Source organism: Arthrobacter sp. B3I9 (assembly GCF_030816935.1).
Lineage (GTDB): Bacteria > Actinomycetota > Actinomycetes > Actinomycetales > Micrococcaceae > Arthrobacter.
On the sequence record NZ_JAUSYO010000001.1, the window covers coordinates 1,533,420 to 1,648,762 of the forward strand.

Annotated in this window: 96 protein-coding genes, 1 tRNA gene, 1 other RNA gene and 1 riboswitch (2 of these 99 cut by a window edge); of the genes, 60 read left to right on the forward strand and 38 right to left on the reverse strand. The window is 66.3% G+C overall.

Going from position 1 to position 115,343, the window contains the following annotated elements; all coding sequences use genetic code 11:
• From mnmA to QFZ65_RS07305, 7 genes are all read left to right on the forward strand, one after another.
• A protein-coding gene (mnmA, locus tag QFZ65_RS07275; protein ID WP_306909394.1) for a tRNA 2-thiouridine(34) synthase MnmA crosses the window boundary here: on the forward strand, positions 1-1,106 show its 3' portion. The gene continues 28 nt to the left of window position 1, outside the view; 1,106 of the gene's 1,134 nt are visible here — the last part of the coding sequence; its start codon lies beyond the left edge, outside the window; its stop codon occupies positions 1,104-1,106.
• A gap of 339 nt (positions 1,107-1,445) precedes the next feature.
• Positions 1,446-3,080, forward strand: a complete 1,635-nt coding sequence (locus QFZ65_RS07280; protein ID WP_306909396.1) for an ABC transporter substrate-binding protein — start codon at positions 1,446-1,448, stop codon at positions 3,078-3,080.
• Positions 3,081-3,210: 130 nt separating this feature from the next.
• The gene (locus QFZ65_RS07285; RefSeq protein WP_306909398.1) at positions 3,211-4,302 is read left to right on the forward strand and encodes an ABC transporter permease; all 1,092 of its coding nucleotides are present in this window, start codon (positions 3,211-3,213) and stop codon (positions 4,300-4,302) included.
• Position 4,303: 1 nt separating this feature from the next.
• Positions 4,304-5,326 carry an ABC transporter permease gene (locus QFZ65_RS07290; RefSeq protein ID WP_306909400.1) on the forward strand — a complete coding sequence of 341 codons (1,023 nt, stop codon included), beginning with the start codon at positions 4,304-4,306 and terminating at the stop codon, positions 5,324-5,326.
• Complete coding sequence (locus QFZ65_RS07295; protein ID WP_306909402.1) at positions 5,323-7,026, forward strand: ABC transporter ATP-binding protein; 1,704 nt, start codon at positions 5,323-5,325, stop codon at positions 7,024-7,026. The genes QFZ65_RS07290 and QFZ65_RS07295 overlap by 4 nt, the downstream gene beginning before the upstream one ends.
• A 152-nt stretch (positions 7,027-7,178) precedes the next feature.
• Positions 7,179-7,610, forward strand: coding sequence for a chorismate mutase (locus QFZ65_RS07300; protein WP_306909403.1), 432 nt, complete (start codon positions 7,179-7,181; stop codon positions 7,608-7,610).
• A gap of 1 nt (position 7,611) precedes the next feature.
• Positions 7,612-8,655 (forward strand): hypothetical protein, encoded by a 1,044-nt coding sequence (locus QFZ65_RS07305; RefSeq protein ID WP_306909405.1) that lies wholly within the window; start codon positions 7,612-7,614, stop codon positions 8,653-8,655.
• Positions 8,656-8,680: 25 nt separating this feature from the next.
• Here the strand turns inward: QFZ65_RS07305 and QFZ65_RS07310 are convergent, their stop codons facing one another.
• Entirely contained in the window at positions 8,681-9,394 is a 714-nt protein-coding gene (locus QFZ65_RS07310) for a DUF4166 domain-containing protein (protein ID WP_306909407.1), read from the reverse strand.
• Between the two features lie 183 nt (positions 9,395-9,577).
• Between QFZ65_RS07310 and mtrA the strand changes: the two genes are divergently transcribed.
• The 7 genes from mtrA to secA all read left to right on the forward strand — a co-directional run bounded on the left by mtrA (position 9,578) and on the right by secA (position 20,025).
• Positions 9,578-10,252 carry an MtrAB system response regulator MtrA gene (mtrA, locus tag QFZ65_RS07315; RefSeq protein ID WP_306909409.1) on the forward strand — a complete coding sequence of 225 codons (675 nt, stop codon included), beginning with the start codon at positions 9,578-9,580 and terminating at the stop codon, positions 10,250-10,252.
• Positions 10,253-10,475: 223 nt separating this feature from the next.
• Positions 10,476-12,224: an MtrAB system histidine kinase MtrB gene (gene mtrB, locus QFZ65_RS07320; protein WP_306912522.1), complete on the forward strand. Its 1,749-nt coding sequence runs from the start codon at positions 10,476-10,478 to the stop codon at positions 12,222-12,224.
• Positions 12,221-13,942 carry an LpqB family beta-propeller domain-containing protein gene (locus tag QFZ65_RS07325; protein WP_306909411.1) on the forward strand — a complete coding sequence of 574 codons (1,722 nt, stop codon included), beginning with the start codon at positions 12,221-12,223 and terminating at the stop codon, positions 13,940-13,942. The genes mtrB and QFZ65_RS07325 overlap by 4 nt, the downstream gene beginning before the upstream one ends.
• A 103-nt stretch (positions 13,943-14,045) precedes the next feature.
• Complete coding sequence (locus QFZ65_RS07330) at positions 14,046-15,065, forward strand: ComF family protein (protein WP_306909412.1); 1,020 nt, start codon at positions 14,046-14,048, stop codon at positions 15,063-15,065.
• Positions 15,066-15,208: 143 nt separating this feature from the next.
• Entirely contained in the window at positions 15,209-15,934 is a 726-nt protein-coding gene (hpf, locus tag QFZ65_RS07335) for a ribosome hibernation-promoting factor, HPF/YfiA family (RefSeq protein ID WP_306909414.1), read from the forward strand.
• 32 nt (positions 15,935-15,966) lie between these two features.
• Entirely contained in the window at positions 15,967-17,217 is a 1,251-nt protein-coding gene (locus QFZ65_RS07340) for a winged helix-turn-helix domain-containing protein (RefSeq protein ID WP_306909416.1), read from the forward strand.
• 69 nt (positions 17,218-17,286) lie between these two features.
• Positions 17,287-20,025 carry a preprotein translocase subunit SecA gene (secA, locus tag QFZ65_RS07345; protein WP_306909418.1) on the forward strand — a complete coding sequence of 913 codons (2,739 nt, stop codon included), beginning with the start codon at positions 17,287-17,289 and terminating at the stop codon, positions 20,023-20,025.
• Positions 20,026-20,186: 161 nt separating this feature from the next.
• Here secA and QFZ65_RS07350 read toward each other — a convergent pair whose 3' ends face one another.
• Positions 20,187-20,693, reverse strand: a complete 507-nt coding sequence (locus tag QFZ65_RS07350) for an Rv3235 family protein (RefSeq protein ID WP_306909420.1) — start codon at positions 20,691-20,693, stop codon at positions 20,187-20,189.
• Between the two features lie 159 nt (positions 20,694-20,852).
• Positions 20,853-21,734 carry a LysM peptidoglycan-binding domain-containing protein gene (locus QFZ65_RS07355; protein ID WP_306909421.1) on the reverse strand — a complete coding sequence of 294 codons (882 nt, stop codon included), beginning with the start codon at positions 21,732-21,734 and terminating at the stop codon, positions 20,853-20,855.
• A gap of 156 nt (positions 21,735-21,890) precedes the next feature.
• Here QFZ65_RS07355 and QFZ65_RS07360 point away from each other — a divergent pair, with 156 nt between their 5' ends.
• Positions 21,891-22,463 (forward strand): hypothetical protein, encoded by a 573-nt coding sequence (locus QFZ65_RS07360; RefSeq protein WP_306909423.1) that lies wholly within the window; start codon positions 21,891-21,893, stop codon positions 22,461-22,463.
• Between the two features lie 55 nt (positions 22,464-22,518).
• Here QFZ65_RS07360 and QFZ65_RS07365 read toward each other — a convergent pair whose 3' ends face one another.
• The gene (locus QFZ65_RS07365) at positions 22,519-22,734 is read right to left on the reverse strand and encodes a helix-turn-helix domain-containing protein (protein ID WP_306909425.1); all 216 of its coding nucleotides are present in this window, start codon (positions 22,732-22,734) and stop codon (positions 22,519-22,521) included.
• Between the two features lie 151 nt (positions 22,735-22,885).
• On the opposite strand from QFZ65_RS07365, the gene QFZ65_RS07370 reads away from it, so the two are divergent.
• From QFZ65_RS07370 to QFZ65_RS07385, 4 genes are read left to right on the forward strand one after another with little or no spacing between them, the layout of a single operon-like run.
• Positions 22,886-23,530: a hypothetical protein gene (locus QFZ65_RS07370; protein ID WP_306909427.1), complete on the forward strand. Its 645-nt coding sequence runs from the start codon at positions 22,886-22,888 to the stop codon at positions 23,528-23,530.
• A complete protein-coding gene (locus QFZ65_RS07375) occupies positions 23,527-24,840 on the forward strand; it encodes a P-loop NTPase (protein ID WP_306909429.1) in 1,314 nt (437 codons plus the stop codon). The genes QFZ65_RS07370 and QFZ65_RS07375 overlap by 4 nt, the downstream gene beginning before the upstream one ends.
• A gap of 58 nt (positions 24,841-24,898) precedes the next feature.
• A complete protein-coding gene (locus tag QFZ65_RS07380) occupies positions 24,899-29,872 on the forward strand; it encodes an NAD-glutamate dehydrogenase (RefSeq protein ID WP_306909430.1) in 4,974 nt (1,657 codons plus the stop codon).
• A gap of 38 nt (positions 29,873-29,910) precedes the next feature.
• Positions 29,911-31,380: a sensor histidine kinase gene (locus QFZ65_RS07385; protein WP_306909432.1), complete on the forward strand. Its 1,470-nt coding sequence runs from the start codon at positions 29,911-29,913 to the stop codon at positions 31,378-31,380.
• 98 nt (positions 31,381-31,478) lie between these two features.
• Here QFZ65_RS07385 and QFZ65_RS07390 read toward each other — a convergent pair whose 3' ends face one another.
• Positions 31,479-31,727, reverse strand: coding sequence for a WhiB family transcriptional regulator (locus tag QFZ65_RS07390; RefSeq protein ID WP_207614664.1), 249 nt, complete (start codon positions 31,725-31,727; stop codon positions 31,479-31,481).
• Between the two features lie 239 nt (positions 31,728-31,966).
• Here QFZ65_RS07390 and QFZ65_RS07395 point away from each other — a divergent pair, with 239 nt between their 5' ends.
• Complete coding sequence (locus QFZ65_RS07395; protein WP_373427567.1) at positions 31,967-32,443, forward strand: hypothetical protein; 477 nt, start codon at positions 31,967-31,969, stop codon at positions 32,441-32,443.
• Between the two features lie 10 nt (positions 32,444-32,453).
• Here QFZ65_RS07395 and QFZ65_RS07400 read toward each other — a convergent pair whose 3' ends face one another.
• The gene (locus tag QFZ65_RS07400) at positions 32,454-36,689 is read right to left on the reverse strand and encodes an FtsK/SpoIIIE domain-containing protein (RefSeq protein WP_306909436.1); all 4,236 of its coding nucleotides are present in this window, start codon (positions 36,687-36,689) and stop codon (positions 32,454-32,456) included.
• 262 nt (positions 36,690-36,951) lie between these two features.
• On the opposite strand from QFZ65_RS07400, the gene glf reads away from it, so the two are divergent.
• The 7 genes from glf (at position 36,952) to QFZ65_RS07435 (ending at position 47,306) form a co-directional block, all read left to right on the forward strand.
• Positions 36,952-38,139 carry a UDP-galactopyranose mutase gene (gene glf / locus QFZ65_RS07405; protein ID WP_306909438.1) on the forward strand — a complete coding sequence of 396 codons (1,188 nt, stop codon included), beginning with the start codon at positions 36,952-36,954 and terminating at the stop codon, positions 38,137-38,139.
• Positions 38,136-40,127, forward strand: coding sequence for a glycosyltransferase (locus QFZ65_RS07410; protein ID WP_306909440.1), 1,992 nt, complete (start codon positions 38,136-38,138; stop codon positions 40,125-40,127). Before glf ends, QFZ65_RS07410 begins: the two co-directional genes overlap by 4 nt.
• Entirely contained in the window at positions 40,128-41,000 is an 873-nt protein-coding gene (locus QFZ65_RS07415) for an ABC transporter permease (protein WP_306909441.1), read from the forward strand.
• A gap of 1 nt (position 41,001) precedes the next feature.
• The gene (locus QFZ65_RS07420; protein ID WP_306909444.1) at positions 41,002-41,769 is read left to right on the forward strand and encodes an ABC transporter ATP-binding protein; all 768 of its coding nucleotides are present in this window, start codon (positions 41,002-41,004) and stop codon (positions 41,767-41,769) included.
• Positions 41,770-41,877: 108 nt separating this feature from the next.
• Complete coding sequence (locus tag QFZ65_RS07425; RefSeq protein ID WP_306909446.1) at positions 41,878-43,827, forward strand: DUF6541 family protein; 1,950 nt, start codon at positions 41,878-41,880, stop codon at positions 43,825-43,827.
• Between the two features lie 308 nt (positions 43,828-44,135).
• Complete coding sequence (locus QFZ65_RS07430) at positions 44,136-45,059, forward strand: ABC transporter substrate-binding protein (RefSeq protein WP_306909447.1); 924 nt, start codon at positions 44,136-44,138, stop codon at positions 45,057-45,059.
• Between the two features lie 99 nt (positions 45,060-45,158).
• Entirely contained in the window at positions 45,159-47,306 is a 2,148-nt protein-coding gene (locus QFZ65_RS07435; protein ID WP_306909448.1) for an acyltransferase family protein, read from the forward strand.
• Between the two features lie 329 nt (positions 47,307-47,635).
• On the opposite strand, the gene QFZ65_RS07440 is transcribed toward QFZ65_RS07435, so the two are convergent.
• Positions 47,636-49,693: a DUF6541 family protein gene (locus QFZ65_RS07440; protein ID WP_306909449.1), complete on the reverse strand. Its 2,058-nt coding sequence runs from the start codon at positions 49,691-49,693 to the stop codon at positions 47,636-47,638.
• Between the two features lie 124 nt (positions 49,694-49,817).
• Between QFZ65_RS07440 and QFZ65_RS07445 the strand changes: the two genes are divergently transcribed.
• Genes QFZ65_RS07445 through QFZ65_RS07460 form a run of 4 tightly spaced genes read left to right on the forward strand, consistent with a single transcriptional unit; the run spans position 49,818 to position 53,328 of the window.
• Positions 49,818-50,588 (forward strand): glycosyltransferase family 2 protein, encoded by a 771-nt coding sequence (locus QFZ65_RS07445; protein WP_306909451.1) that lies wholly within the window; start codon positions 49,818-49,820, stop codon positions 50,586-50,588.
• 2 nt (positions 50,589-50,590) lie between these two features.
• Positions 50,591-51,016 carry a DUF2304 domain-containing protein gene (locus QFZ65_RS07450; protein WP_306909453.1) on the forward strand — a complete coding sequence of 142 codons (426 nt, stop codon included), beginning with the start codon at positions 50,591-50,593 and terminating at the stop codon, positions 51,014-51,016.
• Positions 51,006-51,902 carry a glycosyltransferase family 2 protein gene (locus tag QFZ65_RS07455; RefSeq protein ID WP_306909454.1) on the forward strand — a complete coding sequence of 299 codons (897 nt, stop codon included), beginning with the start codon at positions 51,006-51,008 and terminating at the stop codon, positions 51,900-51,902. The genes QFZ65_RS07450 and QFZ65_RS07455 overlap by 11 nt, the downstream gene beginning before the upstream one ends.
• Positions 51,903-51,912: 10 nt before the next feature.
• Complete coding sequence (locus tag QFZ65_RS07460; protein ID WP_306909456.1) at positions 51,913-53,328, forward strand: lipopolysaccharide biosynthesis protein; 1,416 nt, start codon at positions 51,913-51,915, stop codon at positions 53,326-53,328.
• A 263-nt stretch (positions 53,329-53,591) separates the two neighbouring features.
• On the opposite strand, the gene QFZ65_RS07465 is transcribed toward QFZ65_RS07460, so the two are convergent.
• From QFZ65_RS07465 to QFZ65_RS07475, 3 genes are all read right to left on the reverse strand, one after another.
• Complete coding sequence (locus QFZ65_RS07465) at positions 53,592-55,742, reverse strand: M43 family zinc metalloprotease (RefSeq protein WP_306909458.1); 2,151 nt, start codon at positions 55,740-55,742, stop codon at positions 53,592-53,594.
• An 82-nt stretch (positions 55,743-55,824) separates the two neighbouring features.
• A complete protein-coding gene (locus tag QFZ65_RS07470) occupies positions 55,825-56,145 on the reverse strand; it encodes a hypothetical protein (RefSeq protein ID WP_306909460.1) in 321 nt (106 codons plus the stop codon).
• Between the two features lie 205 nt (positions 56,146-56,350).
• Positions 56,351-58,408, reverse strand: a complete 2,058-nt coding sequence (locus QFZ65_RS07475) for a GH25 family lysozyme (RefSeq protein ID WP_373427568.1) — start codon at positions 58,406-58,408, stop codon at positions 56,351-56,353.
• A 514-nt stretch (positions 58,409-58,922) separates the two neighbouring features.
• Here QFZ65_RS07475 and QFZ65_RS07480 point away from each other — a divergent pair.
• From QFZ65_RS07480 to ssrA, 13 genes are all read left to right on the forward strand, one after another.
• Positions 58,923-60,146: a CpaF family protein gene (locus QFZ65_RS07480; RefSeq protein ID WP_306909464.1), complete on the forward strand. Its 1,224-nt coding sequence runs from the start codon at positions 58,923-58,925 to the stop codon at positions 60,144-60,146.
• Positions 60,146-61,000, forward strand: coding sequence for a type II secretion system F family protein (locus QFZ65_RS07485; protein ID WP_306909465.1), 855 nt, complete (start codon positions 60,146-60,148; stop codon positions 60,998-61,000). The genes QFZ65_RS07480 and QFZ65_RS07485 overlap by 1 nt, the downstream gene beginning before the upstream one ends.
• Positions 61,001-61,008: 8 nt before the next feature.
• Entirely contained in the window at positions 61,009-61,938 is a 930-nt protein-coding gene (locus tag QFZ65_RS07490) for a type II secretion system F family protein (RefSeq protein WP_306912524.1), read from the forward strand.
• A 91-nt stretch (positions 61,939-62,029) separates the two neighbouring features.
• Positions 62,030-62,284, forward strand: a complete 255-nt coding sequence (locus QFZ65_RS07495) for a hypothetical protein (protein ID WP_306909466.1) — start codon at positions 62,030-62,032, stop codon at positions 62,282-62,284.
• A gap of 126 nt (positions 62,285-62,410) precedes the next feature.
• Entirely contained in the window at positions 62,411-62,713 is a 303-nt protein-coding gene (locus QFZ65_RS07500; protein ID WP_373427634.1) for a pilus assembly protein, read from the forward strand.
• Entirely contained in the window at positions 62,694-63,131 is a 438-nt protein-coding gene (locus tag QFZ65_RS07505; protein WP_306909471.1) for a hypothetical protein, read from the forward strand. The genes QFZ65_RS07500 and QFZ65_RS07505 overlap by 20 nt, the downstream gene beginning before the upstream one ends.
• A gap of 89 nt (positions 63,132-63,220) precedes the next feature.
• Positions 63,221-63,634, forward strand: a complete 414-nt coding sequence (locus tag QFZ65_RS07510; RefSeq protein WP_306909473.1) for a pilus assembly protein TadG-related protein — start codon at positions 63,221-63,223, stop codon at positions 63,632-63,634.
• A 60-nt stretch (positions 63,635-63,694) separates the two neighbouring features.
• The gene (gene prfB / locus QFZ65_RS07515) at positions 63,695-64,810 is read left to right on the forward strand and encodes a peptide chain release factor 2 (RefSeq protein WP_306909475.1); all 1,116 of its coding nucleotides are present in this window, start codon (positions 63,695-63,697) and stop codon (positions 64,808-64,810) included.
• A 195-nt stretch (positions 64,811-65,005) separates the two neighbouring features.
• Positions 65,006-65,842 (forward strand): cell division ATP-binding protein FtsE, encoded by an 837-nt coding sequence (gene ftsE / locus QFZ65_RS07520; protein WP_306909477.1) that lies wholly within the window; start codon positions 65,006-65,008, stop codon positions 65,840-65,842.
• Positions 65,839-66,753 (forward strand): permease-like cell division protein FtsX, encoded by a 915-nt coding sequence (ftsX, locus tag QFZ65_RS07525; protein ID WP_306909479.1) that lies wholly within the window; start codon positions 65,839-65,841, stop codon positions 66,751-66,753. The genes ftsE and ftsX overlap by 4 nt, the downstream gene beginning before the upstream one ends.
• A 25-nt stretch (positions 66,754-66,778) precedes the next feature.
• Positions 66,779-68,176 carry a peptidoglycan DD-metalloendopeptidase family protein gene (locus tag QFZ65_RS07530; RefSeq protein ID WP_373427569.1) on the forward strand — a complete coding sequence of 466 codons (1,398 nt, stop codon included), beginning with the start codon at positions 66,779-66,781 and terminating at the stop codon, positions 68,174-68,176.
• Between the two features lie 129 nt (positions 68,177-68,305).
• On the forward strand, positions 68,306-68,776 hold the full coding sequence (gene smpB / locus QFZ65_RS07535; RefSeq protein WP_090950286.1) for an SsrA-binding protein SmpB: 471 nt from the start codon (positions 68,306-68,308) through the stop codon (positions 68,774-68,776).
• Between the two features lie 139 nt (positions 68,777-68,915).
• Positions 68,916-69,284, forward strand: a transfer-messenger RNA (tmRNA) gene (gene ssrA, locus QFZ65_RS07540).
• 22 nt (positions 69,285-69,306) lie between these two features.
• Here ssrA and QFZ65_RS07545 read toward each other — a convergent pair.
• Both QFZ65_RS07545 and QFZ65_RS07550 read right to left on the reverse strand, forming a co-directional pair.
• Complete coding sequence (locus QFZ65_RS07545; RefSeq protein WP_306909481.1) at positions 69,307-70,053, reverse strand: SGNH/GDSL hydrolase family protein; 747 nt, start codon at positions 70,051-70,053, stop codon at positions 69,307-69,309.
• Between the two features lie 65 nt (positions 70,054-70,118).
• On the reverse strand, positions 70,119-70,370 hold the full coding sequence (locus QFZ65_RS07550) for a hypothetical protein (protein WP_306909483.1): 252 nt from the start codon (positions 70,368-70,370) through the stop codon (positions 70,119-70,121).
• Positions 70,371-70,730: 360 nt separating this feature from the next.
• Here QFZ65_RS07550 and QFZ65_RS07555 point away from each other — a divergent pair, with 360 nt between their 5' ends.
• Positions 70,731-70,985 carry a hypothetical protein gene (locus QFZ65_RS07555; RefSeq protein WP_306909485.1) on the forward strand — a complete coding sequence of 85 codons (255 nt, stop codon included), beginning with the start codon at positions 70,731-70,733 and terminating at the stop codon, positions 70,983-70,985.
• Between the two features lie 241 nt (positions 70,986-71,226).
• On the opposite strand, the gene QFZ65_RS07560 is transcribed toward QFZ65_RS07555, so the two are convergent.
• From QFZ65_RS07560 to QFZ65_RS07605, 10 genes are all read right to left on the reverse strand, one after another.
• The gene (locus tag QFZ65_RS07560) at positions 71,227-71,361 is read right to left on the reverse strand and encodes a hypothetical protein (RefSeq protein WP_264354462.1); all 135 of its coding nucleotides are present in this window, start codon (positions 71,359-71,361) and stop codon (positions 71,227-71,229) included.
• Between the two features lie 47 nt (positions 71,362-71,408).
• A complete protein-coding gene (locus QFZ65_RS07565; protein ID WP_306909487.1) occupies positions 71,409-71,780 on the reverse strand; it encodes a hypothetical protein in 372 nt (123 codons plus the stop codon).
• Between the two features lie 56 nt (positions 71,781-71,836).
• The gene (locus tag QFZ65_RS07570; RefSeq protein ID WP_306909490.1) at positions 71,837-72,550 is read right to left on the reverse strand and encodes a metal-dependent transcriptional regulator; all 714 of its coding nucleotides are present in this window, start codon (positions 72,548-72,550) and stop codon (positions 71,837-71,839) included.
• A 10-nt stretch (positions 72,551-72,560) separates the two neighbouring features.
• On the reverse strand, positions 72,561-73,823 hold the full coding sequence (locus QFZ65_RS07575) for an Nramp family divalent metal transporter (RefSeq protein WP_306912526.1): 1,263 nt from the start codon (positions 73,821-73,823) through the stop codon (positions 72,561-72,563).
• A 148-nt stretch (positions 73,824-73,971) separates the two neighbouring features.
• Positions 73,972-74,748 carry a class I SAM-dependent methyltransferase gene (locus QFZ65_RS07580; protein WP_306909492.1) on the reverse strand — a complete coding sequence of 259 codons (777 nt, stop codon included), beginning with the start codon at positions 74,746-74,748 and terminating at the stop codon, positions 73,972-73,974.
• A 71-nt stretch (positions 74,749-74,819) separates the two neighbouring features.
• A complete protein-coding gene (locus QFZ65_RS07585) occupies positions 74,820-76,268 on the reverse strand; it encodes an aminotransferase class V-fold PLP-dependent enzyme (protein ID WP_306909493.1) in 1,449 nt (482 codons plus the stop codon).
• Positions 76,269-76,302: 34 nt separating this feature from the next.
• Positions 76,303-76,416: riboswitch (SAM riboswitch) on the reverse strand.
• Between the two features lie 86 nt (positions 76,417-76,502).
• Positions 76,503-77,315 (reverse strand): histidinol-phosphatase, encoded by an 813-nt coding sequence (gene hisN, locus QFZ65_RS07590; RefSeq protein ID WP_306909495.1) that lies wholly within the window; start codon positions 77,313-77,315, stop codon positions 76,503-76,505.
• Between the two features lie 57 nt (positions 77,316-77,372).
• Positions 77,373-78,488 carry a ribosome small subunit-dependent GTPase A gene (locus QFZ65_RS07595; protein ID WP_306909497.1) on the reverse strand — a complete coding sequence of 372 codons (1,116 nt, stop codon included), beginning with the start codon at positions 78,486-78,488 and terminating at the stop codon, positions 77,373-77,375.
• The gene (gene aroA, locus QFZ65_RS07600; RefSeq protein ID WP_306909499.1) at positions 78,472-79,914 is read right to left on the reverse strand and encodes a 3-phosphoshikimate 1-carboxyvinyltransferase; all 1,443 of its coding nucleotides are present in this window, start codon (positions 79,912-79,914) and stop codon (positions 78,472-78,474) included. The genes QFZ65_RS07595 and aroA overlap by 17 nt, the downstream gene beginning before the upstream one ends.
• Positions 79,915-79,921: 7 nt before the next feature.
• A complete protein-coding gene (locus tag QFZ65_RS07605) occupies positions 79,922-80,470 on the reverse strand; it encodes a DoxX family protein (protein ID WP_306909501.1) in 549 nt (182 codons plus the stop codon).
• Positions 80,471-80,743: 273 nt separating this feature from the next.
• Between QFZ65_RS07605 and QFZ65_RS07610 the strand changes: the two genes are divergently transcribed.
• Both QFZ65_RS07610 and rsrA read left to right on the forward strand, forming a co-directional pair.
• Positions 80,744-81,508 carry a sigma-70 family RNA polymerase sigma factor gene (locus QFZ65_RS07610; protein WP_306909502.1) on the forward strand — a complete coding sequence of 255 codons (765 nt, stop codon included), beginning with the start codon at positions 80,744-80,746 and terminating at the stop codon, positions 81,506-81,508.
• Complete coding sequence (gene rsrA, locus QFZ65_RS07615; protein ID WP_306909504.1) at positions 81,505-81,765, forward strand: mycothiol system anti-sigma-R factor; 261 nt, start codon at positions 81,505-81,507, stop codon at positions 81,763-81,765. Before QFZ65_RS07610 ends, rsrA begins: the two co-directional genes overlap by 4 nt.
• An 82-nt stretch (positions 81,766-81,847) precedes the next feature.
• Here rsrA and QFZ65_RS19090 read toward each other — a convergent pair whose 3' ends face one another.
• The 5 genes from QFZ65_RS19090 to QFZ65_RS07635 all read right to left on the reverse strand — a co-directional run bounded on the left by QFZ65_RS19090 (position 81,848) and on the right by QFZ65_RS07635 (position 88,168).
• On the reverse strand, positions 81,848-81,922 hold the full coding sequence (locus QFZ65_RS19090; protein ID WP_369299106.1) for a 50S ribosomal protein bL37: 75 nt from the start codon (positions 81,920-81,922) through the stop codon (positions 81,848-81,850).
• 95 nt (positions 81,923-82,017) lie between these two features.
• Positions 82,018-82,641 (reverse strand): PadR family transcriptional regulator, encoded by a 624-nt coding sequence (locus QFZ65_RS07620; protein ID WP_306909506.1) that lies wholly within the window; start codon positions 82,639-82,641, stop codon positions 82,018-82,020.
• Positions 82,641-83,468, reverse strand: coding sequence for a DUF4097 family beta strand repeat-containing protein (locus QFZ65_RS07625; RefSeq protein ID WP_306909507.1), 828 nt, complete (start codon positions 83,466-83,468; stop codon positions 82,641-82,643). The genes QFZ65_RS07620 and QFZ65_RS07625 overlap by 1 nt, the downstream gene beginning before the upstream one ends.
• Before the next feature lie 145 nt (positions 83,469-83,613).
• Positions 83,614-84,213 (reverse strand): GDSL-type esterase/lipase family protein, encoded by a 600-nt coding sequence (locus QFZ65_RS07630; protein ID WP_306909508.1) that lies wholly within the window; start codon positions 84,211-84,213, stop codon positions 83,614-83,616.
• 130 nt (positions 84,214-84,343) lie between these two features.
• On the reverse strand, positions 84,344-88,168 hold the full coding sequence (locus QFZ65_RS07635; protein ID WP_306909510.1) for a multifunctional oxoglutarate decarboxylase/oxoglutarate dehydrogenase thiamine pyrophosphate-binding subunit/dihydrolipoyllysine-residue succinyltransferase subunit: 3,825 nt from the start codon (positions 88,166-88,168) through the stop codon (positions 84,344-84,346).
• Between the two features lie 293 nt (positions 88,169-88,461).
• Here QFZ65_RS07635 and QFZ65_RS07640 point away from each other — a divergent pair, with 293 nt between their 5' ends.
• The 7 genes from QFZ65_RS07640 (at position 88,462) to QFZ65_RS07670 (ending at position 96,509) form a co-directional block, all read left to right on the forward strand.
• Entirely contained in the window at positions 88,462-89,946 is a 1,485-nt protein-coding gene (locus QFZ65_RS07640; protein ID WP_306909512.1) for a GuaB1 family IMP dehydrogenase-related protein, read from the forward strand.
• A gap of 400 nt (positions 89,947-90,346) precedes the next feature.
• Complete coding sequence (locus QFZ65_RS07645; RefSeq protein ID WP_306909514.1) at positions 90,347-91,696, forward strand: hemolysin family protein; 1,350 nt, start codon at positions 90,347-90,349, stop codon at positions 91,694-91,696.
• Complete coding sequence (locus tag QFZ65_RS07650; RefSeq protein ID WP_306909515.1) at positions 91,693-92,754, forward strand: hemolysin family protein; 1,062 nt, start codon at positions 91,693-91,695, stop codon at positions 92,752-92,754. Before QFZ65_RS07645 ends, QFZ65_RS07650 begins: the two co-directional genes overlap by 4 nt.
• A 101-nt stretch (positions 92,755-92,855) precedes the next feature.
• Positions 92,856-93,818: a metal ABC transporter solute-binding protein, Zn/Mn family gene (locus QFZ65_RS07655; RefSeq protein WP_306909517.1), complete on the forward strand. Its 963-nt coding sequence runs from the start codon at positions 92,856-92,858 to the stop codon at positions 93,816-93,818.
• 55 nt (positions 93,819-93,873) lie between these two features.
• The gene (locus QFZ65_RS07660; protein ID WP_306909519.1) at positions 93,874-94,689 is read left to right on the forward strand and encodes a metal ABC transporter ATP-binding protein; all 816 of its coding nucleotides are present in this window, start codon (positions 93,874-93,876) and stop codon (positions 94,687-94,689) included.
• Positions 94,690-95,580, forward strand: a complete 891-nt coding sequence (locus QFZ65_RS07665; RefSeq protein ID WP_306909521.1) for a metal ABC transporter permease — start codon at positions 94,690-94,692, stop codon at positions 95,578-95,580.
• A gap of 77 nt (positions 95,581-95,657) precedes the next feature.
• The gene (locus QFZ65_RS07670; protein WP_306909523.1) at positions 95,658-96,509 is read left to right on the forward strand and encodes a hypothetical protein; all 852 of its coding nucleotides are present in this window, start codon (positions 95,658-95,660) and stop codon (positions 96,507-96,509) included.
• A 23-nt stretch (positions 96,510-96,532) separates the two neighbouring features.
• Here the strand turns inward: QFZ65_RS07670 and QFZ65_RS07675 are convergent, their stop codons facing one another.
• Complete coding sequence (locus QFZ65_RS07675) at positions 96,533-96,994, reverse strand: Fur family transcriptional regulator (RefSeq protein WP_306912527.1); 462 nt, start codon at positions 96,992-96,994, stop codon at positions 96,533-96,535.
• Positions 96,995-97,098: 104 nt separating this feature from the next.
• Between QFZ65_RS07675 and QFZ65_RS07680 the strand changes: the two genes are divergently transcribed.
• A complete protein-coding gene (locus QFZ65_RS07680; protein ID WP_306909524.1) occupies positions 97,099-97,755 on the forward strand; it encodes an MBL fold metallo-hydrolase in 657 nt (218 codons plus the stop codon).
• Between the two features lie 17 nt (positions 97,756-97,772).
• On the opposite strand, the gene QFZ65_RS07685 is transcribed toward QFZ65_RS07680, so the two are convergent.
• Positions 97,773-98,870: a PLP-dependent cysteine synthase family protein gene (locus QFZ65_RS07685; RefSeq protein WP_306909526.1), complete on the reverse strand. Its 1,098-nt coding sequence runs from the start codon at positions 98,868-98,870 to the stop codon at positions 97,773-97,775.
• Positions 98,871-98,948: 78 nt separating this feature from the next.
• On the opposite strand from QFZ65_RS07685, the gene QFZ65_RS07690 reads away from it, so the two are divergent.
• Complete coding sequence (locus tag QFZ65_RS07690; RefSeq protein ID WP_306909527.1) at positions 98,949-99,806, forward strand: sulfurtransferase; 858 nt, start codon at positions 98,949-98,951, stop codon at positions 99,804-99,806.
• Positions 99,807-100,288: 482 nt separating this feature from the next.
• On the opposite strand, the gene QFZ65_RS07695 is transcribed toward QFZ65_RS07690, so the two are convergent.
• Positions 100,289-102,067, reverse strand: coding sequence for an HNH endonuclease signature motif containing protein (locus QFZ65_RS07695; protein WP_306909529.1), 1,779 nt, complete (start codon positions 102,065-102,067; stop codon positions 100,289-100,291).
• Between the two features lie 349 nt (positions 102,068-102,416).
• Between QFZ65_RS07695 and QFZ65_RS07700 the strand changes: the two genes are divergently transcribed.
• Both QFZ65_RS07700 and QFZ65_RS07705 read left to right on the forward strand, forming a co-directional pair.
• Positions 102,417-103,574: an NAD(P)-dependent alcohol dehydrogenase gene (locus tag QFZ65_RS07700; RefSeq protein ID WP_306909531.1), complete on the forward strand. Its 1,158-nt coding sequence runs from the start codon at positions 102,417-102,419 to the stop codon at positions 103,572-103,574.
• The gene (locus QFZ65_RS07705; RefSeq protein WP_306909534.1) at positions 103,571-103,999 is read left to right on the forward strand and encodes an HIT family protein; all 429 of its coding nucleotides are present in this window, start codon (positions 103,571-103,573) and stop codon (positions 103,997-103,999) included. The genes QFZ65_RS07700 and QFZ65_RS07705 overlap by 4 nt, the downstream gene beginning before the upstream one ends.
• A 4-nt stretch (positions 104,000-104,003) precedes the next feature.
• Here QFZ65_RS07705 and hrpA read toward each other — a convergent pair whose 3' ends face one another.
• Positions 104,004-108,050 (reverse strand): ATP-dependent RNA helicase HrpA, encoded by a 4,047-nt coding sequence (hrpA, locus tag QFZ65_RS07710; RefSeq protein ID WP_306909536.1) that lies wholly within the window; start codon positions 108,048-108,050, stop codon positions 104,004-104,006.
• A gap of 132 nt (positions 108,051-108,182) precedes the next feature.
• Positions 108,183-108,350 carry a hypothetical protein gene (locus tag QFZ65_RS07715; protein WP_306909538.1) on the reverse strand — a complete coding sequence of 56 codons (168 nt, stop codon included), beginning with the start codon at positions 108,348-108,350 and terminating at the stop codon, positions 108,183-108,185.
• A gap of 81 nt (positions 108,351-108,431) precedes the next feature.
• Between QFZ65_RS07715 and QFZ65_RS07720 the strand changes: the two genes are divergently transcribed.
• Entirely contained in the window at positions 108,432-109,400 is a 969-nt protein-coding gene (locus QFZ65_RS07720) for a GlxA family transcriptional regulator (protein WP_306909540.1), read from the forward strand.
• A 30-nt stretch (positions 109,401-109,430) separates the two neighbouring features.
• Here QFZ65_RS07720 and QFZ65_RS07725 read toward each other — a convergent pair whose 3' ends face one another.
• The 3 genes from QFZ65_RS07725 to yidC form a co-directional block, all read right to left on the reverse strand.
• Positions 109,431-109,730, reverse strand: a complete 300-nt coding sequence (locus QFZ65_RS07725) for a protealysin inhibitor emfourin (RefSeq protein ID WP_306909541.1) — start codon at positions 109,728-109,730, stop codon at positions 109,431-109,433.
• 79 nt (positions 109,731-109,809) lie between these two features.
• Positions 109,810-110,853: a M4 family metallopeptidase gene (locus QFZ65_RS07730; RefSeq protein WP_306909543.1), complete on the reverse strand. Its 1,044-nt coding sequence runs from the start codon at positions 110,851-110,853 to the stop codon at positions 109,810-109,812.
• A gap of 180 nt (positions 110,854-111,033) precedes the next feature.
• Positions 111,034-111,858 (reverse strand): membrane protein insertase YidC, encoded by an 825-nt coding sequence (gene yidC, locus QFZ65_RS07735; RefSeq protein ID WP_306909544.1) that lies wholly within the window; start codon positions 111,856-111,858, stop codon positions 111,034-111,036.
• A 129-nt stretch (positions 111,859-111,987) separates the two neighbouring features.
• Here yidC and QFZ65_RS07740 point away from each other — a divergent pair, with 129 nt between their 5' ends.
• A complete protein-coding gene (locus QFZ65_RS07740) occupies positions 111,988-112,971 on the forward strand; it encodes a cation diffusion facilitator family transporter (protein WP_306909545.1) in 984 nt (327 codons plus the stop codon).
• A gap of 123 nt (positions 112,972-113,094) precedes the next feature.
• Here the strand turns inward: QFZ65_RS07740 and QFZ65_RS07745 are convergent.
• From QFZ65_RS07745 to QFZ65_RS07755, 3 genes are all read right to left on the reverse strand, one after another.
• Positions 113,095-113,167, reverse strand: a tRNA-Arg gene (locus QFZ65_RS07745).
• A 91-nt stretch (positions 113,168-113,258) separates the two neighbouring features.
• The gene (locus QFZ65_RS07750) at positions 113,259-114,806 is read right to left on the reverse strand and encodes an FAD-dependent oxidoreductase (RefSeq protein ID WP_306909546.1); all 1,548 of its coding nucleotides are present in this window, start codon (positions 114,804-114,806) and stop codon (positions 113,259-113,261) included.
• Positions 114,803-115,343, reverse strand: the 3' portion of a protein-coding gene (locus tag QFZ65_RS07755) for an FAD:protein FMN transferase (RefSeq protein ID WP_306909547.1). The gene runs 332 nt beyond the window's last position; only the last 541 of its 873 coding nucleotides appear in the window; the start codon falls outside the window, past its right edge — the gene reads right to left on this strand; the stop codon is at positions 114,803-114,805. The genes QFZ65_RS07750 and QFZ65_RS07755 overlap by 4 nt, the downstream gene beginning before the upstream one ends.

Here is a 115,343-nt window from a genome sequence, read left to right on the forward strand (position 1 = left end):
GCGTTGATTCCGCCGTCGCCGCAGCCCGCGCCGTCGAAGCCGGCCACGACGTCGTCGGTGTCCACCTGGCGCTGTCCCGGATGCCGGGCACCCTGCGTACCGGCAGCCGCGGGTGTTGCACCATCGAGGATTCCCGCGACGCCTGGCGTGCCTGTGATGTCCTCGGCATCCCGTATTACGTCTGGGACTTCTCGGAGCGCTTCAAGGAGGACGTGGTCCAGGACTTCATCGACGAGTATGCCGCAGGGCGCACCCCGAACCCGTGCATGCGCTGCAACGAACGGATCAAATTCGCGGCGCTGCTGGAGAAGGCGATCGCCCTGGGCTTCGATGCCGTCTGCACCGGGCACTACGCCAAGGTGATCACCGATGCGGACGGCAACCCCGAGCTGCACCGGGCCGCCGACTGGGCGAAGGACCAGAGCTACGTACTCGGGGTCCTTACCCACGAGCAGCTCAAGCACTCCATGTTCCCGCTGGCCGAGACGCCGTCCAAGGCCGAGGTGCGCGCCGAAGCCGAACGCCGTGGCCTCTCCGTGGCGAACAAGCCCGACAGCCATGACATCTGCTTTATTCCCGACGGCGACACCGCCGGCTGGCTTGCCGAGAAGATTGAGATGACGGCCGGCGACATCGTGGACGAATCCGGCGCCAAAGTCGGCGAACATCCGGGCGCCAACGCGTTCACCGTCGGCCAGCGCCGCGGGTTGAAGCTGGGCACTCCGGCGGCTGACGGCAAGCCCCGCTTTGTCCTGGAGATCAGGCCCAAGGAGAACAAGGTGGTGGTCGGCCCCGAGGCCCTCCTGGCCATCGACGAAATCCGCGGCATCAAGGTCTCCTGGGCCGGGCTGCCGATCGCTGCAATAGCCACCGGTGAGGACTTTGACTGCTACGCGCAGGTCCGCGCGCACGGCGACCCCGTCCCCGCGACCGCCCGGATGGAGGCGGCAGCCGGGGCCGGCGAGCCCGGAAACCTCGTGGTCACGCTGATGGAACCGCTGCGCGGCGTTGCGCCCGGACAGACGGTGGTCCTCTACCAGGGCAGCCGCGTCCTGGGACAGGCGACCATCGACGCTGCGCGTTCGCTGCAGCGCGAGGCGCTCTGACAGCACGGGGCCGTCAGCCCCCGGCGCGCCGGCGCCACGTCCCTTTAGGACCTGATTCCCAATAGGAGCACCGCACATATTCGATGTGCGGTGCTCCTTGGCGATTAACGCCTTCCTCCGGCCGGGTGCGGCCGTCCGCGTGCGTGAAAACCGGGCCAAAACCTGAAGATGATGCCGGCGCCCGCATATTCGTGTAAATTTTGTGTCTCATCTCACAGGATGCAGCGAGTCGCCACGCGGTCTTCTGGTTGAATCAAGAAATCAGGACAGTGGCTGCCCGCCGGGCCTGCTTTTGCACCTCAGGGCTGCGCACGTACTCATCGAACAGAAAGTTCACAGATGGCAATGAACAAGAAAGCCCTGCAGAGCGCCATCGCGCTCGCCGGGGTATCGGCCTTCGCACTGACCGCCTGCACCGGGCCCTCCGGCGGCACGACGGCTTCCGGCAGCGCCGCCGGCGGAGGCACCATTACCTACGGAACCACCGACAAGGTCGTCACCCTCGACCCGGCCGGTTCCTATGACGCCGGCTCCTTCATGGTGATGAACCAGATCTACCCGTTCCTGCTCAACTCAAAGCCGGGTACGGCGGATTCCACTCCGGACATCGCGGAGTCCGCATCCTTCACGAGCCCGACCGAATACACGGTAAAGCTCAAGTCGGGGCTGAAGTTCGCCAACGGCCACTCGCTGACTTCCTCCGACGTCAAGTACTCCATCGACCGGGTGGTCAAGATCAATGACCCCAACGGCCCGGCGTCGCTGCTCGGCAACCTGGCTTCGGTGGAGGCCAAGGACGACAGCACTGTGGTCTTCACCCTCAAGCAGGGCAACGACCAGGTCTTCCCGGGCGTTCTGGCCGCGAACTCCGGCCCGATCATCGACGAAGAGGTCTTCCCGGCCGACGCGGTGATGAGCGACGACGACATCGTCAAGGGCAAGCCGTTCGCCGGCCCCTACACGATCGAGAGCTACAAGAAGAATGAACTGGTCAGCCTGAAGGCCAACCCGGACTACAAGGGCCTGCTCGGCAAGCCGGCCAATGACGCCGCCACGATCAAGTACTACGCGGATTCGAACAACCTCAAGCTGGACGTCCAGCAGGGCAACATCGACGTCGCCGGCCGCAGCCTGACCGCAACGGACGCCGCGGACCTCGAGAAGGATTCCAAGGTCAAGGTGCACAAGGGCCCCGGCGGCGAGCTGCGCTACATCGTGTTCAACTTCGACACCATGCCGTTCGGTGCCAAGACAGCTGAAGCCGATCCCGCCAAGGCGCTCGCCGTCCGCCAGGCGATGGCCAATGTGGTGGACCGCGACGCGATTGCCACCCAGGTCTACAAGGGCACGTACCTGCCGGCCTACTCCGTCGTTCCCGACGGCTTCGTCGGAGCGATCCAGCCGCTCAAGGAAATGTATGGCGACGGTTCCGGCAAGCCCAGCCTCGAGAAGGCCAAGAAGGCCTTTGCCGACGCCGGTGTCACGGCTCCGGTCACCCTCAAGCTGCAGTACAACCCGGACCACTACGGCAAGTCCTCGGGCGATGAGTACGCCATGATCAAGGAGCAGCTGGAGAAGTCGGGCCTGTTCAAGGTCGACCTGCAGTCCACGGAGTGGGTCACCTACTCCAAGGACCGGACGGCCGATGCCTACCCGGTGTACCAGCTGGGCTGGTTCCCCGACTATTCGGATGCGGACAACTACCTCACGCCCTTCTTCATCCCGAACAACTTCCTGAAGAACCACTATGAGAACCCGGCTGTCACGGACCTGGTCGGCAAGCAGCTGACCACGGTGGACAAGTCGGAACGCGAAAAGGTGCTTGGCGAGGCCCAGACGGCCGTGGCCAAGGACCTCTCCACCCTGCCCCTGCTGCAGGGCGCCCAGCTGATGGTCGCGGGGAAGGACGTCAAGGGTGTCGAAAAGACCCTCGACGCCTCCTTCAAGACCCGTCTTGGAGTAATTTCCAAGTAGCGCACATCCCCATCCGGTTCTAACCAGCCACGGAGGCGGGACGCCTGCACGGCGTCCCGCCTTTCCTGCCGGTAGGAACAACAGATTCCCGACGCCCACGAGGCCGGGGGAACCGCACATTTAGGTACCAATGACTACACTTATCGAGGCGCCGCCAACTGACGCCGACGGCCTTCTGCCGACCAGGAAGAAGAAGTCCGGTGGGGGACTGGGCCAGTACATCCTCATCAGGTTCCTGCTGATTTTTCCGACGATCCTCATCCTCGTCACCATGGTGTTCTTCCTGATGCGGATAACCGGTGACCCCATTACAGCCGCCCTCGGCGGCCGCCTTCCGCCGGAACAGCTGCACGAGCGCATCATTGCCGCCGGTTACGACCGGCCCATCTTCGTGCAGTACTTCGAATACCTCGGCCAGCTCGTCACCGGAAACTTCGGCACGACCCTGTCGGACAACCGCAAGGTCTCGGAGATGCTCACCACCTACGGCTCCGCCACGCTGGAGCTCGCCATCAACGCCGTCCTCGTGGCCCTGGTCGTGGGCATCCCGCTCGGCATGCTCGCGGCGCACCGGCGTGACAAAGCCCCCGACGCCGTCCTGCGGATCTTCGCGATCCTCTGCTATGCAACGCCCGTCTTTTTCGCCGGCATGCTGCTCAAGCTCACCTTCGCGGTGTGGCTGGGCTGGCTCCCGGTCGCGGGGCGCGCGAAAACCTCCAGCGAACTGGCCCTCACCGCGCTTCAGGCGCCGACCGGCATTTACTGGCTCGATGCCATCCGCAGCGGCAATTCGGCGGCGCTGGGGGACGTGATGGCGCATGCCGTCCTTCCCGCCCTCGCCCTGGGCCTGCTGACCGCCGGGGTCTTCCTGCGGCTCGTCCGCACCAACGTGATCGGGACCCTGGGGAAGGACTACGTCGAGGCCGGCCGGTCGCGCGGGGTCAGCGAGTTCCGGCTGGTCACCAAGCACGCCTACAAGCCGGCCCTGATCCCCATCATCACCGTGATGGGGCTCCAGATTGCCGTGCTGCTGGGCGGGGCGGTCCTGACGGAGACCACCTTCGAATGGAAGGGGCTGGGATTCCAGCTCGCCACCTACCTGACGGCACGGGACTTCGTGGCCGTCCAGGGCATCGTGGTCCTCCTCGCGGTGATCGTGGCCGTGACCAACTTCATCGTGGACATTGTCGCCGCGCTGATCGACCCGCGCGTGAGGTACTGAAATGACCATCGAACCCACCATTGCAGCGGAAAACCGCCGCTCACCCTGGTACCGCCGGCTCCCGGTCGTATCCCACTTCAACAAGAGCGTCGGCCTGCAGCGGGGCATGCTCGTGGCCGGGCTTGTCCTGACCGGCGTCTTCCTGCTGACGGCGGTCTTCGCGCCCCTGATCGCCCCCTACGGCTTTTCCCAGATCTCCGACGCCGGCGGGGGCTTCCCCGCGCAGGAGGCGCCGGGCGGCCGCCACTTCATGGGCACCACCGTCGGCGGCTATGACGTTTTCTCCCGGGTCGTCTGGGGCGCGCAGACCGCCGCCCTGGTCATCGTCGTCGCGGTCATCATGTCCATCTTCATCGGCGTCATCCTGGGTCTGGTCAGCGGCTACATCGGTGGCTGGCTGGACCGGATCCTCGTGGTCATCGCCGACGCCGTCTACGCGTTTCCCTCCCTGCTCGTGGCGATCGTAATGGCGATCGTGATCAGCGGAGGACGCTCAAGCCTGTGGGGCGGCATCCTGGCCGCCGCGATCTCCATCACCGTGGTCTTCATCCCGCAGTACTTCCGCGTCATCCGGGCCGAAACGATCCGGCTGAAGGCCGAGCCCTTCGTGGAATCGGCGAAGGTCGTGGGTGCCTCCAACGTCCGCATCATGAGCCGCCACATCTTCAAGAACGCCACCCGGACCCTGCCGCTGATCTTCACCCTCAATGCCTCCGAGGCCATCCTGACCCTCGCCGGCCTGGGTTTCCTCGGTTTCGGCATCGAACCGACCTCCGCTGCCGAGTGGGGGTTCGACCTCAACAAGGCCCTTGCTGACACCACCTCCGGCATCTGGTGGACGGGCGTGTTTCCCGGCTCGGCGATTGTGCTCACCGTCCTGGGGCTGACGCTGGTCGGGGAAAGCATCAACGACCTCAATGATCCCCGCCTCCGCGGCCGCAAGCGGGCCTCCGCCGGCAAGAACGGCCCGGAGGCTCCGGCAGCGGCCCAGGCAGCAATCGACGCAGAAGTGAGAAGTTCATGACCACCAACATCGACAGGCAGGGCCGCGGTCCCGGGCCCGTGCTGGACATCGAGAACCTCAAGGTCACGTTCGCGACCGACGCCGGTGACGTGCATGCCGTCAAGGACGTCAGCTTCGAGGTCAACCCCGGCGAGGTCGTCGCCATTGTGGGCGAGTCCGGCTCCGGCAAGACCGTCACGGCGAAGACCATCCTGGGACTGCTCCCGGAGACCGCGCTCAGCTCCGGGGCGGTCCTGATCAACGGCAACAACGTGATCAGCGTCAGTGCCTCGAAGCTCCGCCAGATCCGAGGGCGCGACGTCGCCATGGTCTTCCAGGAGCCGTCCACCGCCCTCAACCCGGTCTTTACGGTGGGCTGGCAGATCGCCGAAGGCATCCGCGCCCACGCGGGCCGCGCCGGAACCGGGCGCATCAGCGCCAAGGATGCGAAATCCCGGGCCGTCGAGGCCCTCCGCAAGGTCGGCATCCCGGATCCGGAAACCCGGGTCAACTACTATCCGCACCAGTTCTCCGGCGGGCAGAAGCAACGCGTCGTCATCGCGGCGGCGTTGGCACTGAACCCGGGGCTCATCGTTGCCGACGAACCCACCACCGCCCTGGACGTCACCGTGCAGGCGGAGATCCTGGAGCTGCTGCGCGATCTCCGCGACCAGTACGGCACCTCGATTGTGCTCATCACGCACAACATGGGTGTAGTGGCCGACCTTGCGGACCGCGTGGTGGTGATGTACCAGGGCGACGTCGTCGAAGTGTCAAGCGCAGTGACCCTCTTCGCGGAGCCCAAGCAGGACTACACCAGGAAACTGCTGGCCGCGGTGCCGCACCTGGGCCGGAACTCGGCCTCGGCGGGCCTGGTCGAACGGGCCCACCAGGGCGGAAGGGTGCTGGTCGAGGCCACGGACCTGACCATCGAGTACCCTGGCCGGCTGGGCAGTCCGGCGTTCAAGGCCGTGGACGGCGTGAACTTCACGCTGTCCGAGGGGGAGGTCTTCGGCCTCGTGGGCGAGTCCGGCTCCGGCAAGACCACCATCGGCCGCGCCATCGCAGGGCTCAACAAAACCACGGGCGGAAGCCTGAAGGTGCTCGACTACGAGATGCTGGGCCTGAAGGAGCGTTCCTTCAAGCCGCTGCGCAAGCAGATCGGCTTTGTGTTCCAGGATCCGGCCGCATCCTTCAACCCGCAGCTGACCATCGGTGACTGCATCGCGGAGCCCCTCGTCGTCCATAGCCGGCCGACCCCCGCGCAGGCCCGCCAGCGGACCCGTGAGCTGCTGGAATCGGTGCAGCTCCCGGCCTCCTATGCCGAGCGGTTCCCGCACGAACTCTCCGGCGGCCAGCGGCAGCGCGCCTCGCTGGCGCGGGCGCTGATCCTGAACCCGAAGCTGCTGATCGCCGACGAACCGACGTCGGCCTTGGACGTTTCGGTCCAGGCGAAGGTGCTGGAGCTGTTCAAGGAGATCCAGGCCGAGTTTGGCTTCGCCTGCCTGTTCATCAGCCACGACCTGGCCGTGGTGGACATCCTGTCCCACTGGGTGGGGGTGCTCTACAAGGGCAAGATGGTGGAGCAGGGCCTCGGGAACCAGGTGATGGGCAACCCGCAGCACCCCTACACCCGGAAGCTCATTGCATCACTGCCTGTCCCCGACCCCACCGAGCAGGCGCGGCGGCGGGCAGAATTCCGTGCCGTGCTGCACAGCTGAGGCTCCTCCCGCACCTGCCGCGAGGGACATGCCCACCGTTTTAGCGAACGGTGGGCATGTCCCTTTTCCGGCGGGAAGCGTGCCCTGCCGGGGCCGGCAGCGCAACGCTTAACAGCAGGCAGGATTAGCGGCGGTGCCCCTAGACTGGGTCAATGACCGAGCAGAACCAGACTCATTCCGATGCCGATTCCTACGATCCCGGTGCCAGTTCACTCGCTGGCCACGTCGATCCCGCGGTGATGGCGGAACTGTTGTCGATCCGCTCGAGCATCGACAACATCGATGCCACGCTGGTATACCTGCTGGCCGAACGTTTCAAGGCAACCCAGAAGGTCGGCTTCCTTAAGGCGGCCCACAAGCTGCCGGCAGGGGATCCCGGCCGGGAGACGGCCCAGATCGCGCGGCTGCGACGGCTGGCGGCGGAGGCGCAGCTGGATCCGGCCTTTGCCGAGAAATTCCTGAACTTCATCATCGGCGAGGTCATCCGCCACCATGAAGCGATCGCGGAAGACCATGAGGCAGCGAAGGTGCAGGGTTCCGGGCGCGTAGCTCCTGCCGGCCCCGCCGTTTCCGCCGACGCCTGAGATGGCCGGTCCCGAAATCCCCGCTCCCGCCCAGGTCACCGCCACGGCCCTCGGCCCGTGGCCCGGAGAGGACCCGCTGGAGGCCGCCCGGATCATCCGCGGTGAACTCGGCAGCCCCCACCTGCCCTTCCTTGCCGAGCTCCCGGACCGCGGCGTGGGCTCCGACGCCCTCGGCCGGACCGCCTCGCTCCTTGTGGAGCTTGCCGTGGACGTCCAGCCCCACGGCTGGCGGATCGTGGACCGGCCCGGCAGGGACCTGATGCGGGCGCGCTCGGCCCTTTCCACCGACATCAACATCCTCGCTGACGTCATCGGTGCCGAGGACGCCCCGGCCGCCGAGCTCAAAGTGCAGCTCCGCGGTCCGCTGAGCCTGGCCGCCGGCCTGCACCTGCACAACGGGGAGCGGGCGCTGATCGACTACGGTGCCCGGCGTGACATCGCTGCCTCACTGGCGGCCGGCGTCGGCGGCTACCTCAAAAGGGTGGCCGCCGCGGCCCCCGGGGCCCGGCTGGTCGTACAGATCGACGAGCCCGAGATCGCGTCCGTCCTTGCCGGCACCATCCCCACCTCCAGCGGCTACCGCACCCTGCGCTCCGTGCCGGGGCAGGAGGCCACCGACTCCTGGCAGCTGCTCGTCGACGCCCTGCGTGCTGCCGGCGCCGCCGAAATCGCCGTCGCCGTCCCGGAGATCGAGGCGCCCTTCGACCGGATCCTCGCCTCGGGAGCGGACGCGATAGCAGTACCGCTGCGTGCCCTCACCTCGCGGCAGTGGGAGCAGCTGGCCGGGGCAGTGGAAGCGGGCAGGCGGCTGTGGGCAGGTGCGCTGGACGTGGGCTCGCCCTCAGGAGCCCTGCCGCGGGTAGCCGACGCCGTCGAAACGGTGTGGCGGCCATGGCGCCAGCTCGGGCTGCCGGCGTCCACGCTGGGCGCGCTCCGGGTCACGCCCGCGGAAGGACTGGAACGGCACTCGCCGTCGTCCGCGACGGCAGTGCTGACCCGGCTGACCCAGCTCGCGGACGGGCTCAACCAGCTCGCGCTGGGCTAAAAGCCGGGCTCAAGGCAGCAACGGCTCACATCCGCTGTTCCCAGCGGTCCGGCCGCGCAGGGTCCGGCAGATAACCCGGGCCGGACCTGCCGCCGGAATACTGTTCCAGCCGATAGTCGAAGTGCCCGGCATAGACCAGCACCATGCCGAGTTGCGGTTGGATCACCTTGACCTGGATCCGGTGCCGGCCTGACCCGTTTTCCTGCGGCTCCCACCACTGTTCGGCATAAGCCTTGGCATCGACGACTCCGGGCAGGTGGAGCCGCAGCGGCCCGAGGAACAGCCTCGATGCCTCGGAGACGCCCCGCAGCCTGCCATCCTCCGTGACGCTGAGGTTAAGGTCGGTGGCCAGCCGGCGGTACCGGCCAAGGTAGTCGACGAGCCCCCGCCTGGCGCCGGAGTCCACGTAACTGGTTGTGTCATGGAAGAGCCGCGTGCGGCCGGGAAAGAAAATCTCCCGGCGGGCAGTCAGGCTCGGGCGTCCGAACGGATCCAGGTGCGCATGGTTCTCGATCCGGAACGGGATGCGCTCGCCGTATTCGGGAAAGAAAGCCTGCTCCGAGCCGGTGAGCCGCAGCAGGGGACGCAGCCAGGGCTGCGGGCAGCCCACCACGTCGAACGTGCCGACGCCCACGCCGAACCGGCCGTACCCCGGAGCGAGCGAGAAGTATTCCTGCAGCTGCGGTTGCAACCTGGTGAACGCATCTCCAAGGGCCAGCTGATAGATCGGTGTGCTCACGGGAGCCTCCTGCAGGTTGGGGCCGGAATGTTGCCTGTGCCCAGCATGCAGGACCGGCGGCCGCTTGTCACAGCAGCCTGGCGCCGTCCCGGCTCACGCACGACGGCACCGGACGGGCGCCGTCCGCCATGCCCGGGAACCGCCGAATACGACAAAGCCAAACCAATAGGGGAATATATAACTATGAAGGCACGCATTCTGGTAGTGGACGATGACGAGGCGCTGGGGGAGATGATCGGCATTGTGCTGCGCAATGACGGTTTTGAGCCCGTCTTTTGCGCCGACGGCGGGCAGGCCCTTGAGGTTTTCCGTTCGTCCAAGCCGGACCTCGTGCTGCTCGACTTGATGCTTCCGGGCATGGACGGCATTGAAGTGTGCCGCCTGATCCGTGCCGAGTCGGACGTCCCGATCGTCATGCTGACGGCAAAAGCCGACACGTCCGACGTCGTCCGGGGACTTGAATCGGGCGCGGACGACTACGTGCCGAAGCCGTTCAAGCCCGCCGAACTCGTGGCCCGCGTCCGGGCCCGGCTCCGGCCCGGAGACCAGAAGGCGCCGGAAACACTTCGTATCGCCGACGTCACCATCGACGTTGCCGGCCACCTCGTCAGCCGGGGCAGCGAGAGGATCTCGCTCACGCCGCTGGAATTCGACCTGCTGGTGGCCCTGGCGCGCAAGCCGTGGCAGGTCTTCACCCGGGAGCTCCTGCTGGAGCAGGTCTGGGGCTACCGCCACGCCGCTGATACGCGCCTGGTCAACGTCCACGTCCAGCGGCTGAGGTCAAAGATCGAACGTGACCCGGAAGCCCCCGAAGTTGTATTGACGGTCCGTGGTGTCGGCTACAAAGCAGGTTCCTGAGCCTGCCGACGGCAGGCCCGGGGAAACGCCGGAACGCACGCTGCCGGCGCAGGCCGCTGTCGGCACACCCGCGGAGCGAGAACCGCACCACGAACCCGAGCGAGAACCGCACCACGAACCCGCCTCCGCACCCGCCTCCGCACCAGGCGGCGGGCGGCAGGGCGCGGCGGGTTGGTCTCTTGTCCGCCTGCGCGGCAGGATCTGGCTCCGCCGCGCCCTGATCATGGCGGTCCGCGTCGCACGGCTGGTGCGGACGGGGATTTCGCGGCTGTTGCCGGGCATCCGTTACCTGTTGCAGTCCCTGCACAGCAAATGGCGGCGCTCGTTGCAGTTCCGCACGGTGCTCACCACGCTGATGCTCGCCGTCGGTTCCTTCGCCGTTGTCGGCGCGTACCTGTCCAACCAGATCGCGAACAATCTTTTCCAGGAGCGCCTGGTCCAGGCGGAGTCCGAGACCCGCTACAACGTGAAGCAGGTCCAGGACACGTTCGACGGCGCCCAGGTCACCGACCAGTCCAGCGTCATCACCCTCGTCTATGACACCCTGAACGCGGTGGAGGGCCGCGGTTCCGTGATCCAGCGCCGCTACGTCTTCGAAGCCATGCCGGAACAAACCAAGCCCCGCAACCGGTGGGTTGAATCCAGGGCGTCGGACCAGCTGACCATCAGCGTCATTCCGCCCGAGCTGCGCAAGGCAGTCCAGGACTCCGGCAAGGAGCAGTTCTGGGCCTCCACGCAATTTCCAGTGGGCACCGAGGACCGCCCCGGCATCGCCGTCGGCAACAAGGTCACCTTCAACGGCACCGTCTACGAGCTCTACCTCATCTACGACCTCAACACCGCGCAGAAGACCCTGGACGAGATCCAGAACGTCCTGCTCGCCGGCGGGGCGGTGCTGGTGCTCATGATCGGCGCCGTCGCCTGGTACGTGACCCGAAATGTCGTCAGTCCCGTCAGCCACGCCGCCGTCGTGTCCGAAAAGCTGGCCGCCGGCCAGCTGCAGGAACGCATGGTGGTCAAGGGCGAGGACGAGGTGGCGCGGCTGGGCGCTTCGTTTAACCACATGGCCGCAAGCCTGCAGGAGCAGATCACCCAGCTCGCGACCCTCTCCCAGATGCAGCAGCGGTTCGTTTCCGACGTCTCCCACGAACTGCGCACCCCGCTCACCACCGTCAGGATGGCGGCGGAGGTGCTTTACGATGCGCGGGAGGATTTCGACCCCATCAACAAACGCTCGGCGGAGCTGCTCTACAACCAGGTGGAACGCTTCCAGTCACTCCTGGCGGACCTGCTGGAGATCTCCCGCTTCGACGCCGGTGTGGCAACGCTCGACGCCGAGCCTTCCGACATTGTCCAACTCCTCACGCAGGTGATCGAGGCCGTCGGCCCGGTCGCGGCCGAATACGGCTCCGAGGTCACCCTCAACGCCCCCGAGGGCAGCATCATCGTGGAGATGGACGACCGCCGGATCGACCGCATCCTGCGGAACCTCATCCTGAACGCCCTGGAACACGGCGAGGGCCGCCCGGTGAACGTGTCCGTGGCAGCCAACGGCACCGCGGTGGCAGTGGCCGTCCGCGACCATGGGATCGGGATGAGCGCGGCCGAAGCCGCGCGCGTGTTCGACCGGTTCTGGCGCGCGGATCCCGCCCGCGCCCGGACCACCGGAGGCAGCGGCCTGGGGCTTTCCATTGCCGCTGAGGACACCAAGCTGCACAACGGGTGGCTCCAGGCGTGGGGGAGCAAGGGCCATGGATCGAACTTCCGGCTGACCCTGCCGCTTCGCCAGGGCGAGAGCATCACCAGGTCACCGCTGCAGCTCGAACCGGCCGACGTCGGGCTGCCCGGTTCCGGGCCGCAGCGGACCATGCTGCTGCTGGACCCGTCCCCAGTACCGGAGGGCTGGGTTGCGGTTCCGGGAACCGAGCTTCCCGCAGGCGACGGTGACGACGGAAGAGAGGGTCAGTCGTGAGGGTTCCCTCGAGCAAACTCACCGCGGCGTGCGCTGCCGTGCTGGCCGTCGTCCTGTTCCTGCTGACGTCCTGCGCCCAGATCCCGCGTTCCGGGCCGGTGGGGAAGAGCACCGACGAGAGCGCCGGAAACCCCAACAACGCGCCCGTTTTTTTCCCGTCCGCGCCCCGTCCGGGCGCCGGACCCGAGTCCGTGATCGAGGACTTCTACCTGGCCGGCAGCGGCTATGAAGACGACTACGCGGTGGCCCGCCAGTACCTCACCCAGGCCTCCTCGGTCACCTGGAAACCCGATCAGCGGGTCCTTGTGTTTCGGTCGGCACGGGTGGTGCCCACCGCCGTCGAAAATGTCTTTAACTATGAACTGGACGTCGCCTACTCGGTAGACGCCGACGGCGTCGCCACGCAGTTGCCGCCGGGCACCACGGAGAACATCGCGGCGACCCTGACGCAGGTGGACGGCGAATGGAGGATCGCGGAAATCGCGGACGGTACGGCCATTCCGGAAGAGACGTTCAAGGTCATCTACGGTGCCTACCCGATCTACTTTTACGATCCCACGTTCACTTACGCGGTCCCGGATGTCCGCTGGTTCATCAAGAAGAAAACTGTCAAAGCCATGACCAGCGCGCTCCTGGGAGGACCGGCCCCCTACCTCAAGGGCGCCGTCGTCAGCGCCTTCCCCTCTGGCGTCAAGCTCGCCCGGGAGTCGGTGCCCGTCGTGTCCGGCGCAGCCCAGGTGGATCTCACGGCGAAGGATCTCGTTGAGGCATCCAACGAGGACCGGCTGCGGATGCAGACGCAGCTGGCACTGACATTCCGGAGCCAGCCCGACGTCATCAACGTTGAACTCCGGGCCAACCAGGATCTCGTGCGGGTCGAGGACAACGGATCGGTGCTGCCGCCGATCCGCGACAAGAACGTTCCGCCCCACCAGATCGCGGTCAGCAACAATGACCTGGTCCGGTATGAGAACAACAGGATCTCGCCGCTTCCGGATATCCAGTCCGTCGCGGCCCTCGCACCCCGGGCACCGGCGGAGTCTCCCGTGTCCCAGTCGGCGGCTTTCCTCAGCGCGGACCGCACCACCTTGTACTCCATCGGACCCGGCCAGCCGGCCAGGGCACTGACCACCCGGGCCAGCCTCTCCCGGCCCTCTTTCGACCGCTATGACTGGGTGTGGACGGCAGGTCCGGGAGCCAGTGGCGCCACCGAGGTCGTTTCCTACCGGCCGGCTGGAGCCGCCGAGGGAGCGCCCGTTCCGACCGTTTCACTTGCTCCGGGCTGGCTGGCCGGCCGGACCGTCAAGGAGTTCAGGGTGTCCCGCGAGGGAGCACGGGCACTTGTCATCTCGGAGCAGAACGGCAAGACCAGGGTCCAGGTGACCGGCATCATCCGCGGCGCCGACGGAACGCCCCGGGACCTGACCGCGCCGATGACCCTGCTGACGGTCCGTGATCCGGACCAGGGCGTCTGGGTTGACGACTCCACGGTGGCTGTCATGAAGGGCTCCCCGAGCGAAACGGTGATACCGGAGCTGCTGTCACTGACGTCCGCGCAACCGGACCTGCTAGCCCAGTGGCCGGGGCTTACGGCGCTGAGCGCCGGCAACGGGCCGGAGGAAATCTTTGCCCAGTCCGCCGAAGGTATCTTCCAACGGCTCGGAAACGGCTGGTCGCCGCAGCTGAAGGGCCCCGTCGATCCGGCTTTCCCAGGCTGACCCGGAGCTGTTGTTTGGCAGTGTTGTCCACATAGCGCTGTTTCCGGTTCCCGCAGCCTTTGGAGCCGCGGGAGCCTTGCACCATGACAACGCACGGCGAACCATGACAAGGCACGGGCCGGACGGAGCCCAATCCCGCCGGAAGGCCGCCGATCCGGACCTGTCCCCGCTTGCTTCGCCGGTTTCAAAGCATCGGGGTGACTATGCTCGCGGGCCTGCACGTCTGGCTGACCGGACTGCGGCTGCGGCGGCCGAACTGCTTGCCCTCGCCGCTCCCGTGGCGTGCGTGTGCTGCGGCGCGGAGGATCTCGTACTTTGCGGGGCCTGCGCGCAGCAGATCCGCCTCCTGACCCGGCACCCGTTCCGGGCCGAGGCGCAGGCGCCCGCGCTGATGGACATGGACGGCTCGGTGCTGCTTCCGGTGGTGGCCGCCGGCGTCTACCGCGGCGAACTGGCGCAGGCCGTGCTCGCATTCAAACGGTACGGCCAGGCGCCACTCGTGCACATACTGGCCCGGGCGCTCGGGCAGGCGGTGAGCGCCGCGTCGGGCGGGACAGCGGACGTCTGGCTGGTGCCCGTGCCCACGAGCAACAGCGCGTTCCGGAAACGGGGTTTCAGCCCGGTCCATCTGCTGCTGAAAAGGCTCAGCCGGAGCCGGACGTCCGGCGGCTCCGGGCGGGACGGGCCCGGGACTATCGACGCGCTGCGGAAGGTAGGGGCCCTCCGGAGGGTAGGGGCCCTGGCGACGTCCGGGGCCCTGCGGGGGGCGTCGCCCGCGCGGTGGCCGGTATGGATGCTGGCGTTGCCTCTGGCCGCCGGCCAGAAAGGTCTCGGGCGTGGTGCCCGGTCGCGGCGCGTACGCGGGTCGATGCGTGTCCGGAGCGGCCCGTGGGCGCCGGACCTGCGCGGGCAGCCCTGCATCATCGTCGACGACGTGCTTACCACCGGCGCCACCCTGGCCGAGGCCGCCCGCGCCCTGACGCTGGCAGGAGCGCAGGTCAGGGGTGCCGTGGTCCTGGCGGCGACACGCCCGCCGGCCACATCCGACCTCCCCGTCCAGGGCCGCGCGGTGGCGGGGAAGAGCGCCGTCGAGGAAAAAAATAAACCAAAAAAGGATGAATAACAGGGGTCTATGAACTAACGTCGAACATGGGTACCAAGAATAGATGTACCTGTCGATAGCGGCTCGGAAAGGGGCTCGACTGTCAGTCAGAACAGCCCCGGGAAGTGCCGCCGTCGTGTCACCGAAGTCATTTGGAGGGCACCATGGAGTTCATGATCAGCGGACGTAATTTGACGGTCTCCGACCGCTTCCGCGAGTACGCAGACGAGAAGATCTCGAAGATTGCGTCATTGGGGGACAAGGTTCAGAGGGTGGACGCGAAGGTTTCCAAGGAAACCAAAGCCCGCCAGACCGATGAAATGCTGACTGTTGAGCTGACAGTTCTGGGCCGCGGTCCCGTGATCCGGGCCGAAGCCAGCGCCGCAGACAAATTCGCCGCGTTTGATCTTGCCTATAACAAGCTTCTTGAACGCCTGCGCCGGGCGAAGGACCGCAAGAAGGTCCATCATGGCAGGCATACCCCCGTGGCGGTGCGCGAGGCCACGGCGACGCTGGAACCGGCCAGCACCAGCGCCCCCCTCTACGAGGAAGCAAGCCGCCGGCAGGAGGCCACGACCGCGGATACCGAGAAGTCGCCGTATGAGGTGGAGAACGACATTCCTGCCGGGGATTCTCCCGTACTGATTCGCCGGAAGGTTTTCACCGCCGCGTCCCTGACCCTGGACGACGCCGTCGACAACATGGAGCTCGTGGGTCACGATTTCTATCTTTTCGTGGACAAGGAGACCAAGGCGCCTTCCGTGGTCTACCGCCGTGAGGGCTGGACGTACGGGGTAATCTCCCTGGACCAGACCTGTGAGCCGGGAGAGGCTCCGCTGGAGCCGAAGGTTATCGCCTACCGTTCCGAGGATGAGCCCGCCACCGCCTAGACTGGTGCGGACCATCCACTGAAGGGACTGACGTGCCTGAATCGCTGAGCCTCAAGCAGGCCCGGCGGATCGCATTGGCAGCCCAGGCATTGGACAAGGTACGGCCCGCCGGACCCGTGACAGCACGGGCGGTGGGCCGTACCTTTGCCCGCCTGCACCTTGTCCAGATCGACTCGGTCAACGTGCTGTCCCGGAGTCACTACCTGCCGTTCTTCTCGCGGCTGGGCAATTACGACCGAGGCATCCTGGACCGGATGGCGGGCACACATCCCCGCCGCATGATGGAGTACTGGGCCCACGAGGCAAGCTTCATCCGCCCCGACCACTTCCCGGACCTCGTGCAGTGGCAGAGCCGGAAATGGGTGGGAGCGCATGCCATGGACCCGGACCTGAGGAGCGGGGTCGCCTCCCGGGTACTGGAGGCACTCGCGCAGAGAAAGCCCATGACCGCTGCGGAACTCACGGCCCGGCTTGGCCACGTGGAAGACCAACAGCAGGACAACTGGGGCTGGAACTGGAATGCCGTCAAGAGGGTGCTGGAACACCTCTTCGAGGAAGGTCTTGTCTCTGCGGCGTCCCGGACCGAATCCTTCGAGCGCCGCTACACCCTTACTGCCAAGGTCCTGCCGATGGCGCCGGAGGGCCGCGGTGAAACCAGCCAGGATCCGGCAGCAGCAATGGACCGCTTGATTGACGCGGCGGCACAGGCCCACGGCATCGGTACCATACGCTGCTTCGCGGACTATTTCCGGGTGCCGGTCAAAGCAGCAGCAGTGTCCGTGGGGAACCTCGTCGATGCCGGACGGATACGGCCGGTCCTGGTCACCGGCTGGAACCGGCCGCTCTACCGGCATGTGGAGGCAAAGCTGCCCCGCGCGGCCACCGGCAGGGCGCTGCTCAGCCCGTTCGACTCGCTGGTCTTTGAACGCCGGCGGCTTGAGGCCCTCTTCGGCTTCCACTACCGGATCGAGATCTACACGCCGGAACCGAAGCGCCGCTTCGGCTACTACGTGTTGCCGTTCCTGCTCCGCGACGGGATCGTTGCCCGGGTTGACCTCAAGGCTGACCGCGCCAACGGCCTTCTCCTGGCGAGGGCCGCGCATGCCGAGCCCGGCGCGCCGGCGGACGTCGCCACTGAGCTTGCCGCGGAGCTGCGGCTCATGGCCGAGTGGCTCCAGCTGGACGGGGTGGTCGTTTCCCCGTCAGGTGATCTGGCGCCGGCGCTGGCCGATGCTGTCGACCGGACAGGCGACGCTGTATCCGCTGTCAGGGAACAGGCATAGCGGCCCCGCAACTCTCCCGTAGACTAAACACGCCAGAATTCGGCGGCTTGAGACTGGGAGCATCTTCACGTGGCATCACTTATTGAAAAACTTCTCCGCACGGGTGACAAAAAAACCCTGAGGCAACTGCGGAACTATGCCGACGCTATTAACGCCCTCGAAAGCTCCTTCAAGACCTTCACCGACGCCGAACTGCGCGAAGAGACCGACGTGCTCCGTGCGCGCCACCTCGACGGCGAAAAGCTGGACGACCTCCTGCCCGAGGCGTTCGCCGCCGTCCGGGAAGCCGCTTCCCGCACCCTCGGCATGCGCCACTTCGATGTCCAGCTGATGGGTGGTGCCGCCCTTCACCTGGGCAACATCGCTGAGATGAAGACCGGTGAAGGCAAGACGCTGGTGGCCACTGCTCCGGCCTACCTCAACGCCCTCACCGGCAAAGGCGTGCACGTCGTCACCGTGAACGACTACCTCGCTGAATACCAGTCCGACCTCATGGGACGCGTGTACCGGTTCCTGGGCCTGACCAGCGGCTGCATCCTCGCCAACCAGGACCCCGCCGTGCGCCGCGAACAATACGCCGCGGACATTACGTACGGCACGAACAACGAATTCGGCTTCGACTACCTGCGGGACAACATGGCGTGGGACAAGACGGAACTCGTCCAGCGGGGCCACAACTATGCGATCGTCGACGAAGTGGACTCCATCCTCATCGACGAGGCCCGCACCCCGCTTATTATTTCCGGTCCTGCGCAGGGCGACACGAACCGCTGGTACAGCGAGTTCGCCAAGGTCGTGTTGCGGCTCCAGCCCGAGGTCGATTACGAGGTCGATGAGAAGAAGCGCACGGTCGGCGTCCTCGAGTCCGGAATTGAAAAGGTGGAGGATTACCTTGGCATCCACAACCTCTACGAGTCGGCCAATACGCCGCTCATCGGCTTCCTGAACAACGCCATCAAGGCCAAGGAACTTTTCAAGCGGGACAAGGATTACGTCATTCTCGACGGCGAAGTGCTGATCGTGGACGAGCACACAGGCCGCATCCTGGCAGGCCGCCGGTATAACGAGGGCATGCACCAGGCCATCGAAGCCAAAGAAGGCGTCGAGATCAAGGCCGAGAACCAGACGCTTGCCACCGTGACCCTGCAGAACTATTTCCGCATGTACGACAAGCTTTCCGGCATGACCGGTACGGCCGAGACCGAAGCCGCCGAGTTCATGAGCACCTACAAGCTCGGCGTCGTCGCCATCCCCACCAACCGGGACATGACGCGTATTGACCAGGCGGACCTCGTCTACAAGAACGAAGCCGTGAAGTTCGACGCCGTCGTCAAGGACATCGCGGAACGGCATGAACTGGGCCAGCCGGTTCTGGTCGGCACCACCAGCGTCGAGAAGAGCGAGTACCTGTCGCGGCTGCTGGCCAAGGAGGGCGTCCGGCACGAGGTCCTGAACGCCAAGAACCATGCCCGGGAAGCTTCGATCGTCGCCCAGGCGGGCCGCAAGGCTGCAGTCACCGTGGCAACGAACATGGCCGGCCGCGGCACCGACATCATGCTCGGCGGCAACGCCGAGTTCACCGCCGTCGCGGAACTTGCCAGGCGCGGACTGGACCCGGAGGAAAACTCCGAAGAATACGAGGCAGCCTGGCCGGAGGCCTTCGAAGCGGCGAAGCAGGCGGTCAAGGACGAGCACGAGGAAGTCCTCAACCTCGGTGGCCTCTACGTTCTCGGCACCGAACGGCACGAGTCCCGCCGCATCGACAACCAGTTGCGCGGCCGCTCAGGCCGTCAGGGTGACCCGGGCGAATCCCGGTTCTACCTGTCACTGACCGACGACCTGATGCGCCTGTTCAACTCCGGCGCGGCGGAGCGGCTGATGAACAGCTCCGTGCCCGACGACGTCGCGCTGGAGTCAAAGCTTGTCTCCCGCGCCATCGCCTCGGCCCAGGGCCAGGTGGAGGGCCGCAACGCCGAACAGCGCAAGAACGTCCTGAAGTACGACGACGTCCTGAACCGCCAGCGCGAGGCTATCTACGGCGACCGGCGCCGCATCCTCGAGGGCGATGACCTCCACGAGAAGGTTCAGTTCTTCATCGAGGACACCATCACGGCCTTCATCGATGAGGCGACGGCGGAAGGAACCGGCGACGACTGGGACTTCAACCTGCTGTGGTCCAATCTCAAGACCCTTTACCCGGTGAGTGTCACCCCGAGTGATCTGATCGACGAGGCCGGCGGCAAGTCGCGCATCACGGTGGAATTCCTCAAGGACGAAATCCTTTCCGATGCCCGGCTGGTCTACCAGGCGCGTGAAGAGGCGATCGGGTCCGAGAGCATGCGCGAACTCGAACGCCGCGTGGTCCTGTCCGTGATCGGACGCAAATGGCAGGAACACCTGTACGAGATGGATTACCTGAAGGAAGGCATCGGCCTGCGGGCGATGGCCCAGCGCGACCCTCTGGTGGAGTACCAGCGCGAGGGGTTCATCATGTTCCAGGCCATGATGGAGGCCATCCGCGAGGAAAGCGTCGGCTTCCTGTTCAACCTGGAGGTCGAGGTGACCCCGGCCGAGGACGTCGTCGTGGCGGATGCCGGCGGCCAGCACACGGAGCACCACGAGCCGCAGATCCGCGCGTCGGGACTGGAAGCTCCGGAGAAGCCCGCGCAGCTCCAGTACACCGCTCCGGGTGAGGACGGCGCCGCCCAGACCCGGGTCGAGGCCAAGACCTCGGGCCGGTCCGGCAACCCTGCCAGGGCCGCCGCTCAGGACGCCCCTCGCCGTGCCAACAAGAAGAAGCGCCGCTAAGCCAGCTGCCCTGGAGGGCGACGCAGAAAGGTGAGAGGACCGGAACGTGGTTCCGGTCCTCTCACCTTTTTCCTGCCCTCCTTCCCTTGTATCCCCCCGCAGCTCTCTGTCGTCCCGTGCCCGTGCCCGTCTCCGTGCCGGCGCGCTTGCCGGGAACCCGTTCAGCCGATCTCCAGCACCGTCACCCGCCAGAGGAACTGGGTCCGTTCCAGCCGGAGTGCCACGGCGCGGACGCGCAGTTCGTCCACGACCACGGCACTCGCCTCATAAACGTCCTCCGATACCTTGCAGGCCCGGACCGAGCGCACCGAGGGGTTGCGGTGCAGACGACCGGCCGTGGGTGAGTTTCCCGACGCTACGCGCCGCGTCAGGGCCGCCCGATGCTGCAGGGCGGTGAGACAGCGGTCGTCGAGTCTCCTGGCCAGCTGCTGGGCAGGCCGGGTACCAGCCAGGACCTCGATTGCGGCCTGCACCGTGCTGCGGCAGATGGTGCAGATTTCCTGACCCTCGTCCACCAGCTGCAGCGGCACACGCCGTGTCGCCGGCGTGGACGTCGGCGGAGCAGGGGGACCCGGGGCCGGTGCGACGCCGGCGTCGACCAGGCGGAGCGGCGTCCGGGGGGATGCTGAAGGTTCTGCAAGGGCGCGACGCCCAGTGGGTACGGTCATGGTGGTTTCCTTCGTGACGTTGTCTTGACGCGCTTGGCGCTTGGTTGTTGCCGGGTGGTTGCAGCGCTTGGGGCACTGCTGGGGTTACGTGCGGTTGTCTTGTTGCAGTGCCGGGGGCATTGCAGGGTTCTGCGCGGTTTCCGGTTCCCTTCCGGACAATCACTCGCGCGCCGGAAGTCGAAGAACCTGGCCGGGATGAAGGAGGTGGGGGCTCTCACCAATGACTTCCCGGTTCTCCCGGTACAGCCGGGGCCATTCCCGGGCGATGTCGACATCAGAGGCCAACGGGCCGAGCCGTGAGGCGGCGAGGCTCCAGAGGGTGTCCCCGGCCCGGACAGTCACTTCAGCGACGCCGTCCGCGGGTTCCTGCACCCGGAGCTGGCCCGCCACCAACGCGCCCGGATCCACCGTCGGAGACTGCGGAGTCCAGGACGGGGGTGCCGGGGGTCCTGGTCGGGAGCTCCATGAGGCGGACGCCGAAGCTGACGAGGCGGACGCCGGAGCGGGCGCGGCCTCGGGGACGGGGCCCGGCGGTGCGGCGAGGCCCCGCAAGGGCAAGGGCAGGACCAGTCCCTCGGCGGTAGCCGTCGTCGGTGTCCACAGCGCGGAGACCGCGGGGCTGGGCAGGGGATCCGGGCCGGCCAGCGACGCGGCGGTGGCCAAGGGCGCGGAGAGCAGCTGGAAACCCAGGGCAGCAAGGGCCAGCCGGCGCATGAACGCCGGGCTGAACCTGGCTGTCACCGCAGCGGCCCCGATTCGTCCGCTGCGCTGCAGCAGAGCCGAGACCACCGCGGACATGAGTGAGATCAGCCACCACAGGATCAGAATCAGGCCGGCAGTGTTGGCGGCCAGCCCGAGTTGGTCCTCGAAAGACAGCGACTGCTGCCGGGCCGAGGAGGAGCGCCAGCGTTGCACCAGGCGGTCTCCGGATCCTGCCAGGAACAGGCCCAGCAACAGAATCGCGGCAGCCATGGAGGCGTCGGCCGCCGGGAGATATCGCCCCGCGCGCGCACCCTCGGATGCAGGCTTTGCTTTCTCCACGACGTCCTCCTCGTTTGAGCCTTGTCCATACGTTTTGATGTTGTTTGATGCACTTTGACTCTGATTTCTGAGTGTGGCCCTCAACCGGCGGTTTGTCTAGGGTTGGGTTCGTCCCTGTTGATTGACCGCGGACGGGTGCCCGCCTACGCTGGCGCCATGCGGTGGGACGCACTCTTCTCCGACCTGGAGGCACAGTTAGCTGCACGTTCGCGGCTGGATCTGGACGCGGATATCGCGGAGCGGATGCGCGTGGAGGCGTCGACAGTGGAGCTCGCCGACAGGCTGCGCGGCTCGCTAGGTCTCCCCATCGGCGTCCAGGTCACAACCGGCTCCGTGTTCGAAGGAACCCTGAGTCATGCCGGCAGCCAGGCGCTGGTCCTGCAGGGCCAGCGCCACCAGTTTCTGGTCCCGTACGCGGCCGCCGTCCAGTTCACGGGACTGTCCCGACTGGCCGTCGGGGAGCCGTCCAAAGTGCGGCAACGGCTCGGGCTTGCGAGCGCGCTACGGGGGCTGGCGCGGGACCGGACACGGTTGTCGGTTCTGGCAGGGCGGGGTGCAACGGGGGAATCGGTCCTGCACGGCGTGATCGACAGGGTTGGGCGGGACCACCTGGACCTTGCCGTGACGGAGGACGGCGAGGACCGGCGGGCGTCCAACGTCCGCCACGCGGTGACCATTCCGTTTTCCGCTTTGGCCGCCCTCCGGTCAGAACGGAATGCGGATGACTAAGGCCTCCGGGCGGGCCGGCAGGCCCTTTGGAGCAAGGACGCGCCAGCCCGGCGGCCTAGACCGACTTCGATTTGGCCTCGGCGATCATGCGGCTCGCTTCGGCGTAGCGCTCCTCGATGTATTGCTCGAGCATTTTCTCCTCCACGCGCCACTGGCCACGGCCGCCCACCTGGATGGCCTTGAGTTCGCCGCTACGGACCAGCGCGTAGGCGGCCGGAGCGTTGATCTGGAGCTGCTCGGCAACGTCTGCGAGGGTGAGGAATCGGGGCATGCCTCCATTTTGCCACCGACGGGGTTCGTTCGGCGCGGTTATCCACAATTTGCAGTTGTTTGACCCCGCATCTTCCCGACAATGCCAGGAGACGTAACAATGGGAATTCCCGGCATCATTCGCCGGACGGTGACGACAGGGGGAGCGGCGCATGAGCGTGGGCACGATGAGCGGCGGCGCGCGGCTGAAGAAGCCTTCCTGGAAGGACCCACGCCTCGTCGTCGGAATCCTGCTCGTGCTCGCCTCGACGGCCGGCGTCGTCTCTTTGCTCGGCGCCGCCGACCAGACCACAGAGGCGTATGCAGCCCGGGAGGCCATCGCCGTCGGAGAGCGCCTGACGGCGGACAAGCTGCACCGCGTCAAGGTCCGTCTCGGCGACCTTGAGCAGCGCTACCTGACGCCGGAATCAGGGCTGGCCGAAGGAGCGGTGGCGGTCCAAAGGATCGGCCAGGACCAGCTGGTGCCGCGCGACAGCCTGGGGGAGCTCGACGTGCTGGACCGCAAGCCGGTGGCCGTCACCGTCGATGAGGCCCTTCCAGCGCAGGCAGTGGCCGGGTCGAGGGTCGACGTCTGGGTCGCCCTTCCCGACGCACGTAACGGCTACAGCCAGCCCACCCTGCTGCTGCCGGGGGCGGAAATCGCCCAGCTTACCCCCGGCAGCACCGCCTTGGGGTCCGCGCGCTCAACGGTGGTGATGGTGTTGGTCACCGACAGCCAGATGCCACAACTACTTGGCGCCCAGGCCAACAAGGCCAAAATCTCCGTCGTCTGGAATCCTGGCGGAAACTCACGATGAGCATCCCGGTCGTGACGGTCGGTCATGCACGGGACGACCTGGTTGGCGGCCTGGAGCGCCTCCACGGACCGGTGTCCGTCGTGCGGCGTTGCTCGGAACTCGCGGAATTGCTTGCCGCATGCCAGAGCGGACTGGCGCGGGCAGCCGTCGTGGCGGAGGGAAGTGAAGAGCTGACGGCGTCATTGGTGGACCGGCTGTCTGCGGTAGGGGTAGCCGTCGTGGCGCTGACCGAAAAACCCGAGGAGACGGCGAGACTTCGGGGGATAGGTGTGGCTGCCGAGCGGCCGGGGATCGGGGCTGCCGCCCTTGCCGGGACAATTGCGGCGGCGGTGGCGGAACTCGGTGACGCGGTGCAGCGGTCACGGATAGGGGCGGAGGTTTCCCCCGGCGGTGCCCGAGGCGCCCCGCAGCCCGTAGGAGGCGGTGCTGGCCTGGCCCCGAGTCCCGCCGGTGCGGGCGAGATCATTGCTGTCTGGGGCCCGGTCGGATCGCCGGGCAGGACGTTTGTGGCGGCCAATATTGCCGCGGAACTAGCCGCCACGGGCAAGTCCGTGCTCTTAGTCGACGCGGACAGCTATGGTGCCAGCGTGGCGGGCATGCTCGGATTGCTGGACGAAGCGGCAGGCCTGGCGCAGGCTTGCCGGCTGGCGGATCAGGGTCTGCTGGATGCTGATGCGCTCCACAGGATCGCCACTCCCGTGGCAACCAAGGCCGGGACATTCCATGTCCTCACGGGGATCACCCGCGCGGACCGCTGGACGGAACTTCGCGCTGCGGCGCTGTCCCGCGTCCTGGACCGGGCGCGCGAGGTGGCCGACGTGACAGTCATAGACACCGGGTTTTGCCTGGAGGCCGATGAGGAGCTGAGTTTCGACACTCTTGCCCCGCGCCGGAACGCCGCCACTCTGCGAAGCCTGGAACTGGCCGACACGGTGTTTGCTGTCGGCTCTGCGGATTCCGTCGGCGTGCCGAGGCTGGTCCGGGGCCTCGCACAGCTGGAAGCCGCGGTCCCCCACGCGACGCCGCGGGTGGTGGTGAACAAGGTCCGCCCGGCAGCCGTGGGGCGGTCTCCGGAACGTCAGCTGCGTGACGCCTGGGAACGGTACGGGCCCGGAAGCGGCTTGTCCGCTTTCCTCCCAGCGGACCCGGACGCCGCCGATGCGGCATTGCTGGCAGGCTCGCTGCTGCTCGAGGCGGCCCCCGAGTCCCCGCTCCGCAGGGCGATTGCCGACCTTGTTTGTGCACCTGTCCAGCGAAAGCGCCGATCCTCTGTGTTCGCATCCACAGCAAAGCGGTGGTCAAAGAGTTAGGCTCGCGTTGAGGCCGCAATGATGCGGCCCCCGAACTCTTGTGATGGAGGCTTTCTCGATGTCGTCTGGGCCCAGCGTGGAGGACCACCCCGTTTCGATCATTTCCGGGGAAGGGTTTCTCGGGGACTACTACGAGCACCTGGCCGAAGAGGATGCCCGGGGGTATACGCCGGAGGCGTTGACCGCCAGGGCCGAGACGCACCGCCGGGTCGGTGCCAACCGGCAGCCGGGTGTCCCCAACATTTCCATTATCGACGAACCGGACTGCAGCGTCGTCTATATCGTCACCGACGACATGCCGTTCCTCGTCGACTCCGTCAACGCGGAACTTGTCCGGCAGAAGTCGCCGATCCATCTGGTGATGCATCCATTGTTCGTCGTGACGCGCAACCGGTCCACGGGCGAGCTCGTCAAGATCGCGCGCGTGCCTTCACACCTGGGCATCTCCAGCGGCGACACGGCAACCATGCCGAACCTGTCCCACCTGATTGCCGAAGGCGACAACGCCTCGCACATGGAGTCGTGGATCGCCGTCGAGATTGACCGGGCGAGCGAGGCGAAGCACGCAGAACTGGTGGAGGGCCTCGGCCACGTCCTGGGCGATGTCCGTGCCGCCGTCGAGGACTGGCCGAAGATGCGGAACAAGGCACAGGAGATTGCCCGGGACCTGGAAAAAGTCGCCAACCCCGCCCAGATCGTGGAGCTGCGCCAGGCCCAGGAACTGTTGCGCTGGCTCGACGACGGAAATTTCACGTTCCTTGGCTACCGTGAGTATGACCTTAAGAACGAATCCGGCGAGGACGTCCTGGAACCCCTGGACGAAAGCGGCCTGGGTCTGCTGCGCGGCGGCCCGCAAGTGCCCCACCAGATCCAGCACCTTACCGAGACCGGGCGGAAAAAGGCGCGGGAGAAGCGCGCACTCGTGATCACGAAGGCGAACTCCCGGTCCACCGTGCACCGCCCGGCCTACTTGGACTACATCGGCGTAAAAAGCTTCGATGCGGCCGGCAACGTGAACGGAGAACGCCGTTTCATCGGCCTGTTTGCCACGACCGCGTACGCCGGCTCGGTCCGCGACATCCCCGTGGTCCGCGAGAAGGTGGCCGCAGTGCTGCGGGATGCCGGTTTCCCGGCGGATTCCCACTCAGGCAAGGACCTGCTGGGCATTCTTGAGACGTATCCCCGAGACGAACTGTTCCAGATCGAGGTGCCCGACCTGGCCGCCATCGCCACCGGCATCCAGCGGTTGCAGGAACGACGCCGGACCCGCCTTTTCCTCCGGCCGGACATCTACGGCAGGTTCATGTCCGCCCTGGTCTACCTTCCGCGGGACCGCTACACGACGAACGTCCGCCTCCGCATCGAGGAGGAACTGCGGGAGTCGTTCGATGCCGTGACCATCGACTACGAGGCCCGGATGACCGAGTCCGCGCTGGCACGGCTCTTCTTCCGCATCCGGCTCCCCAAGGGCGCCGACGTCAGCAACATCAGCAGCGATGAATTGGAGAAGCGCCTCGTCCGGGCCGCACGGTCCTGGGGCGAAGGCATTTCCGAAGTTCTCCGCGCCCGTGGCGATGGTGCGGGACCAGTGACCGCCGTAGCCGCCCAAACAGTAGGCGGCGAAACAGCAGCCGCCGAAACAGCGGGAGAACCTGCAGCAGGCAAAACCGCTACCGGGGCATCAGCCGCGGGTGTTACCAGCGCGAAGGAACTGGCAGAGATCTGGGCCGAGGCCTTCCCGGCCAGCTACCGGGTGGACTACGAGGTGGAAGATGCCCTGGAGGACATTGCGCGCTTCGAGAAGTACGGGGCGGCTGCCGAACGGGCCGGCGAGGGCGTCAGGGAAGAACCGGGCGTCCATGTGTATCTTCCGGAAGGCGCCGGCGCCACGCTGGAGGAGGACGCCCGTGTCAAGCTCTACATGCTGGAGCCCAAGAGCCTGAGCCAGATCCTGCCGTACTTCCACAACCTTGGCCTGGAAGTCCTGGACGAACGCCCCTTCGAGATCGAGACGGCAGACCAACGCGACTTCTTCCTGTACGACCTGGGCCTCAAGTACCCGGCCGGTGTCGATCCCCTGACAACGGGGCACCTCCTCGCCGACTCCTTCGGTGCGGCCGTGTCCGGCGCCGTGGAATCGGACAGCTTCGACCGCCTGGTGCTGCGCGAGGGCATGCAGTGGCGGCAGGTCATCGTGCTGCGTGCCTACGCCAAGTACATGCGGCAGATGGGCAACACGAACTCCTTCGAGTTCATGTCTGACACCCTGTTGGCCAATCCGGACGTCACCCGCGCCCTCAGCGCCCTGTTCGCGGTACGGTTCGACCCCTCGCTGGACGACGACGAGCGCGCGGGCCGGCAGCAGGAGGTCCGGGCGGCGCTGGACGCCGCGATCGATCAGGTTACGACCCTCGACGCCGACCGCGTCCTGCGGACCTTCGCCAACCTGATCCAGGCCACCCTCCGGACGAACTACTACCAGAACAAGACCCACGTCAGCTTCAAACTGGATCCCGCAAGCATCGACGGCCTGCCGTTCCCGAGGCCGATGTTCGAGATCTGGGTCTACTCGCCCCGGGTCGAGGGCGTGCACCTCCGTTTCGGGAAGGTGGCCCGCGGCGGCCTGCGCTGGTCGGACCGCCGCGAGGACTTCCGGACCGAAATCCTGGGCCTGGTCAAGGCACAGACCGTCAAGAACGCCGTAATTGTTCCTACCGGAGCCAAGGGCGGCTTCTATGCCAAGCAGCTGCCTGACCCTTCCTCGGACCGTAGCGCCTGGATGGCCGAAGGCATTGAAAGCTACAAGACCTTCATCCGCGGCCTGCTGGACATCACGGACAACCTCATCACGACGCCGGAGGGCGAAACGCTGGTCCCGCCGGCCGACGTCGTGCGCCACGACAGCGACGACTCCTACCTCGTGGTGGCCGCCGACAAGGGCACTGCGTCGTTCTCCGACATCGCCAACGGACTCTCCGCCGAATACGGCTTCTGGCTCGGCGACGCGTTCGCGTCCGGCGGCTCGGTCGGATACGACCACAAGGCCATGGGCATTACCGCCCGCGGGGCCTGGGAATCGGTCAAGCGCCATTTCAGCGAGCTCGACCTCGACACCCAGACCGAACCCTTCACGGTTGTCGGCGTCGGCGACATGTCCGGCGATGTGTTCGGAAACGGCATGCTGCTCTCGGAGCACATCCGCCTTGTGGCTGCCTTCGACCACCGGCATATCTTCCTCGACCCCAACCCCGACGAGGGTGCGTCATACGCCGAACGCCAGCGGCTCTTCGAGCTGCCCCGGTCCTCCTGGGACGACTACGACAAGTCACTGATCAGTGAAGGCGGCGGCGTGTTCCCACGCCAGGCCAAGACGATCCCCGTGTCAGCGCAAGTGCGGGCGGCGTTGGGGCTGCCGGAGGGCACGAAGCAGCTCAGCCCGCCCGAACTGCTGCGCGCGATCCTGCTGGCTCCCGCCGATCTGCTGTACAACGGCGGCATTGGCACCTACATCAAGGCGAGCACCGAAACCAACGCCGAGGTCGGCGACAAGGCAAACGACGCCATTCGGGTTGACGGCCGGGAACTCCGGGTAAAGGTTGTCGGTGAGGGCGGCAACCTGGGCATGACACAACGCGGGCGCGTCGAGGCCGCGCTGCAGGGCGTGATTCTGAACACCGATGCCATCGACAACTCGGCCGGTGTTGACTGCTCCGACCACGAGGTGAACATCAAGATCTTCGTGGACCGGATGGTGGCCGCAGGGAAGCTCGATGCTGCTGAACGCGCGGGGTTCCTTGCCTCCATGACGGATGAAGTCGGCCGGCTGGTGCTCGAGGACAACATCGACCAGAACATCCTGCTGCTCAATGACCGCATGCGCGTGACCGAGTGGAGCCCCAGCTACGAGCGCCTGATGGACTGGCTTGAGAGGTCGGCCGACCTGAAGCGCGACCTTGAGGCGCTGCCCTCGACCGAAACCCTGCACGAACGGCTCGAGCAGGGCCAGGGCCTGACATCGCCCGAGCTGGCGGTCCTTGCCGCCTACGCCAAGATCGAGCTCGCGACGGCGCTGCGGGACAGCACGCTCGCAGACGATCCCTGGTTCCGCGAGACACTCCGGGCGTACTTCCCCAGGCAGTTGCGGGAAAGGTTCGACGCCGAACTGGACAGCCACCCGCTGCGCCGGGAAATCATCGCCACCGTCGTGGCCAATGACATGATCAACATGGGCGGCATCACCTTCGCTTTCCGGGCGATGGAGGAGACCTCGGCGACCGAGGCCGCCGTCGCCAGGGCCTTTGTTGCGCTGCGCGAGGTCTATGAACTCGGGATTATGGTCGGTGAACTCAACGAGCTGCCGGCTTCCTTCCCGACAGAGCACTGGAGCACGGTCCACCTGGACATCCGCCGGCTTCTGGACCGGGCCGTCCGTTGGCTCCTGACCCAGGGCAACCCGTCCCGGCCCATTGCCGAGATTGTGGGCGAGTTCAAGCCGCTGATGGATCCGATGCGTGCCCGGCTGCTGGACTACCTGCGGGGAGACGACCGCGCCCGGGTGGAGGCATGGCTGGAAAAGGCCCGGGGCTGGGACCTGCCGGACGACCTTGCCCACCGGTGGGCGGAGCTGTTCGAAAGCTTCGTACTGCTCGACATCGCCAGGATTGTCCACGTCAGCGAGGAACCCGTGGAGAGCATCGCACACGTCTACTACACCGTTTTCGACCGCTTCCACGCGGATTCGCTGCTGGAACGCATCACCAAGCTGCCCAGGAACGACCGCTGGCAGGCCCTGGCCCGGGCGGCCCTTCGTGACGACCTGTACTCCACCGTGTCCGACATGACGACGGCGGTGCTCGAGACCACGCCGGCCGGAGCGCCCGCAGAGGAACGGCTGGGCCTGTGGGAAGGGCAGAATGCCGAACAGCTGAACCGGGCCAAGAGCATGTTCGACGAGGTCAATGCCCTGGAGGCCGACGACATGGCCTCGCTGTCGGTAGCATTGAGGCTCTTGAGGTCAATCGTTCGACGCTGACTGCACTTTGGTGCGGCAGCGTCGCAAATGGAGGTTTTGTGGCAATCTTTACGGACCCTATCAGGGAGCATGCTGATTTTGGCCCGGGGGATGCTGAATGGCTGCACCTCCTGGTCGGCGACTGGCAGATGGTCGCCGACCTTGCGTTCGCGGACCTGGCGCTCTGGTTCCCGCACCCCGAATTCGGCTACGTGGCGCTCGCGCACGTCCGCCCCTCCACCACGCACACGGTGTTCCACTCCGACTTCGTGGGGGAGGGGATCCGTTCCGACTTGAAGCCGCTTGTCGACAAGGCGTGGGAGAGCCGCACGATCGAGCGCTCGAATGAGACCAACTGGAGCAGCGAGATGGCGTTGCGGGTCGAAGCTGTGCCTATGGTCCGCAACGGCCGGACCCTCGCTATCGTCACGACGCACATGGATCTGTCCAGCTCGCGCATGCCCTCACGGCTGGAACTGACCTACCGGCAGTGCGCGTACGACCTCTTGCGGATGGGGACCCTGGGGCTCTGGCCGGACTTCGCCTCGCCTACCGGCTCCCGCCGGGGGGCACCGCGCGTCGGTGACGGCCTGATCCGGCTGGACGCCGAAGGTATCGTCCAGTACGCGAGCCCCAACGGCGTCTCTGCTTTCCGGCGCCTGGGCGACGGCGAATCCCTGGAGGGCCGCAGCCTCGCCGAGGTGGCCGCGGGGCTGCTGAAGGACCGGCGCCTGGTGGACGAGACCCTGCCCCTGGTCGTTACCGGCCGGATGCCGTGGCGCAGCGAAATCGAATCCCGCGGCGTCAGCCTCTCGCTGCGCGCGATCCCGCTGCGGGACGAGGAACACCGCTTCGGCGCGCTCGTGTTGTGCCGCGATGTTTCGGAGCTGCGGCGGCGGGAGATGGAACTCGTCACCAAGGACGCCACGATCCGCGAGATCCACCACCGGGTCAAGAACAACCTGCAGACCGTTGCAGCGCTGCTGCGGATGCAGTCCCGCCGCATGGTCAGCGACGAGGCCAAGCAGGGGCTCGAACAGGCCATGCGCCGGGTGGCGACCATAGCCCTGGTGCACGAAACGCTGTCGCAGGGCTTGACCCAGAGCGTTGACTTCGATGAGTTGATCGGGCGGCAGTTCCGCCTGTCCGCCGAAGTGGCTTCGCCGTCCCAGCAGGTGCGCACGCAGCGCTCGGGCCTGTTCGGCGAACTGCCGAGCGACTTTGCCACACCGCTGGCCCTCGTCATCAACGAGCTGGTGACCAACGCCGTCGAGCACGGGCTGGAAGGGCGGGCAGGGACGGTCTGGCTCATCGCGGACCGCTCCGAAAGCGAGGACGGCGACGAGCTGCTGACAGTTACCATCGCGGATGACGGCGTAGGCATACCGGAGACGCCCTATGTGGAAGGCTTGGGCCTGCAGATCGTCCGCACCCTCGTCACCAGCGAACTCGGTGGCAGCATCAAATGGACTGCGCGCGAAGGAGGCGGCACGGCCGTAGAGATCGTGCTGAGCCTGGCCGCCAGCTAGGGGATGCCCGCGTGGTTAACTAAGGAAGGGCCGCAGACCTGGGTCTGCGGCCCTTCCGTCTGTCCCGCCGGGGCAGGACATCCGCCCGAAGGCTGAAGTCAGGACGCGCGGCGGGCGCGTGCTGCGCGGCGCTTCAGGGCGCGGCGCTCGTCCTCGCTCATGCCGCCCCAGACGCCGGCATCCTGGCCGGACTCGAGCGCCCACTGCAGGCAGGTGTCTATGACCGGGCAGCGCCGGCAAACGCTTTTGGCTTCCTCGATCTGCAGGAGGGCCGGTCCGGTGTTTCCTACCGGGAAGAACAGCTCCGGGTCCTTGTCAAGGCACGCTGCGCGGTTACGCCAATCCATGCTGATCAGTCACTCCATTCCTGGGAACACGTTAGAACGCCCTTGTGAAATTATTCACTAGGGGCTACATAAGAAAGGGGCCCACTGGGCCCCCTTGGTCAACTGAATTAAGCGTGTCATGTTAACGCCGTGTAAACAAGGGGTAATGGGATCCGAATAACGCGTGGATCGTGAGCGATGCATCACATTGTCTGGCGGCGCCCCCACCTTTAGGGGACTATGTCCGGTACTCTGCCAGTGTGTCAAGACCCCCTGAAAACCCACGCCAAGCTCCGGGACCCGGCGCTGGCGGCCCGGACGGACGCCGCGCCCGGGATGTCCAGAGGCCCGCCGCCGTTGCCGTCATCGCCGCAATAGTGGCGGTCGAGGCTACCGCCTTGCTCACCGCCGCCGGCTGGTACGGAAGTCAGCTGATCAGCGGAGCCCCGGTTCTCTCCTTTTGGGGAGCGGTGTTTACGCTGGGCCTGCTCCTCGGCTTTGCCGTCTGGCTCCTTGCCGTCGCCCGGTTCCTTTTCCGCGGGTACCGCTGGCCGCGGGCGGGAGCCCTCGTGGTCCAACTCCTGGTCCTCACGATCGGCTTTCCGACACTGACGGGCGGATACCCCTTGGCCGGCCTGGCCATGCTGGTGCCCGCGGCGATAGTAATCGTGCTGCTGTTCGACAAGCGTGTCATTTCATTTGCTTCCCGGACCGGCGGTGCGCCTCCTGCCCTGTAGCCGTGTCGCGTTACGAGGCAATATCCGGCCTGGCGCTGCCGGCTGCGGGATCCGCAAGCTGCACAGCCGTTGCCTGTCCATTCAAAACCACCACGGCCCGTCCGGGCGGCGGATTGGCTTCCGGTTCGAATCGCACCCCGAAAAAATCGCTGTCCAGAAGACTCCGGGGACGGATCAGGATTCCTGCTCCCTGGCGGCGCGCACACTGCGCAAGCGGGACGCGCTGCTGAAACACCGGGCCGAAACCGGCCGTCAGAACCACCGTCCAGCCGAGGGTGTTGAGCCCGGAGAGCTGGCGGTTGCAGTCCTCCGACTGGAGGTCGAGGTCATCGGCGAGCAGCACGGCCTCCGGATGCAAAGCGCCGGCGCGGGCCTTAGCGAGAAGCCCCGCCCAATATCCGGCCGGATCTTTGCCTCGCCCGGGCTGCAGGCAGCCGCCCGGCGGAGAGTTCAGCCCGGGTAGTGCCGCCAGCAGGCTCGTCTTGCCTGAGCCCGGACCGCCCAGGGCGGCCAGGACGCTCCCCGTCGGGAGCGTCAGCGAAACCGGCCCCAGTTCATCTCCTCCCACTCCAAGGAACAGCCGGACGTGTGGCCGTGAGCCAGAGGCCCTCGCGTCCGTCCCTTCCGGCTTCGGTATCGGCGAGCCTGCGTCGAGGCCCTTTGCTCTGGGACGGTCGCCGATTCGGGCCAGGACGTCCGCTACGCCGACCCGGGAAGGCAAGGCGTCGACCCGGAACGGCGCCTGCCGAAGTGGCGTCAGAAGTGGCGTCAGAAGTGGCGTCGGGAGCGGTGCCGGGAGACCTGCGGGGGATCCGGGCAGGGGCGCCCGGTAAAGCTGGGCGACGTGGGGCGCATCCGCCGGGGTGCCGGTGAAGGGCCCCTGAGCGGCAACCCGACCGGGAAAAACCGCGATCTCCGGCAACCGCGGCCAGGTAAGCCGGACGTCATCCGGGCTTCCTGCCGGAAAGAAGAGGCGGTTGGCAATGTTGCCGTAGAACCTTGAAGTGGTCAGTTCCCGTTCGCCGGAGATAAGGACCGCGATGCCGGCCTTGGCCCCGTCGCGGACGATGTCATGGACCAGCTCTTCGCCTCGGATCAGGGGGCCGGAGCGGAAGGCCGAAACCCAGGAGCCCCAGCCGCACACGGCCAGCACCAACCGCGGGGCAGGCACGCGGGGCATGCTCAGCCTTCGCGCCATTTCGCCGGCCAGCCTTTCCAGCACCCTGACCGCGCGCCCCTGTTCGTGTGGTCCTGCCACGGCCCCGACCCGGGGCGAGCCGGCGGCCCGGTGAAAAGAACCTGCGGCGTCAAGGATGTAAAGATGCGATTCCTGTTCCGCAGCCAGCAACTGGGCCACCGCGAGGGCCAGGGCTTCGTCCGTGCCACCGACGGCATTGCTGTCCGCATCACCGGCCGCACCGTTGAATGCCATCCCAGCGCCCGCACCTGCTCCGGTGGGCCGGCCGATGAAGCCGAGGTGGCCATCGGCGTCCGGGTGCCAGCACAACTCCGCGAGGCGCTGCTGTTCCGGCATGTCCAGCCACCCCAGACGGACAGCGCCGGTTCGGCCGGAGCCGGAGGGTGGCGGGCTGGCCGGAGGTGGACCGGAGGAGCCGGAGGGCGGAAACGGCAGCAGCGGCGGGAGCGGCCCGGCGACCGGCCGGCGCGGGGGCAAGCCTCCGCTCGCCGTCCATATCGTGCGCGCAACGTCGGCAAGTGCGGCAGCTTCCGGTGATGGGGGTTGGACGGGCCGCTCCACTGCTGTCCGGACTTCCGCAGGCTGGCCGCTTAGCCAGTCCGCGGCAGCCAACACGGTCACTGCTTGCCCCGCCGGCGAAGGCCGGTCCGGGGTGAGGGTGGCTGTCTGGAACTCCGTCGGCACTTCGGTCCCTTTGACCAGGAAGGCACGCCCGGGAGCCGCGATGGGGATGTCCGCCGCAAGCGGGGAATTCAGAACGTCGACCGATTCCATCCCGGACTGGACCCGCAGGGCGATCCGGCTGGTCACGTTTGCCCGGATGTCGGCGTTGATCGCGCCCTGCGGACGCTGTGTAGCCATGACGAGATGGATTCCAAGAGACCGGCCGATGGCTGCAATTCTCATCAGCTCGGCCAAAGCGCGCGGGGCCTCCTCAACCAGAATCCTGAATTCGTCGATGACGACGACGAGGTGGGGGAGGGCAGGAAGAGCCCGGCCCAGCGACCGGTAAGCTCCGAGGTCGCCAACGTGGGCGGCGGCAAGCAGCTCTTCCCGGCGGCGGACCTCGGAGCGCAGGGACACCAGGGTGCGGTCGACCTCCGGTAATCCGAGATCGGTCAGCATTCCCACGCAGTGTGGCAGCCCTGTAAGCGGACCGAGGCCCGACCCGCCCTTGAAGTCGACAAAGAGAAGGCTGATGCGGTCCGGCGGATAGCTTGCGGCAAGGGCGGCGGCCAGGGTCCGGAGAATTTCCGATTTGCCCGAGCCGGTGGTGCCAGCAACCAGGAGGTGCGGGCCGTCATGCACGATGTCCACCAGGACGGGTCCGGTCTTGCTGACGCCGACGGGAACAGGCATCCCCATGGTGTCCGCCGACCGTACCCAGCGCCGGGCGACGTCCGTGGCATCGAGCGGCAGGATCCGCGCCAGGGGGACGGTGGCGGGCATAGCGTCTTGCGGGTCCGCGTGCGCGGTTCCGGCCGACCCCAGCCGGCGGCAAAAGTCGTCAAACACCGTGCAGGGGACGAGGTCCGGGAGGAAGGGGATCATGCTCCGTCCGCGTCGCAGCCAGGCAGTGCCCCCTCGCAGGACGATGGCGGCGTCCGAGGGACCCGGCAGCGGTCCGAATTGCAGCACCTGCCAGCCCTTGCTGGCGGCCAAGGAGCCCAGGCCGGCGGCCCAGGAAGTGTCCTGCACCCGCCCGGCCGATTCTGCGCCAGCAAGGGTGAGGATAATCAGCACGCCCCGCTCGCACCCCGACCCGGGACCGGCCGCGAGCCGGGCGGCCGTGGCGGAGAGATGGCAGGAAAGTGTCACCCGGGGGAGGAACCGGGCGGCGAGCGGGAGGTTTTCCGGCGATCCGTGGACCAGGACGTGCGTCCGGCAGGCGGCGGGATAGCCGGCGAGCTGCATGAGTAAGGAGTGCACTAACCCGGCGACAGCAGCCGGCGGACCATCGACGGCGGTAACGGCGACAGCCGGGTCCAGAGTCAGCGGCATCAGGCCAAGCGATGGTGGGAAGAGCCCGGAGGCCCCAGGCGGCAGGCTGAGGTTTGCCCGTTGCTCGGAGAGCCCGAGCCGCAGCCATACGGCATCCGGTTTAACGGCCGTCGGCCCGCGGTCCTCCACGGGACGGGCGGCGCTGGAGTACAGCTGGGCTGCCGACGGCGCCGACAGTCGTCGTCGCTCCGTGTCCTCGCGTACGCGCTCGTCGAGGCTGGCTTTCAGCTCCCGGCGTTGCTTCCTGCCGGTAACAGCGGGGACCAGGAGGGATGCCGCCGAGGCCAGGCTGAAGGCGAGGAACATCCATGAACCGGCGAAGACAGCGAGGCCGACGCCGGCGGCCAGGGGCAGGGCCGCCACCAGCAGCATTGTTGCGCGGCCGGTCCCGGAGGCAGCGCCGTTCGAGGGGCCGCCTACGGCGAGCGGTTCGGCCACGCTGCGGCCCGCAGCGTCCGACACGCCGGCCGCCGCGGAATCGACGCCGAAAAACAGGGACATCGTCGAATTGCCGCAGCGGATCAGCGACTCGGTGGTCACGACCGCCCGGCGGATGCGCCCGCCGTCGACGGTGGTTCCGTTTGCGCTGTTCAGGTCAACGAGGGTCACCGTCGAGTCCGATATTTCCAGCCGCGCATGTTCGCGTGACAGCTCGGCGTCCGGTATAGCAAGGTCCGTCCCGCTGCGCCCGATCCGGAACCGCCCACGAACAAGTGGAACGATGGTGCCGGCGGAGGCGCCGCTGTGGACGGCAAGGAACAGCTGCGGGGCCGCCCGACCGCCACCTGTAGCCCCGCCGTCGACCCACACGCCGCCGTCTGCCCGCACCCCGCCGTCGACCAGTACTGCCCCGTTGCGCAGCGGCGGATCACCGACCCGCTGGGCCCGGACGGGGGAACCGTTCACGGTCAGGTCGCCCGTCCCGTAACGGCGAGAGATGGCCCTCTGGAAGTCCGCGCCGGAACATTCCGGTGGCGCCTCGACGGCGAGCTCGATCGGGCCGGGGAGCCGGGAACCAGGTGCCGGTACCAGGGTGCAGTGCAACATTTCTCCGCCAAAGATCCTTTCCGATGGAGCGGGCTGCAGTCCACGCTAAAAGAGGCATCGGGACGGCGGCCGGACGAAGTCGGGCCATGTGGATAAGGCCTGCGCGCGAGGGCCGAATCAGCAGCGCCAGGACCACCGCCGCCCCGCCACCGGAACGCCCGGCTCCGCGGCCCTCGGCGCCGGTTCCGATCACGCCTCGGGTAGGCTAGAGCAGCAGCCAATGCGCAACGTTGTGCTGCCCGTATTCGAACCAGGAGATCTTGTGACCGTTGACCTTGTCATCGTAGGGTCGGGCTTTTTCGGCCTGACAATCGCAGAACAGGCCGCCACTGAGCTGGGCTTGAAGGTCGTTGTTCTCGACCGCCGCCACCACATCGGCGGCAATGCCTACAGCGAAAAGGAAGAGCAGACCGGCATCGAGGTGCACCGCTACGGTGCCCATCTTTTCCACACGTCCAACGACCGTGTGTGGGAGTACGTGAACCGGTTCACGACGTTCACCAATTACGTGCATAAGGTCTATGGCGTGCACAAGGGCGAGGTTTACTCGCTGCCTATCAACCTGGCGACCATCAACCAGTTCTTCCGGGCCAACCTCACCCCCGGGCAGGCGCGGGACCTCATTAAGGAACAATCCGGTGAACTGGCCGGGACGGATCCGCAGAACCTGAACGACAAGGGCATCCAGCTCATCGGCCGCCCGCTCTACGAGGCGTTCATCAAGCACTACACGGGCAAGCAGTGGCAGACGGATCCCAAGGACCTCCCGGCCGGGATCATCTCCCGACTTCCCGTGCGATACAACTACGACAACCGGTATTTCAACGACAAGTACGAAGGCCTGCCGACGAACGGCTACACGGCCTGGATCGAAAAGATGGCGGACCATCCCAACATCGACGTCAGGCTCAACACCGACTTCTTCGACGAAACCCACGAGTACAGCAAGAACAAGGTCGTGGGCCACATCCCCGTTGTCTACACCGGCCCCGTGGACCGGTACTTTGACTACGCCGAGGGCGACCTCTCCTGGCGCACTATCGACTTCGAGGAGGAAGTCCTGGACGTCGGCGACTTCCAGGGAACCTCCGTGGTGAACTACAATGACGCCGATGTCCCGTACACCCGGATCATCGAGCCGCGCCATTTCCACCCCGAACGCGAGTACCAGACGGAAAAGACCGTCATCATGCGCGAATTCTCGCGGGCCGCGGAGAAGGGCGACGAACCCTATTACCCGATCAACACGTCCACGGACCGGGAACGCCTGCTGAAGTACCGCGACCTGGCGGCCGCTGAGCAGGATGTCCTCTTCGGCGGGCGGCTCGGCACTTACAAGTACTTGGACATGCACATGGCCATCGGCTCGGCGCTGACCATGTTCGACAACCAGATCCGGCCGCACTTCCAGAGCGGCACCAAGCTCGAGAGCGGGGGAGTCGACGCATGACGGGCTCTGCAGCGACGTCCACCTGGAGTACTCTTCAGCGGGTGATCCTTCCGTCCGCGGATTCATCGGACACCATCTCCCTCTACGTGGACGCAGGAACGGCCAGCGGCATCCGGCTGCGCGAGAACGACGAGCTTGCCCGTACGCCGAAGCTGCCCGAAGAAAAGCTGCAGATGTTCAGCTCCGGCGGCCGCGAAGCCCACTTTGAAGATCTCCTGAGCAGAAGCTCCATGCGGGTTCGCTCCGGCGAGCAGATCTCCTTTGGCACGTACTTCAATGCCTTTCCCGCCAGCTACTGGCGGCGGTGGACCTCGGTCCGGGACATCCGGCTGGTCGTTAAAACCAAGGGTTCCGGGACTGTCTCGGTGTTCAAATCCAATGCCCGGGGATCTGTCCAGAGGGTGGACGGCAGGCATGTGGAAGGCGCCGCAACCTCCGTTTTCGAACTGTCATTAAAGCCGTTCGGCGACGGCGGGTGGTACTGGTTCGACCTCGCGGCCAGCTCCCAGGAACTGCTGCTGGAGAGCGGGCAGTGGGAGGCGCCCGGTCCGGACGCGGTCCACGGCGAGGTGACCATCCAGATCACCACGATGAACAAGCCCGACTTCTGCCTGAACAACGCCCGGATCCTGGCCGAAAATCCGGACGTCCTCACCAGCGTCAAAGAGATTCTCATTGTGGATCAGGGAACGGTGAAGGTCGAACACCAGGAAGATTTCGCGGACGTCAAGGCGTCCCTCGGCGGAAAGCTCCGGGTGATAAACCAGGCCAACCTCGGCGGGTCCGGCGGCTTTGCCCGCGGCATGTACGAGGCCGTCGAAAACGGCAGCGATTACGTGTTGCTGCTGGACGACGACATTGTGGTGGAGCCCGAAAGCATCCTCCGGCTGCGCACCTTTGCCGACCATTGCCGCAGGCCGACGATTGTCGGCGGCCACATGTTTGACCTCTACAACCGCAGCGTCCTGCACACCTTCGGCGAGGTCGTCGATCCTTACCGGATCGTTCCGGCAGTGCCGCACGCTGACATGGACGTCCGGCACGACTTCAGCATCGCCAACCTCCGGCAGACCGCGTGGCTGCACCGGCGCGTGGACGTCGACTACAACGGCTGGTGGATGTGCCTTATCCCCACCAAAGTCATCAAGGAGATCGGCCTCTCGCTGCCTCTGTTCATCAAATGGGACGATTCGGAGTACGGTCTACGCGCCCGTGAGGCGGGAATTGCCACGGTTTCGATGCCGGGCGCAGCCGTGTGGCACGTGTCGTGGATGGACAAGGACGACCTCGTCGGATGGCAGGCATACTTCCACGCGCGCAACAGGCTGATCACCACGCTGATCCACAGCCCGTACCCCAAAGGTGGGCGCGTCCTCCGGGAATCCGTCCAATCCGATGTCAAGCACCTGGTCTCGATGCAGTACTTCACCGAGCACGGCCGCATCGAGGCGCTGCGCGACATCCTGAAGGGCCCGGAGGGGCTGCACGATGTGCTGGCCACCAAGCTCCCCGAGATCAATGCGCTCAAAGCACGGTACAGCGACGCCGAAGTGAAGGAGGACGTTGACGACTTTCCGGCGCCAAAACTCGGCAGGGGCCCGATGGGCGGCAACGTCGTCGCGATGCCAAGCAAGAAAGAGATTGTGCCGTGGGGCATCAAGACGGTTGCCCGGCAACTGATCAAGGCACCCGGCCCTGAGAGCGCGCAGAGGCCCCAGGGATTCCTGGCGCACCGCGACAACCGCTGGTTCCGGGTGGCGCACTACGACAGCGTCGTGGTTTCCAACGCGGAAGGAACCGGAGCTTCCTGGTACCAGAGGGATCCGAAGAAACTCAGGTCCATGCTGACCGAGGCGACGGGCCTGCACCTGCAGCTGTTCCGGAACTGGGAGAAACTGGCCGAACAGTACCGGGCAGCCGTGCCTAAGATCAGCTCGATGGACGCGTGGAAAAAAACCTTCGAGGCAAACTCCGAAGATGGCAGCTAGATGGCCACCACCGAGATTGACCAGCTTGTAACGCCGGGCAGCGGTCGCGGACTTCTGGACGTCTACCGGGACCGTTTCCTGCTGAAACTGCTGGTGCGCAAGGAAATCAAGGTACGGTACCGCGGCTCGGTGCTTGGGCTGCTGTGGTCCTACGTCAAACCGCTGATCCAGTTCCTGATCTATTTTGTGGCACTGGGCATTTTCCTGAACCTCCAGCGGGGAACGCCGAACTACGCAATTTACCTGTTCGCAGGCATCGTTCTGGTGAACTTCTTTACGGAGTCGCTGTCCAACGCTACGCGCTCCATCGTGGACAACCGTGATCTGATTCGAAAGATCTACCTTCCGCGGGAGCTTTTTCCGGTCGCGACAGTCTGGGTTTCCGCGGCCCATTTCCTACCGCAGCTGGTCGTTCTCGTCGGAGCGTGCCTCATCGTGGGGTGGACGCCGTCGGTGCTCCAGCTGGCCGCCTTCTTCCTCGTTTTTCTGATCGTGGCGGTTCTCGCTACTGGGTTGGGACTCCTGTTCGGGGCGATGAACGTCTATTTCCGTGATTCGGAAAACATCGTGGACATGATCGTCATGGTCGTCACCTGGGCTTCTCCCGTGCTCTACATCTGGTCCATGGTCGAGCAGGTTATGGGACCCTGGTACTGGATTTACCAGCTCAATCCGATGACGGTCGCCGTCGAGGTCTTCCACTGGGTGTTCTGGGAACCGACGCTTAAGACCGACCAGTACGTGACCGGAACGATGCCCCCGGAGTTGCTCACGCTCTGGCTTCCTGTGTCCATCGGCATCACCCTCGTCGTGCTGTTTATCGGCCAGCTGACGTTCCGCCGGCTCGCCGTCCACTTCGCTCAGGAGCTTTGAGATGACGTCGGAGAAGACGATGCTGGGCCAGGTGGCCATCAGCTGCATCGGGATACGCAAGCAGTTCGTTTTGCGCCACACCCGCTCCCTCAAGGAGGCCGTGGTGTGGCTGGTCAAGGGCAGGAAAGGCGACTTGTCGAAGAAGTTCCTGGCCCTGAAAGATGTCTCCCTTGAAGTCAAGCAGGGGGAGACGGTCGCGCTTTTGGGCCTGAACGGATCGGGAAAGTCGACGCTCCTGAAGCTTATTTCCGGAGTGCTGCAGCCCGACGGTGGAACGGTGCGCACCCGGGGGCGCGTAGCGGGCCTGATCGAGGTCGGAGCTGGTTTCCACCACGACCTCAGTGGGCGTGACAACGTTTACCTGAACGGCGCCATCCTCGGAATGACCGAGCAGCAGATCGATGAGAAATTCGACTCAATCGTGGAGTTCTCGGAAATCGGGGAGTTCATCGACACGGAAGTGAAGTTTTATTCGTCGGGTATGTACTTACGGTTGGCCTTTTCGATCGCCGTGCACACCGATCCGGAGGTGTTCCTCATCGACGAAATTCTCGCCGTCGGGGACGAACCCTTCCAGCGAAAGTGCATCGCAAAAATTAAAGAACTGGCAGCCAAGGGCAAAACGCTCTTCGTGGTAAGCCACGACCTGGACCTGGTGGCCACTGTCTGCGAGCGGGGTGTGCTCCTTGAGCATGGCCGTGTCGTCATGGACGGCCCAGTCGATGAGGTCGTGGCCGAACTTAGGCAGCGATCCGCGAAAATCGGCTGACACGGGCGAACCGCGTTAGTAGCCATGGCAGCGGTGCGGCTAATCCGACGCTGCAACGGCACAGCAGTGGAGTATTGGGCCGCTGCAGAGAAAAGGGAGTTATGACAATTGCAGTGGCTTAACGCCGTGCCCGCCATCGTGATCGCGTTCACCGTGCTGATGGGTCCCGGAATTGTTTTGGCATGGGCCCTGAGGGCCCGAGGATTCGCCCTTTGCGCTTTTGCGCCGCTCTTCTCCGTGTCGCTGGTCGTGGTGGCAGCCCTCGCTTGCCCCCTTCTCAACGTTCCGTGGTCGGTAGTGCCTGTCTTAGTCCTTACCGTCGTCGCTTCCGCGACGGCGTTCGCGGTCTCGCGGCGTGGCCGGGCATCCTGGACCCCTCCGCGCGGTGCAGGTTCCCGGTTCGTATTTGCCCTGCTGGGGACTGTGCTGGCGGCCGTACTCATTGGTGCGCGGCTGATTTACGTGTTCGGTTCTCCCGAAAGCATTTCGCAGACCTACGACAACATCTTCCACCTGAATGCCGTCCAGTACATTCTGCACACGCAGCAGGCTTCGTCGCTGACGGTTGGCGGCATGACGGGAATTCCGTTTTATCCTTCCGGGTGGCATGCCGTGGTGTCCTTGACGGCCCAGCTGTCCGGGGCCAGCATCCCTGTGGCGGTCAACGCGACCAACCTGGTGATTGGCGCCGTTGTATGGCCTCTGTCCTGCATCCTGCTCTGTCAGCAGGTGCTCGGGCAGTCAAGGGTGGCGGCCGTCCTGGCTGGCGTCATCTCAACCGGATTCGGTGCGTTCCCGCTCATGATGGTCGACTTCGGTGTGCTTTATCCGAATCTGCTGTCCATTTCGCTGCTCCCGGCGCTGCTGGCCCTGGGCGTCCAAGTGCTGAGATTGTCCGCGGTCCAGGACTTCCCTCCGCTGGCGCGTGCACTGGCCCTCTTGATAGCCCTCCCAGGAATTTCCTTTGCGCATCCCAGCACGGTCATGGCGTTCTTCGCCTTCCTGACGCCGGCGGTCGTCCTGGTCTTTGTGAAGTCCTGCCGCGGTTGGCGTGCAACGTGGCAGGTGGCCAGGAAAAGGGCGGTGCTGTGGAGCGTTGCCCTCGGGGCAGGCTTTGGGGTTCTCGTTTTGGCGTGGCAGACCGTACGGCCCCTAGCCGAAGCTGCATTCTGGCCGCCGATCCAGTCGCCCCTCGGTGCGTTGTTCGAGCTCGCGACCAATTCGGAAATGAACCGGCCTCCCGCCATTGTGGTTTCCATTTGCATGGCCGTCGGACTGCTCGCAATGCTGAGGCGACGGGATCTGTGGTGGGCGCTTGGAATGTTCGGAATGGCTTGCGCACTCTTCCTTGTCGTCTCATCGTTCCGGCCGGGCCGCCTCCGGGACTTCGTGACGGCCATCTGGTACAACGACAGCTACCGGCTGGCCGCATTGGTTCCCACGGCGGCTGTGCTGGTCGCAACTTTTGGCGCTCACTGGATTGTCCGTCGGGTTCAGCGGTATGTCGCGGACCGGAAGGCGCGGGCGGCACGGCCGGGCGGGGCCGGGCAAACGCCCAGATGGCTCGGGGCCGTCACCATTGGAGCAGTCCTGCTGCTTAGCCAGGTCGGCGGCGTTCAGTACGCCACGGATAAGGCGCGCGTCAGCTACGAACTCCGGGATGACTCGCCGCTTATCACAACGGATGAGATGGCAGTTCTGCAAGACATGCAACGCCTTGTGCCTGAAGACGCCGTGGTGGCGGCAAACGCATGGAATGGCAGTGCTCTTGCGTATGCCTTGTCGGACCGGCGAACCATTCAGTTGCACGTCCTCAGCAGCAGCTTCACCCTCAACGACAAGATAGTGCTGGACAGCTTGCGGGAGGCCGGCACCAATCCGGAAGTCTGTGGCGCGGTTCGCGCACTGAACGTGACCTATGTCCTCGACTTCGGCGGCCAGGAGATCAACAACGGGTCCCATCCGGCCCCCGGCCTTGCGGATCTGGAGCACTCAGGCGTTGCAACGCTGCTATCGCGGCACGGGGACGCCAAGCTCTTCAGCTTTGACGGGTGCTAGGAGCGGCCTTGCCGCCAGGGCAACTCCAAGGACTGGGTAAACTGGGCAGGGCTCCGAACCAGGTGATTCCTCCGGGCGATGCCCGTTTAGATGTCGTGGCGTTGGTACTTGCCGGTTGATCACGACGACGACACAACAAGATTGGACCGAGCACGATGGCTGGAACGGACCGCGGAAGCAATCCGCTGACTGGACGACGGCAATTTCTGGCGGGTTTGGCCGTCCTTCCATTGGGCCTGGCCAGCTGCCGGTTCATATCGCCAGCTGCTCCGACCCCTGTGACGGAAGCCGACGCGAATTCTTTCCCCGTGAATCTCAAGCATGTGTTCGGTACTACCGAGATCCGGAGTGAGCCAAAGCGAATCGCGACGCTCGGCGTGGCCAGCAACGACACATGCCTCGCTCTGGGTGTCATCCCGGTCGCGATGTCGTTGTCCAAGGCCCAGCCCAATGGCTCCACCCCGTGGTTCGACTTCAGCTGGAAGAAGTTCGGAGTGGAGTTGCCACTGCTGCTCGACGAGTCCAAGGGACTTCCCACCGACGACCTCCGCGGGTTGCAGCCGGATCTGATCCTTGCTGTCAATTCCAAGCTGACGCGCAGCGAATACGAGGATCTGTCGAAGATCGCCCCTGTCGTTGCGTTCCCGGACAGGGCGTTGGCGACCGACTGGCGCACCTCCCTTGCCCTGATCGGAGAAGCGCTGGGACGTTCGTCCGAAGCGGCCAGGATCCGGACGGAAACAGAAAAGGCCATATCTGCAGAGCTGGGCAGCTATCCTGACCTGGCCGGAACGAGGTTCCTGTATGCCAAGGTGAGTGCGGCTCCTGGTGCCGACTTCGAAATTTTCGGGGACGCCTCCAACCCGGTGCGGATTCTGCGGGAGTTTGGACTTCAGCCTGCGGCGGCGCTTTCGCAGGTCGCTGCCCAGGGACGCGCCGTTGGCACTTCGTCGAGCGGGCCTGAGACGTACGCCTGGCCGCAGGAGCGCGCTGCGTCGTTGGACAGCGACATCGCAGTGTTTTCCGTCGTCCGCGAAGAGGCCACCGAGGTCAAAGGCAACGGCACGCTGAGGGAGGTGCCGGCCTACAAGGCCAACAACTATGTGTTCGCGGACTCCAAGGACAGCGGGCTGGCGCTCGAGACGGGGTCCTGCCTTTCCGTTCAGTGGCTCTCCAGGACGATGGTCCCGGAGCTCGCCAGGGCCGCGTATGGGGCAAAGCACGGTGCTTAGGACGCCGCTGAACCTGGGGGGCTCGGCTGGCCGGCCGTGGCGCACCAGGGCATCGTACGGGACGGCTTGCCCGACCAACACCACTGAAAAGGAGACCGCGTGACCGCCGGGGCCGTGACCACGAGGGCGGCGCAACGCCGGGCCGAAGCAACCAACAGCACCCGGAAGGACATCCAGGCCCTGCGCGCGCTGGCCGTGGGACTGGTGGTCCTCAACCACCTGTGGCCGACGCGGCTGACCGGCGGGTATGTTGGCGTAGACGTCTTCTTCGTCATCTCGGGTTACTTGATCTCGAAGCACGTCCTGGGTGAGTTGGAGCGAACCGGCAGCATCCGGCTCGGAACGTTCTATTCGCGGCGCATCAAACGGCTGCTGCCGGCGGCCATGGTCGTGGCGGTAGTCGCGCTGATTGCCGCTTGGATCATCCTGCCGTTCTCCCGGTGGCTTGCGGTTGCCCAGGAGACCATGGCCGCCATGCTGTATGTCGAGAACTGGATGCTGGCAGCCAAGTCGGTGAATTATTCGGCTCACAACAATGCCGCGTCCACGGTCCAGCATTATTGGTCGCTTTCCGTCGAGGAACAGTTTTACCTGTTGTGGCCGGTGCTGTTCATGGTGCTGTTCGTACTCGCCTCCCGGTTGGGGCTGCCTCGCAGGTCAACACTGGCTGCGGGAGTGGCCCTAACGAGCGCCGCTGCGCTGGGGTTCTGCATCTGGGTCACGTACGCAGAAAGAAGCCAAGCGTACTTTGTCACGCCCGCCCGGGTCTGGGAGTTCGGGGCCGGTGCCTTGATCGCCGTTGGCGGAGCGCAGGCCTTGGCGAGGATCCGCCTCGCGCTTCCGAGTGCCCATCTGGCGCTTTCCGGGATCGCCCAGTGGCTCGGGTATGGCATGATCGCCTACTCAGCCCTGGCCTACAACGAGCAGACATATTTCCCGGGCTTCGCGGCGGCGCTGCCGGTTGCGGGAACGCTTTTGGTGATCGCGTCGGGCCCGGACTGCCCGGCCTGGTCGCCCAATGCCGTACTCGCCGTCAGACCGGTTCAATTCGTCGGTGACGTGTCCTATTCCCTCTACCTGTGGCACTGGCCGCTTATTGTCCTGGCACCGACCGTCCTGAGCCGGAACCTGGGGACAGTGGACAAGGTGGGCATACTCGTCGTCGCCGTCGTACTGTCGTATGTCTCCAAAGCGCTTATTGAGGACCCCGGCCGCACCCGGCTCCTTCGCGGGGCGAAACCGGGCCGGGTCGTAGCGGCCATGGCCGCGTCTGTGGTCCTGGTCTGCGCACTTTGCGGTGGGCTCTTGCTCGCTCTTGGGCAAGCCGAGGATGCGGAGGCGGCCCAGTTGCGCGGTCTCGCCGGGCAGCCATGCTACGGCGCGCGGAGCCTTGACCCGGCGAATAACTGTGAGCATCCATTCGGGGCCGCGCAGGTGGTGAACGTAGGAACCGACGAAGCGCCGTGGTTTGACGCTCGCGAATGTTCCGACGCGGAAAATCCGATCGTCGTCCAGAACCGAAAACTGCTTTTCGACTGCGATTTCACTGGAGGCGCGGCGACTACAGCCACTGTTTGGCTCGTGGGGGACTCCCACGCCGAACAGTGGAAGGCCGCGGTCTTCGAGCTCGCCCGGCTCCACAAATGGAAGATCAAGGAATCCCTGTTGGGGGGTTGCCCGTTCATCGACGCTAAACGGGTTGCGTTCATGGGGATCCCCAGCACGGAACCGCAGCTCCAGCAGCGTTGCCTGGAGTGGAGCAAGGAAGTCTCACAGCGGATCGTGAAGGAGAGGCCCGATATGGTCTTCACCTCGGCTTTCGGGGCGGGGGAGCAGATCGAGGACGGCACCGGTCGACCGCAGAGTGAGCAGTACCAGGAAGGCGTCACTGAACGCTTCAGGGAGTGGACCCAGGCCGGGACAGAGATCTACGTCATAAGGGACACGCCCCTCACCCTAAACCGCAGCGGGCCAGACTGCGTGGCGCTGAACCCGGAAAACCCGGTGGCCTGCGCGAACGCCCGTGCTGAGGCCCTCGTGCGGGACCCCGTTGCGGATGCGGTCCGCGGCATGGCGAGCCCGAAGATAAAGATCCTGGACCTGTCGGACCAGTTCTGCAACGAACAGAGCTGCCACGCCGTTATTGGTGGGCTGCACGTGTACTACGACACGGACCATGTCTCGCGGAGCTACATCAAGTCACTGGTGCCGGTGCTTGCCGAGCGGTTCAACGAAGCACGGCGGTAGAGGCCCGTCCCCGTGCCCTGCCGGGCCAGCCCTTGCTGCGGACTCGGCTACCGCGCCGGGATCCGAGGGGAAGAGGGCAGGGGTGAGCGGTCCACGGCTGGTTTGTCGTGGACCGCTCTTTTGTGCTCGTTCCAGCTTCGTCCGGGGGTGGCTCGCGCGTCGTGATCGACGCGGAAGCGACACCCGACCTGCGCACCGGTGAGTAGCCGCGCAAAACCGAACCTGGTGCCGCACCAAACTGCGGAAAAGGCCGTAGACCGGCAACCCAGGAACCTCTTTGGGCCCGGGGTTCCAGTCCTACGCCAGGTGACAACCCCACTTCATACCGTCTAGCCGCAGGCAGTCACGCGGAAGAGGCTGGTCTTTCCGACGCTCGCGACCCGTTCTATGCCGGGGACTGAGTCCTCGCCCAGATGCCTAAGGCCGATGAACGGCTCGTCGCCGGGGACGACCTCGAAGTCGCCGAAGTCGAGGGCCCAGTACGCATTCAGGTCCCGGACAATCGGGCAAACCCTGCTGTTGTAGGCCGCCTCGTCCCAGTGATCCAGCAGGTACTGCTCGTCGGGCGTCCTGTCACCGAAGATGTGCGGCGCAAGTGTGCGCCGATCAGACACGGCATAGACGAGGGATCCGCCCGTCCGCGGGTTGGCGACCACAAGGTCGGACTCCGGAACGAAGTCGGGCACTTTCTGCAGAAGCGCCGCTTCATCGCTCGTAAGCAGGTACGAATTTTGGGTGGTCGCGAATATGGTGTCGAGGCGCTGCTGCACGTTGGACAACGTGCCGCCTTGGGCCCCCAGCCCGAGAAAGAGGACAAGGACTACGGACGCCGCGACGCCGGTGACCTGCGGCAGGCGCGCCGCTACGGGCCGCGCGAAGGGCGCCAGCTTCTCCGGGTTCGAGTGGCCGGCCGCCACCAGGTAGTCGCTGAAGGCCCTAATACGCCAGATAAGCCATTGGGCGCCCATCACGGCGATGGGCAAGGTAACTACTGGCAGCAGGGCCGCGAGGCGGAAGCTGTCGTTATACCAAACCCCGGTCCAGAAGGTACGGAAGTCCCCGACCCCCCATGCCGACACGATGACGTACAGGGCCCCGCCCACAAAGTACATACCCATGACCCACCAGTACCGGCCAAGGTGGCGCGTAATGACGTACAGCCCCAGGACCGTGAGCGCCAGCATGACCCACGCCGCGGTTGTTCCCATGGGGGCGCTGGCGAGAATCTCGCCCAGTGCCCTCGCGTTGGATTGGAACGGGGTCCACGGAGCGGCGGCAAGGCTGGGCCGGACGAAGACCCATACGACGAGTCCAAAGACCAAATAGACCACGGTGGCCGATGCCCACAGCACTGTGGACCGGCCCGCTTCCTTGCCTCGGCGGTAATTCCGCCACGACAAAAGTAGTCTGGCCACGAGCGGCGGAGTGCTGAAGGCAATGAGTGCCACAAAGGTGCTGGGGTGCGCCAGCACCAGGCCCGGGCCCACAAGGGCCAACGCGATCAGCGGGGGCCAGAAGGAGGAAGGGCGGGACCGGGCGAGCCCTAGGACTTCGATGACCAGCCCTAGCGCGACGGGGAGGATGGCGATGGCCGCGTGGTTGGGGTAGAGGACGCCGAAGGCGACCATCAGATAAGGAAAGGCGCTGAATCCGGCGGACAGCACGCCCGCGCAAAGTACGGCCGTCGCCTGGCTGCCCAGAATGCGCGTGACCAGGAAAATGCACGACAGGGGCCAGATGACGGCTCCGATGACGATCGTGCCAATGTTAACGACTTCCATCACGGAGGCGCCGCCGAACATGAAGACGAGCGCCATGAGGTCGTGCATCGCGGCAGGGTAGAAGCCGGTTGATGATTCGGTAAGGTTGCCCAGCGTCAGCGAGGAACCGTCATGCAGGCTTGCGATATGACGGATCGCGTTCAGGTGATAGACGTTGTCGAATGTTTGCGACAGGTTGTCGGGCTGGCCGAACCCCTTTACGTAGCGGGCGGTGATAATCAGGGCGGGTATCGCAACGGCGGCCGCCACCACCAGGGGCCACAGTTTTTGGCGGGAAGACGCAAGAGGAATTGCACCGTTCGCGCCAAGCACGCCCCACTCAGCTGGGGCGCCACCCGGCGCCGTGCGGCGCAGCAAGACCGACCGGAGGGTGAGGGCTACGGCGGCTGCAACGGCACTGGCCAGGAGGTAGGTGGCGGGATTGTACGGAAGACCGAGAATCCTAAGGACGATGCCCAGCACCGACGCCATGGAGAAGGACACCGGTGCGGCAAGGCAGACCAGATTTAACCTGCGTACACCGGCCGCGGCCAGGATGGCGAGACCCGGACCAAAAAAGATCAGGATAGTGCCCGCGAGCGTAGGGCCGGTTTGCCACCAGGTCATGAATCAGTTCTCCTCTTAATGCAATCGAACGGTTCAAGTATGCCTTGTTCACGGCGCAGGACAGTCGTCGGGCGGCCCTACGTGTGCAGTTCTGAGCCCGTGGGCGTTGATATAGTGGAGCACCATGGGCAAATCAACGACTTCCGGCGTCCTCGTCATCATGCCGGCATGGAATGAGGCCGAAGCCATCGGAGACACCATCCGGGAGGTGCTGCGAACTGTACGGCACGACGTGCTCGTCGTTGACGACGGGTCCAAGGACGACACGGCCCGGGTAGCGCACGAGGCCGGCGCTACCGTCCTTAAGCTGCCGTTCAACCTGGGGGTCGGGGGCGCTATGCGGACGGGCTTCAAGTACGCTATCCGCCATGGCTACAAGGCGGCCATCCAGGTCGATTCCGACGGGCAGCATGATCCGCTTGACATCGATAGGGTGCTGGCGGGGCTTGAAGTCGCCGATATTTCCATTGGTGCCAGGTTCGCCGGCAGGGGCAGCTATGACGCGAAGGGGCCCCGGCGGTGGGCAATGTCGGTACTCGCCAAGGTAATTTCGGGCGTCGCCCATACCGAACTGACTGACGTTACTTCCGGTTTCCGCGCCGCGAACGAGCGTGCCCTCCACCAGTACATCGACCATTTTCCGGCCGAATACCTCGGTGATACGATCGACTCTTTGGTCGTCGCCATTAAGTCGGGTTGCCGGGTCACCCAGGTTCCAGTCGAGATGAAGGTCCGCCAGGCGGGAACCCCGAGCACCGGCCCGCTGAAGTCGGCCATTTACCTGGCGCGATCCGGGCTGGTGCTTTGTTTCGCGCTGGCCCGCCGCAAGACGCCAGCCCCCGAATTAATCCGCGCCCCGGAACTGGGTGCAATAGCAGGCGAAGGCAGTATCTGATCATGAGCGTTGCGTCTGCACTGGTGATAGCCATTGTGATGGTCCTCGCCGTCCTTCAACTGCTGCGGCAAGGAAAACTTCGGGAGAAGTACACCGTCCTGTGGCTTGTAGTCGGCGGACTGACCATTGTCCTGGGTATCTTTCCCCAGCTCCTGGACTGGGCTGCGTCCATGGTCGGGATCCGCGTTCCGGCCAACCTGCTCTTCGCCTTGGCCATCGTATTGTTGGTCGGCGTCAGTTTGCATGTTTCGCGTGAACTGACGATTCTCGAGGACGAGACACGGATTTTGGCCGAGGAAGTCTCCATCCTCCGTGCCTCCGTGGAGGCGCTGGAACGTGCTGCCCCCTCCTCACCCCGCGAACACCCCCTCGACGACGATCCGGCCGCACTAGGCCGGTCCCCACGGAAAGAAACCAATGACCATTGATGTAATGCTGCCGTACTACGGCGACGTGGCCATGATGAAAGCGGCTGTCGACTCGGTTCTGAGCCAGAATGACCGCGATTTCCGGCTGACAATTGTGGATGACGGCTATCCGGACGAGAACCTGCCGGCATATTTCGCAGCCCTCACAGCCGGTGACAGCCGCGTCCGGTACCTTCGCAATGAGATCAACCTGGGCGCCAACGGAAACTACCGCAAGTGCCTGGGACTGATAGACCACGAGTTCACGGTGATCATGGGCGCGGACGACATCATGCTACCCAACTACATCGAAACCATTCGGAAGGGCTTTCAGAACCCGGACGTCGACCTGGTCCAGCCCGGCGTCGAGGTCATTGACGAAAACGGGGAGGTCTACAAGCCCCTGGGCGACAATGTCAAGGACTTCCTGCGGCGCCGTATCGTCGGCCAGAGCACCGACGCTGTCCTCGCGGGTGAGCCGATCGCCAAGAGCCTCATCACAGGCGACTGGCTGTACTTCCCGTCTGTGGCCTGGCGCTCAGAAGCGATCAAGAAGCACAGCTTCCGGGAACAGTACAACGTCGTTCAGGATCTCGGCCTGGCAATGGACATCATCATGGACGGCGGAAAGATGATGGTCTCTGACACCATCTGCTTCCAGTACCGCCGTCACCGGGAGTCCGATTCCTCCGTACAGGCCCTCGACGGGCGCCGTTTCGCCGAGGAGCGCGCGTTCTTTGACGAGTGCGTCCGTGACTTCGCCAAGCTCGGCTGGCACGCCGCCGCCAAGGCTGCCCGGCTGCATGTTTCATCGCGGCTTCACGCGGCAACGCTGGCCCCCAAGGTCATCCAGAAGCGGATGTGGCCGGGCCTGAGGAAGCTTGCCGCCCACGTCGTCCGGCCCTAATACCCCGGCTATGGTCGCGGAAAACGTACCGGAGTCCGAAGTCAAGGCCGCGGACCGGCCGACGGCCGGTCCGGGGGCGGCGTTACTGTATCTCGTCGGGTCCCTGGTCCAGGGCCTCGGGCTGCTGCTGATCCAGCCGTTCGCCATCCGGTTGCTCGACCCGGTGCAGTGGGGCCAGGTTTCGACGTCGGTCGTTGCCATCCAGGTGGTCGTGGTCCTCATTTCGGCGGGGCTGCCGCTGGCCATCACCCGGTTATGGTTTGACCGGGACGACGGTAAGGTGCGCTCCCGCGCCATGTACGGTTTCCTGGCGCTGGCGGCCGTGCTGTTCGGGGCGGCCGGGGCGCTGATCGTGGCGTGGATCACTATGGCATCGGACGGCCGGGTGGCATGGCCGTCGGTAATGTCGATGCTCGCCATCGGCCTGCTTGGCCCCGTTTTGGGCGCACAGGCGGTCCTGCGTGCCCAAAACCGCCCGCTCGCATTCGTCGCCCTGAGCCTGGTGTCCTCCGTGGCAGCCAACCTGGCGGGCCTCGGCGCCATACTGCTGGCGTCCGCCAGCGCGACAAGCTACCTGGTCGCATACACGGCAGCGGTCGCGTTGGCTGCCGCTGTAGCCGTAGCGCTGGTCCGCCCTAAAACTCCGTGGCGGGTCCACAATGTGATGCGCGAATCGGTCGGGATCGCCCTGCCGTTGCTTCCGCATACCGGGGCGCTCATGCTGCTCACCCAGGGCGCCGTGCTGCTGCTGGCGTTTCTTGCTGGAGCGGTGCCGGCAGGGCAATTTGGAGCCGTGCTGATTTTTGCACTCGGCCCTTTGACGCTGCTCAATGCGCTCAACAACGCCTGGTCCACCCGGCTTATGCAGGCGCCGCCCGGAACCCTGCCCGGGTTGCTGCATGCTGTCGCCACCGAAGCCCTCCTCGCATCGGCGGCCATAGGAGTTCTGGCCTCGGCCGCGGCGTCCGCGGGAAGCATCATTCTTACGCCTTCCCCGGACCAATTGGCCCCCGTGGCGCGGATTCTCCCGTTGGTATCGGTCGGCTACGGTCTTTTCCTCGTCGCGACCAACGTGGTCTACATACTTGAAAAGACCCGGGCGATGTCCTATACGACGCCGCTGATCCTGGTGGTGGTTGCGGCTTCTTCCGTTCCCTTCGCCACGTCCGGCAACCTTAGTGCTGTCGCCGCCGTTCAGGCGGCGGGTTTCATCTTGCTAGGGCTGGCCTACTGCCTTGTGGTCAGACGTCAGACCCCTGCCTCGTGGCCCCTGGGGCTGTTCGTGATCCTGCTCGCCGTTCACGCCGGGGTAGTAGCGACGCTGAGCCTCTTTCCGCCGACACTTTTCGCTGGTGCGGTGGAGATCGCCGTGGTGGGTCTGCTGATTTTGGTCTCGGGCTACGCGAAGCTCAAAAAGATCCGCTAGCTGAACGGGTCCCTCCTGAGGGCTCCAATGGCTTGGTACCGACTCGACGGGTCTCGTGACCATGCTTGTGTACCGGGAACTCCTCTCTTCCGCAGGCGCATGACCCGCCCCGCCCGGCGGCCATGCTCCCGGCAAAGGCGCACAAAGTCCGACGTGCTGGTAAGCCCCCGGTATGCAAAAGTCCGCTGCCCGCCGTTGTCGCGAGCCTGGACTCGGATCGGTGGCGGGCAGCGGGCTGTTTTTTGTGGGTGGTGGCGGGTGGGTTAGTTGATGTAGGCGCCGCGGGTGGGTGTCCAGGTGATTTTTCCGCCCGTGAAGGGTTGGGTGCAGCTGGTGCCGGTGGTGTTGCAGGTTTGGGGTCCGGTGGGGTAGGCGAGGGGGCCGGTTTCGAAGCGGTTTTGTTGCCAGAGGGTGCGGATGGGGCCGTTGGGGCTGAGTTGGGCGCCGGTGGTGGGGGACCAGATGATGGCGCCGTTTTGGTAGTTCTGGTAGCAGCCGCCCTTGACCAGGCCGCAGACGACGGCGCTGGTGGGGTAGGCGAGGGGGCCGGTTTCGAAGCGATTTTGTTGCCAGAGGGTGCGGATGGGGCCCTTGGGGCTGAGTTGGGCGCCGGTGGTGGGGGACCAGATGATGGCGCCGTTTTGGTAGTTCTGGTAGCAGCCGCCCTTGGTCAGGCCGCAGATTTCGTCGGTGGTGGGGTAGCCCAAGAGGCCGTTTTCCGCGCCGTTGTTCCGGTAGAGGGTGCGGATCCCGCCGCTGCGGCTGATGCGGGCGCCGGTGGCCGGGCTCCAGAGAATTTCGCCGTTTTGGTAGGCCTGGTAGCAGCCGCCGTTGACCAGGCCGCAGATTTCGTCGGTGGTGGGGTAGCCCAAGAGGCCGTTTTCCGCGCCGTTGTTCCGGTAGAGGGTGCGGATCCCGCCGCTGCGGCTGATGCGGGCGCCGGTGGCCGGGCTCCAGAGGATTTCCCCGTGCTGGTAGGTCTGGTAGCAGCCGGCGTTGCGGATGCCGCAGAGTTCGGCGCTGGTCGGGTAGCCTAGGGCGCTGTTTTCGGCGCCGGCGTTGCGGTAGGCGGTGCGGATCGCTCCTGCCGTCGTGGGCTGGGCGCCGGAGGCCGGGGAGTAGAGGATCTCGCCGTTTTGGTAGGCCTGGTAACAGCCGTTATCGCGGATACCGCAGATCGGGCCGCTGGTCGGGTAGCCCAGGGGGCCGTTCTCGAAGCCGCTGCGCGCCCATGCGTCGCGCACGGGGCCGTATAGGCTGGCTTGGGCACCGGTGGCGGGAGACCAAATCGCCGCGCCGTTGGCGAACATCTGATAGCAGCCACCATCCCGCAACCCACACGTCACCCCCGACGTCGCAGTGCCGAGGACGTTCGTCGAGGAAGCCAAGTCAGTCATGGCCTTGGCGGCCGCACCCGAAGGGGGTTCGATGGTGACGCTTGCGGCGGAATCGGAAATCCAGTTAATGATGACGCGGGTGCCTGCGTGAGTGGTGAAGGCCTGGCCGGCCTGCCAGGCGTGTTTGGGGCTGTAGTAGCTGGCAAACCGCCGCGAATCGGGCATGAGTATCAGGGAGCCGGCACCGATCTGTTGCACGATCTTAACGCCGCGGTTGCCGAGGACGGCTGTGGCTGTATCAAAGCCGACGGGAAGCCGGAGTTCCAGGTAATAGACCTCCCCGCTCCCAGGGTCGGTGAACTTGAGGGCCCTGTTGTCGGCTGCTCCTGCCCACGCGGTGAGGGTGTGGTTGCTGGTGTTCTCCACCTTGCCCAGATTACGGACTTCACGTCCAGTGCCGAAGCCCCCGTATTCCCACAACGTGGAACTGATGGTCGGCTGGCTTGTCTGGGATACACCCATCAGGTCCATAGTGTCACCGTATTCGCGGACACTACATGAGGAATCGGTAAAAGTACCGTCCGCGTTGGTCGAGACGTCCTGCGCTCCGCTGGCGCATTCGAGGCTGTTCGCGTGCATGAGGCCGAGGACGTGGCCGAACTCGTGGGCCAGAACGCTTTTGGTCAATGACGCCGGACGGGGCATGATGACCCGTCCACTGGTTCCGTTGTAGCTCCACCCTGCACCGTAGGCCCCGTCCGAGAGCGTTGGTGCCGACACAAACACAACCAGGGCCGTGTAGGGGCTTGGGGCCCATCCGAGCTCGTTGGCGATGGTGTCCATCATGTCGGAGTAGCGCTGCCCCGACCACGCCTTGCTGCTGTTAAACGTCTCCGTGCTGGCCACGCTCATGGAGAGCCTGCCATTGGACATGCGCTGCCAATAGGCACTGGTTCCCTGGACGGCCGCGATGGCGTCGTCCATCGAGGTGTTGGCCTTTACATCCGTCAGCTGGACTGTGACGAGCCGGACTTTGATGTCCCCTGTCCGGCCGAGCGAGTAGGCTTCCGTGCTCACGGCCCGGGCTGCGGCGCCCTTGTTTCCGGCAGGCGGCGGTGTCTGAAAAGTATGGACAGAGGTTGGAGCGTTGCCGGTTTGTTCAATGACGGGGGGCGTCAGCGGAGCTTGCTCGACCACCGGCGCGCTGGGCGCGGGTGTACGCGACGGCCTTAGGGGGGTCCCCGCAGGAAGCGCCGAAGGCGATGTCGTCGGGGCCGTTGCTGCGGGCGACGGCGTCGGGGACGCGGGGGTGGTCTGCGAGGTTGGGCTTGCCGCGGCCGGCGGCGGGGGTGCCGCCAATACCGGTGCCCCCGAGAGGGCTGTCAGGGACGCAGCCGAAATGAGTGCGGCAGCGAGTTGCGCTGCCTTCATTCGTTTGAAATTCATTGTTTCCTTCAAAGGACGCGGTGCCTGACACCACGGAGGCAGGCCCCCGCGGAGAGACCGGGAGGTGACAGCAGTCTAGGGAGCCGACTGCCTCCAATTTGAGGAACAGTGCAGAACTTGCCCATTACTTTTGGCAGGCCGCCATTCCTGCGCCCGCGGTGGATTACTCCTGCGGCAATCCAGTGGATCGGTGGCGGGCAGCGGGCTGTTGTTGTGGGTGGTGGTGGCGGGTGGGTTGGTTAGTCGATGTAGGCGCCGCGGGTGGGTGTCCAGGTGATTTTTCCGCCCGTGAAGGGTTGGGTGCAGCTGGTGCCGGTGGTGTTGCAGGTTTGGGGTCCGGTGGGGTAGCCGAGGGGGCCGGTTTCGAAGCGGTTTTGTTGCCAGAGGGTGCGGATGGGGCCGTTGGGGCTGAGTTGGGCGCCGGTGGTGGGGGACCAGATGATGGCGCCGTTTTGGTAGTTCTGGTAGCAGCCGCCCTTGGTCAGGCCGCAGACGACGGCGCTGGTGGGGTAGGCGAGGGGGCCGGTTTCGAAGCGGTTTTGTTGCCAGAGGGTGCGGATGGGGCCGTTGGGGCTGAGTTGGGCGCCGGTGGTGGGGGACCAGATGATGGCGCCGTTTTGGTAGTTCTGGTAGCAGCCGCCCTTGGTCAGGCCGCAGACGACGGCGCTGGTGGGGTAGGCGAGGGGGCCGGTTTCGAAGCGATTTTGTTGCCAGAGGGTGCGGATGGGGCCCTTGGGGCTGAGTTGGGCGCCGGTGGTGGGGGACCAGATGATGGCGCCGTTTTGGTAGTTCTGGTAGCAGCCGCCCTTGGTCAGGCCGCAGATTTCGTCGGTGGTGGGGTAGCCCAAGAGGCCGTTTTCCGCGCCGTTGTTCCGGTAGAGGGTGCGGATCCCGCCGCTGCGGCTGATGCGGGCGCCGGTGGCCGGGCTCCAGAGAATTTCGCCGTTTTGGTAGGCCTGGTAGCAGCCGCCGTTGACCAGGCCGCAGATTTCGTCGGTGGTGGGGTAGCCCAAGAGGCCGTTTTCCGCGCCGTTGTTCCGGTAGAGGGTGCGGATCCCGCCGCTGCGGCTGATGCGGGCGCCGGTGGCCGGGCTCCAGAGGATTTCCCCGTGCTGGTAGGTCTGGTAGCAGCCGGCGTTGCGGATGCCGCAGAGTTCGGCGCTGGTCGGGTAGCCTAGGGCGCTGTTTTCGGCGCCGGCGTTGCGGTAGGCGGTGCGGATCGCTCCTGCCGTCGTGGGCTGGGCGCCGGAGGCCGGGGAGTAGAGGATCTCGCCGTTTTGGTAGGCCTGGTAACAGCCACCATCCCGCAACCCACACGTCACCCCCGACGTCTGGGCACCCAGCGACGGGGTGGAGGAAGCCAGGTTCCCCATGGCTTGGAAGGCCGGGTTCGAAACGCCGTTCCGGGCAAAGGCTCCGAGGTCCGCGTAGCTGCCGTTCCAGACGTTGGAGTCGCCGGCATACGGGCCGGTGCTGCTGTACTGCCAGATGCTGTAGATGCTCCAGCTCCTGGTCGGAAGATCTCCTGCATCGTTCGAGAAGGAGTCCGGGTACGAGGCAACCCACAGGGGGTAGTCCCCGAAGCCGGACGGGTTGCCCAAGCACTGGTTCCACCAGGAGGTGTTGGTGTAAATGACGGGAAGCCGGCCGGTGAGCGACTGCATGGTGTTCCCGAAGTCACGGACCCAGGACGCCAGCTGCCCGGCGGACATGTCATAGCAGGTGTTCCCGAAGTAGAAGCCGCCGATGGTTCTTCCGGCGTACGGGTTGAACTCGAAGTCGAGCACCGGCGGCATGGTGACGCCGTCCGCGCTCCAGCCGCCGCCGTTCTGGACGAAGTAGCGGGCCTGGTCGGCGCCTGACGACCAGTTGGGGATTGCAAAGTGGTAGGCGCCGCGGATCATGCCTACGCTGCGGGATCCCTCGTACTGGGAGCCGAACGACGGGTTGGTGTAGTAGTCGCCTTCGCTGGCCTTGATATACGCGAAGCGGGCCCCGCCGTTCCACTGCGCCTGCCAGTCGACGTTCGGCTGGTGGCCGCTCACGTCCAGGCCTTGGACTCCGAACGTCGGCGTCCAGGTGCCTTGCGTCGTCAGGGCCTGCGTTGCCGCTGCCTTACCGCCGGAAACACGGGGCGAGCGCTGGCCCATTTCGGCGCCGCCCGGTCCGATGGCCTGGGCCATCGCCGCCTTGCCCGCCTCGGTGGACGGATCAACGGGTGCGGTTGCTTGCGGGGCGGCAAACGCCGCCTGCGGGGACGCCGGTGCCGGCTTCGCCGTTTGCGGTGCGGGCGTCACCGTTTGCGGCGACGGCTTGGGGGCGGGGGCGGGCGCTGCTGGGGTCGGCTTTATTGCGCCCTTGGTCGGTGCCGGCGTGGCCGTGGAGGACGGCGTAGGCTCGACGGCTCCCGCCGGCGGGGCCAGAAGGGGGCCTGCCAGGACTGAGGCCGCAAGAAGAACGGCCCCGATTCTACGGCCGTTCTGACTGGTCGGAAAAAATGGGGTCCGCTTCATGGTTCGCTCCGGAGCAATGACACGCTCTCTAAGCCGCGTCACGTTGGTCCCGTACCCGGTTCAACTGGCAGGATGCCGTCGGGGCTCGAGAGTGTCTGACTTGTCGCGCCCACCCTAGCACCGGGGGGATAGACGGCACCAGTGGTTCCACTGGTGCCAGTGGGAATGTTGTCATGTTTAAACGCTGGCGGTTTTCCACAAAGGCCTCCCGCGCTATTGTCCGGCCGGTATCCCTCCCCTAGCTTTAACCCAATTGCCCCGCCTCAGCGGCAGGGCGGCAGTCCTATTGGGGGCCAGTATGGAGGCTGTACGCATCGTTGAGGACGAGGTCCGCGAGCTGATCCGGCGCCGCGCCCTGGACCCGCTGCGTCAGGCAGGTGAGGTCCGGCGGCTCGTGGAAGCCGCGGTCCGCGATTACGACCAGCGGGCCCTGCTTGCGCCGTTGCCACCGATTGGCCCGTTGGAGCCCGCCAGACGCTTGGTCTTCGACGCCGTTGCCGGCTTTGGTGCACTGCAACCGCTGCTGGATGATCCTGGCATCGAGGAGGTCTGGGTCAACGCGCCCCACGAAGTCTATGTGGCCCGCGACGGGGAATCGGAGCTTACCTCCATCTCCCTCACAGACCAGCAGGTGCGGGACCTGGTCGAGCGCATGCTGAAGAGTTCCGGGCGCCGGCTTGACCTCTCGTCGCCCTTTGTCGATGCCGCTCTTCCCGATGGATCCCGGCTGCACGTCGTCATCCCCGACATCACGCGCCGGCACTGGGCTGTCAACATCCGCAAGTTCATTGTTAAGGCCAGCAGGCTTGAACACCTTGTTGAGCTCGGGACGCTGACCCCGCAGGCAGCTCGGTTTCTCGGTGCCGCGGTGGCCAGCGGCCTGAACATCCTGGTGTCCGGGGCGACCCAGGCCGGCAAGACCACCATGCTCAACTGCCTCGCGGCCGGGATCGGTACCCGTGAGCGGGTCATTACCGTGGAGGAAATCTTCGAACTGCAGTTTCCGCTCCGCGACGTTGTCGGTCTGCAATGCCGGCAGCCGAACCTTGAGGGGCAAGGCGAGATACCGCTGCGCCGGCTCGTCAAGGAGGCCCTGCGGATGCGGCCCGACCGGCTGGTGGTGGGCGAAGTCAGGGAGGCCGAAAGCCTCGACATGCTCATTGCCTTGAATTCCGGGCTTCCCGGGATGTGCACCATCCACGCGAACTCCGCCCACGACGCCGTGACGAAGCTCTGCACACTTCCATTGCTGGCTGGAGATAACATCTCCAGCGCGTTCGTCGTTCCCACCGTGGCCTCCTGCATCGATCTGGTCGTGCACTGCAGCAGGCACGCCAACGGCCGCCGGCAGGTAACGGAGATCCTTTCCCTCGGGCGCAGGGTGGAAAACGGCATCATCGAATCCTCCATGGTCTTTGCCATGGCCGACGGGCACGTTGAGCCGAAGGCTAACTCCATGCCCGCCGTGGATAAATTCGCCCGCGCCGGATACGACGTCGCTGCGTTGCTGGAGCCGCGCTGATGGCGCCGCTGCTGGGGGTACTTGCGGGTACGGGGCTCCTGCTGATCTGGTGGTCTCTCTGGGAGCTGCCGGCGCCGCCCCGGCGTGCGCCGCGTCCCCGCAGGCTGGAAGACCTATTGCTGACGGCAGGCATCGAAAAGGTCACCGGAACGGGTCTGGTTGCCAGTTGCCTCGCCGTCGGGGCTTTCACGGCGATAGTTTTCTTTGCGCTGACACGGTCCTGGCCGATCTCGGGCTGCTTCGGCTTGTTCGGAGCCTGGCTGCCACTGGCCGTCGTTCGGTGGCGCGCCCGGAAACGGTCCGCCGTTCTGCGCCTGCTCTGGCCTGACGTCGTTGACCATCTGCGGTCCGCCATCCGGGCCGGCTTGTCGTTGCCCGAAGCCCTCATCCAGCTCGGGGACAACGGCCCGGTCGAGCTCAGGCCGGTTTTCCGTGACTTCGGGTCCGACTACCGTGCGGGGGGCCAGTTCGATCCGTCGCTCACCAGACTCAAGGACCGGCTGGCGGACCCCGTGGCGGACAGGATCGTCGAGGCCCTCCGGCTGACCCGTGAAGTGGGCGGCTCAGACCTGGGCCGCCTGCTGGGGACCCTTGCGGAATTCCTGAGGGACAGCGCCCGCACCCGCAGCGAACTGGAAGCCCGGCAGTCCTGGACAGTCAATGCGGCCCGTCTTGCGGTCGCCGCGCCATGGATCGTCCTCGTCCTGCTGGCCAGCAGACCTGAAGCCGTCGCGGCGTACAACACGCCGGCCGGAGCGGCCGTCCTGCTGGGCGGGCTCGCAGTCTCCCTCGTCTCATACGCCATCATGCTGCGTATCGGGGCCCTTGCCGAGGACGAGAGGGTCCTCCGGTGAGCGGCCTCATGGCGAGTGCGGCTGCATGCGGGGTGCTCCTCGGCGCGGGAATCTGGCTCCTCCTCGTGAGGCTGCCGTTCATGCGGCCGATCACGTTCGCGGAGCGCATCGGACCCCAGCTGAAGTCGCACAATCTTGAGTCAGCGCTCCTGCGGCAGGCTCCGCGGAATGTCACGCCCTTCGGTTCACTTGAACGGATCCTGCGTCCGGTTCTCCGGGACGCAGTCACCTCCCTCGGCAGGATCAACCCCGGCACTGCAGCGTTGGCGCGCCGCTTGGCCCGCGCCGGGAGCACCAAGCCGCCGGTCCACTTCCGGGCCGAGCAGTTGCTGTGGGGCGCGGGCGGCTTCGTCCTGGCTGTCGGCGCAGTGCTGCTGTCCGGTGCTTCCGGGCGGTTCAGCCCCACGGTTGCCGTTCTGGCCGTTCTGGGCTGCGCCAGCGGGGGCTACCTGTTGCGCGACTACATGCTGTCCGTGCAGATCAAGAAGCGGGAAGTCCGGATGATGGCGGAATTTCCCAGCATCGCCGAACTTATGGCGCTCGCCGTGAGCGCAGGTGAGAGCGCCACCGGCGCGCTGGACCGGGTCTGCCGCAGCGCCCGCGGTGAGCTGTCAAAGGAATTCACCCGCGTGCTGGCCGAAACCAGGGCGGGAACGCCGCTGGTCGAAGCGCTGCAGGAATTCTCATCAAGGACTGATCTCGGCCCCTTGATCCGGTTCGTGGACGGAATGATCGTGGCCGTCGAGCGCGGCACGCCGCTTGCCGACGTGCTGCGGGCGCAGGCGCAGGATGTCCGGGACAGCGCGAAAAGGGAATTGATGGAGTCCGCAGGCAGAAAAGAGATCGGGATGATGGTGCCGCTGGTCTTCGGCGTGCTGCCGCTCACGGTCGTCTTCGCCGTGTTCCCGGGTCTGGCTGCCATCAGCCTCGGACTGTAGGACGTACTCCATGGGAGAAAAAACAGCACGACAAGTGAGCAGCAGAAACAGGGCACGCACAACGGCGGGCCGCAGTCACAAAGGGGACACAGTGAATTTTATCGGTATCCGCACAGCGTTCTTGATCTTCATCTTGGGAATTCTCCTTCGGCCGTCTACGGGGCCGGCCACGCGAGAAACCCTCATTGACCAGGACAGCAGCAACGACCACCATGAACGCGGGGATGTGCCGGGGTGGGTGATGATCACGTTGATGTCGGCCGTTCTCGTCGCGGCCCTGCTCGCGCTGGCGGGGCCGGCCCTTGAGGGACTGTTCAACCAGGCAATGGACAAGGTCGGGCAGTAGCACGTGGCCGAGCCCGGCGGACGCTGGGGCAGCGGGCCGCGGGGCGCCGGCGCGAGCGGCGCCGGGGAAGGGGGCGCGGCCGTGGTCGACTTCGTCCTCGTCGGCGGGCTGCTGACGCTGTTCTTCATGGCCATCATCCAGCTCACCCTCGTTCTGCACGTTCGGAACACCCTCATCGACGCAGCCGCTTCCGGCGCCCGATACGGCACGCTCGCCGACCGCAATGCCACGGATGCCCGTGAGCGGACGGCGCAGCTGATCAGTGTGGCGCTCAGCCCCGACTTCGCGAGCGACGTGAGCACGAGCGAGACCAGCTATCAGGGCGTGGCCACCCTGGAAGTGACGGTCCGCGCCCCGTTGCCGGTGCTCGGCCTGATCGGGCCGCGCGACACCCTGGAGGTGAAGGGGCATGCCGCCATCCGGCCCTGACAACGGCTCCGAACAGGGGAGCGCGGTAGTGGAATTCACCTTCCTGTCCTTGCTGCTGATAGTGCCGCTTGTGTACTTCATCATTACCGTCGGACAGATCCAGGCGGGCTCCCTTGCCGCAGTCGGCGCGGCCGACCAGGCCGCGAAGGTCTTCGTGGCCCAGCCTGACGCCATGAGCGGGCGGGCCGCGGCGGAGCAGGCCGTCCTGCTGGCGCTCGCTGACTACGGGTATGAGACGGCAAACGCCACGCTGGAGACCAGTTGCCAGCCGGCCGATTGCACTGCCCCCGGCTCTGCCGTCACCACCACCGTCCAGCTCACCGTGCCCCTGCCGTTTGTCCCGTTCAGTGAAGACCTGCACCTCAACGCGAGCCGGCTCACCGCCTCGGCGACGCAGCTGGTCGGGCGCTTCCGGTGAGCTGCCGGCTGGAGGAACCGGTGCGGGCCCGCCGGTGGCGTGGCTTGCGGCACGCCACCCCTAAACAGGAAGGCCAGCAGGAAGGCCAGATGATCGTGCTCATCATCGGCTACGTCCTGCTCGCCCTGCTTCTCGCGACCGTGGTCATGGCGGCTACCAGCGTCTATCTCGAACACAAGAAACTGCTCTCCCTCGCCGACGGCGCCTCCGTGGCGGCGGCGGACAGCTTCACCCTGGGCCAGCTGGGCAGTTCCGCGGGGATGCCCACCACCGTGCTGGACGGGGGAAGGGTGCGGAGTGCCGCCGTCGACTATCTGCAGCGTAACGGTGCCTTCGCGCGGTTTAGCGGCCTGGCCGTGGCGCCCGGCACCGGTAGTCCGGACGGGGCCACCGCCGTCGTGACCCTGAGCGCTGCGGTCCATCCGCCCGTGGTGAATTTCCTCGTCCCCGATGGTATCCGCGTTGAGGCGAGTTCGACAGCGCGCTCGCGGCTGAGCCGCTGAGCCGGTAGGCCGCTGAGCGGGTCGGGGCGCCCGGCACGAATAGCGTAGGGTTAAAAAACCATGGCTAACATAGATTTTCCCGCTGAGATCCGCGCGCTGCGCGCCACCTACGCCTCCATCGAAAACGTTTCGAATGTCGAGGCGCTGAAGGAAGACATCGCGGAGCTGAGCGAGCGCGCGGGGGAGCCCAACCTGTGGGACGATCCTGCGGCGGCCCAGGTGATCACCTCGAAGCTCTCACACAAGCAGTCCGCACTCGAGCGCCTCAACAGGCTCGTCTCCCGGATCGACGACCTTGAGGTCCTCGTGGAGCTCGGCCAGGACGAGGACGACGCCGATTCCATGGCCGACGCCGCCACGGAGCTGGAATCAGTCCGCGCTGCCCTGCAGGAACTCGAAGTGGTCACGCTGCTCTCCGGCGAATTCGATGAGCGCGAAGCCGTTGTCACCATCCGCGCGGGGGCCGGCGGCGTGGACGCCGCCGACTTTGCAGAGATGCTGATGCGGATGTACCTCCGCTGGGCCGAACGCCACGGCTACCCCACCACCATCATGGACACCTCCTACGCCGAAGAGGCCGGGCTGAAATCCGCCACCTTCGAGGTCAAGGCCCCCTACGCCTTCGGCACCCTGAGCGTGGAGGCGGGCACGCACCGCCTGGTCCGGATCAGCCCGTTCGACAACCAGGGCCGCCGCCAGACCTCGTTCGCCGCCGTCGAGGTCATCCCGCTGATTGAGCAGACGGACTCGATCGACATCCCGGACAACGAGATCCGCGTGGACGTGTTCCGGTCCTCCGGCCCGGGCGGCCAGTCGGTCAATACCACCGACTCCGCCGTGCGCCTGACCCACATCCCCACGGGGACGGTCGTGTCCATGCAGAACGAGAAGTCGCAGCTCCAGAACCGCGCCGCTGCCCTGCGTGTGCTGCAGTCCCGTCTCCTGCTGCTCAAGAAGGAGCAGGAGGACGCCGAGAAGAAGGCGTTCGCCGGCGACGTGAAGGCCTCCTGGGGTGACCAGATGCGCTCCTACGTGCTCAACCCATACCAGATGGTCAAGGACCTCCGCACCGAGCATGAGGTGGGGAACACCTCCGCCGTGTTCGACGGTGAGATCGACGACTTCATCGACGCCGGCATCCGCTGGCGCACCGACAACCGGAACGCCGAGAAGTAACCCGGCGCCGGGCCTCGGAAGGGCCGGCTAACTGGGAGTGTGCTGGCAATCGCGCGACACACCCCACTGTTCCGGCGAATCTGCGGTTACCCGTGCGTATAGTCGAGAAGCCGGAGCTCTCTGCCTCCCCAACGAAAGCCCGCGCACCGGCAGCAGGACTGGCCACGAGCCAGGCCCCGCAGGGCACTTAGGGCCATGATCCGTTTCGAAAATGTCACCAAGGTCTACGACCAGAACCAGCGTCCCGCGCTGGATTCGATCAACCTTGAGATCGACCGCGGCGAATTCGCCTTCCTGGTCGGAGCCTCCGGTTCCGGCAAATCGACTTTCCTGCGCTTGGTCCTCAAAGAGGACCGTGCCTCCTCCGGTGCTGTCTATGTCGCCGGCCAGAACGTCGCAAAGATCTCCAGCTGGCGAGTGCCCCGGCTCCGCCGCGGTATCGGCGTCGTGTTCCAGGACTTCCGGCTGCTGCCGCAGAAAACCGTGTTCGCCAACGTCGCCTTCGCCATGCAGGTCATCGGCAAGAGCCGCGGCGTCATCCGCGACACCGTCCCCGAGGTCCTGAAGACCGTCGGCCTGGAAGGCAAAGAGAACCGCCTGCCCCACGAACTCTCCGGCGGCGAGCAGCAGCGCGTGGCAATCGCGCGCGCCGTCGTCAACCGCCCCGGAATCCTGCTGGCCGACGAGCCCACCGGAAACCTTGACCCCACCACGTCCATGGGAATCATGGGCGTGCTGGACAAGATCAACCAGAACGGCACCACGGTAGTGATGGCAACGCACGACGACGACATCGTCAACGAGATGCGCAAACGCGTGGTCGAGCTCGAGAACGGCGTCGTGATCCGGGACGAGGCCCGGGCCCTCTACACATCAATGATCCCGATCGTGGGGCAGTCCCGCCGGCTCAAGGACGCCAGCGGCCGGGAAGATCCGGAGCCCGTGACCGCCTCCGTCGCTGCCAGCCACGGCTCAAGCCGCATCGGCGGCGCTGGCGCCGAGGTCCGTGCCGCAGGGGAGGGCCAGCTGTGAGGCTCGCATTCATCCTCAGTGAGATCGGCAGCGGCCTGCGCCGCAACCTCTCCATGGTTATCTCCGTCATCCTGGTGACCTTTGTATCCCTGACCTTCGTCGGCGCAGCGGGCATGCTGCAGCTGCAGATCAACCAGATGAAAGGCTACTGGTACGACAAAGTCCAGGTGGCCATCTTCCTGTGCAGTGACGGTTCGACGGCGGCCGGCTGCGCCACCGGGCCGGTCACCCCGGAGCAGCAGGAGAGCCTCCGCGCCCTGCTGGAGTCGCCCGCCGTCGCGCAGTACGTCAACGACTTCCAGTTCGAGTCCAAGGACGACGCCTACAGGCACTTTAAGGAACAGTTCTCGAATTCCCCGATCGTCGACTCCGTGACGCCGGACCAACTGCCCTCGTCGTTCCGGATCAACATGAAGGACCCGGAGAAGTACCAGATCATCAGCGAGACCTTCTCCTCGCAGGCCGGTGTGGAGACCGTCATCGACCAGCGCCAGCTGCTGGAACGGTTGTTTTCCGCGATGAATGCCGCCTCCTTGGTGGCCGTCAGCATCGCCGGCGTGATGATCGTGTGCGCGATCCTCCTGATCGCTACCACCATCCGCCTGTCCGCGTTCAGCCGCCGCCGCGAAACCGGAATCATGCGCCTTGTGGGAGCCTCCAAGATGGTGATCCAGCTGCCGTTCATCCTTGAGGGCGTGATTGCCGCCGTCATCGGCGCCGCCCTGGCCTCGGCCACGCTCTGGGCCGTGGCGCAGTTCTTCCTCGGCGACTATCTGTCCCAGCAGTACCCGGACACCGCCTTCATCTCGCCCGGCCAGACCCTGGTCCTGGCCCCGGCCCTGATCGGAACGGGCGTTGTCCTGGCCGGAATCTCCTCACTGCTCACCCTCCGCCGTTACCTGAGGGTCTAGCGTGCGTAACGAAACAGGATTTCAGATGACACCGAACAACCGACGGGCACGTCGGTCCGGCCAGGCCGGCCCAGTCCGGGCCCGTGGCCGGATGGTCAGTGCCGCGCTGGCGCTGGTCCTCGCCGCAAGCCTGGGCACCTCGGCGCCCGTGGCCTCCGCCGATGACCTCGAAGACCAGCAGGCTGCCCTGAAGGACCAGGCGACGCAGGTCCAGCATTCCCTCGAATTCGTGGACGCCCGGATTGCCCAGGCCGCCGGCGACCTGGTCCTCTACCAGGGACAGCTTCCCGGTGCCCAGCAGGCCCTGCTCGACGCGCAGGGGCGGGTGGCCGGCGCTGTCCGGGAGGTCGACGCCCTCGCGGCGCGGGTGGATCTCGCCCAGCAGAACAAGGCCAAGATCGCCGAGCAGCTGGAGACGGACAAGAAAAAGATCGCCGACACCAAGAAGCTGATCGGGCAGATTGCCACGCAGGCCTACAAGTCCGGCGGCGTGCCGTCCAACCTGTCGCTGTTCTTCGGCTCAAACAACGGCAACCTGACGGACACGATCGACCTCGCGGACCAGGCGATGCGAAGCCAGAACGCCGCCATGGACAAGCTCACCCAGCAGAGCGCCACCAACACCAACGCCCAGGCCCGCCTCGAGGCGGTGGAAGCCGAAATCCAGGACCTCAAGGCAAAGGCCGACGCCGCCCTGGCACGGGAGCAGGCCGCCCGGGACGAGGCCGAGGCCAAGAAGGCGCAGGTGGACAAGCTCATTGCGGATACCACGCGCCTCGACGCTGAACTGCAGGCCGCCAAGCCCGGCATCCAAAGCCAGCTGGCCCAGGTGAAGGCCCAGCAGGACGCCGTCGCAGCGGAAATCGTCGAGCGGGACCGGAAGCTGCGCGAAGCCTGGGAAGCCGAGCAGCGGCGCATTGCCGAAGCCGCCGCGGCGGCTGCCCGCGCCCAGGGCCAGGCCGTCCAACCGTATGTCCCGCCGGCCCAGGGCTCGCCGTCGGCGTTCGGCCTCAGGCACCCGTTCGATTCCAGCATCCCGATCACCTCCGGCTTCGGCTGGCGCGCGACGCCGCCGGGCACCGTCGACTTCTACGGCCAGGGCGGCTACATGCACACCGGCATCGACTTCGGCGCCGCCTGTGGCACACCGGTGTACGCACCGGCCGCCGGCACCGTCTTCTCGGCCGGCTGGGCCAACGACGGCGGCGGCAACAACGTCAAGATCTCCCACGGTGTTGTCCAAGGCAATTCGTTGACCACGATTTACTACCACAACTCCCGCGTGGTGGTCTCGCCCGGACAGCAGGTCAGCCAGGGGCAGCTGATCGCATACTCCGGCACCACCGGAAACTCCACGGGCTGCCATTCGCACTTCGAAACCTGGCTCAACGGCCGGGCCGTCGATCCCATGAACCTGCTCTGATCCGCCGGGAGCGAAGCCTCCCGGTTGTCCCGCAGCTCTACCGTAAACTGGAGAAAATCGGCGCCGACGTGGCGGCCGAACCATTGGCCGGCGTTCAGCCGGCCGCAACGCGAACCAAGGAGTTGTACCGTGCCTAAAGAAAGTGGCCGTAAGGTAGTGGCCACCAACCGCAAGGCCCGGCACGACTACCACATCCTCGACACCTACGAGGCCGGGATCGCTTTGATGGGGACGGAAGTGAAGTCCCTCCGCGAGGGCCACGCCTCCATGGTGGACGGCTTCTGCACCTTCTACAACGACGAGCTGTGGATGGAGGGCATCCACATCCCCGAGTACCACCAGGGGAGCTGGACCAACCATGCCGCCCGCCGCCGCCGGAAGCTGCTGCTGCACCGCGAGGAGCTCACGAAGATCTCGCACAAGATCCGCGAATCCGGCTTCACGATCGTTCCCCTCCAGCTGTACTTCCTGGACGGGCGCGCCAAGGTTGAGATCGGCGTCGCACGCGGCAAGAAGGAATACGACAAGCGCCAGACGCTGCGCGAGCAGCAGGACAAGCGCGAGGCCCTTCGTGTGATGCGCGAGCGGAACCGCCGCTGAAGTCTGCGCCGGGGACGCGCCCGCCGCGTCGGGGGAATGATTCCGCCGGTGCATGCGTTATGCTTGGTAGTCCGGGAAGGAACGGAGTGGAAACCGCGAGGAGACCACGAAGAGCTGGACCGGTTTGATAACAAAATACGGGGATGATCGGTTTCGACGATGTTAGTCGCGACAGGTGAAGCGGGCCGAGGATGCAGAATTATCTCGTAAACGCTTTCTGCAAACCAATAAGTGCCGAATCAAAACGCACTGACTTCGCTCTCGCTGCCTAAGCAGTAAGACAGTCCGTCAGCCCGAGGTTGCTATTGCCCCGGATCCTGGCGTCATTTAAATAGCCACTGCTGTTTACCCCCGTCATCGGGGTGAACGGGACTCTTTGATGACTGGGCCCGGATCAGCCAGCTGTTTGCAGCATGGCTGGGGCCGAGAAACTCCAACGCAAACTGCGCCCGGAGAAGCCCTGACAACACGACATCGGACGGGGGTTCAATTCCCCCCATCTCCACTTTTGTGATGAGTCGAGACATCCTTTACGGATGTCTCGGCTCATCGTTGACACCCCGGTCTTCGGACCGGGGTGTTTTTCTTTGTCCGGATTGGTAGTCCCGGGTGGGATGCTGGGCGCTGGCGACGACAACAGAATGAGGGCCAGGACGCCCGGTCCGGACGAGGGTAGCAATGGCCTGCGCGATCTTCCGTCCGCCCCGTGACGAAGGCTCGATGGGGTTCGCGTAGTCCTCATCCTCGGAGCAGATAAGCCGCAGGTCGATCAGCGGTGCTCCTATGGAAAAGGCAGCCCGCGTGATGGCATCGTTGAAGAGGGACAACGCGGCCTTGATGACCTTCTGGTTCGGCTCTGACGGGGGAGTGTCATAGATCGTGCACACAGCCGCGGGCAGGTCCTGAGCCAGGACGGCAGGGAGCATTGCCCGATAGTCTGCGTCGAACCGGTCTCTCGCCGCGCCAAGCAAAAGCAATGCCTCCGCCACCGAAGCCGGATGCTCCTGCAGCAAAGGCGCATAGCCGAGGGCATCGTTTCCGCCCACGCTCACCACCAGATGGGTAGCGTCCAAGGGGAGTTGGCCCAACTGGCGTGCGACGCCGGTAATCACGTCCCCGTCCACCGCAAGGAGCGAACATTTCCATCCGGGGAGCTCTTCCCGCAGCTGCGTAATGACGTCCGGTCCGCTGTCAACGTAGGCGGCGTTGTCGAAAATGGAATCGCCCAGCAGGACCACGTGGCCCGATTCCGGGAGCTTGTTCGATGCAAAATCCATGAGCCACATGTTGCACCCTCGCGTAGGGATCCGCTACCTGTGGGGGCGCAGACATTCGTTGCAGCTCAGCTGACGCGGGTCACCCGGACACCGGCCACCGCCCCGGTCCATGGCGTATCACCTGGGCTGGAAAGCAACAGGTGGGCTGAGACGTACCCTTGCTGGAGATCGATCACCCGGGAAGTGACGCCGACACAGTCCAGCTCGAGTTCAACCGGCCTGAAGCCGCCATCGGGGTCCTCCTGGGTGAGGAATAGCTGTGCCTCGGCAGCACCAACGCAGGCTGCAGTGATCGCGTACTGCCCCGGAACCTGCACCTTTGCTGACTTCCCAAAGCCCCTGGCCGGGCCATCAAGGGGGCCAGCGTCGGAAAAGAGGACTGCCTCGCTCGGAGCGCCGAGGAGCCGGTCCAGTCCTGCAAAGTTGTCCGCCTCTTGGTCCAGGATGCGCCGGTTTATTGCCCGTTCAGGAGACGTTGGTCCGGGGCCACGCGACAGCGCAGCAGGTTGCGGTGGCTCCGGATAGTCGTAAACACACCCCGTGGTCCCGCTGCATATGGCCAGCAATCCCAGCACACTGGAAGCCCAACGTCCCTTGTCCTTCATTCCCACCACTCCATGGTGGGCAGCCTATCGTCACAAGGCAACACCCCTCTGGTAGAGCCACACTTGTTCGGAGTGACCGGAGCCCTGTTTGTTGTGCCCGCCCTGGCTTCGTGCGCGTCAGCGTCGGCGTCGCCCCAGGCGAAGGCTCCTGTCCCGACGGCCACGGTGACAACAGGAGAGACGACGACGGCGTGTCATGACCCCTTTGTCGCAGATGTCGACACCAGTGTCCCCGGTGCGGCGACTCCCGTCGAAGCTGCCGCGGAATGGGCGGCCGAGCATCCAGCCGCACCGTCCGGCGCCCACCGCCGGCTGGACGCCAATTGATGCGCAGACCGTGAGGAGCGGGGACTGGATCGTCGGTGTCTCGCCCACCATTCCGGGCGGCTGGGTCATTTCGGGACTGGGTTGCGCTGGCCCGCAGCGCCAGAATTAGTCCGGCGTAAGGCCTTGGCCGCCATAGTGGCTGAACAACGAAAGGGCCGGAAGCTGATGCTTCCGGCCCTTTCGCTGTTTCGCGCCCTAACGGTCAGGTCGGCACAGCCACCGGCCGTTAAAAGGCGCTGGATCAGCGCTTCTTGATGTGCGCTACCGGGTCGGCATGGGTGTCCGCGATGTTCTTGGACTTCTTGTCGGCCCGTTTTTCCTTGATCGTCTTGACCGGCTTCTTGGCCTGGTTCTGGTGTGGAGTTTTGTCAGGCATTGCGCCCTCCTAAGGCGGAGGGGCCGGGGCGGCCCCGTGCTCCTAAATTACGCCTCCGGAACCGCAACGTCCACGATGCCCACGAAGCGGCTGCCTACGCCCTCGTACTCGCTGCGGACCAGCCCTGCGGCGACGCCGGGGACCTCGTGCGGGGCATGGTGTGCGCAGCAGACGTAGGTGAAGTCGGGCCACCACTTTTTTGGCCGGGCGGCTTCGGAGAACCCGCAGACGGCACACGTGAGCTGGACCCAGACCGGGCGTTTGCCCGTCCGGTTCGCCTTCGACTGGACCAGCCACGGCGGCGGATTGTCCAGCAGTTCGCCGAGTTCGGCGTCCGTGAGGCGGGGAGGAATGCCGTGACGATGCGCCATCTCCAGCGGAATATCAAGGATCTGGGCTGCTTCGCGTCGGGTAATCATCCTTCAACTTTAGCCGCACCGTGGGGGCGGCCCAGGACGCTCAACGTGCCCGGAGCTCACGGCCCTTCGACGCTGCAGCCGGCATGGGCCACGTCGCTGGAAACCCACAGGGCCGATGCCACCTCATCGGCGAGGTCGATCTCGCGCCCGCCGCTGCCGGACCCGATCCTGACAACCAGCGCTCCGCCGAACGGTCTCCGGCCGATGACCTCAACGGCTGCGTCCAGGTCGATTTCCTCGGCGGCGAGGTAGCGCAGCAGCTCAGGGTTCTCGTCACTGATCCTGGTGATCCGACCGGTGTGGCCCTCATCCAGCTGGTTCATCCGGTGGGCCCCGGGCATCAAGACGGAACCGTCGGCGGCCGGGATCGGGTCGCCGTGCGGGTCCCGGACCGGGTGGCCCAGTTTCGCGGCCATCCGCTCGATGAAGGTGTCCGAGACCGCGTGCTCGAGAAGCTCGGCTTCGTCGTGGACCTCGTCCCAGCGGTAGCCCAGCTCCTGGACGAGGAAAGTTTCGATCAACCGGTGACGCCGGACCATCAGCAGGGCCAGCCGGACGCCGTCGGCCGTCAGCGTGATGGCACTGTAGGGCTGGTGGTCCACGAGGCCCTGGTCCTTGAGCTTGCGGACCATTTCCGAGACCGATGAGTTCGCGACGCCGAGCCGCTGGGCCAGCTGCGAGGAAGTGATGGGCTTGTCCTGCCACTCCGTGAAAGAGTAAATGACCTTGACGTAATCCTCGATGGAGGAGGATGGCGGACTGGTCTTCACAGCCACAAGCCTACCGTCCGGCAGCCCCGGAGAAGGTAAGCCACAGCAGCACCAGGTTCAGGGCCACAACCAGGACCACGGCCGTGACGGCGGCGATCCGGAGCGGCATGCGGTCGGCGAACCGGCCCATCAGCGCTTTGTTGCTGGTCAGCACCACGAGCGGAACCAGGACGAAGGGAATGCCGAAGCTCAGCACCACCTGGCTGAGGACCAGGCCCCAGGTGGGGTCGAAGCCCACCGAGAGCAGTACGACCGCGGGGATCAGCGTGATCACGCGGCGGGTCATCAGCGGGATCCGGATCTTGAGCAGGCCCTGCATGATGGTGCCGCCGGCGTAGCAGCCCACCGAGGTGGAGGCCAGGCCTGAGGCGAGCAGGCCGACGGCAAAGACGACGCCGACCACCGGACCCAGGTTCGCGGTAATGGCCCCGTGGGCCCCCTCGATGGTGTCCGTTCCCTCCTCGCCGCCCAAGGTGGACGCGGCCAAAAGCAGCATGCCGATGTTGACGATACCCGCGATGGCGAGCGCGGCCACCACGTCCCAGCGGGTGGCTTTGACGAGCCGGGCCATCGCCGGCACGGGGACGTGCAGGTGGGGGTTCGGCCGGTGCCGGTCCCGCGAGAGGGCGGAGTGGACGTAGATGGCGTGCGGCATCACCGTCGCACCGAGCATGCTGGCCGCCAGCAGCACCGTGTCCGGGCCCTGGAAGCCCGGGACCAGCCCGGCGACGAAGCCGCCGGGGTCCGGCGGGCTGATGAACAGGCCGGCCAGGAATCCGATGGTGATGATGGCCAGGAGGAAGATGATGGCGAATTCGAAGGGACGCTGCCGGTTCCTGGCCTGCACCGCGAGCAGGGCCATCGACACGCCGCCGACAATGAGGGCACCGAGGGGCAGCGGCAGTCCGAAGAGCAAGTACAAAGCGATCGCCCCGCCTACAACTTCGGCGAGGTCCGTTGCTGCGGCCACGATCTCGGCCTGCACCCAGAAGGCGCGCCGCCAGAACGGCTTGAGGCGTTCGCCGAGGATTTCCGGGAGGCTCCTGCCGGTCACAATTCCAAGCTTCGCGGACTGGTACTGGACCAGCACGGCCATCACGTTGGCGACCACGAGGACCCAGACCAGGAGATACCCGTACTGTGCCCCGGCGGTGAGATTAGCGGCGACATTGCCGGGATCGACATAGGCGATCGAGGCGACGAAGGCCGGACCCAGCAGGCCCAGCAGCGCACGGCGTCCCCCGTGCTTCCGGGGGAGGGGCGCTCCCGGCACCGGTGATTCGCGTCCAGTCAGATCCAGCACTGCGGCTCCCATGGTCCGGGCGTCAACGTCGACGCATTAAGGTGGCCTACACCTTACTTTTAGGCATACCGAAACCATAAGCCACCGCATCCGTCGGCTGCAACGGGGCCGGTAACAATCAGGCGCGTACAGCGCGCCAGCTCTGGGTCAGGTAGGGGAGCGCGAGCACTTCCTCCGGGGCATGGCCCAGATGCTCGTGCAAATACCAGCCGAGGTTGGCCAGCACCTTGGCCCGCGTGGCCTCCCCGGCGGCCAGGTAGTAGCTTCTGGACTTGGCCAGTTCCAGGATGTCGGCCGTGGTCACCGGATCCTCCCACCGGGTCAGATGGCTCTCAAGGGCGGTGAACTCGGGTCCCAGGGGCGGCCGGAAGTGGGGTTTGTGGACGTCGCCGGCATGCATGATCCTGGACAGGCGATGGACCCACGGGACGGAAGTATCCAGCTGGTTCCAGACCAGGCCCAAAACGCCGTGCGGACGGAGGATCCGTGCCGCCTCCGTGCTGGCCCGGAGGGGATCGCACCAGTGCCAGGCCTGCGCAACCGTCACCAGATCGAAGGCCCCGGAGCGCAGTCCCGTCTCCTCGGCAGTGCCTTCGACGGCGTCCACCTGTGGCAGCGTCCGCCGGAGCACTTCCAGCATGTCCGCGGAAGGGTCGACGGCGGCCGTATGCAGCCCGCGCTCGACCAGCAGGGAAGTGAACTTCCCGGTGCCGGCCCCGATGTCCGCGGCGTCTTTTGCCCCGGCGGGGATCAGCCACTCAGCCGACTCGCCGGGGTAGCCCGGCCGGACGCGGTCGTAATGGTCTCCGCCGTCCTGGAAACTCTGCCCGAGCTCCCGCCGGCGCCCACTGTGCAGCTTGGGGCCACTGTGCAGTTTGGGGCCGCCGCGTGCCACGTGCGATCTCCTTCGGCAGGTCGGCTGGTACCTTTCGAATTTACCGCATGCGGACCAGCCCGGAGTCCCGCCTACTCCACAACCGCACAGGGAGCGGCACCCGCGGTCCCCGGGGTGTTCGGTGCCCAGTGCGGATAAATGCGGTGGTCATTGGACGGGACCCAGCGGCCCGCATCCACCACGTAGTCCCAGCCGAGGCCGGTCTGCCGCAGCTCCTGGATTCCGGCGAGGAGCCGCTGCGCATCCTCGAGCCGGGAGCCAAGGCCGAAGCTGGCCCGCAGGGAACCGGAGGGCAGCCCCAGCCGCTTGAGCAACGGGTGCGCGCAGAACCGGCCGTCGCGCAGGCCGATCCCGTGCTCGGCGGAAAGGTACGCCGCCACCAAACCGGCGTCGTAGCCTTCCACCGAGAAGTTGACGACGCCGATTGTGCCCGGGCCGGTGTCTTCACGACCGGCTACGGCGCCGCTGTCCGCGAAAATCTGGTGCACGCTCACGCCGTCGATCCGGCGAAGCCCCTCGACGAGGAAGGCGCGGATGGCGTTCTCGTGGGCGTGCCACTGTGTCTGGTCCAGGGCCGTGATCACCTGGGTGGCCCGCGCCAGGGTGGCAGCGCCAAGCACGTTCGGCGAGCCGCCCTCGTGCCGTGCCGGGCCGGTGGTCCAGCTGACGGTGTCGAGCCGCGCGTCGCTGACCGCGCCGCCGCCGGCCAGGTGCGGGGTGCCGGCGTCGAGCCAGTCAGGCCGGCCAACCAACACGCCCGCGCCGAACGGCGCGTAGAGTTTGTGGCCGGAAAAGGCGAGGTAGTCGACGTCGTCCGCGGCGATGTCGATCCGGCGGTGCGGGGCAAGCTGGGCGGCGTCGACGACGATCCGCGCGCCGTACTCATGGGCCAGGGCGGCCAGCGCGCGGACCGGCAGGATCTCGCCGGTGACGTTCGAGGCGCCGGTGACCGCCAGCAAGCTGATGCCCCCGCCCGCGAGTTGCCCGCGCAGCGCGTCGAGGGTCTCCGCGATGGTGGGCGCGGCCACGACGCTGTGGTGCGGCACGGTCTGCCACGGCAGCAGGTTGGCGTGGTGTTCGATGTCGAGGTAGAGCACCTCGCCGGTGTGCCGGCCGTTCTCGACCGGCAGGCAGCCGGCCAGCAAGTTCAGTGAATCGGTGGTGTTGCGGGTGAAAATGACCGAGTCATCGGCCCGTCCGCGAACGAAGTTCCGGACGATGTTGCGGGCGTTCTCGTAGACCGAGGTGCTGATCTGTGAGGCATATCCTGCGCCGCGGTGGACGCTGGCGTAGAACGGCAGGATTTCGTTCAGGTAGGCCGACACCACGGACAGCGCCGGGGCGGACGCGCCGTAGTCGAGGTTGGCGTAGCGGACGTGGCCGCCCTGGATCAGGGGCGCCTGGATTTCGGCTCCGGTCACCGCTGCGAGCGGCCGGACGGCGACGGCGAATCGGTCATCGCGCGGCGTCTCTGAAGCGGAGCCGAAACCGGGGGTGGCGGGAAAGGTTGCAGTCGTCATGGGACCTCGCTTGAAAAGGACCCCCTGCCTCGGGGATCCGCGCTTGCCGGGTCCGTTCCGGACCGGCCAGGTCGTCACCCGGGGCACCCCGCCGCGAATGGAGGGTTGCCGGCCAGCAAACCGGGGTTTAGCGCTGGCACTCGTGACCTGCTTCGAGCGTAGGACATGCCTGCTGCCGCCGAAAAGGCGTGCCGGAATATGAAGCGTTTTGTTACGGGCGGCTCCGGCTTGCCTCTAGAGGAGGTCGTCGAGGCCGGGGTTCAGGCGCTTGAGGACCTCGGAGTGGAGGATGGAGTTGGTGGCGAGGGCGTTGCCGCCGAACGGCCCGTCCTCTCCCTCGAGGGAGGTGAAGCGGCCGCCGGCTTCCGTGACGATCGGGACGAGGGCGGCCATGTCGTACAGGTTCAGTTCGGGCTCGCAGGCGATGTCGACGGCGCCCTCCGCCACCAGGCAGTAGGACCAGAAGTCGCCGTAGGCGCGGGTCCGCCAGACTTCCTCGGTCAGTCCGATGAACTCGTCAAGGTTTCCGCGTTGCTTCCAGCCGCCCAGGCTCGAGTAGGACAGGGAGGCGTCCGAAAGTTCCGAAACGTTGGAGACTTTCAGCCGCGTCGCGGACGCGAGGGAGCGGCCGGTGTAGGCGCCGGCACCCTTCGCCGCCCACCAGCGCTTGCCCAGTGCCGGGGCACTGACGACGCCGACCACGGGCTCGCCCTCGTCCACGAGGGCGATCAGGGTGGCCCAGACGGGGACGCCACGGACAAAGTTTTTGGTCCCGTCGATGGGATCGATGATCCAGCGCCGGGAGCCGTGCCCGGAGCTGCCGAACTCTTCGCCGAGGACGGCGTCCCGCGGGCGGGAGCGCGACAGCTGGCCCCGGATGGCTTCCTCGGCGGACTTGTCAGCGTCGGTGACCGGGGTCAGGTCGGGCTTCGTCTCGATCCGAAGGTCGAGCGCCTTGAAGCGGCTCATGGTCTGGGAATCCACGGAATCTGCCAGTACATGGGCGAGGCGCAGGTCATCGTTGTAGCTTGAAGCGGGTTGACTCATGGTTCCAAACTACCGCCAAAGCAGGCTCCAACGCCGGAAGGCCACGTTCCCGGCCAGCTACGAAACGGTACCGAGTTCCTTGACGTCCTGCGCTTCCATCCGCGGATCCGTGCCGAGCAGGCGGCGAAGGGAGGCGAGCCGGGCCGGTCCGGAAGGTCCCGCGTGCCCTGCCGCCACCCAGGCGTCGACGCCGCAGTTGACGGCGCTGGAGTCGTGCTTGCATCCACGCTCGCAGGCGTCCGTACCGGGCTCGAGATCCGGAAAGGACCGGAGAATCCGGTCCGGATCCACGTGTGCCAGGCCGAAGGAGCGAATGCCGGGGGTGTCGATAATCCAGCTGCCGGCCGGCGCGTCGTTGACCTTGAGGGCAAGGGCTGAGGATGAGGTGTGGCGTCCGCGTCCGGTCACGGCGTTGACGCCGCCGGTGGCGCGCTCGGCGCCGGTGAGGGCATTGACCATGGTGGACTTTCCGACGCCGGAGTGGCCGAGCATGACGGTGACCTTGCCGTCGAGGTAGCCGCGCAGCTGAGACACCGCGTCCTTGTCCAGCCTGGCCGACAACCCGTCGTCGGAGCGCGCGTCGATGCCCGAGGCGGCAGAATCCGCCGTCTTGCTGATGATGACCGGGAACTCCAGGTGCCGGTAGTTGGAGAGCAGCTCGGCCGGGTCCTTGACGTCAGCCTTGGTCACCAGCAGCAGCGGCTCGATGCCGGCGTCGTAGGCCGCCACGAGGGCGCGGTCAATAAAGCCCGTCCGCGGCTCGGGATTGGCGGCCGCCACCACAATCACGAGCTGGTGGGCGTTGGCGACGACGGCGCGTTCAATCGGGTCGGTGTCATCGGCGCTGCGCCGCAGCAGTGTCCTGCGGTCCTGGATCTTCACCAGCCGTGCCAGCGTGTCCGGTTCTCCCGTGACGTCCCCGACGAGCGAGACGAAGTCGCCGGCCACCACCGGGTTGCGGCGCAGTTCGCGGGCGCGGGCGGCGATGATGGTGCGCTCCGTTCCGGCGCCTTCGTCGACGACGGCGGTGTAGCGGCCCCGGTCAACGGTGATGATGCGCCCGGTGACGGCGTCGTCGTGGCTGGGACGGTCTTTGGTCCGGGGCCGGGTGCCCTTCTTGTTGGGCCGGATCCGGACGTCCGATTCGTCCCAGGAATCAGTGCTGCGGGCCACCGGTGGCGTCCTTCCCGGGAACACCGGGCAGTGCCACGGCAGCCGCGCCAGGCTCGGGGCCGCTTCCCTGGGCGAGCATCGCCTGCCAGAGCTGCGGGAAGTCCGGCATTGTCTTGGCGGTGGTGGCAATGTCCTCCACCTCGACGCCGGGTACTGCCAGGCCGAGGATGGCACCGGCGGTGGCCATCCGGTGGTCGGCGTAGCTGTGCACGACGCCGCCGTGCAGCGCGGCAGGGCGGATGATGAGCCCGTCGCTGGTTTCCTCGGCGTCCCCGCCCAGTCGGTTGATCTCGGCCACGAGTGCGGCCAACCGGTCCGTTTCGTGCCCGCGGAGGTGGGCGATGCCGCTCAGCCGCGAGGGGCCGGTGGCCAAAGCGCACAATGCGGCGACGGTGGGGGCGAGCTCGCTTGTTTCGTCAAAGTTGCCCCCCTTGACTTCCGGTCCGCCGCTGACGGTCAGCGTGCCGTCCTCCAGGGTGACAGTGGCTCCCATGGTGGCCAGGATGCTGCGCCACAGATCACCCACCTGGGTGGTTTCGGCCGGCCAGTTGGGGATGCGCACGGTGCCGCCCGTTGCCAGCGCGGCCGCGAGGAAAGGCCCCGCGTTCGAAAGGTCCTGTTCGATCCGGCGGTCAAAGGCGCGGATATTGCCGGGGGAGACAACCCAGTGGTTGGGGCGGGAATCATCGACGTCGACGCCGACAGTCCGCAGCACCGCGACCGTCATGTTGATGTGGTCCAGGCTCGGCACCGGTGTGCCGGGGTGTTCCGCGCTGGCGTGCTCAAGGTGCAGTCCGTCGGCGAAGCGCGCACCGGCCAGCAACAGGGCCGAGACGAACTGCGAGGAAGCGCTGGCGTCGATGATGAGGTGGCCGCCGCGTACGGTGCCCGTGCCGTGCACGGCGAAGGGGAGGGAGGACGCCGCGCCGCCGTCGGGCCGCTGGACCTCGACGCCCAAACCGGCCAGCGCCTCGATGATGGTGCCCATCGGCCGCTTGCGGGCGTGCGGGTCGCCGTCGAACAACGTCTCGCCGTGGCGCAGCGCGGCCACCGGAGGCACAAACCGCATGACGGTGCCCGCGAGCCCGCAGTCAATGCTGCTTGCCGTTGCCGGCATGTCGGGGCTGATGGGGGTGACCTCGAGGTCCGGGCCGAAGGTCCCGTCGCCGGGCACCTCGGCGATGGTGGCTCCGAGCTGGCGGAGCGCCTCGATCATCAGCGCGGAGTCCCGGGAATGCAGCGGGGCGCGCAGCCGCGAAGGGCCGTCCGCAAGGGCAGCGAGCACCAGGTACCTGTTGGTCAGGGACTTTGACCCGGGAACCGTGACTGTCGCGTCGACGGGCCGCACGGCGTGCGGTGCCGGCCAGTGCGGCGCCGCGTCGGCCGGGAGGGGAGTGCTGGCTGCTGTAGGGGCGGCGCCTGTCATTGCTCTCTTATGCTCCGGCCGTGTGCTCTACGGCCTTGCGGACGGCTTTGTCGGCCATCTTCAGCTGCTTGCCCGTCGTCTTCCTGACGTCCGAGGCGAGGTGTCCCGCGCTTTTCCGGGCGTCGGCGGCAAGGTGCTCCGCGCGCCAGGCGAGGCCGGGCTTTCCGTTGGTGTCGACGGCGGCGAGCAGGACGCCGCCGCTCAGGGTGATGTTCTTGAGCAGTTGCTGCCGGCGGGAATCGCGGCCTTCCTTGGTGGACTTGTCGGCGCTGCGCCACTCGACGTAGCCGTTGAGGGCCGAGATCACTGCCAGCACGGTGGCGGCCAGGCGGGAACCCTTGCCCAGCGCGAGGAGTACCCCTGCGCCGATCTGCGTGCCGCCGATGAGGCGGGCGAGGGCCTTCTCGTCCGTCTGGAAGGGCAGCGATGCGGCCGCGCGGCGCAGGAGTGGTGACAGCTGTGTCGCAGTGTCGTCCGCGTTCTTCAGCTTGTCCATGCCTGCGAGGACGAAGCTGGAGGCGAGCATGGGCCGGGCGAGAAAACGGACAAACGACATGAATATCCTCCTGGATGGACGAACCGTGGAATCGGAGCGGGCGAACCGGTTCTAGTCTTGCACTTTTGCGGAATATTTGCCTGCTTTGCGGGGTTGGAGAAGACAGGTTCAAATGCAGGCATGGAAGGCGGATATGTGTTGCTCGTGAAGGAAAGCGCGAAACTGGAGCCCGGACCCGGGAACCTTTGGGTTACGGAGAAGCCAGTTCGCCGGGTTGAGTCCCTGGGGGCAGTTTCGGCTGCCCCGCGGAAGGTGACAGTAGACTTGAAGGCAATGAGTTCCATGGATCCGGCCGTTGCGGCCACGTATAAGGTGGCCGCGAACAACGCCACGCCCGACACAAGCCCCGAGGCCGGCCCGGCCGGCGGGTCTCCCGATCCTGCGTGGGAGCTGGTGGTGGACGGGCAGCCGCTGGACACCGCCACCGAAACGGTGGAGGAGCGCCGGGTCCGGTTCGAGCGTGATGCCATGCAGTACGTTGACCAGCTGTACTCCGCCGCGATGAGGATGGCCCGGAACCCGGCGGACGCCGAGGACCTGGTCCAGGAGGCCTACACCAAGGCGTTCTCGGCTTTCCATCAATACAAGCCCGGTACCAACCTGAAGGCCTGGCTGTACCGCATCCTCACGAACACCTACATCAACCTGTACCGCAAGCGGCAACGCGAGCCTTTGCAGTCGAACTCGGACACCATCGAGGACTGGCAACTGGCCCGGGCCGAGTCGCACACATCCTCGGGGTTGCGGTCGGCCGAAGCGGAGGCCTTGGACCACCTGCCGGACTCGGACGTGAAGCGTGCGCTGCAGGCGATCCCGGAGGAGTTCCGGCTGGCCGTCTACTTTGCCGACGTCGAGGGCTTCGCCTACAAAGAAATTTCAGACATCATGAACACCCCTATCGGAACCGTCATGTCCCGGCTGCACCGCGGCCGGAAGATGCTGCGCGACATGCTCGCCGACTACGCGGCCGAGCGCGGATTCAAGGCCGCCGAGCCTAAAGCAGCGGCCGGAAGCAACAATCAGGAGAACAGGAAATGAGCGACTGCCAAGGACTGGGCGATTGCGACGACGCCCGGATGCAACGTATCTACGAGTATCTGGACGGGGCGCTGACGCACGATGACATCGCTGAGATCAAGGATCACCTGGAGGGCTGCCCGGAGTGCTTCGAGCAGTACGACCTCGAATGTGTCATCCGCGTGATGGTTAAGCGCTCCTGCACGGAGGCCGCCCCCGAGAACCTCAAGAATTCGATTCTTGACCGGATCCATTCGATCCGTCCGGTCGACGCCTGAGTACCGGCCCGGATGCGAATGACCCCGGAAACCGAGAGGTTTCCGGGGTCATTTGCTTTAAGCTTTCCATCCAAGCCGTAGCTTAGGTGTTGGGGCGCTTCCCGTGGTTCGCGCCGCCACGCTTACGGTCACGACGTTTACGTGCACGCTTGCTCATAGCTGGCCTCCTTAAATGTTGGTACTCAAAAGAGCTGCCCTCAAGTCTCCCACATCACGGGATGGGCCGCGAACCGGGCTGGTGGTTTTGACGGTTCAGCCGTCCAGCGAATTGCGGATGGAGATCCGAGCCTGGTCAAGCACGGTCTTGACGGTTTCCAACGTGACCGGCGTGATCGGCCGGCCGCTGCCGTGGCGCCGCAGTTCTATGCGCATATCGTCCCGGAAGGCCTGGACCAGCCTCTCCGCTTCCCGCAGCCGGCGGTCCCCCTCCTGGGAGTAGCGGGAGCCGGCCGCTGATCCCGCCACCGGAGCGGACGAGGAAGCGGCGGAACGGGCCGCCTCCGCGGTCGCGGCCAGGTCCGCGCGCAGGCCCTGCATGTTGACCCGGATGTCCTGGCGCAGGTTGTCGGCGAGGCGGCGGACCGAGGCGGAAATGTCGTTTTCGACGCCGGCGAGCTCGTCCCGCCGGTTCTCGAGTTCCTCCCGCCCGGCAGGGGTGATGCTGTAGTTCGTCCTGCGGCCCTCCGTCCGGGTGGCCACGAGTCCTTCCTCCTCGAGTTTCCCGAGGCGGGGGTAGATCGTGCCGGCGCTGGGGGAGTACGTGCCGCCGAAGCGGTCGCTGAGGGCCTTGATGAGCTCGTAGCCGTGCTTGGGCCCGGACTCCAGCAGGGCCAGCAGATAGAGCCGCAGGGCGCCGTGGGCGAAGACGGCAGGCATCAGCGCGCCTGTTCGTTATCCGTGGCGGGCTGCCCGTGGAAGATGGCGGTCTTTCCGGAGACGGAGTTGGTCCGCACCAGCATGAGCTGGGCGTCCGGTCCGGCGATCGTCTGGACGGTACCGCCGGGCTGGGCGTACGTCTGGTCATCGATGATGACGGCGCCGCTGGCGGACTTCGCCACGATGTCTACGCCGACGTCGTACGGCAGCCGGATGGTGACGTCGCCCGACACGGAATTGGCACCGAAGTCATGGGTGAAGCCGTGCAGGTCGAAGCTGAGGTCGCCGCTGACGGTGTTCGCACGAATGTTGCTGAACTTTCCCGAGGCCGTGACTTCCCCGGAGACGCTCTTGGCCGTCAGCACGCCGTGGTGGTTGCGGGCGATCACTTCACCGCTGACAGTGTTGACGGCAAGCTCTCCTGAGGTGCCGTCGGCAAGCACCGAACCGGAGACGGTGCTGAGCCGGCTGTGGCCGCTGATGCCGGAGACCATCCCGTCGCCGCTGACGGTACCCGCTTCCACCTCCACGCCGGCGGGCAGGGCGATGCTGATCACCACGGCGTTGCTGCTGTTGTTGTTGACGGTGCCCATCAGGTTTTTGAACCAGCCCTGAGCGCCGTGCAGCTGGTGCCGTACTTCCAGCCGGCCGTTCACCAAGGAAATGCTGAGCGGATCGCCGGAGATTTCCGAAACCTCGACCCGGGCGACATCCTCGTCATGCGTCACGACGTCAAAGCGGCCGCGGACGATGCCGAGTTTCAGTGAGCGGACGCCGTCGACGTCGATGACCTGCGGGCCGGTCACGCTCCAGGTGTTCTCTTCCATGGGTTCCTCCGGATCTGGATTCCTCACCGCTCACGATATATCGCGACTGTGATGCCCACGGTATAGCCTCTTCTGGGCATAGTCAAGATATATCGCGAGTGCCAGCGGGGGTGAGGGGAGGGGAAGACCTCCGAACGTCCGCCGTTTACTCGGGCGCGTCCAGGCGCAGCCACTGGAACCACCCGCGGTGCAGCACAAGCCACGCCATCAGGCCGTAGCCGGCCTGTCCGGGCGTGCCCCCGTTCGCCGCGAGGTCCTGGCGCCACTGTTCGTGGTTCAGCAGCGGTGAGAAGGTGTCCACATACAGGTGCTTGCGGCGCGTGGTGACGTCGGCGAAGGCTGTGTTGAGATCACCCAGCCGGCGGTTCTGGGCCGGATCCAGCGTGGGCGGCGGACCGACCACGAAGACTTCGATCCTGTTCTGCGTGGCCGAGTCCAGGATGTTGGCCAGGTTCAGCCGGCTGCGGGCGGTGGACAGCCCGAACTCGATGTCGCGCCCGGAGAGCCCGACCACGAGGCGGTTCTCGTGGTGGACGCTGAAGCGGCGGCCCGCTTCCTGAAGCCAGCGTGCGGCCAGCCCCTCGGTGCCTTCCTGCGGGCAGGGCAGGGAGTACGCCTCAAGTGAGACGCCGTCCTGCGGAGTGCGGGCCAGCACGCGGCCCAGCCATCCCAGCGCGCGGGGATCACCGAGCCCGGCCAGCAGCTCATCGCCAACGGCTGCGATCCGCAGCTTTCGATCTTCCACGACTACCTCTTCAGTCCACAGCGCCAACCGGGCGGTGTCTTACGAACACCGTCGGCTGGACACAGACGGTTAAACAAGGCTGCCCGGCCGGAGTTGCTTTTCTTTCATCTCCGGCCGGGCAGCGTTGAGCTTACTTGCGTGCGAATGCCTGCTTGAGCAGGGCATCCTGCTCGGCCGCGTGGCGCTTCATCGACCCTGCCGCGGTGGAAGCCGAGGCAGGACGGGATACGAGGCGCACCCGGCGGTCGATGGCGTCCGGCAGGTGGAGCCCCATGAATGGCCATGGACCCTGGTTGGCCGGCTCGTCCTGCGCCCAGACAACCTCGGCGTTCGGGTATTTGGCCAGCTCCGCGGCGATCTCGGCTGCTGGCAGCGGGTAGAGCTGCTCGACCCGCACGATCGCCGTCGTCTTGTCGTCGGTCTTCTGCCGGGTGGACAGAAGATCGTAGTAAAGACGTCCGGAGACGAGCAGCACGCGCTCGACGGCGTCCGCCTGCAGCTGCTCGTGGTCGGGGATGACTGTCTGGAAGCTGCCCTGGGTGAAGTCCTCCACGGAAGATGCTGCGGCCTTGAGGCGGAGCAGCTGCTTCGGCGTGAAGATGATGAGCGGCTTGCGCGGGCGGCTGTAGGCCTGGCGGCGCAACAGGTGGAAGTGCGAGGCCGCCGTCGTGGGGTTGGCCACGATCATGTTCTCTTCGGCGCACATCTGTAGGAAGCGTTCGATGCGCGCGGAGGAGTGGTCCGGTCCCTGGCCTTCGTAGCCGTGCGGCAGCATCAGGACGAGCGAGGAACGCTGGCCCCACTTCTGCTCTGCCGAGGAGATGAATTCGTCGATGATGGTCTGCGCACCGTTGACGAAGTCGCCGAACTGGGCTTCCCAGAGGACGAGGGCGTCCGGGCGTTCCACGGAGTAGCCGTATTCGAAGCCCATGGCAGCGTATTCGGACAGCAGGGAGTCGTAGATCCACAGCTTCGCCTGGTTGTCGGAGAGGTGGCCCAGAGGCAGCCACTCGTCTCCGTTGGCGCGGTCGTGGAAAACGGCGTGCCGCTGGACGAAGGTGCCGCGGCGGGAGTCCTGGCCGGCGAGCCGGACGGGGACGCCTTCCATGATGAGCGAACCGAACGCGGCGATTTCGCCGAAGCCCCAGTCAATGCCGCCCTCGCGGGACATCTGCTCACGCTTTTCCAGCAGCTGCTTGAGCTTGGCGTGGACGGTGAAGCCCTCGGGAATCTCCACGTGGGCCTTGCCGATGCGGGCCAGCGTCTCGGCGGAGATTGCGGTGGTTGCGGGAGCGCTGACACCGCTGTCCGCCTGCTGCGCCGTCGGGCGCTCGAGGTCGGAGATCGCCGCTGAGTCCGCCGTAATGATCGGAATCGGCGAGGTCTGGGCGGCGTGCGTTTCGGCGAAGACCCGCTCAAGGCGTTCCTGGTAGTCGCGCAGCAGCTGCTCAGCTTCCTCTTCGGTGATGTCGCCGCGCCCGATCAGGGACTCGGTGTAGAGCTTCCGGACCGAACGCTTGGCTTCGATCAGGTTGTACATCAGCGGCTGGGTCATCGAGGGGTCATCGCCCTCGTTGTGCCCGCGGCGCCGGTAGCAGACCATGTCGATGACGACGTCCTTGTGGAAGCGCTGGCGGAACTCGTAGGCGAGCTGGCCGATCCGGACCACGGCCTCCGGGTCATCGCCGTTCACGTGGAACACCGGTGCCTGGATCATCTTGGCGACGTCCGTGGAGTACGTGGAGGAACGGGAGGACGACGGGGCGGTGGTGAAGCCCACCTGGTTGTTCACCACGATGTGGATGGTGCCGCCGGTGCGGTAGCCGCGCAGCTGGGACAGGTTGAGCGTTTCCGCCACCACGCCCTGGCCGGCGAAGGCCGCGTCGCCGTGGACCATGATCGGCAGGACGGGGAAGGCCTCGCCCTGGTCCAGGCGGTCCTGCTTGGCGCGGACGATGCCTTCGAGGACCGAGTCCACCGCCTCGAGGTGCGACGGGTTGGCGGCGAGGTAGACCTTCGTCTCCTTGCCGTTGTCCGAGGTGAAGGTGCCCTCGGTGCCGAGGTGGTACTTCACGTCGCCGGAGCCCTGCACGGAGCGCGGGTCCTGGGTGCCTTCGAATTCGCGGAATACCTGCGCGTAGGTCTTGCCCGCGATGTTGGTGAGCACATTGAGCCGGCCACGGTGGGCCATGCCGATGGCGACTTCGTCGAGTTCGTCGTCGGCGGCATCGGAAATGATCGCGTCCAGCAGCGGAATCAGGGACTCGCCGCCTTCAAGCGAGAAGCGCTTCTGGCCGACGAACTTCGTCTGCAGGAAGGTCTCGAAAGCCTCGGCAGCGTTGAGCTTGGAGACAATGCGCAGCTGCTCGTCACGGCTCGGCTTGGAGTACGGGTGCTCCAGCTGGTCCTGGAACCACTTGCGCTCGACGGGGTCCTGGATGTGCATGTACTCGATGCCGGTGGTGCGGCAGTACGCGTCCCGGAGGACGCCGAGGATTTCGCGGAAGGCGAGCATCGGCTTGCCGCCGAAGCCGCCCGTGGGCCACTCGCGGTCCAGGTCCCACAGGGTGAGGCCGTAGGTGAGGACGTCCAGGTCCGGGTGCTTGCGCTGGACATATTCGAGCGGATCGGTATCCGCCATCAGGTGCCCGCGGACGCGGTAGGAGTGGATGAGCTGCTGGATCCGGGCGACCTTGTTGATCTGGTCCGCCGGGTCAACCTGCAGGTCCGGGCTCCAGCGTACGGGCTCGTACGGGATGCGCAGCGACTCGAAGATCTCGTCGTAGAAGTCCTGGGCACCGAGCAGGAGCTGGTGCACAAGCTTGAGGAACTCGCCGCTGCCGGCACCCTGGATGACGCGGTGGTCATAGGTGGAGGTCAGCGTGAGGACCTTGCTGATGGCGTTCTGCGCGATGATCTTCTCGCTGGCGCCCTGGAATTCGGCCGGGTAGTCGAGGGCGCCGACGCCGATGATGGCGGCCTGGCCCTTGGACAGGCGCGGTACCGAGTGCACCGTGCCGATGCCGCCCGGGTTCGTCAGCGACACCGTGGTTCCCGAGTGGTCGTCCGCGGTCAGCTTGCCGGCGCGGGCGCGCTTGATCAGGTCCTCGTAGGTGTGCCAGAACTCGGAGAAGTTGAGGGTCTCCGCCTTCTTGATGTTGGGCACCATGAGCAGGCGGGTGCCGTCCGGCTTGGGCATGTCGATGGCGATGCCGAAGTTGACGTGGGCGGGCTGGACTGCGACCGGCTTGCCGTCGATCTCGTCGTAGTACACGTTCATGGAGGGGAACTGGGCCAGGGCGCGGATGACGGCGTAGCCGATCAGGTGCGTGAAGGAGACCTTGCCGCCGCGGGCGCGGGCCAGGTTGGAGTTGATGACCACGCGGTTGTCGATCAGCAGCTTCGCCGGGATGGCCCGCACGCTCGTGGCGGTCGGAACCTCCAGGCTGGTGATCATGTTGGTGGCGATGGCTTTCGCCGGGCCGCGCAGGACGGAGACGACGTCCTCTTCGGGCGCCGTCGGGGCCTTGATGTTCTTGGGAAGCTGTGCCGGGATGGGCTGCGTGCCGGCGGCTTCGGCCGTCCGGGAGCCGTCACGGGCAGCCGTGGCGGGTGCCTTCGGGGCGCTGGGAGCCTGCGCTGCCGGAGCGGGTGCGGCGGAAGCCGGTGCAGCGGGAGCCGGTGCAGCAGCCGGTGCTGCGGCTGCGGCGGGCGCTGGTGCGGCCGGTGCCGCGGCAGGAGGAGCTACGACGGGGAGTTCTCGGGTGGCCGGGTGCGCTGCGCCCGAGGCCCCGTTGGAGGAGGAACCATCACCGGCGTCAAACGATTCGAACAACGGCCACCATTTGGCGTCCACGGAGTTCTTGTCCTGCTGATACCGCTCGTACAGTTCGTCAACGAGCCACTCATTTCCGCCAAATTCCTCTGGTAGACGGTGGCTTGGCTGCTCTGGCACTTGAAATACGCCTCTTCCATGAGTTTGATTCCCACTGATTTCCACGGTGCCTCAGCACGAGGGTGGACCCAGTCTCCGCGTCCAGTGAACCCAGACCTCTGCCAGTCTAGTGACGATTCTTGCCAAACCGCCAATAAGGGTGACTCAAATCATGTAGTGATGGGGAACGTTCGTTGGAGGACCTCCGCGGAGGCGCCCGAAGGCCCCTCCCGCAGCCGCTCCGCGCGCGCCCGGCCTCGCCTAGAATCACCTTAACAACCCTTATGCACCGAGATTGCCTATCAAGGAGCAGCGTGCGATTCCTGAACCAGCCCAGCACCGACCTGACGTATTCGGACCTCTTCCTGGTCCCTTCCCGCTCCGATGTCACGTCCCGGCTGGACGTGGACCTGGCGGCGGACGACGGAACGGGTTCCACGATTCCCCTCGTGGCCGCGAATATGACGGCAGTGACCGGCAAGCGCATGGCCGAAACCATGGCGCGCCGCGGCGGACTCGCCGTCCTGCCGCAGGACGTGCCGCTCGACGTGATCCGGGAAGTAACCGCCTGGATCAAGGCCCGGCATACGGTCCTGGAGACGCCCGTCACTCTGTCGGCCTCGGACACGGTCATCGACGCGCTGCACCTGATGGGCAAGCGGCCGCACGGCGCGGTGACCGTCGTTGACGGCACGGGCGCCGTCGCCGGCGTCGTCCGCGCGGCCGACTGCGAAGGCCGGGACCGGTTCGCGTCCCTGGCCTCGGTGCTCCGGCACCAGCCCCTCGTGCTGGATGCGGCACTCTTTGACGGCGCGTTCGACGGCGGGACGGCCGCCGGGCGCGCCGTCAAAGAGGACCCGCTGCGCCGCGCGTTCGACGCGATGGATGCGGCGGGGACCGACTACGTGCCGGTGCAGCAGGCAGGGTCCCTCATAGGCGTCCTGACCCGGAAGGGCGCACTGCGCTCCACGCTGTACCGCCCGGTCCTGGATGATGACGGCCGGCTCAAGGTTGCCGCCGCCGTCGGGATCAATGGTGACGTTGCGGGGCGGGCAGCGGAACTCCTCGCCGCCGGCGTCGACGTCCTGGTCCTCGATACCGCACATGGCCACCAGCAGAAGATGTTCGACGCACTGGGCGCCGTCAAGGGCCTCAACCCCGGGGTGCCGGTGGTGGCCGGCAACGTGGTCACGGCGGACGCGACCCGCGAACTCATCCAGGCCGGGGCGGACATCGTCAAGGTCGGCGTCGGTCCGGGCGCCATGTGCACCACGCGGATGATGACGGCGGTGGGCCGTCCGCAGTTCTCCGCGGTGCTGGAATGTTCCGCGGCGGCCCGCGCCTCCGGCGGCCGGGTCTGGGCCGACGGCGGGGTCCGCTACCCGCGCGACGTGGCCCTCGCCCTGGCGGCAGGAGCAAGCCAGGTCATGATCGGGTCCTGGTTCGCCGGCACCCACGAGAGCCCGGGGGACCTGCAGGTGGATGCCACCGGCCGGCAGTTCAAGGAAAGCTTCGGCATGGCCTCCGCCCGGGCGGTGCAGAACCGCAACCAGCGTGAGGGTGCCTTCGAAAAGGACCGCAAAGCCCTGTTCGAGGAGGGCATCTCCACCTCCCGCATGTTTGTGGACCCGGCCAGGCCCGGGGTTGAGGACCTGCTCGACATGATCACGGCGGGGCTCCGCAGTTCCATGAGCTATGCCGGCGCCGCCGACCTCGCCGCGTTCCGCGAGCGGGCCGTGGCCGGGATCCAGTCCGCGGCAGGTTACGAGGAGGGGCGTCCGGTCCCGCAAAGCTGGTAACCGGTTCGCGTCGTCCCCGGACCGGGCAGGTGGGGCCTCTCGCCGGGCGTCACCTGACGTCCGGCGGGAGGCGCTCCTGTAGACTGGCATTCTTATGGACAGTAAATCTAGGTGCCGGCCTGGGGGCTGCCAGCGGACAACGGAAACCGTTGCCGCGCAGTCCACCCGCAGAGCCGGCAAACCCCGTTCACGCGCCCATCGCTCCCCGGCACATCACCAGTCGGGTACCTTCCAGGAAACCGGGTCGGCGCACGCTGACCATCCTCCGCCGGACCGGTCCCACCAGTTTCCCAAGGCCGGGCCTTGCCGCGCCCTGCACGTCACCGCCCTGCACGTCACCGCCCGGCACGTCAGCGCCCGAATCGCACGCCACTGCGTGGCGTCGGAAGCAGGCCGCTAAATGGAGTGGTTCCTGCTCGCAGCCGGCCTGCTGCTCATCCTTGGCACCGGCTTCTTCGTAGCGGTTGAGTTCTCCCTGGTCGCTTTGGACCAGGCCTCCGTCCAGCGTGCCGTGGACGACGGCGATACCGCCGCGGTGCCGCTGCTCAAATGCCTTAAATCACTATCGACCCAGCTGTCCAGCTGCCAGCTCGGCATCACCATGACCACGCTGCTCACCGGCTACGTCATGGAACCGTCCGTCGGGAAGCTGCTTGAGGGGCCCCTGACCGCGCTCGGATTCCCGGAGGCAGCAGCAATTTCGCTGTCCCTGGTGGTCGCGATGGCCCTCGCCACACTGCTGTCGATGCTGATCGGCGAGCTCGTGCCCAAGAACATGGCCATCTCGCTGTCCTTTCAGATCGGCAAGGCGGTAGCGCGTCCGCAGCTGATCTTCACGGCCATTTTCAAGCCCGCCATCGTGCTCCTCAACGGTTTCTCCAACAAGGTCCTGAACGTCTTCGGACTCGAGGCCAAGGAGGAGATTTCGGGCGCCCGCACACCGGCGGAACTGGCGTCGCTGGTGCGCCGTTCCGCGGCGATGGGAACACTGGACGCGGGGACCGCCAACTTCGTCGCCCGGACCCTGCAGTTCTCCTCACGGACCGCCGCAGACGTGATGACCCCGCGCATCCGCGTGGAAACGATTGACGGGGACCAGCCGGTCGCCGACATCGTCGAAGCCGCGAGGCGCACGGGGTATTCCCGCTTTCCCGTCATCGGTGAGTCCTCGGACGACATCCGTGGCGTGGTCCACATCAAGAAAGCCATTGCCGTTCCCCCTGCCAGGCGGGCAAAGCTGGAGGCCGGAGCGATCATGACCGAGGTGCTGCGGGTACCGGAGACCATCCACCTCGACGCCCTGCTGGCCGAACTGCGCGAAGGCAACCTGCAGCTGGCCGTGGTCCTCGACGAATACGGCGGCACTGCCGGCATCGCCACCTTGGAGGACCTGGTGGAGGAAATTGTCGGGGAAGTCGCGGATGAACACGACAAGGTCCGGCCGGGACTGCTGCAGAGCGCCTCGGGGGACTGGTACTTCCCGGGCCTGCTCCGGCCCGATGAACTGTCGGAGCAGGTCCCCGGATTGTCTGTTCCCGACGAGGCTGCCTACGAAACCGTGGGCGGCTACGTCATGAGCAAGCTGGGCCGCATCGCGGCCGTCGGGGACACCATCGACGTCGGCGGCGGAACACTCAGTGTGACCCGCATGGACGGACGCCGGATCGACCGGATCTGCTTCCGGCCTGCCCGCGACAGCGGGGCGGAGCACGGGGACAGCCAAAAGTCCGGCCAGGTAGGTGCCGCATGAGTGACTGGGGAGGAATTCTCTGGCTCGTCGTCCTGCTGATTGGCAATGCCTTCTTCGTGGCAGCCGAGTTTGCGGTCATGTCCGCCCGGCGCAGCCAGATCGAACCGCTCGCCGAGGCCGGGTCCAAGCCGGCCCAGACCGCCTTGCGGGCCATGGAAAACGTGTCCCTGATGCTCGCCTGCTCGCAGCTTGGCATCACGGTCTGCTCGCTGCTGATCCTGCAGGTTGCGGAACCCGCGATCCACCACCTGTTGGCGGTGCCGCTCGAAGCCGTGGGCATGCCGATGGAAATTGCCGACGTCGTCGCGTTTGCGGTCGCCCTGTTGGTTGTTACCTTCCTGCACGTCACGTTCGGCGAGATGGTTCCGAAGAACATCTCGGTTTCGGTTGCCGACAAGGCGGCCCTGCTGCTGGCTCCGCCGCTGATGTTCATCGCCGGGTTGGTGAAACCGGTAATCGTGGCCTTGAACTGGTCCGCGAACCACATCCTGAAGCTGATGCGGATTGAGCCGAAGGACGAAGTCACGTCCTCCTTCACGCTTGAGGAGGTGCAGTCCATCGTGCAGGAGTCCACGCGCCACGGCTTGGTGGATGACGACGCCGGGCTGATCACCGGCGCGCTGGAGTTCTCCGCGCAGACGGCGTCCCGCGTCATGGTGCCGCTGGAGAAGCTTGTGATGCTCAAGGCCGCCACCACGCCGGCGGAGTTCGAGAAGGCCGTGAGCCGGACGGGGTTCTCCCGTTTTCCCATGCTCGACGACGACGGGATGCTGTCCGGCTACCTCCACATCAAGGATGTGCTGTCCATACCGGACGGGGCGTACCACCAGCCCATCGCGGAAAGCCGCATCCGTTCGCTGGCAAACCTGGCGATGGACGACGAGATCGAGGAAGCGATGTCCGTCATGCAGCGGACCGGCTCACACCTGGCGCGCGTGATCGGACCTGACGGCAAAACCCAGGGTGTCCTGTTCCTCGAGGACGTCATCGAGGAACTCGTCGGTGAGATCCGGGACGCCACGCAGGCCACCGGTTATCGAAGGCTCGGACAGGACTAGGGCCATGCCGAATAGCCCCAAATAGGAATCATTCCTATTTGGGGCTATTCTTTTTAGCGGTGCTATTGCGCCTGATTCTCATTACCAGAACCGAGGTTTTCATGCGTCGTCCCTCAGCCCGTGCCCTAGTGACCGCTGTTGGCGCCATCTCCCTGATGCTGACGGCGTGCAGCCCCGCGGCAGAGGGCTCCCGGGCGAGTGCCGGCGACGGCGTGGTCGAGGTGGTCGCCTCCACCAGCGTCTACGGCGACATCGTCAGCGCCATTGGCGGCGACAAGGTCAAGGTGAACTCCATTATCACCCGCACCAGCCAGGACCCGCACTCCTACGAGGCCACCACCCAGGACAAACTGGCCGTGTCCAAAGCCGAGCTGCTCGTGGAAAACGGCGGCGGCTACGACGGCTTCATCGACAAGCTCGCGGACGATACCGGGCTGGACCATGCCAAGGTGCTGAACGCCGTCGAAATTTCCGGGCTGGCTCCGGCAGAGGAAGCCGGAAGCTCCACGGAGTCAGCTGATTCCCATGGCCATGGCCCGGAAAGCTTCAACGAACACGTCTGGTACAGCCTGCCTGCCATGGCGAAGCTGGCCGACGCGGTGGCCGCAAAGCTCGGCCAGCTCGAACCGTCCGCTGCCGCAACGTTCACAACAAACGCTGCCTCCCTCAAGGAGTCCCTCGCCGGGATGGAAGCGAAGCTGGCCGCCATCCAGGCTTCAGCCGGCCACGCGGCTGCCGCCGTCACCGAACCCGTGCCGCTGTACCTCCTGGAAGCGGCGGGCCTCGAGGACCAGACACCCGCCGAGTTCAAGGCGGCGATTGAATCCGGTTCCGACGTTCCGCCCGCCGTGCTGAAGGCCGCCGTCGACCTTGTCCGTTCCGGCTCGGTCAGGCTGCTGGCCTACAACTCGCAGACCGAAGGACCACAGACGCTCGCCCTGAAGGACGCCGCCGAGGGGGCCGCGGTTCCGGTGCTGAACTTCAGCGAAACCCTGCCCGACGGCAAGAGCTACCTCCAGTGGATGGCGGACAATGTCGAGCTGATTGCAAAGACCCTGGCCTAAGATTGTCGGGACAGCGTGAGCAGAACGACTCACGCAGAAATCGAGGAAATCCACGTTGACACCCGCAGTGAGCCTTCGCGGTGCCTCCCTCACGTTCGGCAACCGGACCCTTTGGGAAAACCTGGACCTGGACATCAACCCGGGCGAATTCCTCGCCGTCCTCGGCCCCAACGGCAGCGGCAAGACCAGTTTCCTCAAGGTGTTGCTCGGGCTGCAGGAGCTGACGACCGGTACTGCCGTGCTTGACGGACATCCGGTGGAACGGGGGAGCCGTCGCATCGGCTACGTCCCGCAGCAGAAATCCTTTGACCCGGACACGCCTTTGCGCGGCCGGGACCTCGTCGGTTTCGGCGTCGACGGCCACCGCTGGGGAATCCGCCTGGGAGCCGCCAAGGCGAACCGCAAAATTGACCGGCTGCTCGAACTCGTCGGCGCCGAAGACTATTCCAGGGTGCCGGTGGGTCAGCTCTCCGGCGGCGAGCAGCAGCGCCTGCGCGTCGCCCAGGCCCTGGCCACGGACCCGAAGGTACTGCTCTGCGATGAGCCCCTGCTATCCCTTGACCTCCAGCACCAGCAGGCCGTCAGCGGCCTGATCAACGACCAGTGCCGCCAACAGAGCAGCGCCGTGGTGTTCGTGACACACGAGATCAACCCCATCGTTGACTACGTCGACACGGTGCTTTACCTGGCCGGCGGCCGCTTCCGGGTGGGCAGCCCGCAGGACGTCATGACCACCGAGGTCCTCTCCGACCTCTACGGGAGCCATGTCGAAGTGATCCACGCGAACGGCCGAATCGTCGTCGTGGGAGTTCCCGAAGGCAGCACGCACCACCACGAGGATGTCCACGCCGTGGCAGGGGAGGTGGGCTAGATGGACCTCGGCAACCTGCTCAATTCGATTTTCAACTTCGAGAACTACGGCGAACTGCTCGTACTCGTGCAGAACTCCATCTGGGCCGGGGCGGTCCTCGGGCTGCTGGGCGGCCTGGTCGGCACTTTCGTCATGAAGCGGGACCTGGCGTTCGCCGTGCATGGCATCTCCGAGCTCTCGTTCGCCGGCGCGGCCTTTGCTCTCCTGATTGGCGCGGACGTGGTCCTTGGTTCCCTGGCGGGGTCGGTGGTGGCAGCGCTGCTGCTGGGCCTGATGGGTGTCCGTGCCAGGGACAAAAACTCGACCATCGGCGTGCTCATGCCCTTCGGCCTCGGCTTGGGCATCCTGTTCCTGTCGCTTTACGAAGGCCGCACCGCAAACAAATTCGGTCTGCTCACCGGGCAGATCGTCTCCGTCGGAACAGTCCAGCTGCAGGTCCTGGCGGGTGCCGCCGTCGTCGTAATGCTCGCATTGGTGGCCATCTGGCGGCCGCTGACCTTCGCCAGCGTTGACCCCGACGTCGCCGCCGCACGCGGCGTGCCGGTCCGGAGTCTCGCCCTCGGATTCATGCTGCTGCTGGGCGTGAGTGTGGCGCTCTCCATCCAGATCGTGGGAGCCCTGCTGGTGCTGGCGCTGTTGATCACGCCCGCCGCTGCGGCCTTGCGGGTGACGTCCTCGCCCCGGTTGGTGGTGGCCCTCAGCGTCGTGTTTGCCGTGACCGCGACAGTCGGCGGCATTTTGCTGGCCCTCGGCGGCCGGCTCCCGATCAGCCCGTACGTGACCACGCTGTCGTTCCTGATCTACGTGGTGTGCCGGCTGGTCGGCGGGCTCCGGGCCCGGCGCGGCATCAACGGCCGGGTGCTGCGCAGCGAGCCGGTTCCCGCGTCCTGATGCAGCCCGGCTAGCCGACCGGGTCCTCATCCGGCCACGGGCTATCCCTCCGGGTAGCGGCACCGTAGGGTGCAGCTATGGGGGTTGGACGGACGACGGCGGTGCGGCGGCTGATGCGCACCGCCCTACTCTTGCTCGTGGCGATGCAGACCACCGTGGCCTGCGGAGCGGAAACATCCCCGCCGGACCTCTCAAGCCGGGAGGCATTCGCCCGCGGCGTGATGAACGCAGCGACCTCCGGCTCGGTGGAGCAGGTCGAGAGCCTGGTGATCGATGACCGGCTCAACATCCGGCCCGAAGCGCAGCAGTTGGTCGAGTCCACCCGTGGCTGGACGCCCGGTTCCTGGCAGCTTCGGCTCAGCAACGATTTCCCGGAAGTCGCAACTGTGGATGCGTCCCGGAACGGCGAACCCTCCGCCGTCCGGTACCAGATCTCCTGGAGCCGCGGGCGCTGGAGATTGGTTCTGGGAGAGCCCAAGAACCCGCCGTCGGGAGGTGCAGGCCTAGGCCCCGGGCCGGCCCCCACGACAAGTCAACTTCCCGCGGGGTGCCATGCCGACGCCGGTGCGGCAGGGCCACCGCTGGAGTGCGGGCATTTCACGTCCGTGGCGGGCAACGCCGCCGGCCAGAATCTGTCCTGGCTGGCGTCCACACCTCTGTCGGTGAGCTTTGACCGGATGGATGCCTCGTTGACCATGGTGGTCCGGATGCCGTGCGGCGTCCTGAATATCCCCGTGGTTCTCGATGTCTTTTCCCTGACCCCCGACCCCGGCGGGCTCGTGGAGTCCGCGGACGGCTGCGCCGGTCCGGCGGCAGAACACCGCAGCTGGACCACCGGCTACGTCAAGGAACCGATGGTCTACCAGCTGGATGCGCAGGGGTTGGTACTCAGCAACAGGCTGGGCCAGATCAGGTTCACCCGGGACTGACTGCCGCGCTGCAAGAAAGACGACTATTGGGCGGCTTGCCGTGCCGTGCATTCGGGGCACAGACCAAAAATCTCCACTGTGTGCTCCACGGCGGTGAACCCGTGCTCCTGTGCGATCCGTGCGGCCCAGGCCTCAACGGCGGGCGCTTCAACTTCAACCGCCTTGCCGCAGTTGCGGCACAGGAGGTGATGGTGGTGCCCGGTGACGGCGCAGCGCCGGTAGACCGCCTCGCCGTCGGCGTTGCGCAGGACGTCAACGAGTCCGTCGTCGGCAAGTGACTGCAGAATCCGGTAGGAGGTGGCCAGCGAAACGGAGCTGCCCCGCTCGTGCAGGATGCGGTGAAGCTCCTGCGTGCTGACGAAGTCTGCCAGCTCGTCGAGGGCGGCGGAGACCGCCAGGCGCTGCTTGGTAACCCGCTGCTCCTTGCCTGCCGCGGGGACCGGGGCAGGCGGCCTGCTGCCGTCGGCGGGGGCGCCCTGGGACATTGGGGAACTCACTTCACAGTCGGTTTCGATGGCGTGCTGGCCATGTCCAAGATTACCAGCCGGGGATCGTGGACACTGCGGCGGCGGTTCCTTAGGCTGGCCCGATGAAGCTTACGAAATTCGCCCACGCATGTGTCCGCCTCGAAAAGGACGGCAAGGTCCTGGTGTTCGACCCGGGGACCTTGTCGGAGACGGAGGAGGCACTTGCAGGCGCGGATGCCGTGCTGATCACCCACGAGCATCCGGACCACATCGACGTCGGCGCCGTCGTCGACGCTTTGGCGGGCAGTGATACCTTGCAGCTCTTCGCGCCGGCGGGAGTGGCGGACCAATTGCGTGAAAAGGCGGCCGACGCCGGGTCCCGGATCCATTCCGTGGCGCCGGGGGAGGACTTTGAAGCCGCCGGCTTCGCTGTCCGGAGCTTCGGTGGCCAGCACGCCGTGATCCATCCCCAGATTCCGGTGGTGGCCAACGTGGGCTACGTGGTGGACTCGAACGTCTACCACCCCGGGGACTCCTTCGTGGTGCCGGACGGCGTCGAGGTGCAGACCCTTCTGGTGCCGATCCACGCGCCCTGGAACAAGGTGGGGGAAGTAGTGGACTTCGTGATCGGTGTGCGGGCGTCCCAGGCGTTTCCGATTCACGACGGACTGCTCAACGAGACCGGACAGGGGTTCGTGGAAGGGCATGTCACCCGGATCGGCGCAAAATACGGCACGCAATACCGGCACCTCTCCAGCGGGGACTCCGTGGAGGTCTAGGACGTAGGGTCCAGGGCTTAGGCCGGCCACGTCCCGGTTGCGAAGAAGCCGGCGAGGGTGTCTTCGTGCGGGGCGGGGTCCAGCTCCTGGGACGTCAGCCACTCCGGGTTGTAATAGTTGCCCGCATAGCGGTCGCCGCCGTCGCACAGCAAGGATACGACGCTGCCGCGCTGGCCCTCCGCGACCATCCCGGCAATGAGCTGCCAGACGCCCCAGAGGTTGGTGCCCGTGGACGGACCGGCGTGCAGCCCGGCATGGCGCTGAAGGTGGCGCATTGCCGCCACCGAGGCGGCGTCCGGGACCTGGATCATGTGGTCGATCACGCCCGGGACAAAGCTCGGCTCCATCCGGGGCCGGCCGATACCCTCAATCCTTGAGGGTAGACCTGTGGCGTCCGAGGCAAGCGTGCCGCTTTCGCGGCAGTCCAGCCACGCCGGATAGAACGCCGAATTCTCGGGGTCGACGACGGCAAGTTTCGTATCGTGGCGGTGATAGCGGAGGTACCTGCCGATCGTGGCGCTGGTGCCGCCGGTTCCGGCGCCCACCACGATCCAGCGGGGAATTGGGTGCTCTTCGAGCGCTAGTTGACCGAAGATGGACTCGGCGATGTTGTTGTTGCCGCGCCAGTCGGTGGCCCGCTCCGCATAGGTGAACTGGTCCATGTAGTGGCCGCGGCAGCTCCTGGCGAGTTCCGCGGCGGCCGAGTAGATTTCGGACGGGTGGTCCACGAGGCGGCAAGTGCCCCCGAAGCGTTCGATCAGCGCCACCTTCTCACGGCTCGTGGTGCGCGGCAGAACGGCGATGAAAGGCAGGCCCAGCAGTTGTGCGAAGTAGGCCTCGGAAACGGCCGTGCTCCCGCTGGATGCTTCCACAATCGTGGTGCCTTCCCTGATCCAGCCGTTCACCAGGCCGAAAAGAAACAGCGAGCGGGCCAGCCGGTGCTTCAGGCTTCCGGTGCGGTGCGCGGACTCGTCCTTGAGGTATAGCTGGACGCCCCAGCGCTCCGGCAGCGGGATGAGGTATAGGTGGGTGTCCGCGGAGCGGTTGTTCTCCGCGTTGATCCTGAGGATTGCCTCGTCGGCCCAGGCGCGGTTCTGCGTACTCTCACTGGTCACGGGAACCAGACTACCGGCGGGGCTTGGCGGGAGCGATGCCCCCGGATGCGTGGCACAACCCGCGGATAGAGTTGGTGGATGCAAACACTCATGGATGTGGCTTCCCTGAAGGAACGGCTGGATTCCGGCCGGCGCACCGTCCTGCTGGACGTACGCTGGGCGCTCGGTGATCCACACGGGCGCGAGCACTATATGCGGGAGCACCTTCCCGGGGCAGTCTTCGTGGACCTCCCCTCCGAGCTTGCCGGCCCCGCAGACCCTGCCCGCGGGCGCCACCCGCTCCCGCCGCTGCAGCATTTCCAGGCATCGGTCCGGGCGTGGGGCGTTCGGACGGGCGACACGGTTGTTGCGTACGACGACAGCGGCAACATGGCGGCCGCGCGGCTCTGGTGGATGCTCCGGAACGCCGGCCTTGCTGACGTCTATCTCCTCGACGGCGGACTGGCCGCCTGGCGTGCCGCCGGATACGGGACGGAAAGCGGTGAGCGGCAAGCGGAGCCTGGGGACATCGTTCTTTCGGACGGCGCGTTGCCCGTGATCGACGCCGGCCGGGCCGCCACGTGGGCTGAGCAGGGCGTGCTGCTCGATGCCCGCGCCGGGGAGCGTTTCCGCGGCGAGATCGAGCCCGTGGACCCGCGCGCCGGCCACATCCCGGGTGCGGTCAGCGCTCCCACCGGCGGCAACCTCGACGACGACGGCCGGTTCCTTCCGCCCGAACAGCTGGCGGCCCGCTTCGCCCGCCTTGGCGTGCGGCCGGGCGTCCCCACCGCGGTCTATTGCGGTTCGGGTGTCACGGCAGCCCACGAAATAGCAGCGCTCGCCATCGCCGGATTCCCGGCCGCGCTGTACCCGGGATCCTTTTCGGAATGGTCGAATAACCCCTCGAACGAAGTAGTGACCGGGCCGGCACCCTACGGCGACGGCGCCGCGGACTAGTGCCGGCGGCATAGACCATGGCGCACTTCCACACGGTCCTGACAGGGAGTGCACCTTTGGATTGGTCGATGGGGCGATTTACCCGAGTGCTTAGGCGTCTCGATCCGCTGGAAGGAGGGAAAGCGTGAGCACAGGGTCATCTGGTGCGGACTGGTCTGCGGCGTCTGCGTCATCATTCCGGCCCTTCTGAGGCTGGACAGCGAAGGATGGACAGGCGCCAATATTTTTTTCGTGGCGGTAGGCGCTGTTTTGGTCACCGGTTGGGTGACCAGGCTGGTCGTTTTGGCCAGCGCCAAGCGGCAAGAAGCCGTAGCGGAAAATGAAGGGCGTAAGACTCGTTAGCCCTGGGTTCCGAGACGAGCTGGATTGGAGCGGTTAAAAGCGATTTCACGCCGCCTGCCGCTTCCAGTCTGCCGCAGGCCAAGACGACGCCAATGAGAAACGGCACCTGCAACGCGGCGCGCCACGGGTGTGCGGCCGCGTCAGGCAGCTGGCTGCGCTGGGAGGCGTGGGCGTTTCCGTGCTTTAGCCCGGTGCCGGAGTTCGCGGCTGATGTCTCGTGGTGTGTCGGCCAACGGGTCAGCGAGCGGATCGCGTGCACCGCCGAGCGGACTCCCGGCCTTTGCGCTCCGGAGGGGTGCGCCGGGCAGGGGTGGTGCGGTGGAGTCGTATTTGTGGCCGGTGGGGGTGGTGACTTCGAGGGTGTGCCGGTTGCCGGGTCCGTTGTCGCTGGCGGGGCCGGGGCGGGGGCGGCTGGTCCAGCCGGGGAGTTCCTTGGTGTGGTTGCAGGCTTCGCAAAGCCCTGCGCCGTTGGCCGCGGTGGTTGGTCCGCCTTCGGCCCAGGGGAGGATGTGGTCCATGTGCCGGATCGGGGCGTCGCAGTAGGGGGTGCGGCAGGTATCGTCGCGGGCTTGGAGGAAGCGGCGGAGCCCGGCGGGGAAAAGCCGGGCCTTGGAGTCCATTGCGACGAGGTCCCCGGTGCCGGGCGCGGTGTAGAGCCGCCGCAACCAGATCTGCAGGGCGGTGTTATCCGCAGAAGCGGGTTCCGGGCCGCCTGTGTCCGCCGGAACCGGGCCTGTTCCCGGACTTCCGGCCCGTGAACCTCCGCTGCCCTGACCTACGCCCACAGGAGCTCCTGCGCCCGGATCTTGGTGGCCTTGGGCGGTGTCCGGACTTCCGTTGCCGAGTGCGGAGCCGCCGCCTTTGATGAGTTGGCGGGCCCAGCCGGCGGGGACGGTGCCGTAGCCGGGGAGCCTTGCGGGTTCGCTGTCGCCCTGGAGGAGGGTGCGGTCGGTCATCACGAGCTGGATCTCGATGCTGCTAATCCCGCCGGGGGTGCCGGTGGTCCATTCGACGAGGGCGTCGGACATCAGCTGTCCCCGGGTGCGGGGGTCCCCAGCGGCGCGGGCGGTGTCGGCGTGCCGGGTGAGCGCCGCGTAGACGGCGACGCCCTCGTCCACCGGCAGCAGGGCCGTCAGGTAGCACATGGTATCCGGCGCCGGGCGCAGGCTGACGTAACGTTCGGCAGCAGCGTGGCTCGCCCGCTGAGTAACCGAGCGGGGGTCGCGGTGGTACGCCGCGGCCCGGGCCGCGGCCACAATGGCGCGGTCCCCGGCGCCGGTGAAGGTGCCGGTGTCGGCGGCGAGTTCCTCGTCCACAGCAGCCCGGTCCGCGGCGGGCAGGCAGGCTGTTTCGCGCACGATCAGCGTGGCGCCCCATTCGTTGAGCTGCCCGTTCTCGAGCGCGGCGAGGGTGTGCGGCATTTCGGTCACGAGAGCCTTCGCGAGTCCCAGGTGCCGGGAGCCGCGGGCTGGGGATTCCCGCCGGGCGAGCGCGATCTGCGCCCCGACCCCGGCCCCGAGCTCGGCCTCGGGGACGCCTGCCGCGCGTTGGGCGCGCCGCTGGACGAGGTCGAAGGCGACGGTGATGCGGGCCTGACGGGCGGACAGGGCGGATTTCTGGTCCTCGAGTTCGCGGAGCTCGTCGATCAACGCCGCCCCGTCATCGCCCAACGGCGCATCGGCGTCCAAGGCAGCCGTGTCATCAACGCCGCGGTCGCCCGGTCCGCCCTCAAAACCGGCGGGCCCGTCGTCGTGGGGAAGGGAACCGGGAAGGGAATCAGGAACGGAAGAGCGAACATGGCGGCCAGGGCCGAGAAGGCGGGCGGCATCAGCAGCAGCCGCGCCGCCTCCTGCGCCGCGGCGTTCAAGCCTGCCGCCGTTGGCTGCCCGAACCACTTCGGGCTCCAGATTGCCGTCCATGAATCCATTCTTGCTGGTGGGTCCGACAGAATAAGCGCGTTCAACCAAGGTGCGGGTGCACTCCCGAACGAGGCTGAGGGACTGACGAACGAGAGTACGGCCAGAGTTGTCCTGCGTGGTCAGTGTGGGCAGCCTGACAAGCCAGCATCGCCCGCAGCAACGGGAGCGCGCCCGCCGCCATAGCAACCGGGGTGTTAGCTAACCACCGGGAGCCTGCGTCCAGAGCCGATTCATGCCACCCGGCATCGCCCGCCGCGCCCGCCCGCCGCGCCCGCACGCCCCGCCCGCCACCACCCGCCCTCGCAGAGCCGATTGGCCATGTTCGGCAGGCCGGGGGTAGCGTCGGGGAATGACTCCTGGAAGCCCTGTGCCCCCGCCCCTTGCCAAGCCGCTCCCCACCGTTGACGCCTCCTCTGAAGCGTTCGACGCTCCCCGGCTCGCTGCCGCTTATGGCGCGACGGCCGGCGACAGCGGTCTCGTTCCGTTGACCGTCACCAGGCGTGCGCCGAAGGAAGACGACGTCGAGATCGCCATCGAGTTCTGTGGATTGTGCCACTCGGACGTCCACGCCACCCGTGGCGAGTGGGGTACCCAGAATTACCCGCTGGTTCCCGGCCACGAAATCGTCGGCAGGGTCACCCGGGTCGGTTCCGCCGTCGACGATTTCGCACCGGGGGAGCGCGTTGGGGTCGGCTGCATGGTCGATTCCTGCCGCGAGTGCGACAGCTGCCTGGAAGGACTGGAACAGTACTGCGAAAACGGCATGGTTGGCACGTATGGCGCCAAGGACCGCCGCAACGCGGACGCCATCACCCAGGGCGGCTACTCCAGCTCCATCGTGGTGGACCGCCGCTACGTGCTGCGCGTCCCCGAAAGCCTTGACCCGGCGGCCGCGGCACCGCTGCTCTGCGCCGGCATCACCACCTTCTCGCCGCTGCGCCACTTCGAGGTCGAGGAGGGCGACGTCGTCGGCGTCGTCGGTCTGGGCGGACTCGGACACATGGCGGTCAAGCTCGCCAAGGCCATGGGCGCCGAAGTCAAGGTCTTCACAACCTCCGAGTCCAAGTTCGCCGCTGCCCGCGAACTCGGAGCCGACGACGTGATCCTCTCCCGTGATGCGGCCGCGATGGAGGCGGCTAACCGGACCATCGACGTCATCATCGACACCGTCGCCGCCCCCCACGACCTGAACCCCTATTTCCGCACCCTGCGGCTCGACGGCGCCCTGTTCCAGCTCGGCCTGCCTTCCGAGGACATGCCGCCGGTCAACCCTGGCGCCCTGATCCGGCGCCGCATCGCCTACGCCGGTTCACTGATCGGCGGGATCGAGGAGACGCAGGAAATGCTGGACTTCTGCGCCGAACACGGCGTGACCTCCGACGTCGAGGTGGTCCGGGCCGACCAGCTCAATGAGGCGTATGACCGCATGGTTGCCGGTGACGTGAAGTACCGTTTTGTACTGGACGCCAGCACCCTGGGGTTCCCTTCGGAAAGGGCAGATGTATGAGCACTCTCTTCAGCAGGATCATCAACGGCGAGATCCCGGGACGTTTCGTCTGGCGCGAAGACGACGTGGTGGCGTTCCTGACGGCGGGCCCGCTGGCTGACGGACACACCCTCGTCGTGCCCGTCGAGGAAGTGGACCGCTGGACCGACGCCCGGCCCGAACTCTTCACTCGCGTCATGGAGGTGGCCCAGAAAATCGGCGCCGTCCAGGTGGATATCTTTAATGCCGCCCGCGCCGGCCTGATCGTCGCGGGCTACGAAATCGACCACCTCCACGTGCACGTCTGGCCGTCCAACTCCATGGCCGACTTCGACTTCGGCTCTGCGGACCACCACCCCGACCCGGCCCAGCTGGACGCCAACGCCGAAAAACTCCGCGAAGGCCTCCGCGCGGCCGGCCACGGGAAAAACGTCCCGGACGCCTGAGAGGCTACACCGGCGCGAGTGCCTTATTGAGAACTGCCCGGATCCGCTTCTCCGACACCGAATAAGCCGTTCCGAGTTCGACGGCGAACAGGCTCACCCGGAGCTCCTCGATCATCCAGCGCACCTGGGTTAACTCAGCACCGGCGCGCCGCCCAGGCAGCAGGGCGGACACGGCGTCGTCGTAGTCGTCCTCCAAGGCCTGGACCACCGCCATGTGCTGCGCGTCGCGTTGCACGTTGGTGGGCAGCTTCTCAAGCCGCTTCTCGATGGCGGCCAGGTACCGCGGCAGCTGGCTCAGCTGCGCGTAGCCCGTGCGTGCCACAAAGCCCGGGTAGACGAGCTGCTCGAGCTGGCTTTTGATGTCATTAAGCGCGCTGATGAGGGCCAGGCTGGTGGTGCCCTTGAGCTGCCTGTTGATCCGGCTCGTGCTTGCCAGCACGCGTTCCACGATGGCGGTGACCGTGAAAACGGTGTCGATGAGTTCGGCACGGACCCTGTCGTACAGGGCTTTGAACTGCGCCTCGTCCCAAGGCAGCTCCGCCGGCGTGAGCTTGTCAATGGCGGCGAGAGCACAGTCCGCGATCAGGGCCGAAACGGAACCGTGCGGATTCTGGCTGAAGGTCAGCTTCTCGGTGTTGTTCAGGTGCTCAAGGACGTAACGGTCCGGCGGCGGGACCTTGAGGGCCAGCAGCCGGATGACGCCGCCGCGCATGGCCTGCTCCTGTTCGGAGCTGGTCTGGAACAGCCGCAGGGCAACCGAGCTGCCCTCGTCGACAAGCGCGGGGTAGCCCGTGACGGTGTGGCCCTTCACCGTGCCCTCGACCTTGCGCTGCACGGTGCCGAAAGACCACTCGGTCAGCCCGGATTTCTCTGTGAAGCCGGCCGGGGCAGCGGCGGCGGCGTGCCCCGGCAAAGCCAGCGTTCCGGCCGCCCCGCCGTTCGCCTTCGCCCTGCCGCCGCTCTTCGCCTGGCCGTCGCTCTTCGCCCGGCCGTCGCCCTTCGACGCCGTCGTCCGCGGGGTGGCGCCAAGGGACTCGGCGATCGCCCGGCGGCTGGCCGGGGCGAGCCTTTCCTGTAGTGCCGCGAGGTCCTTGCCCTCGTCCAGCACCAAGCCGTGCGAGTCCACCACCCTGAAGCTCACCCGCAGGTGCGGGGGGACGGCGTCCCAGTTCCAGGAATGCGGCGGAATGACCTGGCCGCGGAGACGGCGCAGCACCAACTCGAGGGAGGGCTCCAGCTCATCGGTGGCCGGATCGAAGTCGGCCTCCAGTGCCGCCACCGCCTGGCGGGCGACATCCGGAGCGGGAACGAAGTTCTTGCGCACCTGCTTGGGCAGCGACTTGATCAGGGCCGTGACAAGCTCCACGCGCTGGCCGGGAATCAGCCAGCGGAACGCAGCGTCGTCGAGCTGGTTCAGGAAGAGCACCGGAACCTCTGCGGTGACGCCGTCGGACGGGTTCGGCGGCGAGCCGGGGGCCACGGGGTGGAACTCGTATGCCAGGGGCAGCTCAAAGCCCTTGTGCAGCAGGGTCTGCGGGTAGGCCGAGTCATCGAGCGCGTCGGCATCCTCGCTGATCAGCAGTGCCTGGTCGAAGTCCAGCAGCGCCGGGTCCTGCTGGCGTGCTTCCTTCCACCACTTGTCGAAGTGCCGCTCGGAGACGACTTCCTTGCCGATCCGGGCGTCGTAGAACTCGAACAGCGTCTCGTCGTCCACCAGGATGTCGCGGCGCCGCATCCGGGCCTCCAGCTCCTCGATCTCCTGGAGCGCCGCGCGGTTGCGGTGGAAAAACTTGTGGTGCGTCTGCCAGTCACCTTCGACCAGGGCATGCCGGATGAAGAGCTCGCGGCTCAGCTCCGGATCCACCTTGCCGTAATTCACGCGCCTGCTCGGGATGATCGGCACACCATACAGCGTGACCTTCTCATGGGCCATCACGGAGCCCATCTTCTTGGACCAGTGCGGTTCGCTGTAGCTGCGCTTGACCAGGTGCGGCGCCACCTGCTCGGCCCAGAGCGGATCGAACTTCGCGGCCACGCGGGCCCACAGCCGGCTCGTCTCGACCAGTTCGGCAGCCATCACGAACGTGGGCGACTTCTTGAACAGCGCCGAACCGGGGAAGACCGCGAAGCGTGTCCCGCGGGCACCTGCGTATTCGCGCTTGCGCTCGTCGAGGATGCCGATGTGGCTCAGCAGCCCGGTGAGCAGGCTGATGTGGATGCTCTCGTGTTTGCCGACCGGGTCGGCCAGGCGCGTGTTGTCCAGGCTGATGCCGAGCGGCCGCGCGAGCTGGCGCAGCTGGGCGAAGAGGTCCTGCCACTCGCGGACGCGCAGGTAGTTGATGAATTCGGTGCGGCAGAGCTTGCGGAACTGCGTCGATGAAAGCTCCTGCTGCTTTTCCTGGAGGTAGTTCCACAGGTTCAGGAAGCCGGTGAAGTCGGAGTTCTCGTCCCGGAAGCGCGCGTGCTTCTCCGCGGCGAGCTGCTGCTTGTCGGTCGGGCGCTCCCGCGGGTCCTGGATGGTCAGCGCCGCCGCCAGGATCATGACCTCCCGGACGCAGCCGCGCCGGCCGGACTCCACGATCATCCGCCCGAGCCGCGGGTCCACGGGCAGCTGGGCAAGCTGCTGCCCGACGGCGGTCAGACCGCCGCCGTTTCGTCCGGCACCATTGCGTCCGCCTGCCCGCCCTCCGGGGCGTCCGCCGTCGTCGTCCGCCTGACCTTGCGGCCGGGCTGCGGCGAGGGCGCCGAGCTCGCGGAGCAGGGTGACGCCGTCGTTGATGGCGCGCGGGTCCGGGGGCTCCACGAACGGGAAGCTTTCTACATCCTTTGGCCCGCGGGCCACGCCCATGGCGGTCATCTGGAGGATGACCGCGGCAAGGTTGGTGCGGAGGATCTCGGGGTCGGTGAACAGAGGGCGTGACTCGAAGTCCTCTTCCGAATACAGCCGGATGGCGATGCCGTCCGAGACACGGCCGCAGCGGCCCGAGCGCTGGTTGGCGGACGCCTGCGAGACCCGTTCGATCGGCAGGCGCTGGACCTTGGTCCGGTGCGAATAGCGCGAAATGCGGGCAGTGCCGGTGTCAATGACGTACTTGATGCCGGGGACCGTCAGCGACGTCTCGGCGACGTTCGTGGCCAGGACGATGCGGCGCTTGTTGCCCGGGTGGAAGACCTTGTGCTGTTCCTGGAGGCTCAGCCGGGCGAAGAGGGGGAGCACCTCGGTACCGGCGAGCCGGCGGTTGGACTGGATCCTGCCGTTGAGGGCCTCCGCGGCGTCACGGATTTCCCGTTCGCCGGAGAAGAAGACCAGGATGTCGCCGGGTGCTTCGAGCGCGAGTTCGTCGACGGCGTCGCACACGGCGTCCAGGGGGTCGCGGTCCTCCTCCAGTTCGTCGTCTGAGGCGGGAATTCCCTCGTCGCCGGCTGCGGACCCGCCGGCGGGTTGCGAGAGCGGCCGGTAGCGGATCTCCACGGGATAGGTGCGTCCGGAGACCTCGATGACCGGCGCCGGTTCCTCGTCGCTGCCGAAGTGCCTGGCGAAACGCTGCGGATCGATCGTCGCGGAGGTGATGATGATCTTGAGGTCGGGCCGCTGGGGCAGGATGCGCTTGAGGTAGCCCAGGATGAAGTCGATATTGAGGCTGCGCTCGTGGGCTTCGTCGATGATGATGGCGTTGTACTTGCGCAGCAGCTTGTCGCGCTGGATCTCGGCCAGCAGGATGCCGTCGGTCATGAGCTTCACCCTGGTGGACCGGCTCACCTCGCCGGTGAAGCGGACCTGGAAACCCACCTCCTGGCCGATGTCGACGCCGAGTTCCTCGGCGATGCGTTCGGCCACGGTGCGCGCAGCAAGCCGGCGCGGCTGGGTATGGCCGATCAGGCCGTTCTCCCCGAGTCCGAGCTCCAGGCACATCTTGGGGATCTGGGTGGTCTTACCGGAACCGGTCTCGCCGGCGATGATGGTGACCTGGTTGGCCGCGATGGCGGCCATCAGGTCCTCGCGGCGCTCGGAAACCGGCAGCTCGGCGGGGTAGGAGATATGCAGTGTCATGGCTGGAAACAGTCTACTGGGCTTGAACATGAAGCTGCCCGGCCCCTGAGGGGGTCGGGCAGTTGTGGTCGGGCAGTTGGTGGTCAGCCCGGGCCGGCCGGTCCGGGCCGGCCGGAGGTTCCGGGGCGGACCTCAGAAGATCCGCAGCGTGTAGTTGGTGCTGGGGAGGTCGAGGGCGGACCAGGCGTCCTGCGAGCGGACCGGCGGGGTGTGGCCCCGGCCGTCGTTGCGAAGGACCGAGACGGTGGCTGCAAGGCCGGCGAGGATCAGGATGATGACTGCTATTCCGAGGAGTTCCATACCTCCATGGTTCTCTTGCGGAGGGAGCAAAAAAAGTGGCAGAAATGCCCAAAAAGGTAAATTTTCTGCCATCATGGATACATGATCAAATCAGTGGCGATGATCGTGGTTCCCAACTTCTCGATCTTCGAGTTTGCAACCGCCTTCGAGGTGTTCGGCATCGACCGTTCGGCCCGCGGCAGCGGGGTACCTGCCTTCGATTTCCGTGTCTGCACGCCCGCTCCGGGAGACGTGCCGCTCAAATCCGGGCTGACGATGCACGTCGGACTGGGGCTGGAAGCGGCGGCGGATGCGGACCTGGTCATCATGACCCCCTACGGAAACGACGACGACCTGGACGACTCCGTGCTGGACACCTTGCGTGCCGCTCATGCCCGCGGTGCCTGGGTCATGTCCATTTGCTCCGGTGCGTTTGCCCTGGCGAGGGCGGGCCTCCTCGACGGCCGCCGCTGCACCACGCACTGGCACTACTCCCAGGAGCTTGCCGCGCGGTACCCGGCAGCGCTGGTGGATGAAAACGTCCTTTACGTGGAGGACAGCCGGATCATCACGAGTGCGGGGACGGCCGCGGGGATTGATGCGTGCCTGCACCTGGTCCGGGTGGAATTCGGCGCGAATGTGGCGGCGGCGATTGCCCGCGACATGGTTGTTCCCCCGCACCGCGACGGCGGCCAGGCGCAATTCATCGACCGGCCCATCCCGGCCTGCGGCTCCGAACCGATGGAGGAACTGCTGCAGTGGATGGTCCGCCACCTGGACGAGGACCATTCCGTCAACGAACTCGCGGCGCGGGTCCATATGTCGCCCAGGACCTTTGCCCGGCGTTTCCGGTCCGAGACAGGCGCGACGCCGGCCGCGTGGCTCAACTCCCAGCGCGTGCTGCGGGCCCAGGAACTGCTTGAGTCCACCGATCTCAACATCGACGAGATCGCGCGGGAATCAGGCTTCGGTCACTCGGTCTTGCTGCGTCACCACTTTGCGAAGGTCCTGGACACCAGCCCTCAGTCCTACCGGCGCACTTTCCGGGGGCATCTGGCCGAAGCGGTCTAGGTCTCTGCGGTCTAGGTCTCTGGGGACGGTCTACGCCCCCGGACCCGGCCCCGATTCTGCGGCCGCCCGGGTGTGATCGACCAGTTCACGCCACGGCCCTGTCAGGGCCTGCTCCGGCAGGGTGGCCCGGCGCTGTCCGGCGCGGATGTCATAGAGGAAGCGGTCCGGCTGGTTGCCGGATGCGCTGCGGGCGGTCCGGGGAGCCTCGTCCCAGGGGCAGGCCTCAACGAGCGGCTGCCAGAGGTCCTTGTCCTCCGGAGGCGTGGCCAGCACGGACCAGGTCCGCCTCATTCCGGCAATGCCGCCGCTGCGCTGGACGGTGATTTTCATGGAACCCGGATTTTCATGGAACCCGCCATTTTCGGAAAGCCCGCGGTTCTCATCGAACCGGGGGACCTGTTTCAAGGAGTCATAGCTTTACCTTTACAGTTTCCCACGCGGAGCGGACGGCGTCATGCTCTTTCGACTCGGCTCCGAAGAGTTCGTTTGCGGACGTCGCGGTGGCCTTCGCGAACGCGCGGAAGGTCGCATTTTGCGCCAACGAACCGCCGGTCAGGGCCTCGTACCAGATCTGGGCTGGTGCGTCCCAGGCGTTGCCGCCGAGGGCCGTCGCCACCAGGCAGAAGGCTCGGTTGGGGATCCCCGAGTTGATGTGCACGCCGCCGTTGTCGGCGCTGGTGCGGACGTAACCGTCCATCGAGTCCGGTTGCGGATCCTTGCCGAGCACGTCGTCGTCGTACGCCGTGCCCGGCGCCTTCATCGACCGCAGCGCCTTGCCCTGGACTTGATCCGTGAACAAGCCCTCGCCGATCAGCCAACTGGCCTCCGCTGCCGATTGCTTCCGCACGTACTGTTCCACCATGGCTCCGAAGACATCGGACACCGACTCGTTGAGGGCGCCGGCCTGGTTCCGGTAGGCCAGTCCGGCGCTGAACTGCGTGACGCCGTGGGCCAACTCATGACCGATGACGCTGAGGGACTTTGTGAACCGCTCGAACACCTGGCCGTCGCCGTCCCCGAAGACCATCTGCTGGCCGTCCCAGAAGGCGTTGTCGTAGAGGCGGCCGAAGTGGACGCTGGCGACGAGGGGAAGTCCGTGGTTGTCGATGGAGTTGCGGCCGAACGCCTCGGCGAAGAGCCTGTGGGTGTTCCCCAGGCCGTCATAGGCTTCATCGGCCGCGGTATCACCGGTTGCCGGTTCGCCCTCCTTGCGCACGACGTTGCCGGGCAGCTGCTCGGAGTATTTCGCATCGTAGACGGTCCGGTCGGGAGCAGTGGGCTTGCTCTCGCGCATGCCCGGGGGAGCAGCGGGGGCGGGAGCGGTCCGGGACGACTGGAAGCTCCGGACGTGCAGGAGTGCTTCCCGGGCGGCCCGTGATGCCTCGGAGAGCGCCGGTTCACGCTGCGCGGCCAGCCGGCGCAGCAGGTACGGAGGAATGATGGAGCAGTACATGTGAGACCCCTTTATGCTTCGGCGGAGCCTGCCGCCAGCACGGCGGCCGGCTCCGGGCCTGCCGCCGGCCGCCGGAAACCCCGCTGCCGATGCTGACAGCCTAAGAGGGGGCTCCGACTTTTGGGGAGTGGCTGTCCCGGCGCGGCGCGGCAACCTCCGGCAACCCCCGTCGACCGCGCGTCAAGGCGCCCGCGGGTCCCGGACGAAGGGCTCGGCGACGAACTGCTGGACCATGGTCCACAGGTTGGTGGTGGTCCAGTAGATCAAAACACCAATGGGGAAGATGATGCCGCCGACGCCGAAGACAACCGGCAGGATGTACAGCACCAACTTCTGCTGCAGCCTGAACTGGGCAGACGCGGCCTCATCGGGCTGGGCCCCGCCTGAAACTGCCCCCGCCATGATGTGCTTCTGGGTGATGAACTGCGCGGCGGTCATGGCAAGGATCATCAGAATGGTCAGCACCGGGACGCTCACGGGATTACCGGTGCTGCCGTGGAGCAGGGAGGCGGACAACGGGGCGCCGAAGACGCTTGCCTCCTCGAACTGCACCACCTGCCCGGGGCTCATCGCCCCGATGCCCTCGCCCCTCACGGCGGCCGCCGCCATGCCTGAGAGCACGGTGAAGAGGGCGAAGAAGAACGGCATCTGGATCAGCAGCGGAAGGCAGGCCGAAAACGGGTTCGTACCGTGCTTCTTGTACAGGGCCATCTGTTCCTGCGCCATGGCCTGCCGCGACAGCGGGTCGGTCCTTCCCGTGTACTTTTCCTGCAGCTCCTTCAAATCCGGGTGCAGCCGGCGCATGCCACGCTGGGCCTTGATCTGCTGCAGGTACACCGGAATCAAGGCGGCACGGACCACCAGCACCAGGCCGATGATGGAGAGGGACCACGTCCAGCCGCTGGCCGCTGGCATGCCGAGGGCGCTCATGCCGTCGTGGAGTCCCACCATGATCGCGGACACCAGCCACCGGAACGGCAGCAGGATCTCCGTAACCACGTCCACCAGCGCCCCCGTTCGTCGGGCCGCAATGCCCTCTGCCAGCAAACACGAAAGAACCCCTGGAATCCAGTGGGCCAGAGGGGTGGGTGGAGGGGGGCGCGTGGGCTGTTGTCCGTTGGGTACGGTAGGCCCATGCCCGAAACCAAGAACCGAAAAGAATCCAGCTCAACCCTGCTGACGGTCGTTATCGCTTTTGTGGCGAATATCCTCGTCGCCGGGGCGAAGTCGGTGGCCGCGGTACTGACGGGGTCGGCTTCCATGACTGCCGAGGCAGCGCACTCCTGGGCGGACACCGGAAACCAGGTGTTCCTGTTCTTTGCCGAACGGCGGTCCGCCAGGCCGCGGGACAAGAACCATCCGATGGGCTACGGCCGGGAAGCCTATGTCTGGTCCATGTTTGCGGCCTTCGGGTTGTTCACCGCCGGCGCCGTGGTGTCCATCATGCACGGCATCCAGCAGATCATCGAGCCGGAGCCCGCCGCCGACTTCGCCGTTGCCTACTGGGTCCTGGCCGCGGCGTTCGTCTTCGAGGGCATCTCCTTCGTCCAGGCTTTCCGTCAGACCCGGAAAGCGGCACGCGAGCTGGAGCGGCACACCCTGGAGCAGGTCCTGATCAGCTCCGATCCGACCCTGCGTGCCGTCTTCGCAGAGGACGCCGCGGCGCTGTTCGGCTTGGTGGTCGCCTTCGCGGGCGTGTTCCTGCACCAGGTCACGGGCTCACCACTGCCCGATGCCGTGGGGTCGATCGTTGTTGGCGTGCTGCTGGCCGTTGTCGCCGTCGTACTGATCGACCGGAACCGGCGCTTCCTGGTGGGCCAGGGCGTGACCCCCGACATCGAGCGGTCCATGGCCCGCCGGGTGCTGGAGCACCCGGACGTCGCCCGGCTCACCTACCTGCACCTGGAGTTTGTCGGTCCCCGCAAGCTGTACGTCGTCGCGGCGGTGGATCTGCAGGGAGACCACCCGGAACACGAAGCGGCTGTGGCCCTGCGCCGGGTGGAGCGCGAGCTGGAGGACCACGAAACGGTGGAGGAAGCCGTGCTCACGCTGGCAACCCCGGACGAGGTCGCCTTGAGCTTCGATTCGCCGGAAAGCCCTGGGCACATAGGTCGCTGAGGCACATGGTCGCCGGGGCACATAGGTTGCTGGGCCTGACAGAAGCCAGCGGCCAATAAGAACCCTAACCTGCCGGAAACCAGGAAACCCCGCCGTTTCACTGAAACGGCGGGGTTCTTTCTGTGCCCTCGATTGGAATCGAACCAACGACCTTCTGCTCCGGAGGCAGACGCTCTATCCCCTGAGCTACGAGGGCAATCAGGGTTCCTGCCGTTACCGGCGGGACGTCCTAGAGCTTAGCAGGAAGGTGGGCCCCAAGGGAAAACCGCGCCCTCAGTACCCCGAAATCAGTACCCCGAAAACGAGTCCACGTGGACACGCCGGGCGCCGGCGCCGCGCGCTGCGGCCCGGAGCGAGCGGACGCTGGCGGGCGACCCGCAGATGAAGACATTCCGCGCGGCGATATCGGGCACGAGCGCCTTCAGCGCCTTTCCGTCGATCCTTCCGGGCCCTGCGTCCTGCATGAACGACGGCGGGGCGGAGCCGTCCGCGAGGCGGGCCAGGATCCGGGCCCCGGAGCGTTCCAGTTCCTCAACGTAGGCGAGCTCCGCGGCGTTCTTCGCAAGATACAGCAGGACCACATCCCTGTCCCGGGCGGAGCCGGCGGCGAGCTGGGCCAGGAAAGGGGTGATGCCGATGCCGGCGGCAATCAACAGCACCGGCGTCGCGGGATCCCTCGGGAGGACAAAGTCGCCGCCCACGGTCGTGGCGGTGAGTTCCGTGCCCCGCTGCAGGGTGGCCAGTGAACGCTTGGCCGAGGACAGCGGCCCGGCTGTTCCCACCCCGATCCGCAGCACGGGCGAGCCGGGCGCGTTGGTCAGGCTGAAGACCCGCCGCAGGCCCTTTCCATCGGGCTTGCCGTCGGCCTTGTCGAAGGGCAGATGCAGTTCGAGGTACTGGCCGGGGCTGAAGCGCACCGGACGGTCCGGCCGGAAGCTGAACTCCGTCGTCGTCGGTGTCAACGGCCGCGAGCCCTCGAAGCGGAGCCGGACGCCGCCGCGCTGGCCGGCGGCGAAGGCCACTGCGTTGCCCGCCAGCAACGCCAGTTCCGGGGAGTTGGCCACGAACCCCAGATTGTAGGGGATGGCGAACAGCAGGCCGACGCCGGCGGCGAGCGCCAGCTGCTGCCAGCGCCGCGGCGGCAGCGTGAGCGGTTCCGTAAGCATGAAGCCGACGAAGAAGAGCACCGGCCGCTGGGCCAGCGACTGCCACAGCGCCTCGGCGGGCGCCGCGCCGGAGCGGAGCAGCTCCGCCGTCACGATGGAGACCGCGACCACGGTGAACACGGCGGCCATGAGCATCTTCCGAACCCGGTAGAGCACCAGCAGTACCCCTGGCAGCAGTACCAACAGCATGGCCGGGGTTGCCGCCCACCAGGTGGCGATATTCAGCCCTGTCAGGCCGGTGAGGAAGGCTCCGGCCGCTGCCGGATTGAAGATGTGCCGGCCACGCCACGCCAGCGCGTACTTGGAGGCGGAAGCGAGCACGCAGGCCAGCGCCACGCCGGCCAGGTCCAGCAGCTGCAGCCCGGCCGAGAACTGCGTCGGCCAGAACAGGAAGTACAGCAGGAGCCCCGTGATGAGGGACGACTCGCTGTGCGGACGCACGCGGAACAGGGCGGCCAGCGCGCGGTTGGAGCCGTACGTCAGTCCGAGGCAGAGAACCAGGTGCACCAGCATCTCCGGCAGCCCGAAGGTCAGCCAGCCGAGGACGTCCAGCACCATGCTGTAGGCGGCGAGGACGGCCAGCACCCACAGCACCAGCCGGTACATCGTGAACCGGCCGAGCGCGGAGTCCAGCCTCGAGCCGATCGGAGGTGAGATAACGGCGGTCATGTGAACAGCGCTCCTTCAAAATCGGCCGAATACTCCGCGTGCCCGTCGGAATAGACGGTCAGCCAGGAGAACTCGAACTCCTCCCGCAACCGGGTACCTTCGACAAAAAAGAGGGCCGTGGCCAGCGCGTCTGCCAGCATCGCGGTACCGGCCATCGCCCAGCTGGCCACAACCGTCCGTACAGGCGCTCCGGTGGTGCCGTCAAGCACGTGGTGCAGCCCGTCGCCCCAGGCCCGCCGGTTGGCTGCGGAGGCGCACAGGGCACCGGCACTGAGCGGCAGGGTGCCGATGGCGCGTGAGGCGTCATACGGATGTTCGAGTGCCACCTCGACCGGCGCCCTGCTTGAGTTCAGCAGGTCGCCGCTGGCGTCGATGAAGTGCTCGCCGATTCCGCATGCGGAGAGCTCGGCGGAGAGCAGGTCGGCCAGCTGCCCCTTGCCGGCGGCGCCGACGTCGATCACGACGGGAGCGCGCGTGGTCAGCACTGTTCCGTTCCACTCCAACGCGTCCTCCCAGCGGGGGGCGGCCACTGGTGGA

What these genes read in the sequence shown, in the direction of transcription:
- QFZ65_RS07280 (WP_306909396.1), top strand. Translation starts at nt 1,446, where the DNA reads ATGGCAATGAACAAGAAAGCCCTGCAGAGCGCCATCGCGCTCGCCGGG.
- QFZ65_RS07285 (WP_306909398.1), top strand. Translation starts at nt 3,211, where the DNA reads ATGACTACACTTATCGAGGCGCCGCCAACTGACGCCGACGGCCTTCTG.
- QFZ65_RS07290 (WP_306909400.1), top strand. Translation starts at nt 4,304, where the DNA reads ATGACCATCGAACCCACCATTGCAGCGGAAAACCGCCGCTCACCCTGG.
- QFZ65_RS07295 (WP_306909402.1), top strand. Translation starts at nt 5,323, where the DNA reads ATGACCACCAACATCGACAGGCAGGGCCGCGGTCCCGGGCCCGTGCTG.
- QFZ65_RS07300 (WP_306909403.1), top strand. Translation starts at nt 7,179, where the DNA reads ATGACCGAGCAGAACCAGACTCATTCCGATGCCGATTCCTACGATCCC.
- QFZ65_RS07305 (WP_306909405.1), top strand. Translation starts at nt 7,612, where the DNA reads ATGGCCGGTCCCGAAATCCCCGCTCCCGCCCAGGTCACCGCCACGGCC.
- mtrA (WP_306909409.1), top strand. Translation starts at nt 9,578, where the DNA reads ATGAAGGCACGCATTCTGGTAGTGGACGATGACGAGGCGCTGGGGGAG.
- mtrB (WP_306912522.1), top strand. Translation starts at nt 10,476, where the DNA reads ATGGCGGTCCGCGTCGCACGGCTGGTGCGGACGGGGATTTCGCGGCTG.
- QFZ65_RS07330 (WP_306909412.1), top strand. Translation starts at nt 14,046, where the DNA reads ATGACAAGGCACGGGCCGGACGGAGCCCAATCCCGCCGGAAGGCCGCC.
- hpf (WP_306909414.1), top strand. Translation starts at nt 15,209, where the DNA reads ATGGAGTTCATGATCAGCGGACGTAATTTGACGGTCTCCGACCGCTTC.
- QFZ65_RS07350 (WP_306909420.1), bottom strand. Translation starts at nt 20,693, where the DNA reads ATGACCGTACCCACTGGGCGTCGCGCCCTTGCAGAACCTTCAGCATCC.
- QFZ65_RS07360 (WP_306909423.1), top strand. Translation starts at nt 21,891, where the DNA reads ATGCGGTGGGACGCACTCTTCTCCGACCTGGAGGCACAGTTAGCTGCA.
- QFZ65_RS07365 (WP_306909425.1), bottom strand. Translation starts at nt 22,734, where the DNA reads ATGCCCCGATTCCTCACCCTCGCAGACGTTGCCGAGCAGCTCCAGATC.
- QFZ65_RS07370 (WP_306909427.1), top strand. Translation starts at nt 22,886, where the DNA reads ATGAGCGTGGGCACGATGAGCGGCGGCGCGCGGCTGAAGAAGCCTTCC.
- QFZ65_RS07375 (WP_306909429.1), top strand. Translation starts at nt 23,527, where the DNA reads ATGAGCATCCCGGTCGTGACGGTCGGTCATGCACGGGACGACCTGGTT.
- QFZ65_RS07380 (WP_306909430.1), top strand. Translation starts at nt 24,899, where the DNA reads ATGTCGTCTGGGCCCAGCGTGGAGGACCACCCCGTTTCGATCATTTCC.
- QFZ65_RS07390 (WP_207614664.1), bottom strand. Translation starts at nt 31,727, where the DNA reads ATGGATTGGCGTAACCGCGCAGCGTGCCTTGACAAGGACCCGGAGCTG.
- QFZ65_RS07400 (WP_306909436.1), bottom strand. Translation starts at nt 36,689, where the DNA reads ATGTTGCACTGCACCCTGGTACCGGCACCTGGTTCCCGGCTCCCCGGC.
- QFZ65_RS07410 (WP_306909440.1), top strand. Translation starts at nt 38,136, where the DNA reads ATGACGGGCTCTGCAGCGACGTCCACCTGGAGTACTCTTCAGCGGGTG.
- QFZ65_RS07415 (WP_306909441.1), top strand. Translation starts at nt 40,128, where the DNA reads ATGGCCACCACCGAGATTGACCAGCTTGTAACGCCGGGCAGCGGTCGC.
- QFZ65_RS07420 (WP_306909444.1), top strand. Translation starts at nt 41,002, where the DNA reads ATGACGTCGGAGAAGACGATGCTGGGCCAGGTGGCCATCAGCTGCATC.
- QFZ65_RS07440 (WP_306909449.1), bottom strand. Translation starts at nt 49,693, where the DNA reads ATGACCTGGTGGCAAACCGGCCCTACGCTCGCGGGCACTATCCTGATC.
- QFZ65_RS07445 (WP_306909451.1), top strand. Translation starts at nt 49,818, where the DNA reads ATGGGCAAATCAACGACTTCCGGCGTCCTCGTCATCATGCCGGCATGG.
- QFZ65_RS07450 (WP_306909453.1), top strand. Translation starts at nt 50,591, where the DNA reads ATGAGCGTTGCGTCTGCACTGGTGATAGCCATTGTGATGGTCCTCGCC.
- QFZ65_RS07455 (WP_306909454.1), top strand. Translation starts at nt 51,006, where the DNA reads ATGACCATTGATGTAATGCTGCCGTACTACGGCGACGTGGCCATGATG.
- QFZ65_RS07460 (WP_306909456.1), top strand. Translation starts at nt 51,913, where the DNA reads ATGGTCGCGGAAAACGTACCGGAGTCCGAAGTCAAGGCCGCGGACCGG.
- QFZ65_RS07480 (WP_306909464.1), top strand. Translation starts at nt 58,923, where the DNA reads ATGGAGGCTGTACGCATCGTTGAGGACGAGGTCCGCGAGCTGATCCGG.
- QFZ65_RS07485 (WP_306909465.1), top strand. Translation starts at nt 60,146, where the DNA reads ATGGCGCCGCTGCTGGGGGTACTTGCGGGTACGGGGCTCCTGCTGATC.
- QFZ65_RS07490 (WP_306912524.1), top strand. Translation starts at nt 61,009, where the DNA reads ATGGCGAGTGCGGCTGCATGCGGGGTGCTCCTCGGCGCGGGAATCTGG.
- QFZ65_RS07500 (WP_373427634.1), top strand. Translation starts at nt 62,411, where the DNA reads ATGGCCATCATCCAGCTCACCCTCGTTCTGCACGTTCGGAACACCCTC.
- QFZ65_RS07505 (WP_306909471.1), top strand. Translation starts at nt 62,694, where the DNA reads ATGCCGCCATCCGGCCCTGACAACGGCTCCGAACAGGGGAGCGCGGTA.
- QFZ65_RS07510 (WP_306909473.1), top strand. Translation starts at nt 63,221, where the DNA reads ATGATCGTGCTCATCATCGGCTACGTCCTGCTCGCCCTGCTTCTCGCG.
- prfB (WP_306909475.1), top strand. Translation starts at nt 63,695, where the DNA reads ATGGCTAACATAGATTTTCCCGCTGAGATCCGCGCGCTGCGCGCCACC.
- ftsE (WP_306909477.1), top strand. Translation starts at nt 65,006, where the DNA reads ATGATCCGTTTCGAAAATGTCACCAAGGTCTACGACCAGAACCAGCGT.
- QFZ65_RS07530 (WP_373427569.1), top strand. Translation starts at nt 66,779, where the DNA reads ATGACACCGAACAACCGACGGGCACGTCGGTCCGGCCAGGCCGGCCCA.
- QFZ65_RS07545 (WP_306909481.1), bottom strand. Translation starts at nt 70,053, where the DNA reads ATGGATTTTGCATCGAACAAGCTCCCGGAATCGGGCCACGTGGTCCTG.
- QFZ65_RS07560 (WP_264354462.1), bottom strand. Translation starts at nt 71,361, where the DNA reads ATGCCTGACAAAACTCCACACCAGAACCAGGCCAAGAAGCCGGTCAAG.
- QFZ65_RS07565 (WP_306909487.1), bottom strand. Translation starts at nt 71,780, where the DNA reads ATGATTACCCGACGCGAAGCAGCCCAGATCCTTGATATTCCGCTGGAG.
- QFZ65_RS07585 (WP_306909493.1), bottom strand. Translation starts at nt 76,268, where the DNA reads ATGACGACTGCAACCTTTCCCGCCACCCCCGGTTTCGGCTCCGCTTCA.
- hisN (WP_306909495.1), bottom strand. Translation starts at nt 77,315, where the DNA reads ATGAGTCAACCCGCTTCAAGCTACAACGATGACCTGCGCCTCGCCCAT.
- aroA (WP_306909499.1), bottom strand. Translation starts at nt 79,914, where the DNA reads ATGACAGGCGCCGCCCCTACAGCAGCCAGCACTCCCCTCCCGGCCGAC.
- QFZ65_RS07605 (WP_306909501.1), bottom strand. Translation starts at nt 80,470, where the DNA reads ATGTCGTTTGTCCGTTTTCTCGCCCGGCCCATGCTCGCCTCCAGCTTC.
- QFZ65_RS07610 (WP_306909502.1), top strand. Translation starts at nt 80,744, where the DNA reads ATGAGTTCCATGGATCCGGCCGTTGCGGCCACGTATAAGGTGGCCGCG.
- rsrA (WP_306909504.1), top strand. Translation starts at nt 81,505, where the DNA reads ATGAGCGACTGCCAAGGACTGGGCGATTGCGACGACGCCCGGATGCAA.
- QFZ65_RS07620 (WP_306909506.1), bottom strand. Translation starts at nt 82,641, where the DNA reads ATGCCTGCCGTCTTCGCCCACGGCGCCCTGCGGCTCTATCTGCTGGCC.
- QFZ65_RS07625 (WP_306909507.1), bottom strand. Translation starts at nt 83,468, where the DNA reads ATGGAAGAGAACACCTGGAGCGTGACCGGCCCGCAGGTCATCGACGTC.
- QFZ65_RS07645 (WP_306909514.1), top strand. Translation starts at nt 90,347, where the DNA reads ATGGAGTGGTTCCTGCTCGCAGCCGGCCTGCTGCTCATCCTTGGCACC.
- QFZ65_RS07650 (WP_306909515.1), top strand. Translation starts at nt 91,693, where the DNA reads ATGAGTGACTGGGGAGGAATTCTCTGGCTCGTCGTCCTGCTGATTGGC.
- QFZ65_RS07655 (WP_306909517.1), top strand. Translation starts at nt 92,856, where the DNA reads ATGCGTCGTCCCTCAGCCCGTGCCCTAGTGACCGCTGTTGGCGCCATC.
- QFZ65_RS07665 (WP_306909521.1), top strand. Translation starts at nt 94,690, where the DNA reads ATGGACCTCGGCAACCTGCTCAATTCGATTTTCAACTTCGAGAACTAC.
- QFZ65_RS07670 (WP_306909523.1), top strand. Translation starts at nt 95,658, where the DNA reads ATGGGGGTTGGACGGACGACGGCGGTGCGGCGGCTGATGCGCACCGCC.
- QFZ65_RS07675 (WP_306912527.1), bottom strand. Translation starts at nt 96,994, where the DNA reads ATGTCCCAGGGCGCCCCCGCCGACGGCAGCAGGCCGCCTGCCCCGGTC.
- QFZ65_RS07680 (WP_306909524.1), top strand. Translation starts at nt 97,099, where the DNA reads ATGAAGCTTACGAAATTCGCCCACGCATGTGTCCGCCTCGAAAAGGAC.
- QFZ65_RS07690 (WP_306909527.1), top strand. Translation starts at nt 98,949, where the DNA reads ATGCAAACACTCATGGATGTGGCTTCCCTGAAGGAACGGCTGGATTCC.
- QFZ65_RS07695 (WP_306909529.1), bottom strand. Translation starts at nt 102,067, where the DNA reads ATGGACGGCAATCTGGAGCCCGAAGTGGTTCGGGCAGCCAACGGCGGC.
- QFZ65_RS07700 (WP_306909531.1), top strand. Translation starts at nt 102,417, where the DNA reads ATGACTCCTGGAAGCCCTGTGCCCCCGCCCCTTGCCAAGCCGCTCCCC.
- QFZ65_RS07705 (WP_306909534.1), top strand. Translation starts at nt 103,571, where the DNA reads ATGAGCACTCTCTTCAGCAGGATCATCAACGGCGAGATCCCGGGACGT.
- hrpA (WP_306909536.1), bottom strand. Translation starts at nt 108,050, where the DNA reads ATGACACTGCATATCTCCTACCCCGCCGAGCTGCCGGTTTCCGAGCGC.
- QFZ65_RS07715 (WP_306909538.1), bottom strand. Translation starts at nt 108,350, where the DNA reads ATGGAACTCCTCGGAATAGCAGTCATCATCCTGATCCTCGCCGGCCTT.
- QFZ65_RS07720 (WP_306909540.1), top strand. Translation starts at nt 108,432, where the DNA reads ATGATCAAATCAGTGGCGATGATCGTGGTTCCCAACTTCTCGATCTTC.
- QFZ65_RS07725 (WP_306909541.1), bottom strand. Translation starts at nt 109,730, where the DNA reads ATGAAAATCACCGTCCAGCGCAGCGGCGGCATTGCCGGAATGAGGCGG.
- QFZ65_RS07730 (WP_306909543.1), bottom strand. Translation starts at nt 110,853, where the DNA reads ATGTACTGCTCCATCATTCCTCCGTACCTGCTGCGCCGGCTGGCCGCG.
- QFZ65_RS07740 (WP_306909545.1), top strand. Translation starts at nt 111,988, where the DNA reads ATGCCCGAAACCAAGAACCGAAAAGAATCCAGCTCAACCCTGCTGACG.
- QFZ65_RS07750 (WP_306909546.1), bottom strand. Translation starts at nt 114,806, where the DNA reads ATGACCGCCGTTATCTCACCTCCGATCGGCTCGAGGCTGGACTCCGCG.